The organism is Sinomonas atrocyanea (genome assembly GCF_030812675.1).
In the GTDB taxonomy this organism is placed as follows: domain Bacteria; phylum Actinomycetota; class Actinomycetes; order Actinomycetales; family Micrococcaceae; genus Sinomonas; species Sinomonas atrocyanea_B.
The window spans coordinates 170,888-255,922 of record NZ_JAUSTE010000005.1 but is presented as its reverse complement, the minus strand read 5'-3'; the positions used below and the strand labels follow the sequence as shown (position 1 = coordinate 255,922).

70 protein-coding genes (1 of these 70 running past the window's edge) are annotated in these 85,035 nt (G+C 72.2%); 47 read left to right on the top strand and 23 right to left on the bottom strand.

Going from position 1 to position 85,035, the window contains the following annotated elements:
• Nucleotides 1-192 precede the first annotated feature (192 nt).
• The gene (locus tag J2W20_RS09890; protein WP_307006369.1) at nucleotides 193-1,017 is read right to left on the bottom strand and encodes a ParA family protein; all 825 of its coding nucleotides are present in this window, start codon (nucleotides 1,015-1,017) and stop codon (nucleotides 193-195) included.
• 219 nt (nucleotides 1,018-1,236) lie between these two features.
• Here J2W20_RS09890 and J2W20_RS09885 point away from each other — a divergent pair, with 219 nt between their 5' ends.
• Nucleotides 1,237-4,638: a pyruvate carboxylase gene (locus tag J2W20_RS09885; RefSeq protein WP_307006368.1), complete on the top strand. Its 3,402-nt coding sequence runs from the start codon at nucleotides 1,237-1,239 to the stop codon at nucleotides 4,636-4,638.
• Nucleotides 4,639-4,786: 148 nt separating this feature from the next.
• Nucleotides 4,787-6,142: a MinD/ParA family ATP-binding protein gene (locus J2W20_RS09880; protein ID WP_307006367.1), complete on the top strand. Its 1,356-nt coding sequence runs from the start codon at nucleotides 4,787-4,789 to the stop codon at nucleotides 6,140-6,142.
• Between the two features lie 92 nt (nucleotides 6,143-6,234).
• On the opposite strand, the gene J2W20_RS09875 is transcribed toward J2W20_RS09880, so the two are convergent.
• A complete protein-coding gene (locus tag J2W20_RS09875) occupies nucleotides 6,235-8,055 on the bottom strand; it encodes an AMP-dependent synthetase/ligase (protein WP_307006366.1) in 1,821 nt (606 codons plus the stop codon).
• A gap of 140 nt (nucleotides 8,056-8,195) precedes the next feature.
• Between J2W20_RS09875 and J2W20_RS09870 the strand changes: the two genes are divergently transcribed.
• Nucleotides 8,196-9,230 (top strand): ROK family glucokinase, encoded by a 1,035-nt coding sequence (locus J2W20_RS09870; protein WP_307006365.1) that lies wholly within the window; start codon nucleotides 8,196-8,198, stop codon nucleotides 9,228-9,230.
• A gap of 9 nt (nucleotides 9,231-9,239) precedes the next feature.
• On the opposite strand, the gene J2W20_RS09865 is transcribed toward J2W20_RS09870, so the two are convergent.
• Nucleotides 9,240-9,815: a hypothetical protein gene (locus J2W20_RS09865; RefSeq protein WP_307006364.1), complete on the bottom strand. Its 576-nt coding sequence runs from the start codon at nucleotides 9,813-9,815 to the stop codon at nucleotides 9,240-9,242.
• Nucleotides 9,812-10,573, bottom strand: coding sequence for an alpha/beta hydrolase (locus J2W20_RS09860; protein ID WP_307006363.1), 762 nt, complete (start codon nucleotides 10,571-10,573; stop codon nucleotides 9,812-9,814). Before J2W20_RS09860 ends, J2W20_RS09865 begins: the two co-directional genes overlap by 4 nt.
• A gap of 97 nt (nucleotides 10,574-10,670) precedes the next feature.
• Here J2W20_RS09860 and J2W20_RS09855 point away from each other — a divergent pair, with 97 nt between their 5' ends.
• On the top strand, nucleotides 10,671-11,393 hold the full coding sequence (locus tag J2W20_RS09855; protein WP_307006362.1) for a lysophospholipid acyltransferase family protein: 723 nt from the start codon (nucleotides 10,671-10,673) through the stop codon (nucleotides 11,391-11,393).
• 34 nt (nucleotides 11,394-11,427) lie between these two features.
• The gene (locus J2W20_RS09850) at nucleotides 11,428-12,822 is read left to right on the top strand and encodes a class II 3-deoxy-7-phosphoheptulonate synthase (protein ID WP_307006361.1); all 1,395 of its coding nucleotides are present in this window, start codon (nucleotides 11,428-11,430) and stop codon (nucleotides 12,820-12,822) included.
• A gap of 40 nt (nucleotides 12,823-12,862) precedes the next feature.
• On the opposite strand, the gene pknB is transcribed toward J2W20_RS09850, so the two are convergent.
• Both pknB and J2W20_RS09840 read right to left on the bottom strand, forming a co-directional pair.
• Nucleotides 12,863-14,833, bottom strand: coding sequence for a Stk1 family PASTA domain-containing Ser/Thr kinase (gene pknB, locus J2W20_RS09845; protein ID WP_307006359.1), 1,971 nt, complete (start codon nucleotides 14,831-14,833; stop codon nucleotides 12,863-12,865).
• Between the two features lie 76 nt (nucleotides 14,834-14,909).
• On the bottom strand, nucleotides 14,910-16,070 hold the full coding sequence (locus J2W20_RS09840; RefSeq protein WP_307006358.1) for a lytic transglycosylase: 1,161 nt from the start codon (nucleotides 16,068-16,070) through the stop codon (nucleotides 14,910-14,912).
• A 208-nt stretch (nucleotides 16,071-16,278) separates the two neighbouring features.
• Here J2W20_RS09840 and J2W20_RS09835 point away from each other — a divergent pair, with 208 nt between their 5' ends.
• On the top strand, nucleotides 16,279-16,632 hold the full coding sequence (locus tag J2W20_RS09835) for an Rv2175c family DNA-binding protein (protein WP_066497409.1): 354 nt from the start codon (nucleotides 16,279-16,281) through the stop codon (nucleotides 16,630-16,632).
• 98 nt (nucleotides 16,633-16,730) lie between these two features.
• Here the strand turns inward: J2W20_RS09835 and J2W20_RS09830 are convergent, their stop codons facing one another.
• Nucleotides 16,731-17,837: a polyprenyl synthetase family protein gene (locus tag J2W20_RS09830; RefSeq protein ID WP_373457996.1), complete on the bottom strand. Its 1,107-nt coding sequence runs from the start codon at nucleotides 17,835-17,837 to the stop codon at nucleotides 16,731-16,733.
• A 19-nt stretch (nucleotides 17,838-17,856) separates the two neighbouring features.
• Complete coding sequence (locus J2W20_RS09825; RefSeq protein ID WP_307006357.1) at nucleotides 17,857-18,180, bottom strand: hypothetical protein; 324 nt, start codon at nucleotides 18,178-18,180, stop codon at nucleotides 17,857-17,859.
• On the opposite strand from J2W20_RS09825, the gene J2W20_RS09820 reads away from it, so the two are divergent.
• The 27 genes from J2W20_RS09820 (at nucleotide 18,179) to nrdR (ending at nucleotide 48,366) form a co-directional block, all read left to right on the top strand.
• Entirely contained in the window at nucleotides 18,179-18,349 is a 171-nt protein-coding gene (locus tag J2W20_RS09820) for a hypothetical protein (protein WP_307006356.1), read from the top strand. The two genes, J2W20_RS09825 and J2W20_RS09820, sit on opposite strands and share 2 nt — an antisense overlap.
• 219 nt (nucleotides 18,350-18,568) lie before the next feature.
• Entirely contained in the window at nucleotides 18,569-19,777 is a 1,209-nt protein-coding gene (dinB, locus tag J2W20_RS09815; RefSeq protein WP_307006385.1) for a DNA polymerase IV, read from the top strand.
• A gap of 213 nt (nucleotides 19,778-19,990) precedes the next feature.
• Nucleotides 19,991-20,350: a DUF3040 domain-containing protein gene (locus J2W20_RS09810; protein WP_307006355.1), complete on the top strand. Its 360-nt coding sequence runs from the start codon at nucleotides 19,991-19,993 to the stop codon at nucleotides 20,348-20,350.
• 464 nt (nucleotides 20,351-20,814) lie between these two features.
• Entirely contained in the window at nucleotides 20,815-21,246 is a 432-nt protein-coding gene (mraZ, locus tag J2W20_RS09805; RefSeq protein WP_066502272.1) for a division/cell wall cluster transcriptional repressor MraZ, read from the top strand.
• Between the two features lie 154 nt (nucleotides 21,247-21,400).
• Complete coding sequence (gene rsmH / locus J2W20_RS09800) at nucleotides 21,401-22,402, top strand: 16S rRNA (cytosine(1402)-N(4))-methyltransferase RsmH (RefSeq protein WP_307006354.1); 1,002 nt, start codon at nucleotides 21,401-21,403, stop codon at nucleotides 22,400-22,402.
• A complete protein-coding gene (locus J2W20_RS09795) occupies nucleotides 22,399-23,043 on the top strand; it encodes a hypothetical protein (RefSeq protein ID WP_307006353.1) in 645 nt (214 codons plus the stop codon). Before rsmH ends, J2W20_RS09795 begins: the two co-directional genes overlap by 4 nt.
• A gap of 157 nt (nucleotides 23,044-23,200) precedes the next feature.
• Nucleotides 23,201-24,985, top strand: coding sequence for a peptidoglycan D,D-transpeptidase FtsI family protein (locus J2W20_RS09790; RefSeq protein WP_307006384.1), 1,785 nt, complete (start codon nucleotides 23,201-23,203; stop codon nucleotides 24,983-24,985).
• Between the two features lie 106 nt (nucleotides 24,986-25,091).
• Nucleotides 25,092-26,777: a UDP-N-acetylmuramoyl-L-alanyl-D-glutamate--2,6-diaminopimelate ligase gene (locus J2W20_RS09785; RefSeq protein ID WP_307006383.1), complete on the top strand. Its 1,686-nt coding sequence runs from the start codon at nucleotides 25,092-25,094 to the stop codon at nucleotides 26,775-26,777.
• Entirely contained in the window at nucleotides 26,774-28,273 is a 1,500-nt protein-coding gene (locus J2W20_RS09780; RefSeq protein ID WP_307006352.1) for a UDP-N-acetylmuramoyl-tripeptide--D-alanyl-D-alanine ligase, read from the top strand. Before J2W20_RS09785 ends, J2W20_RS09780 begins: the two co-directional genes overlap by 4 nt.
• A gap of 1 nt (nucleotide 28,274) precedes the next feature.
• The gene (gene mraY / locus J2W20_RS09775) at nucleotides 28,275-29,384 is read left to right on the top strand and encodes a phospho-N-acetylmuramoyl-pentapeptide-transferase (protein WP_307006351.1); all 1,110 of its coding nucleotides are present in this window, start codon (nucleotides 28,275-28,277) and stop codon (nucleotides 29,382-29,384) included.
• Nucleotides 29,381-30,973: a UDP-N-acetylmuramoyl-L-alanine--D-glutamate ligase gene (murD, locus tag J2W20_RS09770; RefSeq protein WP_307006350.1), complete on the top strand. Its 1,593-nt coding sequence runs from the start codon at nucleotides 29,381-29,383 to the stop codon at nucleotides 30,971-30,973. The genes mraY and murD overlap by 4 nt, the downstream gene beginning before the upstream one ends.
• A gap of 3 nt (nucleotides 30,974-30,976) precedes the next feature.
• The gene (gene ftsW, locus J2W20_RS09765) at nucleotides 30,977-32,374 is read left to right on the top strand and encodes a putative lipid II flippase FtsW (RefSeq protein WP_307006348.1); all 1,398 of its coding nucleotides are present in this window, start codon (nucleotides 30,977-30,979) and stop codon (nucleotides 32,372-32,374) included.
• Between the two features lie 2 nt (nucleotides 32,375-32,376).
• Nucleotides 32,377-33,525 carry an undecaprenyldiphospho-muramoylpentapeptide beta-N-acetylglucosaminyltransferase gene (gene murG / locus J2W20_RS09760; RefSeq protein ID WP_307006347.1) on the top strand — a complete coding sequence of 383 codons (1,149 nt, stop codon included), beginning with the start codon at nucleotides 32,377-32,379 and terminating at the stop codon, nucleotides 33,523-33,525.
• On the top strand, nucleotides 33,522-34,937 hold the full coding sequence (gene murC, locus J2W20_RS09755) for a UDP-N-acetylmuramate--L-alanine ligase (RefSeq protein ID WP_307006346.1): 1,416 nt from the start codon (nucleotides 33,522-33,524) through the stop codon (nucleotides 34,935-34,937). The genes murG and murC overlap by 4 nt, the downstream gene beginning before the upstream one ends.
• Complete coding sequence (locus J2W20_RS09750) at nucleotides 34,927-36,042, top strand: cell division protein FtsQ/DivIB (protein WP_307006345.1); 1,116 nt, start codon at nucleotides 34,927-34,929, stop codon at nucleotides 36,040-36,042. The genes murC and J2W20_RS09750 overlap by 11 nt, the downstream gene beginning before the upstream one ends.
• Nucleotides 36,043-36,279: 237 nt before the next feature.
• A complete protein-coding gene (ftsZ, locus tag J2W20_RS09745; protein ID WP_307006344.1) occupies nucleotides 36,280-37,512 on the top strand; it encodes a cell division protein FtsZ in 1,233 nt (410 codons plus the stop codon).
• Nucleotides 37,509-38,234 (top strand): polyphenol oxidase family protein, encoded by a 726-nt coding sequence (locus J2W20_RS09740; RefSeq protein ID WP_307006343.1) that lies wholly within the window; start codon nucleotides 37,509-37,511, stop codon nucleotides 38,232-38,234. The genes ftsZ and J2W20_RS09740 overlap by 4 nt, the downstream gene beginning before the upstream one ends.
• Complete coding sequence (locus J2W20_RS09735) at nucleotides 38,227-38,937, top strand: YggS family pyridoxal phosphate-dependent enzyme (RefSeq protein WP_307006342.1); 711 nt, start codon at nucleotides 38,227-38,229, stop codon at nucleotides 38,935-38,937. Before J2W20_RS09740 ends, J2W20_RS09735 begins: the two co-directional genes overlap by 8 nt.
• Nucleotides 38,938-39,018: 81 nt before the next feature.
• Entirely contained in the window at nucleotides 39,019-39,534 is a 516-nt protein-coding gene (locus tag J2W20_RS09730) for a cell division protein SepF (protein WP_307006341.1), read from the top strand.
• Nucleotides 39,535-39,547: 13 nt separating this feature from the next.
• Complete coding sequence (locus J2W20_RS09725; protein WP_307006340.1) at nucleotides 39,548-39,835, top strand: YggT family protein; 288 nt, start codon at nucleotides 39,548-39,550, stop codon at nucleotides 39,833-39,835.
• 136 nt (nucleotides 39,836-39,971) lie between these two features.
• A complete protein-coding gene (locus J2W20_RS09720) occupies nucleotides 39,972-40,622 on the top strand; it encodes a DivIVA domain-containing protein (protein ID WP_307006338.1) in 651 nt (216 codons plus the stop codon).
• A gap of 74 nt (nucleotides 40,623-40,696) precedes the next feature.
• Nucleotides 40,697-41,287, top strand: coding sequence for a signal peptidase II (lspA, locus tag J2W20_RS09715; protein WP_307006337.1), 591 nt, complete (start codon nucleotides 40,697-40,699; stop codon nucleotides 41,285-41,287).
• Entirely contained in the window at nucleotides 41,280-42,206 is a 927-nt protein-coding gene (locus J2W20_RS09710; RefSeq protein WP_307006336.1) for an RluA family pseudouridine synthase, read from the top strand. Before lspA ends, J2W20_RS09710 begins: the two co-directional genes overlap by 8 nt.
• Before the next feature lie 94 nt (nucleotides 42,207-42,300).
• Nucleotides 42,301-45,834: a DNA polymerase III subunit alpha gene (gene dnaE / locus J2W20_RS09705; RefSeq protein ID WP_307006335.1), complete on the top strand. Its 3,534-nt coding sequence runs from the start codon at nucleotides 42,301-42,303 to the stop codon at nucleotides 45,832-45,834.
• Nucleotides 45,827-46,390: a hypothetical protein gene (locus J2W20_RS09700; RefSeq protein ID WP_307006334.1), complete on the top strand. Its 564-nt coding sequence runs from the start codon at nucleotides 45,827-45,829 to the stop codon at nucleotides 46,388-46,390. The genes dnaE and J2W20_RS09700 overlap by 8 nt, the downstream gene beginning before the upstream one ends.
• A 9-nt stretch (nucleotides 46,391-46,399) precedes the next feature.
• Complete coding sequence (hisD, locus tag J2W20_RS09695) at nucleotides 46,400-47,782, top strand: histidinol dehydrogenase (protein ID WP_307006333.1); 1,383 nt, start codon at nucleotides 46,400-46,402, stop codon at nucleotides 47,780-47,782.
• 110 nt (nucleotides 47,783-47,892) lie between these two features.
• On the top strand, nucleotides 47,893-48,366 hold the full coding sequence (gene nrdR / locus J2W20_RS09690) for a transcriptional regulator NrdR (protein ID WP_307006332.1): 474 nt from the start codon (nucleotides 47,893-47,895) through the stop codon (nucleotides 48,364-48,366).
• Between the two features lie 88 nt (nucleotides 48,367-48,454).
• Here nrdR and ppgK read toward each other — a convergent pair whose 3' ends face one another.
• A complete protein-coding gene (ppgK, locus tag J2W20_RS09685; protein WP_307006331.1) occupies nucleotides 48,455-49,258 on the bottom strand; it encodes a polyphosphate--glucose phosphotransferase in 804 nt (267 codons plus the stop codon).
• Between the two features lie 41 nt (nucleotides 49,259-49,299).
• A complete protein-coding gene (gene map / locus J2W20_RS09680; RefSeq protein WP_307006330.1) occupies nucleotides 49,300-50,178 on the bottom strand; it encodes a type I methionyl aminopeptidase in 879 nt (292 codons plus the stop codon).
• Between the two features lie 65 nt (nucleotides 50,179-50,243).
• Between map and J2W20_RS09675 the strand changes: the two genes are divergently transcribed.
• Nucleotides 50,244-50,432, top strand: coding sequence for an SPOR domain-containing protein (locus J2W20_RS09675; RefSeq protein ID WP_066497450.1), 189 nt, complete (start codon nucleotides 50,244-50,246; stop codon nucleotides 50,430-50,432).
• Nucleotides 50,433-50,434: 2 nt separating this feature from the next.
• Here the strand turns inward: J2W20_RS09675 and panB are convergent, their stop codons facing one another.
• A complete protein-coding gene (panB, locus tag J2W20_RS09670; RefSeq protein WP_307006329.1) occupies nucleotides 50,435-51,319 on the bottom strand; it encodes a 3-methyl-2-oxobutanoate hydroxymethyltransferase in 885 nt (294 codons plus the stop codon).
• A gap of 77 nt (nucleotides 51,320-51,396) precedes the next feature.
• Between panB and glnA (J2W20_RS09665) the strand changes: the two genes are divergently transcribed.
• The 3 genes from glnA (J2W20_RS09665) to J2W20_RS09655 are packed head-to-tail and all read left to right on the top strand — an operon-like array spanning nucleotide 51,397 to nucleotide 56,154.
• Nucleotides 51,397-52,737, top strand: a complete 1,341-nt coding sequence (gene glnA, locus J2W20_RS09665; protein ID WP_307006328.1) for a type I glutamate--ammonia ligase — start codon at nucleotides 51,397-51,399, stop codon at nucleotides 52,735-52,737.
• 9 nt (nucleotides 52,738-52,746) lie between these two features.
• Nucleotides 52,747-55,782 carry a bifunctional [glutamine synthetase] adenylyltransferase/[glutamine synthetase]-adenylyl-L-tyrosine phosphorylase gene (locus tag J2W20_RS09660; protein WP_307006327.1) on the top strand — a complete coding sequence of 1,012 codons (3,036 nt, stop codon included), beginning with the start codon at nucleotides 52,747-52,749 and terminating at the stop codon, nucleotides 55,780-55,782.
• 45 nt (nucleotides 55,783-55,827) lie between these two features.
• Nucleotides 55,828-56,154 (top strand): cupin, encoded by a 327-nt coding sequence (locus J2W20_RS09655; protein WP_307006326.1) that lies wholly within the window; start codon nucleotides 55,828-55,830, stop codon nucleotides 56,152-56,154.
• A gap of 142 nt (nucleotides 56,155-56,296) precedes the next feature.
• Here J2W20_RS09655 and glnA (J2W20_RS09650) read toward each other — a convergent pair whose 3' ends face one another.
• Nucleotides 56,297-57,721: a type I glutamate--ammonia ligase gene (gene glnA / locus J2W20_RS09650; protein ID WP_307006324.1), complete on the bottom strand. Its 1,425-nt coding sequence runs from the start codon at nucleotides 57,719-57,721 to the stop codon at nucleotides 56,297-56,299.
• A gap of 276 nt (nucleotides 57,722-57,997) precedes the next feature.
• Here glnA (J2W20_RS09650) and J2W20_RS09645 point away from each other — a divergent pair, with 276 nt between their 5' ends.
• Nucleotides 57,998-58,432 (top strand): RDD family protein, encoded by a 435-nt coding sequence (locus J2W20_RS09645; RefSeq protein ID WP_307006323.1) that lies wholly within the window; start codon nucleotides 57,998-58,000, stop codon nucleotides 58,430-58,432.
• 104 nt (nucleotides 58,433-58,536) lie between these two features.
• Here the strand turns inward: J2W20_RS09645 and J2W20_RS09640 are convergent, their stop codons facing one another.
• The 3 genes from J2W20_RS09640 to lipB form a co-directional block, all read right to left on the bottom strand.
• The gene (locus J2W20_RS09640) at nucleotides 58,537-59,277 is read right to left on the bottom strand and encodes a DUF4191 domain-containing protein (RefSeq protein ID WP_307006322.1); all 741 of its coding nucleotides are present in this window, start codon (nucleotides 59,275-59,277) and stop codon (nucleotides 58,537-58,539) included.
• Nucleotides 59,278-59,397: 120 nt separating this feature from the next.
• On the bottom strand, nucleotides 59,398-60,408 hold the full coding sequence (lipA, locus tag J2W20_RS09635) for a lipoyl synthase (RefSeq protein ID WP_307006321.1): 1,011 nt from the start codon (nucleotides 60,406-60,408) through the stop codon (nucleotides 59,398-59,400).
• Nucleotides 60,405-61,094: a lipoyl(octanoyl) transferase LipB gene (lipB, locus tag J2W20_RS09630; RefSeq protein WP_307006382.1), complete on the bottom strand. Its 690-nt coding sequence runs from the start codon at nucleotides 61,092-61,094 to the stop codon at nucleotides 60,405-60,407. Before lipB ends, lipA begins: the two co-directional genes overlap by 4 nt.
• Nucleotides 61,095-61,203: 109 nt before the next feature.
• On the opposite strand from lipB, the gene J2W20_RS09625 reads away from it, so the two are divergent.
• Together J2W20_RS09625 and J2W20_RS09620 are read left to right on the top strand one after the other, a co-directional pair.
• Nucleotides 61,204-62,916 (top strand): protein kinase domain-containing protein, encoded by a 1,713-nt coding sequence (locus tag J2W20_RS09625; RefSeq protein WP_307006320.1) that lies wholly within the window; start codon nucleotides 61,204-61,206, stop codon nucleotides 62,914-62,916.
• A gap of 75 nt (nucleotides 62,917-62,991) precedes the next feature.
• Complete coding sequence (locus J2W20_RS09620; protein ID WP_307006319.1) at nucleotides 62,992-66,534, top strand: S41 family peptidase; 3,543 nt, start codon at nucleotides 62,992-62,994, stop codon at nucleotides 66,532-66,534.
• Nucleotides 66,535-66,643: 109 nt separating this feature from the next.
• Here J2W20_RS09620 and J2W20_RS09615 read toward each other — a convergent pair whose 3' ends face one another.
• The 5 genes from J2W20_RS09615 to J2W20_RS09595 all read right to left on the bottom strand — a co-directional run bounded on the left by J2W20_RS09615 (nucleotide 66,644) and on the right by J2W20_RS09595 (nucleotide 72,738).
• Nucleotides 66,644-67,072, bottom strand: a complete 429-nt coding sequence (locus tag J2W20_RS09615; protein ID WP_307006317.1) for an OsmC family protein — start codon at nucleotides 67,070-67,072, stop codon at nucleotides 66,644-66,646.
• A gap of 135 nt (nucleotides 67,073-67,207) precedes the next feature.
• Complete coding sequence (locus J2W20_RS09610; protein ID WP_307006316.1) at nucleotides 67,208-67,588, bottom strand: hypothetical protein; 381 nt, start codon at nucleotides 67,586-67,588, stop codon at nucleotides 67,208-67,210.
• Between the two features lie 139 nt (nucleotides 67,589-67,727).
• A complete protein-coding gene (gene sucB, locus J2W20_RS09605) occupies nucleotides 67,728-69,518 on the bottom strand; it encodes a 2-oxoglutarate dehydrogenase, E2 component, dihydrolipoamide succinyltransferase (RefSeq protein WP_307006315.1) in 1,791 nt (596 codons plus the stop codon).
• A 51-nt stretch (nucleotides 69,519-69,569) separates the two neighbouring features.
• Nucleotides 69,570-70,952: a dihydrolipoyl dehydrogenase gene (gene lpdA / locus J2W20_RS09600; RefSeq protein WP_307006314.1), complete on the bottom strand. Its 1,383-nt coding sequence runs from the start codon at nucleotides 70,950-70,952 to the stop codon at nucleotides 69,570-69,572.
• Between the two features lie 259 nt (nucleotides 70,953-71,211).
• Nucleotides 71,212-72,738 (bottom strand): leucyl aminopeptidase, encoded by a 1,527-nt coding sequence (locus tag J2W20_RS09595; protein WP_307006313.1) that lies wholly within the window; start codon nucleotides 72,736-72,738, stop codon nucleotides 71,212-71,214.
• A 237-nt stretch (nucleotides 72,739-72,975) separates the two neighbouring features.
• On the opposite strand from J2W20_RS09595, the gene J2W20_RS09590 reads away from it, so the two are divergent.
• The 4 genes from J2W20_RS09590 to J2W20_RS09575 all read left to right on the top strand — a co-directional run bounded on the left by J2W20_RS09590 (nucleotide 72,976) and on the right by J2W20_RS09575 (nucleotide 78,433).
• Nucleotides 72,976-74,064, top strand: a complete 1,089-nt coding sequence (locus tag J2W20_RS09590; RefSeq protein WP_373457994.1) for a proteasome assembly chaperone family protein — start codon at nucleotides 72,976-72,978, stop codon at nucleotides 74,062-74,064.
• Between the two features lie 9 nt (nucleotides 74,065-74,073).
• Nucleotides 74,074-75,387 (top strand): MFS transporter, encoded by a 1,314-nt coding sequence (locus J2W20_RS09585; RefSeq protein ID WP_307006312.1) that lies wholly within the window; start codon nucleotides 74,074-74,076, stop codon nucleotides 75,385-75,387.
• 91 nt (nucleotides 75,388-75,478) lie between these two features.
• Nucleotides 75,479-76,837: a DUF4192 family protein gene (locus J2W20_RS09580; protein WP_307006311.1), complete on the top strand. Its 1,359-nt coding sequence runs from the start codon at nucleotides 75,479-75,481 to the stop codon at nucleotides 76,835-76,837.
• 342 nt (nucleotides 76,838-77,179) lie between these two features.
• On the top strand, nucleotides 77,180-78,433 hold the full coding sequence (locus J2W20_RS09575; protein WP_373457997.1) for an RNA polymerase sigma factor: 1,254 nt from the start codon (nucleotides 77,180-77,182) through the stop codon (nucleotides 78,431-78,433).
• Nucleotides 78,434-78,558: 125 nt separating this feature from the next.
• On the opposite strand, the gene J2W20_RS09570 is transcribed toward J2W20_RS09575, so the two are convergent.
• Nucleotides 78,559-78,780, bottom strand: coding sequence for a DUF7455 domain-containing protein (locus J2W20_RS09570; RefSeq protein ID WP_307006309.1), 222 nt, complete (start codon nucleotides 78,778-78,780; stop codon nucleotides 78,559-78,561).
• A 298-nt stretch (nucleotides 78,781-79,078) separates the two neighbouring features.
• Here J2W20_RS09570 and J2W20_RS09565 point away from each other — a divergent pair, with 298 nt between their 5' ends.
• Nucleotides 79,079-81,184, top strand: a complete 2,106-nt coding sequence (locus tag J2W20_RS09565) for a DNA gyrase/topoisomerase IV subunit B (protein WP_307006308.1) — start codon at nucleotides 79,079-79,081, stop codon at nucleotides 81,182-81,184.
• A gap of 67 nt (nucleotides 81,185-81,251) precedes the next feature.
• Here the strand turns inward: J2W20_RS09565 and J2W20_RS09560 are convergent, their stop codons facing one another.
• The gene (locus J2W20_RS09560) at nucleotides 81,252-82,229 is read right to left on the bottom strand and encodes a M56 family metallopeptidase (protein WP_307006307.1); all 978 of its coding nucleotides are present in this window, start codon (nucleotides 82,227-82,229) and stop codon (nucleotides 81,252-81,254) included.
• A gap of 22 nt (nucleotides 82,230-82,251) precedes the next feature.
• Entirely contained in the window at nucleotides 82,252-82,614 is a 363-nt protein-coding gene (locus J2W20_RS09555; protein ID WP_307006306.1) for a BlaI/MecI/CopY family transcriptional regulator, read from the bottom strand.
• 217 nt (nucleotides 82,615-82,831) lie between these two features.
• On the opposite strand from J2W20_RS09555, the gene J2W20_RS09550 reads away from it, so the two are divergent.
• Nucleotides 82,832-84,466 carry a cytochrome ubiquinol oxidase subunit I gene (locus tag J2W20_RS09550; protein WP_307006305.1) on the top strand — a complete coding sequence of 545 codons (1,635 nt, stop codon included), beginning with the start codon at nucleotides 82,832-82,834 and terminating at the stop codon, nucleotides 84,464-84,466.
• 10 nt (nucleotides 84,467-84,476) lie between these two features.
• Nucleotides 84,477-85,035: the 5' portion of a cytochrome d ubiquinol oxidase subunit II gene (gene cydB / locus J2W20_RS09545; RefSeq protein ID WP_307006304.1), read on the top strand. It continues 494 nt past the right edge of the window; only the first 559 of its 1,053 coding nucleotides appear in the window; the start codon lies at nucleotides 84,477-84,479; its stop codon lies off the right edge, out of view.

Sequence of the window (85,035 nt, the reverse complement as noted above, 5' to 3'; positions counted from 1 at the left end):
CTCGGGCCGGCCAGCCCCGGCCGGGGGGGGGCGCCCCCCCCCGGGGGGGGGCCCCCCCCCCCCCCCCCCCCCCCCCGGGGGGGGGCGCCCCCCCCGGGGGGGGCCCCCCCCCCCCGACGTCTGTGCTGTGCGGGTGTGTGCTGGGTCGGTCTGCTCTGCGCCGGCGCGTGCTGTGCCGTGCGGGAGGCGGAGCTAGCGCGCCACCCGGGGGCGGAGCTCCCGGGCCTGCTTGACGACGGCGCCGAGCAGGTCGTCGTACAGCGCCGCGGTGCCGCGGGCCGCCTCGCCGGGCCAGTGGTGCACCGCATGCGCCGCCCCCTGGATCTGCTGCCAGTTGGCCACCTCGGGGATCTGCGGGTCCAGCAGGAGCGGACCGAACATCTGCTTCATCTCCTCGAGCCGGTAGCCGTGCTCGGTGGAGGAGGGACGGACCCTGTTGGCGACGATGCCGGCGGGGGCGAGCTTCGGGGCGTACTCCTGCTTGAACAGCTGGATGGCCCGCAGCGTCCGCTCGGTGCCCGCCACGGAGAACAGGCCCGGCTCGGCGACGAGGAGCACGCGGTTGCTCGCAGCCCATGCCATCCGGGTGAGGCCGTTGAGCGAGGGCGGGCAGTCGATGAGGACCAGGCCGTAGCCCTCCAGGCCGTGGAGCACGGTGGTGAGGCGGCGGAGATCCCTGCGGCCGAGGTCGGGCCGATCGTAGATGCCGCTCAGCGATCCGCCGTAGGCCACGTTCAGCACCCGGTTCTGCTGGCCGTTCAGCGCCGCGGCGCGCCGCACCCAGGGGCTCGCCACCGCGTTGTCCTCGAGGAAGACCCGCTTGGGGGACTTGAGCAGCCGCCCCACCTCGAGTTCGCGGTCGGGGTTGACGCCGAGCGCGGTCGAGGCGTCAGCATGCGGGTCGAGGTCGACCACGAGAGTGGGGATCCCGGCCGCGAGGGCGGCCGAGGCGAGCCCCGTTGTCACCGAGGTCTTCCCGACCCCGCCCTTCAGGCTGCTGATGCTGACTACTTGCACGTGAGAATCCACTATCTATCCGCTGGCCGACCGTTCCATCCTAAAGGGAAGCGGGCAGCGGCCCCGCCACGCCACGGCCGGGGAGCGTCCGGCCCCTGCCTTGTCCACGTGGCGAGACGTTACATCCGTGATTCAAGACACAAGCCATTCCCTGCTACTTTGCTGGCATAGACACTAGGCACCACCTAGTCAATCCTGCGTTGCGACAACAGGAGTCCCATGTTCTCCAAGATTCTGGTAGCGAACCGCGGTGAAATCGCCATCCGCGCGTTCCGGGCGGGCTACGAGCTCGGTGCCAAGACGGTTGCCGTGTTCCCCCACGAAGACCGCAACTCGATCCACCGGCAGAAGGCAGACGAGGCCTACCTCATCGGCGAGGAGGGCCATCCGGTCCGGGCCTATCTGGATGTGGACGAGATCGTCCGCGTCGCCAAGGAGGCCGGCGCGGATGCCATCTACCCCGGCTACGGCTTCCTCTCCGAGAACCCGGAGCTGGCGCGCGCGGCCGCGGCGGCCGGCATCACCTTCGTCGGCCCCCCGGCGGACGTCCTGGAGCTGGCCGGCCACAAGGTCCACGCCCTCCGCGCGGCGCGCGAGGCCGGCATTCCCGTGCTGAAGTCCTCGGCGCCCAGCTCGGACCCCGAGGAGCTGATCGCGGCCGCGGACGAGATCGGCTTCCCGATCTTCGTCAAGGCCGTGGCCGGCGGCGGCGGCCGCGGCATGCGCCGCGTCGACACGCGCGAGGCCCTCCCGGAGTCGCTCAGCGCCGCGATGCGCGAGGCCGACGCCGCATTCGGCGATCCGACCGTGTTCCTCGAGCAGGCAGTGCTGCGCCCGCGCCACATCGAGGTCCAGGTCCTCGCCGACGGCGACGGGAACGTGGTCCACCTCTTCGAGCGCGACTGCTCCCTGCAGCGCCGGCACCAGAAGGTCATCGAGATCGCCCCGGCCCCGCAGCTCGACGAGTCGATCCGGCAGGCCCTCTACGCGGACGCCATCAAGTTCGCCAAGGCCCTCGGCTACGTCAACGCAGGCACCGTCGAGTTCCTCGTGGACACGGTCGGGGAGCGTGCGGGGCAGCACGTCTTCATCGAGATGAACCCCCGCATCCAGGTCGAGCACACGGTCACCGAGGAGGTCACGGACGTCGACCTCGTCCAGGCCCAGCTGCGCATCGCCGCCGGCGAGACGCTCGAGGACCTCGGGCTCACGCAGGACCGGATCCACCTCAAGGGAGCGGCGCTCCAGTGCCGCATCACCACCGAGGACCCGGCCAACGGCTTCCGCCCTGACGTCGGCAAGATCACCGGCTACCGCTCAGCCGGCGGCGCAGGCGTGCGCCTCGACGGCGGCACGGTCTACCAGGGCGCCGAGATCAGCCCGCACTTCGACTCGATGCTCGTCAAGCTCACGTGCCGCGGCCGCGACTACGCCACCGCCGTCAAGCGCGCCCGCCGCGCTCTGGCCGAATTCCGCATCCGCGGCGTGTCCACGAACATCCCCTTCCTCCAGGCCGTCCTCGACGACGACGACTTCGTCGCCGGCAACGTCGCGACCTCGTTCATCGACGAGCGTCCCGAGCTGCTGAAGGCGCGCTCGTCCGCCGACCGGGGGACCAGGCTGCTCAGCTGGCTCGCGGACGTGACGGTGAACAAGCCCAACGGCGAGCTCAAGGTCCATGCCGACCCGCAGGACAAGCTCCCGAAGGTCGACCTCGCCGACGCTCCGGCCGGCTCCCGCCAGAAGCTGCTCGAGCTCGGCCCGGAAGGGTTCGCCAAGGCCCTGCGCGAGCAGAACGCGGTCGCGGTGACCGACACGACCTTCCGCGACGCCCACCAGTCGCTGCTGGCGACGCGTGTGCGCACCCGGGACCTCGTCGCGGCCGGCCCGGCGGTCTCGGTGCTCACGCCCGAGCTCCTCTCCGTCGAGGCGTGGGGCGGGGCGACGTACGACGTCGCCCTCCGCTTCCTCGGCGAGGACCCTTGGCAGCGGCTGGCCGCCCTGCGCGAGGCGATCCCCAACATCTGCCTCCAGATGCTCCTGCGCGGCCGGAACACGGTCGGGTACACGCCGTACCCCGAGGAGGTGACCGCCGCCTTCGTGCAGGAGGCCGCCGCCACCGGGATCGACATCTTCCGCATCTTCGACGCCCTCAACGACGTGAACCAGATGGCCCCCGCCATCAGGGCCGTGCGCGAGACCGGGACCGCGGTGGCCGAGGTGGTGCTGTGCTACACCGGGGACCTCCTCGACCCCGCCGAGGACCTGTACACGCTCGACTACTACCTCGGGCTTGCCCAGAAGATCGTCGACGCCGGGGCCCACATCCTCGCGATCAAGGACATGGCCGGCCTCCTGCGCCCGGCCGCGGCGGCCAAGCTCGTGCGGGCCCTGCGGGAGCGCTTCGACCTGCCCGTCCACCTGCACACGCACGACACCGCGGGCGGCCAGCTCGCGACCCTGCTCGCGGCGGTCGAGGCCGGGGTCGACGCCGTCGACGTCGCCTCGGCGTCCTTGGCCGGCACCACCAGCCAGGTTCCGGCGTCCGCCCTCGTGGCCGCGCTCGCCCACACCCCCCGCGACACGGGCATCTCGCTGGAGAAGGTCAGCGCGCTCGAGCCGTACTGGGAGGCCGTGCGCCGCGTCTACGCTCCCTTCGAATCCGGGCTTCCGGGCCCGACGGGGCGCGTCTACCACCACGAGATCCCGGGCGGCCAGCTCTCCAACCTGCGCCAGCAGGCCATGGCCCTCGGCCTCGCGGAGCGGTTCGAGGCCATCGAGGACATGTACGCGGCCGCGGACCGGATCCTCGGCCGGCTCGTCAAGGTCACGCCGTCGTCCAAGGTGGTCGGCGACCTCGCACTGCATCTCGTCGGACTCGGCGCGGACCCCGAGGAGTTCCGGCAGAACCCGCAGAAGTTCGACATCCCGGAGTCGGTCATCGGCTTCCTCAGCGGCGAGCTCGGCGACCCGCCCGGCGGCTGGCCCGAGCCGTTCCGCACCAAGGCCCTCCAGGGCCGGACAGTCAAGGTGCGCGAGGAGAAGCTCTCGGCGGAGGACTCGGCCGCGCTCCAGGGCGACTCGGCCACGCGCCGGGCCACCCTGAACCGGCTCCTGTTCCCCGGTCCGACGAAGGACTACCTCGCGAACAGGGAAGCCTACGGCAACCTCTCGGTGCTCGATACGCGGGACTACCTCTACGGCCTCCAGCGAGGCCACGAGCACACCATCGAACTCGAGAAGGGCGTGCGGCTCATCGCGCAGCTCGAGGCCGTCTCGGAGCCCGACGAGAAGGGCATGCGCACCGTCATCGCGACGCTGAACGGCCAGTCGCGCCCGGTCGTCGTGCGTGACCGGTCCGTGCAGAGCAACGTCAAGCAGGCGGAGAAGGCGGACGCGACCAACCCCGGCCACATTGCCGCCCCGTTCGCCGGGGCTGTGACCGTGACGGCGAAGGAGGGTGACCTGGTCCAGGCCGGCGACTCCGTCGCGACCATCGAGGCCATGAAGATGGAGGCCGCCATCACCTCGCCCGTGGCCGGCAAGGTGGCCCGCGTGGTCGTCTCCGGCGTCGAGCAGGTCCAGGGCGGAGACCTGCTGCTCGTGGTCGGCGCGGAGTAGCCGCCGGCCGTCCCGCGCCCGGACCCTCCCGCCGCCCCGCCGCCGCCCAGCAGGGCGGCGGCGGGGCGGCCGCTAGACTGGGCGCGATCCAGGACGGCGGCGGTCCGTACCGCCGCCGTCCGAACCACCCACGAGGCGAACGGGAGCCATGAGCGACAGCACGCCCAAGCCCGCACCGCGGCGCAGTCCGTCCCAGGACGAGCCGGAATCCACCCAGGAGGCCCCGGCGGCCGCGGACGGCGCGGGGGAGGAGGCGGCAGGAGCGCATGCCTCCGAGCCCACTGCCGGCCCGGGCGCCGCCCGAAGCGCGCTCGGAATCCTGTCCGTGCCGCTCGATCTCGGGTCGGTGCCGCCGGCCCCGTCCACGCCCCCTGCCGGATGGCTCGCGGACGCCCCGGCGGCGCCTGTTCCGCCCGCGGCCGCCTCCGACGATCCTGCCGCGGTCCCCGGGGAGGCCGCGGCCTCGGCCGAGATCGGCTACCAGCCCCGCGGCTCTGTCCAGGAGGAGCCCGACGCCGGGCCGGCCGACGTGGGCAGCGAGGCACCGGCCGTGAGCGAGCGCCGGTCGCGGTCCGAGGGGCCGGAGTCGGCCACGTCCCTGACCTCCGACCGCCTCGTCGCCAAGAGCCCGGCCGCCCCGGTGGGCGGCTGGCGGCGCTGGCTCTACTTCGCCACGTTCGGCTACGTCAATGTGGGGGACTCGGACGCGGTGCGGATGCAGCGTGCGCTCGAGCACCGGATCGCCGTGCGGCTGGGGGAGAAGACGCGGTACGTGCCGGTCCTCTCGCGCAAGGGCGGCGTCGGCAAGACGACCGTGACGACCCTGCTGGGCATGGCCCTCGCCGACCTGCGGGAGGACCGGGTGATCGCCATGGACGCCAACCCGGACCGCGGCACCCTCTCCGACCGGAACCCCGGCCGCGCCTCCCACACCGCCCGGCAGCTCGTCAAGGACCGCTTCGAGGTGAACTCCTTCGCCCAGCTGTCCAACTACACCGCCCGCGAGGGATCGCGGCTCGATGTGCTCGCCTCGGACGCAGACCCCATGGTCGCGCACGCCTTCAACGACGCCGACTACCGGGCCGTCACGGACATCCTCGGCCGCTACTACTCGATCGTCCTGACCGACTCCGGCACAGGGATGGTCCACTCCGTGATGCAGGGGACGCTGGAGAAGGCCGACGCCGTCGTGCTCGTCTCGGGCGGCAGCGTCGACGAGGCGCGGCTCGCCTCCGAGACGCTCTCATGGCTCGAGGCACACGGGCGGGACGATCTGGTGCGCAAGGCGATCGTCGTGGTCAACGTCTCCGCCGGCAGCGGCACCCGGGTGAACGTGGACGAGATCGAGGAGCACTTCCGCACCCGGGTGGGCCACGTGGTCCGCATCCCGCACGACCGGCACCTCGCCGAGGGCTCGCAGATCGAGTTCGCGAAGCTGGGGGCGGCCACACGGGAGGCGGCGATCGAGCTCGCCGGCCTGGTCGTCGACCAGCTCACCGACTGAGCGGCGCGCAGGCACAACGGCAGGCAGGCTGAACGGCAGGGCGGCGGCCCCGGGACGGGCCGGGGCCGCCGCCCTCGCGCTGGAGCGCCGGGTCAGACCACGCTCGGCTTGGGCGCCGAGTAGATGTCCTCGACGTAGCTGCCGAAGTCGGCCATGACCTGCGCGCGCTTGACCTTGAGCGAGGGCGTGAGGTGCCCCGAGGACTCGGTGAAGTCCGTCGGCACCACCCGGAAGGACTTGATCGCCTCTGCCTTGGAGACGCTCTCGTTCGCGCGGTCGATGATCGACTGCACGTGGGCGAGGACCCCCGGGTGGGAGGCCGCGTCCTCGAGGGAGAGCCCGGCGGGAAGCCCCTGCCGCTCGAGCCAGCCCGGCAGCGCCTCCTCGTCGAGGGTCACGAGGGCGCCGATGAAGGGGCGGTTCTCGCCCACCACGACGACCTGGGACACGAGCGCGTCGGCGCGGATCTGGTCCTCGAGGTGCGCCGGGGCCACATTCTTGCCGCCCGCCGTGACGATGATGTCCTTCTTGCGCCCGGTGATGCGCAGGTACCCGTCGGCGTCGAGCTCGCCGATGTCGCCCGTGTGGAACCAGCCGTCCGTGAACGTCTCGGTCTGCAGCTCGGGGAGCCGGTAGTAGCCGCGCATGACGCTGACGCCCTTGGCGAGGATCTCGCCATCGTCGGCGATCCGCACCGAGTTGCCGGGAAGGGGGGCGCCGACCGTGCCGATCTTGACCAAGGAGGGCGTGTTGACGCAGATCGGGGCCGTGGTCTCGGTGAGGCCGTAGCCCTCGAGGACGCGGAGGCCGATGCCGTGGAAGAAGTGGCCGAGCCGTTCCCCGAGGGGGCCGCCGCCCGAGACCGCGTACTTGACGTGGCCGCCCATGGCCGCGCGCAGCTTCCGGTAGACGAGCGCGTCGTAGAGGGCATGCTGCAGCCGCAGGCCGAGGGAGGGGGTGCCGCCGTCTGCGTGCGCCTTCGACCAGGAGATGGCGATGTCGGCAGCGCGGTGGAAGACCTTGCCCTTGCCCCCGTCCTCCGCCTTGGTCAGCGCAGAGTTGTAGACCTTCTCGAACACGCGCGGGACCACGAGGATGAAGTTCGGCTCGAACCCCTGCAGATCGGCCAGGAGGTTCTTGATGTCCGGGGTGTGCGCCACCTGGCAGCCGGCGGCGACGGCCAGGACGGAGATGAACCGGGCGAACACGTGGGCGAGCGGCAGGAACATGATGGTCTTCGCACCCGGCTCCACGACCTCGCCGAGCGCCGCCATGGCATTCTCGGACAGCGCCACGAAGTTCCCGTGGGTCAGCTCGCAGCCCTTGGGCCGCCCGAGCGTGCCCGAGGTGTAGATGATCGTGGCCAGCGACTCGAGGGTCGCGGCGGAGCGGCGCGCCTCGAGCTCCTCGTCGGAGACCCGTTCGCCGGCCGCCCCGAGCGCGCCGAGGCCCGCGGGGGACAGCTGCCAGACATGCCGCATGGCCGTGAGGTCCTCGGAATCGATGGCAGCACGGATGGCGTCCTCGTGGTGGGCGGTCTCGCCGAAGGCGGCGACGGCGCCCGAGTTCCCGAGGTTCCAGGCGATCTGGCTCGGGGAGGAGGTCTCGTAGATCGGGACGGACACCGCGCCGGCGAACCAGATGGCGAAGTCGACGAGGCTCCACTCGTAGCAGGTCCGGGCCATGATGGCGACGCGGTCGCCGGGGGCCACCCCTTCGGCGATCAGGCCCTTCGCGATCCGCTCCACCTCGGCGCGGAACTCCTTGGCCGTCACGTCCTCCCACGAGCCCGAGGTTCCGCGCCTGGCGAAGAGGGGCGGGTTCGAGGGCTTCTCGGCCTGCTCGATGACGAAGTCGGCGATGTTCCTGGCGACGGGGGCGGGGACGAGGGGCGGAACGGACTTTTCGCGCACGATATCTCCTTCGGTACCTCCCGGTGCGCGGGAGACGGCTTAACCATATCCAAGCGCACTGGACGGAGTGTGCCTTGGATCACGGCTCGATGCTACTGGTCAGTAACAATAGCGGCCCCGGGTCCCGGGCCGCCAGTAGAATGGCCAGCGTGCGCAGACCCCGCTTGGCCCCGACCTTCCGGCCCCGCGATCCGCGGCTGAGACGGAGGGGCCTCGCGATCGGCATCGACATCGGCGGCACGAAGGTCGCTGCAGGCGTGGTCGACGCCGACGGCCACGTACTGCAGCGGGCGCGCAGGGCGACGCCGGGCACGCGCCCGCGCGAGGTCGAGCGCGTCATCGCCGAGCTCGTCGACGAGCTCAGCGTCGAGCACCGGATCGCCTCCGTGGGGATCGGCGCGGCAGGCTGGATGGACCTCGACGGAGGGACGGTGCTCTTCAGTCCGCACCTGGCCTGGCGCAACGAGCCGCTCCGCGCGAACCTCGAATCGCTCCTGCGCCGCCGGGTGCACCTCGCCAACGACGCCGACGCCGCCGCCTGGGCCGAATGGCGCTTCGGCGCCGGGCGCCAGGAGAGCCGGCTCGTGTGCATCACGCTCGGCACCGGGATCGGCGGGGCGATGGTGATGTCCGGGCACCTCGAACGCGGCCGCTACGGCGTCGCGGGCGAGTTCGGCCACCAGATCATCATGCCCGGCGGCCACCGCTGCGAATGCGGCAACCGCGGCTGCTGGGAGCAGTACGCCTCGGGGAACGCGCTCGGACGCGAGGCGCGCGAGCTGGCCCGAGCCAACTCCCCGGTCGCCCAGGAGCTCCTCCGCGCCGTGGACGGCGATCCCGAGCAGATCACCGGCGCGATCGTCACCGAGCTGGCGCGGGCCGGCGACGCCGCCTCGCGGGAGCTGATCGAGGACGTGGGCGAGTGGCTCGGGCTCGGACTCGCGAACCTCGCCGCGGCGCTCGACCCGGGCACCTTCGTGATCGGCGGGGGGCTCTGTGACGCTGGGGAGCTGCTGCTGGCCCCGGCGCGCAGGGCCTTCGCACGCAACCTCACCGGCCGCGGATTCCGGCCGCCCGCGCGGATTGTCCGCGCCGCGCTCGGCCCCGAGGCCGGCCTCATCGGCGCGGCAGACCTCTCCCGCGTCCACCTGCGCTCGCACGGCTCGGCGCGCTGAGCAGGGGCCTCAGATCCGGGCGCCGTCGTCTCCGTCGTCCTTGCTGCGCGGCAGGCGCATGATGAGCGTCCCGACCCCTGCCACGAAGGCCGCGACGAGCAGCACGATCATGTAGCCGGGCACGGTTCGCCACGCGAGCGCGCACACCAGCAGTCCCACCGGACCGCCGAGGGCGCCGCACCACGCGAGCACCGCCACCGGGTCGGCCCCGGCCAGGACGGGGGCGGGCTCGTCGGGGACGAAGTCGCCCGGCAGCCCCTCCGGCTCCTCGCCCACCGGTCCGCGGCCGCGAGGTCCAGCGATCCCGAGGGGGTCGTATCGCGAGAAGCGGGCCGGCCCGGCGTCGTCCTCCCGGCCGCCGGGGGCAGACAGGCCCTCGTCCCGGCCCGCGGAGCGGTCGTCCTGGTGCGGCGGCCGGTCCGGCAGCGGGCTGGAGGCCGAGGCGCGCTCGGCCGCGGAGGGCTCGGTGGGGGCGGGTCCCGCGGCACGGTCGTCCGCGGAGCCGCCGAGGCGGGCCACGAGGTCGCGCCAGACGTCGTCGTCCGCGGCGGGATCGTGGCGGTCGGGGTCAGGGCGGCCGTTCACGCGGCATCCCCAGCGCCCGTGCTCCTGCTGGCGGCGGCCGACCCCGCGGCGTCGACCGTCTCGCGGATGAAGGCGACCGAGCCCCGGAAGATCGTCTCGGCGTCGTGGTCGAGGGTCGCCACGTGGTAGCTGTTGGCGAGCCGGACGATGCGGATGTCCGCCCCGCCGTAGCGTGCGGCGATCGCACCCATGCTGCGCTCGCTCGTGACGACCCTGTCGACGGTCGAGCGGAACACCTGCAGCGGTGCGGTCGCCTGCGGCAGCGAGGCGACCGTGTCCCGGAACAGGAGCTTGAGCTGGTGCGCCGCGGCGACCGGGACCGCCTCGTAGGCGCCCTCGTCCTGGCCGGCGAGCTTGATGTCGTTGCGGATGCCGGGAACCGTCCGCATCACGTGCCGCAGGACGGCGGAGAGGTGCGAGCGCGGATCGTCGATCACGAGCCCGGGGTTGACGACGCTGACGGCGGCCACGGGGCGGTGCGCGGCGAGGCGCAGCGCGAGCGCCCCGCCCATCGACAGGCCGGCGGCGACCACGGCCGAGCAGTCGCGGGCGAGCCCGAGGTAGGCGGCCTCGTAGGCGTCGTACCACTCGTGCCACGACCGGCCGGCGAGGTCCTCGATGGAGGTCCCGTGGCCGGGGAGGAGGGGCGTGGCGACGCGGAACCCGGCGCCCCGGAGCGCGTCCGCCCAGGGCGCGATCCCGCCGAGCCCGCCCGTGAAGCCGTGGCTCAGGGCGACGCCGACGGTGGAAGGGTCCATGGCAAGCATTATGCACCGGCGTGGGGCGGTTGCGCCGAGTCCGGAGCGGGACACTACAGTGAAGCCTGGAACGCGCTCCCACGGCGGAAGGACCTGCGTGGTCTACTGGATCCTCAAGCAGATCTTCATCGGCCCCCTCGTCAAGCTGCTGTACAGGCCCTGGACCAAGGGGCTCGCGAACGTCCCGGCGCGGGGCCCGGCCATCCTGGCCTCGAACCACCTCTCGTTCTCCGACTCCATCTTCCTGCCCCTCATGGTCCGCCGTCCGGTCGTGTTCCTCGCCAAGCAGGAGTACTTCACCGGCCGCGGCCTCAAGGGCTGGCTGACGGCGGCATTCTTCCGCTACACGAACCAGCTGCCGATGGACCGTTCCGGCGGCGAGGCGTCCGCGGCCTCCCTCGAGGCCGGCGCCCAGATCCTCGAGGGCGGGGGGCTGCTGGGCATCTACCCAGAGGGGACGCGCAGCCCTGACGGGCGCCTGTACCGCGGCAAGGTCGGCGTGGCCAGGCTCGCGCTCCTGAAGCAGGTGCCGGTCCTCCCGGTGGCCATGATCGGCACGGAGAAGGTCCAGCCGATCGGCCAGCGCATCCCCTCCATCCGGCGTGTCGGCATCATCATCGGCCAGCCGATGGACTTCTCCGAGTTCTACGGCCAGGCCGACGACCGGGCCGTCCAGCGCGAGGTCACGACCCGGATCATGCGCCAGATCCAGCAGCTGTCCGCCCAGGAGTACGTCGACGCGTATGCCGCGGATGTGAAGGCCAGACTGGCGCAGGAAGCGGCGCAGAAGCGGGCGGCCGAGCCCCCGGCCGACGCATAAGCACGCCGCCGCGCTGTTGGCATAGCCTTGGACCGTGACTGATCTCTCCGTATCGCCCGCGGCCCGATTCACGAGCACCGCACAGAGCGGCGCCGCCGACTACCCCGGCCTCGACAACTGGCGCTCCCTGCCGATCTCGCAGCAGCCGTCCTGGTCGGACCCGGACGTCTTCCGCGCGGCGATCGCGGAGCTGTCGATCCTCCCGCCGCTCGTCTTCGCCGGCGAAGTGGACCTGCTCCGCGAGCGGCTCGCGGCCGCCGCGCGCGGCGAGGCCTTCCTCCTCCAGGGAGGCGACTGCGCCGAGACCTTCGGGGCGGCCACGGCGGACCGGATCAGCGCGCGCGTGAAGACCATCCTGCAGATGGCGGTGGTGCTGACCTACGGCGCCCAGCTGCCCGTGATCAAGATGGGCCGCATGGCCGGCCAGTTCGCCAAGCCCCGCTCCTCCGACACGGAGACGCGGGACGGCGTGACCCTCCCGGCGTACCGCGGCGACATCGTCAACGGCTACGACTTCACGCCCGAGTCCCGGGCTCACGACGCCGCCCGGATGCTCCGCGCCTACCACACCTCGGCGTCGACCCTGAACCTCATCCGTGCGTTCACGCAGGGCGGCTTCGCCGACCTGCGGCTCGTGCACACGTGGAACAAGGGGTTCACGGAGAACCCCGCCCACGCCCGCTACGAATCGCTCGCCCGCGAGATCGACCGCGCGATCAAGTTCATGGACTCGTGCGGGGCCGACTTCGAGGCGCTCAAGCGCGTCGAGTTCTTCGCGAGCCACGAGGCGCTGCTGCTGGACTACGAGCGGGCGCTCACGCGCATCGACTCGCGCACCGGCCTGCCCTACGACACGTCCGCGCACTTCCTCTGGATCGGCGAGCGGACCCGGGAACTGGACCACGCCCACGTGGACTACCTCTCCCGCGTGCGCAACCCGATCGGCGTCAAGCTCGGTCCTTCGACGACGGGCGACGACGCCCTGCGGCTCATCGACAGGCTCGATCCCGAGCGCGAACCGGGCCGGCTGACGTTCATCACGAGGATGGGCGCCCAGAACATCCGCGAGAAGCTGCCCCCGGTCGTCGAGAAGGTCACGGCGTCCGGAGCCCAGGTCCTCTGGGTCACCGACCCGATGCACGGGAACACGGTCACGAGCCGCAACGGCTACAAGACCCGCCGCTTCGACGACGTCGTGGACGAGGTCCGCGGCTTCTTCGATGTGCACCAGGCGCTCGGAACGGTCCCGGGCGGCCTGCACATGGAGATGACGGGCGACGACGTCGCAGAGTGCCTCGGCGGGTCCGATCCGATCGACGAGGCGGCCTTCGAGGACCGGTACGAGTCGGTGTGCGATCCGCGGCTGAATCACATGCAGTCCCTCGAGATGGCCTTCCTCGTGGCGGGGGCGCTCTCCAAGCGGGCCTGATCCCGTGGGCGGCGGGGCGCCGGCCGAGGCCGGCGCCCCGCTACACGACCGTGAGGGTGACGACGCTGCCCTCCGGCACGTCCTTGTCCACCGGATCCTGGGCGCGTACGGTGCCGAAGAACCCGCCGAGGATGTTCTCGACGCGGACGTCGAACCCGAGCTGCCTGAGCGCATCGGTGGCCTGGCCCACCTGTTTGCCCACGAAGCTGGGGACGTGCACCATCCTGGGGCCCTTCGACACGGTGAGCGTGACCGCGCCGCCCTTGGTCAGGGTCGTGCCGGGGGAGGGGTCCTGGGCGGCGACGGAGCCCTTGGGGATCGTCCTGTCGTTGACCTCGTCGGAGGAGACCTGGGGATCAAGTCCGGCGGCGCGCAGTGCGGCGAGTGCCTGGGACTGCGGCATGCCCACCACGCGGGGCACCGGGATCGGCTGGGGGCCCTTGGACACGGTCAGTGCCACGGTGGAGCCGTGGCGAAGGGGCGTCCCCGACCCGGGGTCCTGGGACAGGACGATCCCGGCCGGCACGGTGTCGTCGTAGGCCTCCTTGACGGCGCCGACGGTGTTCTTCGCCGCGGTGATGGCCGCCTTCGCATCGTCGAGGGACTTGCCCCTGAGATCCTCGAGGGGGAAGAGCTGCGGGCCCTTGGACACGAGGACGCTCACGCCCTGGAACTTCCGGATCTGGGTCCCCGGAGGCGGCGTGGAGTCCACGATGAGCCCGGTCGTGACCGTGTCGTCGAAGACGTCCTGGGTGGAGAAGGAGAGCCCGGCCCGGTCGAAGAGAGGCCGCGCCTGGTCCACGGTGAGGTCCTTGACGGGGGGGACGGTCGCCGCCGCGCCTGGGCCGACGCCGAAGAACCACCCCGCCAGCGCGGCCACGACCGCCAGGACGATGATGACGGCGGCCCAGACGGCCCCACGGCGCCTCGACCGTCCGGGCCCCAGCGTCCGGGTTGGGGTCGCCGCGGCGGCGGCGGTGCGGCGGGCGGCCTCGCGGTCCCGGCGGCGCTGCTCGCGCGCCGTCGTGGCGGGACCTGCGGGGATCACGCTGGTGCGCTGGGCGGCAGTGGCGATCACCTCGGTGCGCCCGGCCGGGAGCATCTCGGTGTGCCCCGGCGCGGGATGGGGGAGGTGTTGGGTCTGCGCCGCGTGCAGGTCGAGCTGGGCGTCGCTGAGGTGGGTGCGGATGTGCCTGATCTCGCCCAGGAGCGCCTCGGCATCCACAGGGCGGTCCTCCGGATCCCGCGCACACGCCCACTGCACGAGCTCGTCGAGCTCGGGGGAGAGGCCCGGCAGGAGGTCGGACGGCGGAGGGACATCGCGCGTCGCGTGCTGCATCGCGACCTGCACCGGCAGGTCCCCCCGGTAGGGCTGGTGGCCGGTGAGCAGCTCGTAGAGCATGATTCCGACCGAGTAGAGGTCGCTGCGCTCGTCGCCCCCGCTGCGCTGAACGAGCTCCGGGGCGATGTACGCGACGGTGCCCATCGTGACACCGCTGGTGGTCGAGGTGGTGACGGCCCGGGCGAGCCCGAAGTCCGCGACCTTGATCTGTCCCGAGTCCCCCAGGAGTACGTTCTCGGGCTTGATGTCCCGGTGGACGAGGCCTGCCGCGTGGGCGGCCGCAAGCCCGTCGACTACGGCGTCGATGAGCGCGAGGGCCTGCCGCGGCGCCAGGGCGCCGTGCTCGTCGAGCAGCTGGCGCAGGTTGCGGCCGGGCACGTACTCCATGACGAGGTAGAAGACGTCCCCGTCATGGCCGCGGTCCAGGACCGCGACCACATGGGGGTGGGAGAGCCGGGCCGCCGCCTTGGCCTCCTGCTCGAGGCGCTCGGCGAAGGCCGGGTCCTGGCTCAGATGGGGATGGAGGACCTTGAGGGCGACGTCCCGGTCGAGGTTCGTGTCGGTGGCGAGGTAGACCGTCGCCATGCCGCCCATGGCGAGGCGCGCGGCAACGCGGTACCGGCCGCCCACGAGCGATCCGACGAGCCCATCGCTCAGCTTTCCGTTCACCCCACGATCCTAAGCGCTCGCCCGCGGCGGACGCCCGAGGCGCCCCGGGGCCCGGAGTGGCCGCGGGGCAGCGCCGTCAGCTGAAGGTCTTCCGGTGCGCCTTGATCGCGGCCACATACTGCTTGGTGTCCTTGTACATGCCGTGCTTCGCCACGGAGTACTGGCCCTGGTAATAGCCGGCGATCGCGGTGTCCTCGTCCGTGCTCGTCCGCAGGAGGGCACGGATGATGGCGATCCCGGCGGTGGCGTTGTCGTGCGGGTCGAGCAGGTTGAGCCTGCGGCCCACGAGGTCGGAGGCCCACTGCCCCGACGTGGGCACGAGCTGCATCGTCCCGATGGCGTTGGCCGGGGACACAGCACGCTGGCTGAACCCCGACTCCTGGTAGGCGACCGCCAGGGCGAGCGCCGGGTCGACGCCCATGCGGCGGGCCGTGTCGGCGACGATCTGCTTCATCGCGGCCCTGCTCGGCACCGGCGCGGCGTTGAGGAGGCGCTTGTTCTCGTTGGCGGAGGCGACCACGGCGTCGGGGTACTTGAAGCCGAAGAACGTGTCCTCCACGAGGGGCTTGGGCGTACCCGAGGACGCCTGCGTGATGGCGGCGGCCGGCTCGGCCTTCCCAGCCGGGAGCCTGAGGGTCCGGCCGGCGTAGATGATGCTCGTGAGGCTGAGCCCGTTGGCCGCCAGCAGGCTTCCCAGCGGCACCTTGAGGCGGGCGCTGATTCCGTAGAGGGTGTCGCCGGGCCGGATCGTGTAGCTCCCGGCACTCAGCCCCTGTGCGGGCTTCGCAGGAGAGGACGACGGCGCGGGGGAGGCGTGCGCGGGCGATCCGCCGGTGAGCCGGATCTGCTGGCCCGGGTAGATGACCGTGGTCGGCGTGAGGTGGTTCAGGGCCAGGACGTCGGCGACCTTGAGCCCGAATCGCCCGGCGATCGCGGTCACCGTGTCGCCGGCTCGCACCGTGTACTTCTGGCCAGGGCCGGCCTTGGCCGGGGCGAGCCGGCTCGGCACCATCGTGGGCACCTGGGCGGCGGGCACGACGGCGGCCTGCACGGCCGTGCGCGGGCCGGCCCCTGTGAGGGCTCCGGACTGGGCGACGGACTCCGCGGGCGCTGCTGAGGCGGGCGCGGCGAGCGCGAGCGAGGACAGGGCCACGGCGGGGAGGACCGCCGTCGTCGCCGCGACGAGGGGAAAGCTGGGCTTGGCGGCAGCGCTCCCGCTGCTTCCGGATGTGCTCATCGGTCGACCTCCTTGAGCCGGGGGTGTCACTCGTGTGATGACGACTGTAAATTCGGTGATGGTGCCTGTGTGATTGATTTGACTGGTGTTACTTAAGTGGCCGATGTGAATCTCTCACGATTCGGCGCGAGGTACAAGGCGCGGGACGTGGCCTGCCGCTGCCTGCACCGACTAGGTGGAGCGGCCCGGGCCGTGGCACGCTGGTGGCGTGAGTGATATCGAGAACCTGGTGTCTGAATGGCTGCCCCTCCCGGACGTCGCGGAGCGGCTGGGACTGCCGGTCACCAAGGTGCATGGCCTGATCGACGAGCGCGCGCTCGTCGCCGCGCGCGTGGGCGAGCGGAAGATCCGCTCCGTCCCGGCGCTGTTCCTCGACGGGGACCACGTGGTGGACAGCCTCAAGGGCACGATTGCCGTCCTGGCAGATGCCGGCTTCAGCGACGAGGAGCTGATCGCCTGGCTCTTCACGCCCGACGAGTCCCTGCGCGGCCGTCCGATCGACGCGCTCCGCGAGGGCCGCAAGACCGAGATCCGGCGCCGCGCCCAGATTCTGGCCTGGTAGCCGGATCCCCGGCATAGGCCAGGGGCCGGGCCCTGGGGCCGGTTCGCCCAGGCGGAGCGGGCCCGGGGCCTGAGCTGTCCCTCAGAGCACGCCGTCCTTCAGGAGGCGCGCCGCACCGCGGCCTTGCCCAGGGCCTCGAGCGCCGCGCTGACCACAGGGCCGACGTCCAGCCGCGCGAGGGCGCTGAACGCCTCGTCGGCCAGCCTGTCGATGAGCCGCTCGGTGGCGCCGAGGGCGCCAGTGGAGCTGATGATGTCGCGCAGCCTGCCGACCTCCTCGAGGTCGAGGTCGCCCCGCCCGAGGCCGCGTTCGAGCTCTGCCGCCGCCGCGCCGTCGGCCGTGTCGAGCGCGAGCGCCACGAGCATCGTCCGCTTGCCCTCGCGGAGGTCGTCGCCGGCGGGCTTGCCCGTGGCGGCCGGATCGCCGAACACCCCCAGCACGTCGTCCCGGAGCTGGAACGCCTCGCCGAGCGGGAGCGAGAAGGCGGAGTAGGCCGCCAGCAGGGCCTCGTCGGCTCCGGCGAGCGCGCCTCCGATGCCGAGCGGGTGCTCGGTGGAGTACTTCGCCGACTTGTACCTGATCACCGTGCCGGCCCGGGCCACCGCCTCCGTCCTCGGGCGCGTCGGACCAGCGACCTCCTCGAGGATGTCCAGGTACTGCCCGGCCATGACCTCGGCCCTCATCGTGTTGAAGATCCGGCGCCCGGGGGTGCCGATCCCGGCCGCGGGCCCGACCCCGGTGAAGGCCTCCTCGCTGAAGGAGAGGCAGAGGTCGCCGGTGAGGATCGCTGCGGCGTGGCCGAAGCGCGCTGCATCGAGCGCCCAGCCCGACCTGGCGTGCAGCGCCGTGAACCGCTCATGCACGCTCGGGGCACCACGGCGGGTGGCCGAGCGGTCGATGATGTCGTCGTGGATGAGGGCCGCGGCCTGGAAGAGCTCGAGAGCGGCGCCCGCGCGGATCGGCTCGGCCGCGAGCTCGGCCCCGCCGGCCCCCCGCCAGCCCCAGTAGCCGAGCAGCGCGCGGAGGCGCTTGCCGCCCGAGACGAGGCCGGAGATCGCATCCATGAGGGCGGCGACGTCCGCCGAGACCTCGGCCATGACCGACCGCTGGCGGTCGAGGAAGGAGCGCAGCTCGGCCTCGAGGGCCTCCCGGTAGCGGGCCTGCTCCTCCTCGACGCCCGCGGCGGCCGCTCGCTGCTCGTTCACGGTGTCCCCTGTCCGCTGACTACTTCAGCGAGGAGGGCGCCACCGAGACGCCCACGGTCGCGACCGCCTGCTTGTTCGCGGTGACGACCGTGACCGTGGCGGTCTCTGAGCCGTTCGAGCGCACGAAGTCGCGCACGAGGGTCCCCGCGGCGGCCATCGACGCCGAGGTGCTCGACGAGGCGCTCGCGGCCGGCACAGCGGTGAACCCCTCGCCGGTGAGGGTCTTCGTGTAGTAGTCGAGCATCTCGGAGGCCGAGGCCGAGCTGCTGCCCGCAACGAGGGAGGCGACGGCAGGCGACGCCGACGCGTCGAAGCTGGTCGCGAGGGCCGTGGCCCCGGGCATGAGCGGAAGCGTCTGGGACGGGAAGCCCGGTGCGACGGCGCTCACGGTGGCGTTCGCGGCCGAGGCGGACGCCGTGGCCCGCCCGCTCACCGTCGAGGACGGCGATGGCGAGGCGGTGGCCGCTGCGGAGCCCGCCGGAGCCGGGCTCTGCGCCGCGCTCCCTGTCTGACCCCCACAGCCCGCCACCGCGAGCGCGGTGGCCATGAGCACGGTGGCCCCTGCGAGCCGTCGGTTCCTCCCGGTGATGTTCGCCATGCGCCTGGTGTCTGCCTTTCGTTTCTGCTGCAAGGTCCCGCCCAGTCTAGTGGCCCGCCGCGGAGCCCCTGCCGCCTACGATGGACCGGTGGGAACGGACGGTGGTGGCCCCGGCGAGGAGGCCCTGGGCCAGATGCGGCGCCGCGGGATCCTGCATGTCGACATGGACGCCTTCTTCGTCGCCGTCGAGCAGCGCGAGCGGCCCGAGCTGCGGAGCCGCCGCGTGATCGTCGGGTTCCCGGCGGAGCGGTCCGTGGTCCTGTCCGCGAGCTACGAGGCACGCGCCTTCGGCATCAGCAGCGCCATGCCGATGCTCATTGCGCTGCGGCGCTGTCCCGATGCCATCGTGGTCGAGCCGAGGCACCACCTCTACTACGAGGTCTCGCGGCAGCTCATGCGGCTCTTCGCGGACTTCACCGACCTGGTCGAACCGCTGAGCGTCGACGAGGCCTTCCTCGACGTCTCCGGAGCCGTGCGGCGCCTCGGCGCGGCGCCCGAGCAGATCGCCGCCCAGATCAAGGCCCGCATCCGGTCGGAGCTGGGCATCACGGCCTCGGTCGGGGTCGCCTCGACCAAGTTCGTGGCCAAGATCGCCTCGACCCGGTCCAAGCCGGACGGGCTGCTCGTGGTCCGCCCGGAGGACACGGTGCCGTTCCTCCACTCGCTCCCCGTCGGGGCGCTCTGGGGGATCGGAGGAAAGACGCGGGAAGTCCTGGCCCGCCTCGGGATCCACACCGTCGGCGACCTCGCCCAGACGCCGGACTCGACCCTCCGGCGCTCCCTCGGCGCCACCGGCCTTCAGGCCAAGCGCCTGAGCTGGGGCATCGACGGACGGGCCGTGACGCCCGCACGCGAGGAGAAGAGCATCGGTGCGGAGGAGACCTTCGCCGCGGACGTCGCGGAGGACGCCGCACTGCACGCAGAGCTCCTGCGGCTGGCCCACCGCGTCGCCGGACGACTCAGGGGCCAGGGGGTCGCCGCGGGAACGGTCGCGCTCAAGCTCCGGTACTCGGACTTCTCCACCCTCGCGCGCTCGCACACCCTGACCGTCCCCACCGACAGCGCCCAGCACCTCTACAGCGCAGGGCGCCAGCTCCTCGCAGCCCTCGGCCCGCGGCCCCTGCCGGTCCGGCTCATCGGCCTGCGGGGGGAACGGCTCTCCCGGTCGGCCGGAGCGCCGCGCCAGCTGAGTCTGGACCGCACCGAGGACAACTGGCGGACGGCAGAGGAGGCCCTCGACCGGGTGTCCGAGCGGTTCGGCTCCGGCATGGTCCGGCCGGCGCGCCTCCTCGGGGAGCGGAGGACCGGCCCCCAGCGGGACGGGCGCACCGCTCGGGAGTGAGCGGCGCCCACGACGCTCCGGGCTCCCTTTTGGAACCTACCCGGACGTCATATCCTTAAGGAACCTCGAAATATTGGGTGCAGTGAGTCGGCTGGGAAGTCCATCTGGGGTCGGGCCGCAGCGGCTCGTCGGTCAGGGGAACCCGCGGCTGGTTCAATGCGTTGGTGCAGATGATGGAGGCCGTCCATCATCTGCATGCGTGAAGGAGTCGCCATGCCTCTCTCGGAGCACGAACAGAAGATGCTGGAGCAGCTTGAGAAGCAGCTCCACGAAGAGGACCCCAAGTTCGCCGATTCCATGGGCGCCGATGCCCTCAAGACGTTCTCGACCAAGCACATTGTGCTCGGGGTCCTCGGCGTCATCGCGGGCATCCTCGTCCTCCTGGTCGGAGTGAGCATCCAGAACATCTTCGTGGGGGTCCTCGGCTTCCTGCTCATGGGCGGGAGCGTCTACTACGGAACCCTCAGGCGGCCAGGGCGCCGCCTCCGCTCCGGCGGCTCGAAGCGGACGAGCAGCGGGTTCCTGCGCAAGCTCGAGGCCCAGTGGGAGGAACGGCGCAGGGACGAGAGCTGACCCGTCCCACCCGGACCGCCCGCCGGTCCCCGCGTCGAGGCGCATCAGCGACTCCAGAGACACGCCCCGCCTGACGGCCTGACTGTGCCCCGGAACCCCACGGTTCCGGGGCACAGTCGTGTCCTGGCCCCCCCATGGGCTCCTCCACTTCGCTCCCGGGGCTCCACTTCGCTCCCCGCTTGTCCCTCGGCGGCCGCGTGCGCCTCTCGCGGGGGCGGGCGCGGCCTGTCGCAGCGCCCTCCGGCCGCCCCGGGGCCCCACCGGGTGCCCACATCCCTCCACCTGCCCTCCACCGAGCCAGCACGGCGGAGATCCGCATGAATGCGGGGGAGTTCCTTGTACAGATGGTGCGACATGAGGGCCGTGTCGCGTTGACGGGGGAGGCCTGTGGAGTAAAGTGGGGGATGTTGGAGGGAAGTGGCGGATAGGGACGTTCAGCCTCGCACAGACGGGTGGTGGTGCCGGTGTTGCTCGGTACTTATTCGCCGCGTCTGGACGAGAAGGGGCGACTCATCCTCCCGGCGAAGTACCGAGACGAACTGGCCGAGGGGCTGGTTCTGACCCGGGGCCAGGAGCGCTGCATCTACGTCTTCAGCCAGAAGGAATTCGAGAGGGTCCACGAGCAGATGCGGGAAGCCCCTATCTCCTCGCGTCAGTCGCGTGACTATCTCCGGGTCTTTCTGTCTGGGGCCTCCGACGAGGTGCCCGACAAGCAGGGGCGCGTGACGATCCCCCAGAACCTGCGCAAGTACGCAGGCCTGGACCGGGACCTGGCCGTGATCGGCGTGGGGACCCGGGCGGAGATCTGGGACGCCCAGGCCTGGGAGGACTACCTGTCCGAGAAGGAATCCGCCTTCTCGGAGACCGACGACGACGCCATACCCGGGATCATCTGATCCCACTGGCTGGCCGAGATCTCCAGCCGCCCCGCAACGCTTCCTGGCTCACCTTCCCCGGAGCCAGGCGGCAGACCGGCGCGGAGGGGGATCTGGACCAGTCGGACCCGGAGCATCCGCTCCAGACGAGACGCATGCACGGGAGGAGTGGACCATGCCGAACGACGACCAGCAGGACAGGCCCACGTCCGACCGCCACGTCCCGGTGCTGCTCGAACGCTGCGTCACGCTGCTGTCCGGCGGCGTCGAGGCCGCGATCGCCGCGGGGCGCACTCCCGTGGTCGTGGACGCGACCCTCGGGATGGGCGGCCACAGCGAGGCCATCCTCGCCCGCTTCCCGACGGCGACGCTGGTCGGGATCGACCGCGACGAGCAGGCCCTCGCGCTCGCCGGCGCCCGGCTCGCCCCGTTCGGGGAGCGCGCGCGCCTCGTCCACGCGGTCTACGACGAGATCCCCGAGGTGCTCGAGGAGCTGGGCCTGCCCGGAGCCGACGGGATCCTCATGGACCTCGGTGTCTCCTCGATGCAGCTGGACGAGCGCGAGCGCGGATTCGCCTACTCCTACGACGCCCCCCTCGACATGCGCATGGATACCAGCCGCGGCCCGACCGCCGCAGACGTCGTCAACACCTACAGCGTCGAGGACCTCGTCCGGATCATCCGCTCGTGGGGCGAGGAGAAGTTCGCCGGCCGGATCGCGAAGAACATCGTCGCGGAGCGCCAGAAGCAGCCCTTCACCACCACCGGCCAGCTCGTCGAGGCGATCCGCGCGGTGGTCCCCGCGGCCGCTGCCCGCACCGGCGGCCACCCCGCCAAGCGCACCTTCCAGGCACTGCGCATCGAGGTCAACGAGGAGCTCGACGTGCTCGAGCGTGCCGTCCCAGCGGCGATCGGCGCCCTCACCCTCGGCGGCCGGATCGTGGTCATGAGCTACCACTCGCTCGAGGACCGCATCGTCAAGGCAGCCCTCCAGTCCCGGAGCCGGTCGACGGCGCCTCCCGGCTTCCCCGTGGAGCTCGAGGAGCACCGACCCGAACTGAAGATCATCACCAAGGGAACAGAAGTGCCGACGGAAGCCGAGATCGCGGAGAACCCCCGCGCAGCCTCGGCTCGCCTCCGCGCGGCGGAACGCATCAGGGCAAGGAGTGGAGCATGAGCGCAGCAGCACAGCGGAAGGCAGCGGTGGCCGGGACGTCCGCCCTCACGACGGCGGCACCCCGGCGTGACGCCCCGTCCGCGGCGCCGCGCCGAGCGCCCCTGTCGGTGGTCCGCACGGCGCCCGTGCGCCGTCGTGCTCCCTTCGCCATCTTCTGCCTCGGCGTTCTCGCCGCGGCCCTTCTGGCCGTGCTCGTGCTCAATGTGTCCGTCTCGACCGGGCAGTACCAGCTCGTGCAGCTGCGCAACGACCAGCTGAGCCTGCAGAAGCAGAACCAGGAACTGACACAGCAGGTCCAGAACTTCGAGGCTCCCCAGAATCTGGCCGCCCGGGCGGCACAATATGGAATGGTCGCCTCGACGTCCAACGGCCAGATCGACCTGAAGACGCTCGCGGTGACCGGCAACGCCAAGGCGGCGGAGAAGGGTGCCCCCCAGGGTGCCACGATCGCGACGCCCGCCGTTCCCGGCCAGCTCTCCGCCGCGCCGGCAGCGACGACCAAGGACGCACTCGCCCCCGGGGCCGCGGCCTCCACGGCCTCGAACACCCCGGCCGCCAAGCCGGCGGACAAGCCCGCCGCGAAGGTGGACCTCCACGGCGGCTCCATCCCGGCTCCCGCGCAGAAGACGCCGGGCCAGTAGCCCCGGGGCCCAGCGGCCCGGCGCCAGTGCGGGACCGGTGCGGCCGAGCGCAGCAGCAGGGAGATCGGGAAGCGTAGGGACACACGTGGCAGCGAAGAGCACCGACACACAGGGCAGGCAGGCGCGCGGCGGCCCGCGCAAGGGCGACGACGGGCCGCTGCGGCGCACCCGCCGCGCCACGAGCCGGCTCCGTCTGGGCCTTGCGGCCATGCTCGCCCTGCTCCTGCTCATCGGCGGGCGCCTCGTGCTCGTGCAGGGCATGGACGTGGGCGGCCTCGCGGAGGCGGCCCTGAGCAAGCGTCTGCAGAAGACGGTGCTGCCGGCCGAACGCGGCCAGATCGTCGACACGAACGGGACCGTCCTCGCCTCGAGCGTGGTCCGCTACAACATCACCGTCGACCAGCGCATCGCGTCGTCCAAGGACTTCACCGAGCTCGAGCAGCGCGTCGACGCCGGGGACGGCACCAAGAAGATCGTCACGATCACCCGGGACCAGGCGGTTCAGCAGCTCGCCGACGCGGTGGGCAAGCCCACTGCCGACGTTGCCGCCGCCATCACCGGCGACAAGCCCTTCAACTACGTGGCCCGCGACGTCACCCCGGACACCGAGGCGCGGGTCATGGCGATCGGCTTCCCCGGGATCCTTTCCGAGGGCGTGACCCAGCGCGTGTACCCCAACGGCGCCGTCGGCGGCAACCTCGTCGGCTTCGTGGGCTCGGACGGCACCGCCCTCGCGGGCCTCGAGCAGACCCAGGACAGCGTGCTCAAGGGCCAGGACGGCTCACGCGAGTACGAGATCGGGGCAGACGGCCTGCGCATCCCCGTGGCCACCGACAAGCTCACCCCCGCTCAGGACGGCAAGACCGTCAAGCTCACCATCGACTCCGACCTCCAGTACTTCACCCAGCAGGCCATCCAGACCCAGACGGACAAGTACAGCGCGGAGTGGGGCATCGCGATCGTGATGGACGCGAAGAACGGCCACATCCTCGCGATGGCGGACTCGAACTCGGTCGACCCCAACGACCCCGGCAAGACCGCCGCGAAGGACCGCGGCGCGCGGGCCGTCACCGCCGCCTACGAGCCGGGGTCGGTCGAGAAGACGATCACCATGGCGGCGCTCATCCAGGAGGGCAAGGCCAACCCCCTCTCGCAGTACACGATCCCTCCCACCTACACCGTGGACGGCCAGACGTTCGCGGATGCCTTCACGCACGGCACGGAGCAGCGCACGCTCGCGGGGATCCTCGGCTACTCGATGAACACCGGCACTGTCATGGCAGGCAAGGCCCTCTCCCCGCAGCAGCGCTACGACTGGTTCACCAAGTTCGGCATCGGCCAGCCGGTGGACGTCGGCCTGCCCGGGGAGGCGCTGGGCGTCCTGCACACTCCCCAGGAATGGGACGGCCGCCAGCAGTACACCATCCTCTTCGGGCAGGGCGTGACCCAGTCCACGCTGCAGACCGTCCGCGCGTACCAGGCGATCGCCAACGACGGCGTCATGGTCCAGCCCAGCCTCATCAGCGGGTATATCGACCAGAACGGGCACGCCGCCTCGCCGCAGACGGCCCCGCCGACGCAGGTGGTCAGCAAGGACACGGCCCTGCAGGTCCAGCAGATGCTCGAGAGCGACGTCACGGAGGGTGAGGTCAAGCCCGCCGCCATCGACGGCTACCGGGTCGGTGCCAAGACGGGCACCTCGGAGGCTCCCAGGGAGGACGGGGTGCCAGGGTACGACGGCGTGACGTCGTCGCTGATCGGGATGGCACCGATGGAGGACCCGCGCTACATCGTCGCCGTCGTGATCCAGCGGCCCAAGGGCGACATCTTCGGCATCGGCAACGCGGACGTCTTCCGCTCGGTGATGAGCCAGACGCTCCACAAGTACGGCGTGCCGCCGTCCACCGGGACCCCCGCGAAGCTGCCCCAGTACGCCAAGTGAGCACGTGACGACGGCCCGTTCCGGGCGTCGCCCCACGGCGGCGCCCGGAGCGGGCGTTATAGAGTTGGAATCCCGATCGATGAAGGTGAACGTGAGCGAGCAGCCCATGCCCACGGGCAGGAGTGCCTCCCCGGGGGGCACCCAGCAGGACAGTCCCCCGGCCCTACGCCCGGCACACGTCGACGCGGTGCCGCTGGCGGAGATCGCCGCGCTCCTCGGACTGCCCCAGGACGGCCTCGAGGACGCGCCGGCAGTGATGGGCGTGACCATCGACTCGCGCGCGGTGCTCCCCGGCGACCTCTACTTCGCCCTGCCCGGCGCCTCGCGCCACGGCGCCGACTTCGCCCGCCAGGCGGTGGATTCCGGCGCAGTGGCCATCGTGACCGATCCGGACGGGGCCCAGCAGCTGGCGCTCTCGGAATCGTCCGTCGAGGTGCCCATCCTCGTCCTGGACGCCCCACGCGCGGCGGTGGGCGGCGCCTCGGCGCTCGTCTACGGCACGCACGGCGGCCGGGACACGGCGGCCCTGACCCTGCTCGGCGTCACCGGCACGAACGGCAAGACGACCACGACGTACTTCGCCAATGCCCTCCTGCGAGCCCTGGGACACCGCACCGGGCTCATCGGGACCATCGAGATCTCGGCCGGGGGAGAGCCCATCCCGAGCCGCCTCACCACGCCCGAGTCCCCGGAGGTCCACGCCCTCCTGGCGGTGATGCGGGAGAAGGGCGTGGACGCGGCGTCCATGGAGGTCTCGTCGCACGCCATCGAGTTCGGCCGGGTCGACGGGGTCCGCTACGACGCCGTCGGCTTCACCAACCTCACCCAGGACCACCTCGACCTCCACGGCACGATGGAGGACTACTACGCGGCCAAGGCGCGGCTCTTCACCCAGGAGCGCGCCGCCCGCGCCGTCGTGACGGTCGACGACGCGTGGGGCCGCCGCCTCGCGGCCGAGGCGCCGATCCCGGTCACCACCCTGCGCACCGAGGCCTCAGGGCCGGGCGAGGGGGCGGACGGGGCTGACTGGACGGTCGTGGATCCCCGCCGGTCCGGCGTGGGCACAGCCTTTACGCTGCGCCACACCGACGGCACCGTGCTGCGCGTGCGCTCGGGCCTGCCCGGGGGCTTCAACGTGGCCAATGCCGCGCTGGCCACGCTCCTCGTCCTCGCCGCGGGCGCCACGGTCCACGAGCTCCAGAAGGCCCTCGACGCGGACCCCTTCACCGTCGAGGTGCCGGGCCGCATGCAGCTCATCGGGACGGCCCCCGCCGCCGTCGTCGACTTCGCCCACAACCCCGACGCCCTCGAGCGCGCGCTCGACGCCGTCCGCCCGGCGGGCGCTGGGCGCCTCATCGTCGTGTTCGGCGCCACCGGCCAGCGGGACCAGGGCAAGCGCCCCATCATGGGCGCGGTCGCCGCGCGCGGCGCCGACATCGTCGTCATCACCGACGACGACCCGCACGACGAGGACGCCGCCGCCATCCGGTCCGAAGTGCTCGCCGGGGCGCGCGCCGAGGCTGCCGAACACGGCCTCGGCCGCCGCATCGACGAGGTCGCACCCCGGGCGGAGGCCATCCGCCACGCGGTCTCGCTCGCGGCCGAGGACGATGTGATCCTCGTCGCCGGGAGAGGGCACGAGTCCTACCAGGAGGTCAAGGGAGTGAACCTGGTCCTCGACGACCGGCTCGAACTGCGCGCTGCCCTCGCCGACCACGGCCGCCCCCTGGCCCAGGAACACCCGGGATTCCCCTCAGCGGGTGCCGACGCACTAGAGTCCGATGCGCAATGATTGAGTTCACAGCGGCGCAGATCGCCGAGATCACGGGCGGGCGCCTCCTCGCAGACCCCGCCATCGTCCCCACCACCGTCGTGACCGACTCCCGCGAGGCCGGCCCCGGCTCCCTGTACGTGGCCAAGCCCGGCGAGCACGCCGACGGGCATGCGTTCGTCGGCGCGGCCTTCGGCGCCGGCGCGACCCTCGCCCTGTGCGAGCGCGAGGTCTCCGACGACGACGGCGCCACCTACCCGTGCGTCGTGGTCCCCGACGCGGTGCTCGCCATGGGCGCCCTGGCCGCCGCAGCCGTGGCCCGGATCCGCGCGGCCCGGGCAGAGCGCGGCGAGGACTTCACGGTCGTCGGGATCACCGGTTCCGCCGGCAAGACCACCACCAAGGACCTCCTCGCCGGGATCTTCCGCTCCACCGCCGCCGGGTCGGCCACGCCGGCCGCGACGGTGGCCCCGCAGGGCTCGTACAACGGCGAGGTGGGCGTGCCGCTCACGGTTTTCCGCGCGGACTTCACCACCCGCTACCTCGTGGTCGAGATGGGCGCCACCGGCATCGGCCACATCCGCTACCTCGCAGACATGGTGCGGCCCGACATCGGGGTCGTCCTGATCGTCGGGACGGCGCACGCCGGCGAGTTCGGCGGCGTCGAGAACATCGCGAAGGCCAAGGGCGAGATGGTCGAGGCGCTCGCCCCCGAAGGCACCGCCGTGATCAACCTCGACGACCCCCGCGTGCGGGCCATGGAGTCCCGCACCGTGGCCAAGCCGGTCTTCTTCACGGCCCACCCCGAGGCCGCGGCCGCCTACGCCGAGCGGGGGACCGTGGTCGCGGCGCACGGGGCGTCGGTCGACGCCGGCGGCTCCCCGGTGTTCGAGCTGTCGGTGGGCACGCAGGTGCCGGTCCACGTGGCCAGCCGTCTCATCGGCGCGCACCACACGGGGAACCTGCTCGCGGCAGCCGCCGCGGCATACGCCGCCGGCGTCCCCCTCGACCAGATCGCCGCGTCGCTCTCGGCCCAGGGGCCGGGCAGCCGCTGGCGCATGCAGCGCACCGAGCGCGCCGACGGCGTGACGGTCATCAACGACGCCTACAACGCCAACCCCGAGTCGATGCGCGCCGCGCTGCAGACCCTCGCCGACCTGGGCCGCGGGCGGCGCACGTGGGCCGTCCTCGGCGCCATGCTCGAGCTCGGCGACGAGTCGATTGCCGCGCACACGGCCGTCGGCACCCTGGTCGTGCGCCTGAACATCGACCGGCTCGTCGTGGTCGGCCGCGAGGCGCGCCCGCTGTACATCTCCGCCGTGAACGAGGGCTCCTGGGGCAACGAGACGAGCTTCGTCGAGGACGCCGAGGAGGCCTACGCCCTGCTCGAGGAGGAACTCGCCCCGGGCGACCTCGTCCTCGTCAAGTCGTCCAACGGCGTCGGGCTGGGGGCGCTGGGCGATCGGTTAGCATTGGCGCAGCAGCCGGCCACCGCGGACATCCAGGAACGGAGCTGACGTGATCGCACTGCTGATCGGCGGCGGCCTCGCCCTGCTCTTCGGGCTCGTGGGGACCCCGCTCTTCATCCGCCTGCTCGTCAAGCGCGGATACGGCCAGTTCATCCGGGATGACGGCCCCACGACCCACCACACCAAGCGCGGGACCCCGACCATGGGCGGCGCGGTGTTCGTGCTCGCCTCGGTCGTGGCGTACTACCTCACGCACCTCATCACGTGGCTCATGAACCCTGCGGCCACCAGCCCCACGGCCTCCGCGGCCCTGCTGCTGTTCCTGATGGTGGGCATGGGCCTCGTCGGCTTCCTGGACGACTTCATCAAGATCACCAAGCAGCGCAGCCTCGGCCTCAGCGCGCGGGCAAAGCTCATCGGGCAGGGCCTCGTGGGCATCGCGTTCTCCCTGCTGGTCCTCCAGTTCCCGGACCACCGCGGCCTGACCCCGGCGTCGACGCACATCTCGTTCCTGCGGGACATCCCCTGGCTCGACCTGGCGTTCGGCGGAACCGTCCTGGGCGCCATCCTCTTCGTGATCTGGTCCAACCTCATCGTGACGGCCGCCAGCAACGGAGTGAACCTGACCGACGGCCTGGACGGCCTCGCCGCGGGCGCCTCGATCATGGTGTTCGGCGCCTACACCATCATCGGCATCTGGCAGAGCAACCAGGCCTGCGGCTCAGCCCGCGTGATCGGGTCCGTGTGCTACGAGACCAGGGACCCCCTCGACCTCGCGCTGCTGGCCGCCATCATGAGCGCGGCCCTCGTCGGGTTCCTCTGGTGGAACACCTCGCCGGCCAAGATCTTCATGGGGGACACGGGGTCGCTGGCGATCGGCGCGGCCGTCGCGGGCTTCGCGATCCTCTCCCGCACCGAGCTGCTGCTCATCATCATCGGCGGCCTGTTCATGCTCATCACGCTCTCGGTCATCCTCCAGGTCGGCTACTTCAAGGCCACCAAGGGGAAACGGCTGTTCAAGATGGCACCGCTGCAGCATCACTTCGAGCTCAAGGGCTGGGCCGAGGTCACCGTGGTGGTCCGCTTCTGGATCCTCGCCGGGCTCTGCGTCGCAGGGGGCCTGGCTGTCTTCTACGCAGAGTGGGTGGCTGGACTGTGAAATCGTTCTCGGAGAAGTCGTCCTCGGACTCGGCCACCGCGGCCCGGCTCGCCTCCCTCACCTCCTGGGACGCTGACTGGTCGGGGCTGCGCGTCGTCGTCGCGGGCATCGGCGTCTCCGGCTTCGCGGCCGCGGACACCCTCATCGAGCTCGGCGCGCGCGTCGTCGTCGTCGACGCGTCCGTCACCGAGCGCGCCGAGGCCCAGGCAGAGACCCTGCGGATCGTCGGCGCCGAGGACGTCCTGCTCGGGCCGGACGCGGTGGCGCGCCTTCCGAAGGTCGACGGCGAGTGGCCCGAACTCGTCGTGACCTCGCCGGGCTGGCGGCCGGACCAGGCGATGCTCGCCGAGGCGGAGCGCAGGGACATCCCGGTGTGGGGCGACGTCGAGCTCGCCTGGCGCGTGCGGACCCGGCGCGGGAAGAAGACGGCCGACTGGCTCGCGATCACCGGGACCAACGGCAAGACGACCACGGTCGGCATGACGGAGTCGATGCTGCGCGCCGCCGGCCTGACTGCCGTCGCCGTCGGGAACGTCGGCACGCCGATCCTCGACGCCATCCGGGAACCGGTCGAGTACGACGTCTTCGCCGTGGAGCTGTCGAGCTTCCAGCTCCACTGGGCCAGCTCCCTCTCGCCCGTGGCGTCGGTGGTCCTGAACGTGGCCGAGGACCACGTCGACTGGCACGGCTCGTACGAGGCATACCTCGCCGACAAGGCGAAGGTCTACGAGAACACGCAGAAGGCGTGCATCTTCAACGCCGAGCAGATCGAGACCGAGCGCATGGTCGAGGAGGCGGACGTCGTCGAGGGATGCCGGGCGGTCGGCTTCACCACCCGCACCCCCGCCGTGAGCATGCTCGGCGTCGTCGAGGGCCTCCTCGTGGACCGGGCCTTCATCGAGGAGCGCCGCGACCACGCCGCGGAACTGGGTGCACTGGCCGATCTCGGGCCCGCCGCGCCCAGGCACATGGTGGCCAACGCCCTCGCGGCCGCCGCCCTCGTGCGCGCCTACGGTGTCGAGCCCGCCGCCGTGAAGGCGGGCCTGCAGGCCTACCAGCCCGGCGACCACCGCATCCAGCCCGTCGCGGACCTCGAAGGCGTGGCCTGGGTCAACGACTCCAAGGCGACCAATCCGCACGCCGCGGCGGCCTCGCTGGCCGCCTTCGGGCACGTCGTCTGGATCGCCGGCGGGCTCGCGAAGGGCGTGGGCTACGACCAGCTCGTCGCCGAGCACGCGCCCCGGCTCCGCGGCGTCGTGCTGATCGGGCGCGACAGCTCCGAGCTCGCCGGAGCGCTCGCGCGACACGCACCGAATGTCCCCGTCTACCGCGTCGAGCCGGGCCAGACTGGTGGGGACCAGTCCGCCGGCGCCGCCCTGGCGGGGAGCGATGTGATGGCCGCGGCCGTCCGGCTCGCCGCCGAGCACGCGGAGCCGGGGGACACCGTGCTGATGGCGCCCGCCGCGGCGTCCATGGACCAGTTCGACTCGTACGCCCACCGTGGAACGGCCTTCGTCGAGGCGGTGCACGCGCTCGCCCGGGACGGGGCCGGACCCAGCAGGGACCGGGGAGAGACGACCGAGGAGTAGCAGATGGCGAGCCCAGCCCAGGAGCAGCGGACCACCGCACGGTTCCTGCGCGCACCGCTCGCCCTCTGGCGGCGGATTGCGCGGCCGGACTCGGCCAGCAGCGGCACGAGCTACTTCCTCATCCTCGGCGCCACCCTCGCGCTGACGGCGATCGGCATCATGATGGTGCTGTCGGCCTCGAGCGTGGAGAGCATCGCCGCAGGGGAGAGCCCCTACACGGCGGCGCTGAAGCAGGCGTTGTTCGGCCTCGTGGGCCTCGTCGGCATGTTCGTGCTCTCGCGCATCAACGTGCGGTGGCTGAAACGCCTCGCCTGGCCCGGAATCGGCACCACGATCGTGCTGCTCGTGCTCGTCCAGCTGGTCGGCCGGCGCGTCCTCGGAAACCGGAACTGGATCGACATCGCCGGCTTCAGCCTCCAGCCCTCGGAGTTCGCCAAGCTCCTGCTCGCCCTCTGGATGGCCACGATCCTGAACAAGAAGGCGGACCTGCTCGACCGCTGGGGCCACGCGCTCGTCCCCGTCGCCCCCGTGGGTTTCGGCATCGCCGGCCTTGTCATCTGGGGCCATGACCTCGGCACCACCCTCGTCATCCTGCTCGTGGTGGTCGCCGCCCTGTTCTACGCCGGGGTGCCGACCAAGCTCTTCGTGGCCTCGGGCTTGCTCGTGGTGGTCGGCGCTGCCGCCCTCGCCGTCACGAGCCCCAACCGCATGTGCCGCATCTACAACTGGGTCGGGCAGGAGCCCGACTTCTGCAAGGCGGACGGCGGCGACTTCGGCTACCAGGTGCAGAACGGGCTGCAGGGGCTCGCCTCGGGCGGCTGGCTCGGCGTGGGACTCGGACAGAGCCGGCAGAAGTACAGCTGGATCCCCGAGGCGCACAACGACTTCATCTTCGCGGTGCTCGGAGAGGAACTGGGGCTCTTCGGCACCCTCCTCGTCCTCGCCCTGTTCGCGGTGCTCGCGGTCGCGGTCTTCCGCGTCGTCTCCCGTCAGACAGAGCTGTTCCCGCGGATCCTCGGCGGCACCATCATGGCGTGGATCCTCGGCCAAGCTGCCATCAACATGGCCATGGTCACGGGGATCGCCCCGGTGATCGGCGTCCCGCTGCCGTTCATCTCCTCCGGCGGCTCGGCCCTCGTGAGCTGCCTCTGCGCGATCGGCGTAGTGTTGTCCCTGGCCCGCGAGGACATGCGCCCCATGCGGGCCCGGCGCCCCGGCCGCACGGCGGCCCAGGGCGACGGCCCCGTCACCGCGGGCCGGCGTCCGGCCGCGAGGCCCGCCAAGGTGCCCGCGGCCGCAGGGAGGGCCGCGGCCCGACCCGGCCCGCGTCCTGCACCGGCGGCCCCACCGGCGCGCGGCACCACGGCGCAGCACCACACCCAGCGGAAGGCCAGCACCTAGTCATGCCCCATGAGGATCCCTCCGGGACCCCCGTCCCCGCACCGGGACCGTCCGTCGTGCTCGCGGGCGGCGGAACCGCCGGACACATCAGCCCGCTCCTGGCGATCGCGCGGGCGGTCGTCGAGGCCGCTCCCGGGGCGAAGGTCCTCGCAGTCGGCACCGCAGGGGGCATGGAGACCAGGATCGTCCCGGAGGCGGGAGTCGAACTGGCCGTGATCGACCGTGTGCCCCTCCCGCGCCGGCCCAGCGCGGACCTGCTCCGGCTCCCGCTGCGGTTCGCCCGTGCCCTGCGCCAGGCCGAGGAGATCCTGCGTCGGGCCGATGCCGACGTCCTCGTCGGCGTCGGCGGCTACGTGTGCACCCCGATGTACCTCGCGGCCCGCCGCTTCCGCATCCCGATCGTCGTCCACGAGGCGAACACGCGCGCGGGCCTCGCCAACCGCGTCGGCGCCCTGCTCACCCACCGGGTCGGCAAGGCATTCCCCGACACCAGACTGCGCCATGCCCGTACCGTGGGCATGCCGATGCGCCGCGAGGTCTCGGAGCTGGACCGCTCCGCTGCCAGGGCATCCGCCCGCGCCGCCCTCGGCCTCGACCCCGCGAAGACCACCCTCGTGGTCACCGGCGGCTCGCTGGGTGCCGCGGCGCTGAACCGCACCGTCGCCGCCTCGCTCGCGGCCCTGGACCGTGCCGGCGTGCAGACCCTCCACATCACCGGTCGGGGGAAGACTGTCACCGATGCCTCCGGGGCTCCCCTCAGCGCCCCCGGCTATCGCCAGACGGAGTTCGTCGACGCCATGGAGGCCGCCTACGCTGCCGCGGACCTGATCCTGTGCAGGGCGGGCGCCGGCACGGTCTGCGAGGTCGCCGCCGTCGGGCTGCCCGCGGTCTTCGTCCCGCTGCCCATCGGCAACGGCGAACAGGCCCTCAACGCCCGGGGCCTCGTCGAGGCGGGGGCCGCCCTCCTGGTCAAGGACGCGGACTTCTCGCCCGAATGGCTCGCCGACCAGGTCCTGCCCCTGCTGGCCGACCCCGCGCGGCTGGCCGAGATGTCCCGCCGGGCGGCACGGCTCGGCGTCCGGGACGCGGACCGGACCATGGCCGCCATGGTGGTCGAGGCCGCAGCACTGCAGGAAGGAACGCACGCATGAGCGCCGCCAGTCAGCACACAGCCGAGCTCGCGTCCCTGGGCAGGGTCCACTTCGTGGGCATCGGCGGCGTGGGCATGTCCGCCGTGGCCCGCGTGATGGTCGGACGCGGGGTCGCCGTGAGCGGCTCGGATGCGAAGGACCTGCCCGTCATGGGGGACCTCGCCGCGCTCGGTGCGCGGATCGCCGTCGGCTATGACGCTGCGAACCTGCAGGACGCAGACACGGTGGTGCGGGGCTCGGCGATCCGGCCGGAGAACCCCGAGCTCGTCGAGGCCGCAGCGCGGGGGCTGCGCGTCCTCCACCGCTCCGAGGCGCTCGCCGCGGCCATGGGCCAGGACCGGGTCATCGCCGTCGCCGGCACCCACGGCAAGACCACCACCACGTCGATGGCCACCTGGATGCTCCGCGGCGCCGGAATCGACCCGAGCTTCGCGATCGGGGCCAACGTGCCTGCCCTCGGCGTCAACGGGGCAGCGGGCCGGGACGCCGTCTTCGTCGCCGAGGCCGATGAATCGGACGAGTCCTTCCTCAACTACCGTCCGGTGACCGAGATCATCACCAACGTCGAGGCCGACCACCTCGACCACTACGGCACGGCCGAGGCCGTGCACGCAGCCTTCGACGCCTTCGCCGCGCTCGTGCCAGCCCACGGTCTCGTCCTCGCCTGTGCCGACGACCCGGGGGCCCGGGCCCTCGGCGTGCGGCTCCGGGAGCGCGAGGGCGCTCCCCGGGTGCTCCTCTACGGCACGGGGGAGGACGCCGACGTGCGCCTGTCCTTCGACCCGGCCGGCTCCGAGGTCCGCTGGGACGGCCGGGTGCATCCGCTGCCCGTGCGCGTCCCCGGCCTGCACAACGCACTGAACGCGACCGGGGCCTTCGCCGCCGCCGTCGACGCCGGCGCCGACCCCGGCCTGGCCTCGGCGTCGCTGGCCGACTTCGCCGGCGCCGCACGGCGCTTCGAGCTCAAGGGGGAGGCCGGGGGAGTGCGGGTCTTCGACGACTACGCCCACCACCCCACCGAGGTGCGCGCCGCCCTCGCCGCGGCCCGGGCCGTGGCAGGGGGCCACCGCGTCCACGTGCTCTTCCAGCCCCACCTGTTCTCGCGCACGCGGGAGTTCGGTGCGCAGTTCGCCGAGGCGCTGTCCGCCGCGGACACCGTCCGGGTCATGGACATCTATCCCGCCCGCGAGGACCCTATCCCGGGCGTCACGAGCGAGCTCGTCACCGCGCACCTGCCGGCGGGGGCGTACGGACCGGACCCGGCGGCCGCGGTCGCAGAGCTCGCAGCGGCCGCTGCGCCCGGGGACATCGTGCTCACCGTGGGCGCCGGTGACGTCACGGCCCAGGGCGCGGCGCTCCTCGAGGCCCTCTCCGTCCGCCCCTCCGCGCCCGAGGCTCACCATGGCTCCTAGCGGGCGCATTCCCCGGGTCCCGCGGGTCCCGGGAGGGGACGACACCGCGGGCGGCCGGCCGGGCAGGGAACCCCAGCAGCCCTCGCGCGAGCGCCCCGCCCCGCCCGCATCACCGGGGGCGGCGCACGACGCCGGCCGCCCGCCGTCGTCAGCGAGGGTCACCGTCCGCAGCGGCCCCAAGGTCACCCTGCTCGGCTCGGCCGAGCCCGACCCGTCCGTCGGCGATTCCGATGCGGGCGCCCCGCCCGCGGACGCCGCGCCGGCGCACGACGGGCCGGCCCCCCGGAAGCGGCCCAGGCCCGCGCTCTCCGAGCTGTCCGCGCTCGCCGGGCTGCGCCGTACCCAGGACCCTGCCCGCCCGCCGGACGGGTCCGCCGACGTCCTCGCCTTCCCCGAGTCGCCGCGCCGGCGCCGCCGGCGGCGGCTCCTGCTCGCCGCGGCGATCGCGGCAGCGCTCGTCGCCGGGCTGTTCGCCGTGCTGCTGTTCACCCCGCTCGTCGCCGTCCGCTCGATCACGGTCCAGGGGACCCACCTGCTGACCGTGCAGCAGGTCGAGGGCGCGCTCGCGCCCGTACGCGGACGGCCGCTCGCCACCGTGGGCACCGACGAGGTGGGCCGCCTGCTCGGGCAGTTCGTCCAGGTGAAGTCGGTGCGGGCCCGGGCGGTGCCACCCGAGACCCTCGTGGTCGAGGTCGTCGAACGGGTGCCCGTGGCCCTCGTCAAGCAGGGGCAGAAGCTCCTCGTCGTGGACGGCGACGGCGTGGTCCTGGGCGAGGCGCGCGACACCTCCCAGTACGCCGTTCCGGTCATCGACGGCTCGGCGATGCCCATGGGCCAGGCGGTCTTCAAGGCGGTGACCGCCGTGCTCGCCGCGCTGCCCTCCGATGTGCTCGCGCAGCTGGCCACGGCGTCCGCGCAGTCCCCGGACTCGGTCCAGCTCAAGCTCGCGGACGGCCGGAGCGTCGTGTGGGGCAACGCGGACGACAGGGAGCTCAAGGCCAAGGTGCTGGCCGCCCTCATGAAGGCCTCCACGACGCCGCAGAAGGGGCAGTCCCCCGTCCAGGTCTTCGACGTCAGCACGCCGCGCCATCCGGTGACACGATGACGGACGCGATGACCGGGTGCCCCGGGCGGTTGTGGCACAGTGGAGTGGGTGAGATGGGCGGGTGCCCCCGAGGACGTGGCGCGACACGCCTAGGCGGTCGTTGCACGCCCTCAGGCCGCCCCCTACCGTCTTCCTAAGAGCTACTTGACATAACTATAACCTTCAAGCTGAAGGTTAAGGTTGTGGACTCCGGGCTTCTTGCAGAACCAGCAGGCTTTCGAACAAGGGACACTCAACGTGGCAGCACCGCAGAACTACTTGGCCGTCATCAAGGTCGTCGGCATTGGCGGCGGTGGCGTGAACGCAGTCAACCGCATGATCGAAGTCGGTCTGCGAGGCGTGGAATTCATCGCCATCAACACGGACGCCCAGGCGCTGCTCATGAGTGACGCGGACGTCAAGCTGGACGTCGGCCGCGAGCTCACCCGCGGCCTCGGGGCCGGCGCGAACCCGGAGGTCGGCCGCCAGGCCGCCGAGGACCACGCCGACGAGATCGAGGAGGTCCTCCGCGGGGCCGACATGGTCTTCGTCACGGCAGGCGAGGGCGGCGGCACCGGCACCGGCGGTGCCCCCGTGGTGGCCCGGATCGCGCGCAGCCTGGGCGCGCTGACCATCGGCGTCGTCACCCGGCCGTTCACCTTCGAGGGCCGCCGCCGCGCCACGAGCGCCGAGAACGGGATCGAGGCGCTGCGCGACGAGGTGGACACCCTCATCGTCATCCCCAACGACCGCCTGCTCTCCATCAGCGACCGCAACGTCTCGGTCCTCGATGCGTTCCGCTCCGCCGACCAGGTCCTGCTCTCCGGCGTCCAGGGCATCACCGACCTCATCACGACTCCCGGCCTGATCAACCTCGACTTCGCCGACGTGAAGTCCGTCATGCAGGGCGCTGGTTCCGCCCTCATGGGCATCGGCTCCGCGCGGGGCGAGGACCGCGCCGTCAAGGCCGCCGAGCTCGCCATCGCCTCACCCCTGCTCGAGGCCTCGATCGACGGCGCCCACGGCGTCCTGCTCTCGATCCAGGGCGGCAGCGACCTCGGGCTCTTCGAGATCAACGAGGCCGCCCGCCTCGTCCAGGAGGTCGCCCACCCCGAGGCGAACATCATCTTCGGCGCCGTGATCGACGACGCGCTCGGCGACGAGGCCCGCGTCACGGTCATCGCCGCAGGGTTCGACGACGTCCGCGCGACCTCGCCGTCGCTCGAGGACACCAAGGCGGCCGCCGCGCAGGCTCCCGCGGCCCCGACGGCCCCGGCTGCTCCCGCCGGCCACGGTGCCGCGCCGCAGTCCTCCGTCCCGCCGCGCCCGAGCCAGCCCGCCCCCGCGCACGCAGGCCTGAGCCAGTGGAGCCAGAGCCGCCCGGGCATGCCGGCCGACGGCGGCTTCGACGTCGAGCTCCCCGCCGTCGTCGAGCCCGACCTCTCGGGCAACCGCAACGACGACCTCGACGTGCCCGACTTCCTCAAGTGAGCCGCGGCGCCGCTGCGGCCGCGCCGGCCGAAGGCCCCTTCTGGTGGCGCCGGGACGTCCGTCCCGGCGTCACCGTCGCGTTCACGCGCGCCGCGGCGGGGAACCTCGCGTTCCACGTCGGGGGCGACGACGACGGCGTCCGCCGCCACCGGGCGGCCCTCGCTGCCGCCGCAGGGGTCCCGTCCTTCCAGTACATGAGCCAGGTCCACGGGCGCGAGGCAGTGTGGGCCGGCGAAGACCCCGTGCCCACCGCCGACGCGCTCCTCTCGCGGGGCGAGCCCCTCGCCGTCATGGTGGCCGACTGCGTCCCCGTGGTGCTCGTGGGCGAGTTGGCCGACGGCCGGCCCGCCCTGGCCGCCGTCCACGCCGGCCGCCCTGGCCTCGTCGCAGGGGTTGTCCCCGAGGCGGTCGCCAGGCTCCGGGACGCCGGCGCGCGCCGGCTCGAGGCCTGGCTCGGTCCCAGCATCTGCGGGACGTGCTACGAAGTCCCGGCGCAGCTTCGCGACGAGGTCGAGGCCGCGGTGCCTGGAACGGCGGCGACCACCAGCTGGGGAACGCCAGCCCTCGACCTGCCGGCCGGCGTGCGGGACCAGCTCGCCCGGGCCGATGTGGCCGTCCACCGCGGGGCGGAGGCGTGCACCTACGAGCACGACGAGTTCTTCTCCCACCGGCGTGCCCCCGGCGTCGGGCGGATCGCCGGGCTCGTCTGGTCCCATGGCTGATCGCGCGGGGCGCCGCGAGGAGCTCGCCGACCGGCTCGCCCGGGTCCGGGAGCGCATCCGCGCGGCCTGCGGTGCGGCCGGACGGACCGAGGAGCCCCGGCTCATCGTGGTGACCAAGTTCCACCCCGCCTCCGACGTCCGGCTCCTTGCCGAACTGGGCGTGACGGACGTGGGCGAGAACAGGGACCAGGAGGCGTCGGCGAAGGCCGCCGAGCTGGCCGGTCTCGGCCTGCGCTGGCACTTCATCGGCCAGCTGCAGACCAACAAGGCCAAGAGCGTGGCCCGCTACGCCGAGGCCGTGCACTCCGTGGACCGCCCCCAGCTCGTGGCCGCGCTCTCGCGGGCCGTCGTGGCCGCGGGGCGCGAGGATCCCCTCGCCTGCCTGATCCAGGTGAACCTCGACCCTCGGGCCTCGGGCCGTGGGGGAGCGGCCCCCGAGGATGTCCCGGAGCTCGGCTCGCTGATCGACGGCTCGCCGGGGCTGCGCCTCGCCGGGGTGATGGCGGTGGCTCCGCTCGGGACCGACCCCGCGGAGGCCTTCGCCAGACTGGCCGAGGTCGGGGGAGGGCTGAGGCGGGCGTTCCCGGAGGCGGCGATGCTCTCTGCCGGCATGAGCCAGGACCTCGAGGCGGCCGTCGCCGCAGGTGCGACACACCTGCGGATCGGCACCGATGTGCTCGGCCCGCGGCCGCCGGTGGGGTAGCTTCGTCACTGTCGGGCCCTTCTGGGCCGAGTGGCCCGGCTTTGGCGTTTGCACCCAGCGGCCCGAGGACAGGAGTCGAGCATGGCTGGCGCTCTGCGCAAGACGATGATCTACCTCGGCCTGGCGGACGGCGAAGAGCAGTTCGAGACCGAGGCCCACGACGCACGGACGGAAGAGGAACAGCCAGTGCACACTGAGCGCGAGGACCGCCGCACGGCGTTGGCCACCCGCGAGGCGACTCCGGCCGAGGTGGAGGAGTATCGTGCTCCCGTGACTCCCATCAAGCGTGCCGCGGCCGTGCGCGAGGACGGCGGACTCCGCCAGATCACCACGGTGCACCCGCGCTCCTACAACGACGCCAAGGTCATCGGCGAGAGCTTCCGCGAGGGCATTCCGGTCATCATGAACGTGACGGACATGGGCGAGGCCGACGCCAAGCGCCTCGTCGACTTCTCCGCCGGCCTGGTGTTCGGGCTCCACGGCAGCATCGAGCGCGTCACCAACAAGGTCTTCCTGCTCTCGCCCTCGACCATCGAGGTCCTCGGCGAGGACAAGAAGGTCGCCGACAACCAGGCGACATTCTTCAACCAGAGCTGAGCCACGCAGCGCCATGGGCTTCCTGTTCGCCATCCTGTACCTCGTGCTCGAGCTGTTCTTCATCGCGCTCGTCGCCCGCCTTGTGTTCGACTGGGTGCAGTCGTTCGCGCGGTCCTGGCGGCCGCGGGGTGCGGCGCTCGTTGCGGCCAGCGCCGTGTACACGGTGACCGACCCGCCCATGAAGCTCTCGCGGCGTTGGTTCAGGCCCCTTCGGCTCGGGGCGATGAGCCTCGACCTGGCGTTCATCGTCCTCGTCATCGTGGTCGTGATCGCGATGTCGATCGTGGCAGGCCTCGCCTAGGGGCGCCCACAGTCCTCCCAGCTCGTGCCCGCCCGCTGCCGCGGCGGCGGCGTGCCGAGCATCCACCAGCAAATTCAAGATACGGTAGTCGTGGTGGCGGATGCTGCCTGACCGATTAGACCAATGAGGTGAGCAGATGGCTCTGACGCCAGAAGACGTTGTCAACAAGCGGTTCCAGCCGACCAAGTTCCGCGAAGGCTACGATCAGGACGAAGTCGACGATTTCCTCGATGAGATCGTGATCGAGCTCCGCCGCCTCAACCAGGAGAACGACGAGCTCCGCAAGAAGGTCGCCGAGCTCTCCGGCAAGCAGGGCGCTGCCCCCCAGGCCGCCGAGAAGCCGGCGCCTGCCGAGGTGCGCGAGGAGACCAAGCCCGAGCCCGCCAAGGAGGTCGCCCCGGCCCCCGCGGCGCAGGCGCCGAAGGCCCCCGCCCAGGGCGGCGACGGCCGCACCGCGGTCGCCGAGTCCGCTGCAGGCCTGCTCGCCATGGCGCAGCAGATGCACGACAAGCACGTGCAGGACGGCCTCGACCAGCGCGACAAGATCATCGCCGAGGCCCAGATCGAGGCCAGCAGCCTCGTCAACGACGCCCAGGAGAAGTCCCGCAAGACCCTCGGCGCCCTCGAGCAGCAGCGCTCGGTGCTCGAGCGCAAGGTCGAGCAGCTCCGCGGCTTCGAGCGCGACTACCGCTCCCGGCTCAAGGCCTACATCGAGGGCCAGCTGCGCGACCTCGAGTCGCGCGGGTCGGTGGCCACGGCTGAGATCTCCGACAACGCCGAGGTCTGATCCACCGCGTGAGCCATCGAGGCCGGCGGCCGCCTACGGCGGGCGCCGGCCTCGCGCTGCCATCGGAAAGAAGCATGGACACTACTGAAGACGTTCCCGCCGTCCCGCTCCGGCGGCGACGGCGCGCCGTCGTGCTCCTGGCCCTCATCGCCGCCGTCGCCTACACCGGTGACCAGCTCACCAAGCTGTGGGTGACGAGCACGATGGTCGAGGGCCAGCGCATCCCCGTCCTCCCGCCGCTGCTGCAGTGGTACTACATCCGCAACTCGGGGGCCGCCTTCTCGATCGGCGAGGGCATCACCTGGGTCTTCACGATCATCATGACCGTGGTGGCCGTCGGCATCATCGTCTACACGCGCAGGGTCCGCTCGCTGTGGTGGGGCGCTGCGCTGGGTCTCGTCCTCGGCGGCGCCCTGGGCAACCTCACCGACCGCCTCTTCCGCGAGCCCTCCTTCGGCATGGGCCACGTCGTCGACTTCATCTCGCTGCCCCACTTCGCCATCTTCAATGTCGCGGACTCCGCCGTGGTCTGCGGCGTCGTGCTGGTCTGCCTGCTCACGCTCCTGGGCCGCTCGCCCGACGGGACGCGCCAGCGGCACGCAGGCGGGCCCGACGCGGGTGCCGAGGGCGCGGGCGGTCCAGACGCGGAGCCGGACCGTGGCTGAGGTCCTCGTGGTCCCCGAGGACCTCGCGGGCGGACGCGCCGACGCCGTGCTCGGCGCCCTCCTCGGGGTCTCGCGGTCCGTGGCCGCCTCCCTCCTGGCCGGCGGCCACGTCCTCTCGGGCGGGAAGGCCGTGGCGAAGTCGGCGAAGGTCGGCGCGGGTGAGGAACTCCTCGTGGAACGGCCCGAGACGCGGGACCCTCTGGAAGTGGTGGTGGAGAAGGTGGACGGACTCGAGATCCTCATCGACGACGAGGACTTCGTGGTCGTGGACAAGCCGGTGGGCGTCGCTGCGCACCCCTCGCCGGGGTGGGTGGGCCCGACCGTGGTCGGGGGCCTCGCCGGCGCCGGCTACAGGATCTCGACCTCCGGCGCGCCCGAGCGCGCCGGCATCGTGCACCGGCTCGACGTGGGCACCTCCGGTGCCATGGTGGTGGCCAAGACCGAACTCGCCTACACCGCGCTCAAGCAGGCGTTCAAGGACCGGACCGTCGAGAAGGTCTACCACGCCGTGGTCCAGGGCATCCCGGACCCCCTCGAGGGGACCATCGACGCGCCCATCGGCCGCCATCCGGGGTACGACTGGCGCTTCGCGGTCATCGAGGACGGGCGTCCGTCCGTGACCCACTACGAGGTGATCGAGGCCTTCGGCCGCGCCAGCCTCGTCGAGGTCCACCTCGAGACCGGCCGCACGCACCAGATCCGCGTCCACTTCTCGGCGCTCCACCACCCGTGCGCGGGCGACCTGACCTACGGGGCGGACCCCCGGCTCGCCGCGGACCTCGGCCTCACCCGCCAGTGGCTGCACGCCTACCGGCTCGCGTTCGCGCACCCGAGGACCGGCGAGCGGGTCGACGCCGTGAGCCCGTACCCCGCAGACCTGCAGTACGCGATCGACGTCCTGCGCGAGGGCCGCGTCTGAGCTGCGCCCCACGCCGCGGCGCGCCGGGTCCGCAGCCCGGAGGACGCCGTCGTGCCTCCGCCGAGCTGCCGGCGGCGACGCCTAGACTGGGTCGGTGACCTCCAGCAGTTCGTTCGTCCATCTCCACAACCACACCGAGTACTCGATGCTCGACGGCGCGGCGCGGCTCGGGGACCTGTTCAGCCATGCCGAGGAGCTCGGCATGAATGCGCTCGCCACCACCGACCACGGCTTCGTGTTCGGCGCGTTCGACTTCTGGAAGAAGGCCACGGACGCAGGGATCAAGCCGGTGATCGGGGTGGAGGCCTACCTCACGCCCGGCACCGCGCGGCAGGACAAGACCCGTGTCCGCTGGGGCGAGGGCGGCCGCGACGACGTCTCCGGCGCCGGCGCCTACACCCACATGACGATGTGGGCCGAGAACACCCAGGGCATGCACAACCTCTTCCGGATGTCCTCGCTGGCGTCCCTCGAGGGCTACCTCTACAAGCCCCGCATGGACCGCGACCTCCTGCAGACCTACGGCAAGGGCATCATCGCGACCACCGGGTGCCCCTCCGGGGAGGTCCAGACGAAGCTGCGCCTCGGCCTCTACAAGGAGGCGCGCGAGGCGGCCTCCGAGTTCCGCGACATCTTCGGGGCCGACAACTTCTTCTGCGAGGTCATGGACCACGGCCTCGACATCGAGCGCAACGTCCAGGCCGAGCTGTACCGCCTCGCCAAGGACCTCGGGCTCCCGCTCGTCGCCACCAATGACCTGCACTACACCCACGCCGAGGACGCCTCGAGCCACGCCGCGCTCCTGTGCGTCCAGTCGGGCTCGACGCTCGCCGACCCCAAGCGGTTCAAGTTCGACGCGGACGAGTTCTACCTCAAGTCCCCGGACGAGATGCGCGCGATCTTCGGCGACCACCCCCAGGCCTGCGACAACACCCTGCTCATCGCCGAGCGGTGCGACGTCGAATTCAACACCAAGGCCAGCTACATGCCCCGCTTCCCCTGCCCGGAGGGGGAGAACGAGGAGTCCTGGTTCGTCAAGGAGGTCGAGCGCGGCCTCCACTACCGCTTCCCCGCCGGCATCCCGGACGCCGTCCGGAAGCAGGCCGAGTACGAGATCGGGATCATCACCCAGATGGGCTTCCCGGGCTACTTCCTCGTCGTCGCGGACTTCATCAACTGGGCCAAGGACAATGGCATCCGCGTCGGACCGGGCCGCGGCTCCGGCGCCGGCTCCATGGCCGCCTACGCCATGCGCATCACCGACCTGAATCCGCTGGACCACGGGCTGATCTTCGAGCGCTTCCTCAACCCGGACCGCGTCTCGATGCCCGACTTCGACGTCGACTTCGATGACCGGCGCCGCTCGGAAGTCATCAAGTACGTCACCGAGAAGTACGGCGACGACCGTGTCGCGATGATCGTCACCTACGGCACGATCAAGGCCAAGCAGGCCCTCAAGGACTCCTCCCGCGTGCTCGGCTACCCGTTCTCGGTGGGGGAGCGCCTCACCAAGGCCATGCCGCCGGACGTCATGGGCAAGGGCATGCCCCTCGCGGACATCCACAACCCCGAGGCCAAGCGCTACGGCGAGGCCGAGGAGATGCGCGAGCTGCTGCGCACCGACCCCGACGCCCAGCGCGTCTTCGAGACCGCGACCGGCCTCGAGGGGCTCAAGCGCCAGTGGGGCGTCCACGCGGCCGGCGTCATCATGTCCTCGCACCCGCTCATCGACATCGTGCCGATCATGCGCCGCGAGCAGGACGGCCAGGTCATCACGCAGTTCGACTACCCGACCTGCGAGGGCCTGGGCCTGATCAAGATGGACTTCCTCGGCCTGAGGAACCTGACGATCATCACGGACGCCCTAGACAACATCAAGCTCAACCAGGGCATCGACCTGGACCTCGAGCGCCTCGAGCTCGACGACGCGGCCTCCTACGAGCTCCTGGCCCGCGGCGACACCCTCGGGGTGTTCCAGCTCGACGGCGGCCCCATGCGCTCGCTCCTGAAGCTCATGCGCCCGGACAACTTCGAGGACATCTCCGCCGTCCTGGCCCTCTACCGGCCCGGACCGATGGGCGCCAACGCGCACACCAACTACGCGCTGCGCAAGAACGGGCTGCAGGAGATCACCCCGATCCACCCCGAGCTCGAGGAACCCCTCAAGGACATCCTCGACACGACCTTTGGCCTGATCGTCTACCAGGAGCAGGTCATGGCCATCGCCCAGAAGGTGGCCGGCTACTCGCTCGGACAGGCGGACATCCTCCGCCGTGCCATGGGAAAGAAGAAGAAGTCGGAGCTGGACAAGCAGTTCGCGGGCTTCTCCGGCGGCATGCGCGAGCGCGGCTTCTCCGACGAGGCGGTCAAGGCCCTCTGGGACATCCTGCTGCCCTTCTCGGACTACGCCTTCAACAAGGCGCACTCGGCCGCGTACGGCGTCGTGTCCTACTGGACCGCCTACCTCAAGGCGCACTTCCCCGCCGAGTACATGGCCGCACTCCTGACGTCCGTCGGCGACGACAAGGACAAGTCGGCCATGTACCTGAACGAGTGCCGGCACATGGGCATCACCGTCCTGCCGCCGGACGTGAACGAGTCGTCGCTGAACTTCACCCCGGTGGGCAAGGACATCCGCTTCGGCATGGGCGCCGTCCGCAACGTCGGGGCCAACGTGGTCCATGCGATGGTCGCCGCACGGGAGGAGAAGGGCGCCTTCACCGGATTCTCCGACTTCCTCACCAAGGTCCCCGCCGTGGTGTGCAACAAGCGCACCATCGAATCCCTCGTCAAGGCCGGCGCGTTCGACTCGCTCGGCCACCCACGGCGCTCCCTCGCCATGATCCACGAGGAGGCGGTGGACGCCGTCATCACGCTCAAGCGCAACGAGGCGAACAACCAGTTCGACCTCTTCAGCGCCTTCGGCGACGCCGAGGGCGGCGGGGCGGCCGGCCTCGCCGTCGAGATCCCCGACCTGCCCGAGTGGGAGAAGAAGGACAAGCTCGCCTTCGAGCGCGACATGCTCGGCCTCTACGTATCCGACCACCCGCTCCAGGGCCTGGAGGGCGTGCTCGCGCAGCACGCCGAGACCGGGATCAACGCCCTGATCGCGGACGAGGGCCCGGCCGACGGGTCGATCGTGACCATCGCCGGCATGATCACGTCCCTGTCCCGCCGCATCGCCAAGGCCAGCGGCAACGCCTACGCCCGCGCCGAGATCGAGGACCTGGGGGCGTCAATCGAGGTGATGTTCTTCGGCCAGGTCTACGGCCCGATCTCCTCGATCCTCGCCGAGGACCTCATCGTCGTCGTCAAGGGAAGGCTCCAGCGCCGCGACGACGGCAACGTGGCGCTCAACGCCATGGAGCTCACGGTCCCGGACCTCTCGGACGCCACGGGCGGACCGGTGGTCATCAGCATGCCCACCCACAAGGCGACCGAACGCGTGGTGACCCAGCTCGGCGACGTCCTCAAGACGCATCCCGGCCACAACGAGGTCCAGCTCCGGCTCCAGGGCACGCGCAGCATCGAGGTGATGCGGCTCGGCGTCCACCTGCGGGTCAACCCCAACCCCGCCCTGTTCGGAGACCTCAAGGTCCTCCTCGGCCCGGCCTGCCTCGATGCCTGAGGCGGGAGAGGCGCGCGCGGACCCCGGCACGCCCGCGGCCCAGGACGCGCAGCGCGCCGACCGGCGGGAGCGGATGTCCCTCGTGCGCTGGTGCGTGTATCCGCTGCTGGGCGGCCTGGTGCTGGGCACCGTCTGGATCGCCGCGGCGCCCGGCGGCCTGTTCTACGGCGCCGGGACCGACTACCAGACCTGGGACGAGCGGGACCTCCTCTTCAGCGCCCTCGGCCTGGCCGCCGCACTCTCGATCACCGTCGCGCTCGCGGCCAGCCGCCGCCGGCCCGGCCTGCCGAACCGGGGCCTGTCCGCCCTGGCGGGGAGCACGCTCGGCACGCTCGCCGCCTGGGGGACCGGCGTGGGACTCGGCCACGTGCTCGGGGCCCGCGGGGTCAGCCCCTCGGTCGCCGAGTCGGCGTTCGGGCTGCAGGCCCTCAGCGCCCTCGCGGTCTGGCCCGCCGTCGTCGCCCTCGCGGTGCTCGCCTTCACCACCCTGTGGTGGGTCCCGCCCCGCGACGGAGCGGACTCGGCGGCCGCGCAGCGGCCGGGGCGCCGCCGGTAGACTGGGGCGGTGACTTCCGCCGCCCCCACTCCCGCCTCGCCCGCCTTCCGCACCGTCGACCTGCGGGGACATGCCCTCGGCCCCGCGGAGCTGAAGGCAGCGGTCCCGCGCCTGGCGGCAGGCAACGGCTCGGGCGTGGAGGACACCGTGCGCGGGATCATCGCCGAGGTGCGGTCCCGCGGCTTCGCGGCGCTCTCCGACCTGGCCGCGAAGTTCGACGGCGTCGAGCAGCGCCACCCGCGCGTCCCCTCCGAGGCCATCTCCGCCGCCCTCGAGGGGCTCGATCCCAGCGTTCGCGCCGCCCTCGAGGAGTCGATCGCGCGCGCCCGGGCGTTCGCGGCCGCGCAGGTCCCCGCCGACGTCACCGTGCACCCGGCCGACGGCGCGTCGGTCACCCAGCGCTGGGTGCCGGTGAACCGGGTGGGCCTCTACGTCCCGGGCGGCCTCGCGGTCTACCCCTCGAGCGTGGTCATGAATGTGGTGCCGGCCCAGGCGGCCGGCGTCGGCTCGATCGCGCTCGCGTCCCCGCCCCAGAAGGAGAACGGGGGCCTGCCCCACCCGACCATCCTCGCCGCCGCGGCCCTGCTGGACATCGACGAGGTGTACGCGATCGGCGGCGCGCAGGCGATCGTCTCGTTCGCCTACGGGATCCCCGCGGGCACGGGAGGCGCGCGCGACGGCGCCGGGGCACTGCCCGCGATCGAGCCCGCCGACGTCGTGACCGGGCCGGGCAACATCTTCGTGGCCACCGCCAAGCGGCTCGTCAAGGGCGTCGTCGGCATCGACGCGGAGGCCGGCCCCACCGAGATTGCCATCCTCGCCGACGCCGGGGCTCGCCCGGAACTCGTCGCGGCGGACCTCATCAGCCAGGCCGAGCACGACCCCCGGGCCGGCAGCGTCCTCATCACGGACTCGCCGGAGCTGGCGGACCGCGTGCGGGACCAGCTCGCGGTCCTCGCCGTGAGCACCAAGCACCGCGACCGTGTCCTCAAGGCGCTCTCCGGCGAGCAGTCCGGCGTCGTGCTCGTCGACGACCTCGAGGCCGGGATCGCCGTCTGCGACGCGTACGCGGCCGAGCACCTCGAGATCATGACGGCCGACGCGGCCGCCGTCGCCGCCCGCATCCGCAACGCCGGCGCCGTGTTCGTCGGCGACTACAGCCCGGTGAGCCTGGGCGACTACTGCGCCGGATCCAACCACGTCCTGCCGACCTCCGGCACGGCGGCGTTCTCGTCGGGGCTGAACGTCACGACGTTCCTGCGTGCGATCCAGGTGGTGGACTACTCCGAGGCGGCCCTCAGGGGCGTCTCCGCGCACATCCGCAGCCTCTCCGATGCCGAGGACCTCCCGGCGCACGGCGACGCGGTCGACGCGCGGTTCGCCGGCGCCTGACGCCCGGACCGCGGCAGACGCCTTCACATCCCCAACACGTAGTGTCAGCGGCACTACATGTTGTGGTCGCGCCTTGTGGGAGCGCCCCGGCGCTCAGTAGGATGGACTGCGTGTACTGCCCGTTCTGCCGCAATCCCGATTCCCGCGTCGTCGACAGCCGCCTCCAGGACGACGGCTCGGCCATCCGCCGCCGGCGCCAGTGCCCCGAGTGCGGCCGGCGGTTCACGACCCTCGAGACCACAAGCCTGACCGTGCTCAAGCGCTCCGGCGCGGGGGAGCCGTTCAGCCGGTCCAAGGTCATCAACGGCGTCCGCAAGGCGTGCCAGGGCCGCCCCGTGACGGACGACGACCTCGCGCTCCTGGCCCAGGAGGTCGAGGAGACCATCCGCGCGGCGGGCTCCGCCGAGATCCGGGCGCACGAGATCGGCCTGGCGATCCTCGGCCCGCTCAAGAGGCTCGACCAGGTGGCGTACCTGCGCTTCGCGAGCGTCTACCAGGACTTCGAGTCGCTCGCCGACTTCGAGGCCGCCATCAGCGTGCTCCGCTCCGAGCGGGAGGGCGCGCCCGAGTCGGCCGCCGGCTGAGGCACGGCCGCGCTGCGGCGACCACGGCGAGGGGCCCCGGACGTGCTGTCCGGGGCCCCTCGCCGTCGTCCGCTGGAGAGCGGGTGGACTACTTCGCGAGCTTGTGGTGGATCGCGACCTGGAGCGCAGCCCCGACGATCCCGGCCTCGTTCTTGAGCTTGGCGGGGATGATCGGGGTGCGCAGCTTCAGCAGCGGCAGGTACTCGTCGGCACGCTTGGAGATGCCGCCGCCCACGATGAACAGCTCGGGCGAGAAGAGGAACTCCACGTGCTCGAAGTAGCGCTGGAGCCGCACGGAGTAGTCTTCCCAGCTGAGCCCGTCCCGCTCGCGCGCCACAGCCGAGGCGCGCGTCTCCGCGTCGTGGCCGTCGATCTCGAGGTGGCCGAGCTCGGCGTTGGGGACCAGGCGCCCATCGAACACGAAGGCCGACCCGATACCCGTGCCGAGGGTGATGACGAGGACGGTCCCGTCGATGCCCTTGCCTGCGCCGAAGCGCACTTCGGCGAGGCCTGCGGCGTCCGCGTCGTTGACCACCTCGACGGGCCGGCCGAGCTTGTCGGTGAAGGCCTTGTCCACCTCGAAGTCGATCCACGACTTGTCCACGTTCGCGGCGGAGCGGGCCACGCCGTGCTGGATGATGGCGGGGAACGCGACGCCCACCGGGCTGTCGGCGTCGGGCGCCTCCTCCCGACTGCCGAGCTCGTCGACGATCTGGGCGACCACGGCGGCCACGGCCGCCGGAGTGGAGGGCTGCGGGGTGTCGACGCGGATGCGGTCCCCGACGAGCTTGCCCTTGGCGAGGTCGACGATTCCCCCCTTGATCCCCGTGCCGCCGATGTCGATGCCGATCGCGGTTGCCCGGGACTTCTTCTTCTTCTCGCTCTTTGCCATGCGCGGCCTGCCTCTCGCGGGTCGTGTGGGGGAGGGGTGGTTCAGGGAACCGTGAGGACCTCGGCGCCGGAATCGGTGACGACGAGGGTGTGCTCGAACTGGGCAGTGCGCTTCCGGTCGCGGGTGACGACGGTCCAGTCGTCCTCCCACATGTCCCACTCGATCCCGCCGAGCGTCAGCATCGGCTCGATCGTGAACACCATCCCCGGCTCCATGATGGTGCCGTAGGCGGGGGCGGCGTCGTAGTGCGGGATGATGAGCCCCGAGTGGAAGGCCTCGCCCACGCCGTGGCCGGTGAAGTCCCGCACCACCCCGTAGCCGAAGCGCTTCGCATAGGCGCTGATGGCCCTGCCGATCACGTTGATCTCGCGGCCCGGGGCGACGGCCTTGATGCCCCGGCGGAGGGACTCCTGCGTCCGCTCCACGAGCAGCCTCGACTCCTGGTCCACGTCCCCGACGAGGAACGTGAAGTTCGTGTCCCCGTGGACGCCGTCCTTGAAGGCGGTGATGTCGATGTTGATGATGTCCCCGTCCGCCAGGACGGTCGAGTCGGGGATCCCGTGGCAGATGACCTCGTTGACCGACGTGCACAGGGACTTCGGGAAGCCCCGGTAGCCGAGGGTCGAGGGGTACGCGCCGTGGTCGAGGAGGAACTCGTGGCCCACGCGGTCGAGCTCGTCCGTGGTGACACCCGGACGGATGTGCGTGCCGACCTCCACGATGGCCTGGGCTGCAATCCGGCCCGCCGCCCGCACCTTCTCGATCTGCTCGGGCGCGAGCACGTCGGAGCCCGTGTACTTCTCGGGGGCCTTCTTCCACGCGTACTCCGGGCGCGGGATCGACGCCGGGACCGGGCGGACCGGGCTCAGTGCGCCGCGGACAAGCGTGCCCAGAGGTGCCGTGGAGGGGGTAGAAGGCATAGGGTGAGTGTACTAGTCGAGCGCAGCGTGGGGCTTCATGACCGAGGCCCGGGAGGGGCCTGGAGATGGTCGAGTACTGGTACAACGTCCGCACGCACGAGGTCGAGGAAGACGCCCAGAGCGACTGGACGCAGCTCATCGGGCCCTACAAGACGCGCGCGGAGGCCGAGAAGGCCCTCGAGAAGGTCAAGGAGCGCAACCGTGCCTGGGATCCCTCGGACGCCGACGGCGACGGCTGGAGCGACCGGGACTGACCTCAGAACGAGTGCTCGGGGCCCGGGAAGGACCCCGACCGCACGTCCTCGCGGTACGCGCGCGCGGCCTCCAGGAGGGTTCCGCGCAGGTCCGCGTACTGCTTGACGAACTTGGCGATGCGCGTGCCCGGGCCGCCGCGCAGGCCCGCCATGTCCTGCCACACGAGCACCTGGCCGGTCGTGGCGCTGCCGGCGCCGATCCCGATGGTCGGGACCTCGACGGCGGCGTCTACCGCCGCCGCCGCGTCCGCGGGCACCATCTCCATCAGGACGCAGAACGCGCCGGCCGCCTCGAGTGCCTTGGCGTCCTCGATGAGGCGGCCGGCGGCGTCGCCCCTGCCCTGGACCCGGTAGCCGCCCAGCGCATGCTCGCTCTGGGGCGTAAAGCCGATGTGCGCCATGACAGGGATCCCCGCCTGGACCATGGCCCGCACGGTGTCCGCGTAGTAGGCGCCGCCCTCGAGCTTCACCGCATGCGCGAGGCCCTCCTTGAGGAAGCGGACGCCCGTCGCGACCGCTTGGGCGGGGGAGGTCTCGTAGCTGCCGAACGGGACGTCGGCGACGACGAGGGCGTGCGGGGCGGAGACGGCGACCGCGCGGGCGAGCGGGATCAGCTCGTCCACCGTGACGGGGAGGGACGTCTCGTGCCCGTAGACGTTGTTCGCCGCGGAGTCGCCCACGAGCAGGACCTCGATGCCGGCCTCGTCGAAGATGCGCGCCGTGTACTGGTCGTAGGCCGTGAGCATCGCGAAGCGCTCTCCGCGCTCCTTGGCCTGCGCCAGGTGGTGGATGCGCGTGCGTCCGGTCCGGGGCGCGGGCGCCGGCCCACTCCCGTAGGGCGCCGGCAGCTCGTCGTGACGCGGTGCGTCGGGACTCATGGGGGCCATAGGCATGAGACTAGTCGATGCTTCAGTAGAGTGGAGGAAGCGTTGCAGGGCCCAACCGGTAAGGATGCGAAGATCCCATGAACCGTCAGCAGGAGTTCGTCCTCCGGACCATCGAGGAGCGCGACGTCCGCTTCGTCCGCCTCTGGTTCACCGACGTCGTCGGGTCACTGAAGTCGGTGGCGCTCGCGCCCGCCGAGGTCGAGGGTGCGTTCGAGGAGGGGCTCGGCTTCGACGGCTCCTCGATCGAGGGGCTCGCGCGGGTCTCGGAATCGGACATGCTGCTCCAGCCGGACCCCTCGACGTTCCAGATCCTCCCGTGGCGCGGCGAGACGGAGCCGACCTCGCGCATGTTCTGCGACATCCTCACCCCCGACGGCGAGCCGTCGCCGGCGGACCCGCGCAACGTGCTCAAGCGGACGCTCGCCCGTGCCGCCGAGATGGGCTTCACGTGCTACACGCACCCGGAGATCGAGTTCTACCTCCTCGAGTCGGACCAGCTCGGCCCCGACGGCGCCCCGATCCCCGTGGACCAGGGCGGCTACTTCGACCACGTGCCCGGCGGCGTGGCCCAGGACTTCCGCCGCACGGTGGTGAACATGCTCGAATCGGTGGGGATCTCGGTCGAGTTCTCGCACCATGAGAACGGCCCGGGGCAGAACGAGATCGACCTCCGGTACGCGGACGCGCTCCAGACGGCGGACAACATCATGACGTTCCGCACCGTCGTGAAGGAGGTGGCCCTGCAGCAGAACAGCTACGCGACCTTCATGCCCAAGCCGTTCTCGGCGCACCCGGGCTCGGGCATGCACACCCATTTCTCGCTCTTCGAGGGCGACAGCAACGCGTTCCACGAGCCGGGGGCCGAGTTCCAGCTCTCGAAGACGGCCCGCCACTTCATCGCAGGCATCCTGCGTCACGCGAGCGAGTTCACGGCCGTGACGAACCAGTTCGTCAACTCGTACAAGCGGCTCTGGGGCGGGGGAGAGGCCCCGAGCTACCTCAGCTGGGGGCACAACAACCGCTCGGCCCTCGTGCGGGTGCCGCTCTACAAGCCGGGCAAGGCCCAGAGCGGCCGCATCGAGTACCGCGGCATCGACTCGGCGACGAATCCCTACCTCTCCTACGCCGTGCTGCTCGGCGCAGGGCTCAAGGGGATCGAGGAGGAGTACCCGCTGCCGCCCGCCGCCGAGGACGACATCTCGGCCCTGACGACGGCCGAGCGCCGCGCGCTGGGCCACTCGCCCCTGCCGGCGAGCCTCCACGACGCCGTCAACGCGATGGAGGACTCGGAGCTGATGGCCGAGATCCTCGGCGAGCAGGTCTTCGAGTACTTCCTGCGCAACAAGAGGCAGGACTGGAACGAGTACCGCCTCGAGGTGACGCCCTACGAGCTGCACCGCAACCTCGGCATCCTCTAGGCGCACGCCGTGGCCCCGTCCCTGACGCGCCGCCTGATCGCGCTCGGGTCTGCGGACCCCGAGCGCGCCGAGCGCTTCCTCGGCGCGCGCGAGCTCGACGGGATCGAGCCGGCCACCGTCCTGGAGGGACTGGCGCTGGCCGCGGACCCGGATGCCGCGCTCCTGGCACTCGTCCGCCTGATCGAGCGCCGGCCGGAGGTGCGCCGGATCGTCCAGGAGGGCGCCGCGCGCAGCGAGCCGATGTTCCGGCTGCTCGGTGCCTCCGAGGCGCTCGGGGAGTTCCTGATCCGGCACCCCGAGCACCTCGACGTGCTGGAGCGTCCGCTGTCGGCGGAGCCCTCGGGTGCAGACCCCGCCGACCTCCGCGCGGCCCTGCTCGCCTCGGTGGGCGCGGACCCGCGCTCGCCGCGCCCCGTTGCCGCCAGCACGGGGCCCGGGGCCTATGAGGCGCTGCGGATCGCCTACCGGCGCCACCTGTGCGAGCTCGCCCTGCGGGACCTCGGCTCGGCGTCCCCGACCGACTTCATGCCGACGGCCGCGGCGGAGCTCTCCGACCTCGCCGGCGCGGCGCTCGAGGCGGGGCTGGCAGTGGCCCGGGCCGAGGCCGAGGCGAGCTTCGGGCGCGAGGACGTCGCCGCCGTCGCCCTCGCCGTGATCGGGATGGGCAAGTGCGGCGCGCGCGAGCTCAACTACATCTCCGACGTCGACGTCATCTACGTCATCGAGGCGGACGGCGCCGGGGCCCTGGACGGCGCCCGCGCGGCCACGATCGGCACCGCCCTGGCCACCGGGATGGTCAAGGCCGTCTGGTCCTCGGGCCGCGAGCCGGCGCTGTGGCAGGTCGATGCCAACCTGCGGCCCGAGGGGCGCGACGGCCCGCTCGTGCGCACCTTGGACTCCCACCTCGCGTACTACGCCCGGTGGGCGGAGAGCTGGGAGTTCCAGGCCCTGCTCAAGGCGCGGCACATCGCGGGCGACGCCGGGCTCGGCGCCCGCTACGAGGCCGCCGTGGCCCCGCTCGTGTGGTCCTCCGCGGAGCGCGACGGATTCGTCGAGTCCGTCCAGGCGATGCGCCGCCGCGTGACCGAGAACATCCCGGCGGCCGAGGCGGACCGGCAGATCAAGCTCGGCGCCGGCGGCCTGCGCGACGTCGAGTTCACGGTCCAGCTGCTCCAGCTCGTCCACGGGCGCACGGACGAGTCGCTGCGGGTGCGCGACACGACCTCCGCCATCGCGGCGCTCGCCGCGGGCGGCTACATCGGCCGCAGCGCGGCGACCGAGTTCGATTCCTCGTACCGCTACCTCCGCCTGCTCGAGCACCGACTGCAGCTGGCCAAGCTCCGCCGCACCCACCTCATGCCCGTCTCCGAGGACGGACTGCGGGCGCTCGCCCGCTCCACGCAGGGCGTGCTCGACCTCGGGCGGGCGTCGCCGGAGCAGCTCCTGGAGACCTGGCACCGCACCAAGCGCAGCGTCCGCGAGCTCCACGAGCGGATCTTCTACCGCCCGCTGCTGAACACCGTGGCGCACATGAGCGCGGACGAGGCGCGCCTGACGCCGGAGGCGGCCCAGGCACGCCTGGCCGCCCTGGGCTACCGGGACCCGCAGGGCGCCATGCGGCACATCGAGGCGCTCACGGCGGGCGTGAGCCGCCGGGCCGCGCTCCAGCGGCAGCTGCTGCCCGTCCTGCTCGGATGGATCGCCGAGGGCGTGGACCCCGACGGGGGCCTGCTCGCCTTCCGCCGCGTCAGCGAGGCCCTGGGCACCACCCACTGGTACCTCGGCCTCCTGCGCGACTCGGCCGCGGCCGCGGAGCGGCTCTCCCACGTCCTGGCCGACTCCCGGCTCATCGCGGACCTGCTCGAGGTCTCGCCGGAGTCCGTCAAGTGGCTCGGCGACGACTCCGACCTCAAGCCGCTCCCGCTCGAGGCGCAGTGGCAGGAGATCCAGTCCAAGCTCTCCCGGCACGCGGAGCCGCCCGCGGCCATGCGGCTCGTGCGGCTCATCCGGCGCCGCGAGATCCTCCGCGTGGCCCTCGCGGACCGCGCCGGGATCCTCGACACCGAGGCCGTGGGCCACGCCCTCTCCGACGCGGACCAGGCCGCGGTGCTCGGCGCGCTCCGGGTCGCCGAGGGGGCGGCGGAGACGGCCGACGGCGGGCTGCTCACCCGGGTGCTCGTCGTCGCCATGGGACGCCAGGGCGGCCGCGAGATCGGCTACGGCTCGGACGCGGACGTCATGTTCGTCCACCGTCCGGTCCCCGGCGCGGACCCCGAGGCGGCGCAGCGCCAGGCCCTGGCGATCGTCGGGAGCCTCTCCGCCCTCCTGACCCAGCCGCTCAAGCCGCCGGTCCTCGCCGAGCGCACGCTCGCCCTGGACACCGACCTCCGGCCCGAGGGCAAGAACGGCCCCCTGGTCCGCTCGCTCGACTCGTTCGCCGAGTACTACCGGCGCTGGGCGCTCGTGTGGGAGGCCCAGGCGCTCCTGCGGGCACGGCCGCTCGCGGGCGACGACGCCCTGGCCGCCGACTTCATGGAGCTCGTGGACTCCGTGCGCTATCCCGAAGAGCTCGCGCCCTCCGACGTCCGGGAGATCAGGCGCATCAAGGCCCGCGTCGAGGCCGAGCGGCTCCCCCGCGGCGCCGACCCCTCCCGGCACCTCAAGCTGGGCCGCGGCGGCCTCAGCGACGTCGAATGGCTCGTGCAGCTGCTCCAGCTCCAGCACGGCCGCCGCCACCCGCAGCTGCGCACCACGGGCACGATGGAAGCGCTCACGGCCGCCTCGGACCTCGGCCTGATCCCGCCGGGGGAGGCCGAGCTCCTCGCGGAGGCGTGGCGCCTGGCCAGCAGGGTGCGCAGCGCGAACGTCGCCTGGAGCGGACGCGCCTCGGACCTGCTGCCCACGTCGCGGCGGGACCTCGAGGCGGTCGCCCGGTGGTGCGGGTATCCTCCCGGGCAGGCCACCGCGCTCGAGCAGCACTACCTCAGCGTCACCCGCAGGGCCCGGCAGGTGTTCGAGCGGCGGTTCTACGCGCCCGAGCGCTGACGGCCCGGCCCGGGCGCCCCGGCACACGGAGAAAGGAAGAGACGAATGCACACCCTGATCGATGTCGCCGCCGCCGCAGCCGAGGAGCTCGAGCGGGCCCGCACGAGCCCGCACGGACGGAGCGCGCGCGCACTGCTCCACGACGGGACGCTGCGCCACACGCTCCTGGCCATCCTGGACGGTCAGGTCCTCGGCGACCATGCCAAGCCGGCCGCGGCCACGCTCCACGTCCTGTCTGGGACGTTCGTGGTGCGCTCCGGCGGCGCGGAGCTGCGCCTCGGACCCGGCCAGATCGCGGTCCTGCCCGGCCCGCGCCACGACGTCACCGCCGAAGGCGACGCCACCGGCGTCCTCACCACGGTCACCGGCTGACCCGGCCCCCGGGCCGCACCCCGCCCCGGGCGCCCGGCCCCCGGGCCGGCTGGGCCGACGACGGCGCCCCCCGCCTCCGCCGGCTGGCAGCGGGAGACGAGGGGCGCCGTCGGGCGCGGGAGGGCCCGCGGAAGGTGCGGGATCAGACGCCGAAGTAGAGCTCGAACTCGTAGGGGTTCGGGCGCAGCGAGAGCGGCATGATCTCCTTCTCGCGCTTGTACGCGATCCAGGTGTCGATGAGGTCCTGGGTGAAGACCCCGCCGGCCTGGAGGAACTCGTTGTCCGCCTCGAGGGCCTCAAGGGCCTCCTCGAGCGAGCCCGGGGCCTTGGGGATGTCGCGGGCCTCCTCGACGGGGAGCTCGTAGAGGTCCTTGTCGATCGGGGCCGGCGGCTCGATGCGGTTGCGGATGCCGTCGATGCCCGCCATGAGCTGCGCGGCGAACGCGAGGTACGGGTTGGACGAGGGGTCCGGCGCGCGGAACTCGATGCGCTTGGCCTTCGGGTTGGAGCCGGTGATCGGGATGCGGATGCCGGCGGAGCGGTTGCCCTGCGAGTAGACCATGTTGACCGGCGCCTCGAAGCCCTTCACGAGGCGCTTGTAGGAGTTCACCGTCGGGTTCGTGAACGCGAGGACAGCGGAGGCGTGCTTGAGCAGGCCGCCGATGTACCAGCGGGCGAGGTCCGAGAGGTTGGCGTAGCCCTTCTCGTCGTAGAAGAGCGGCTCGCTGCCGTTCCACAGCGACTGGTGGCAGTGCATGCCGGAGCCGTTGTCGCCGAAGATCGGCTTCGGCATGAACGTGACCGCCTTGCCCCACTCGAGGGCGGTGTTCTTGATGATGTACTTGAACTTCTGGAGGTCGTCGGCAGCGCGGACGAGGGTGTTGAAGCGGTAGTTGATCTCCGCCTGGCCCGCGGCCCCGACCTCGTGGTGCGAGCGCTCGACCTCGAGGCCTGCGGCGTCGAGCGCGAGGCACATGGCATCGCGCAGGTCGGCCTGGTGGTCGACCGGGGCCACGGGGAAGTAGCCGCCCTTGAACGGCGTCTTGTTCCCGAGGTTGCCGCCCTCCTCCTCGCGGCCCGAGTTCCACGGTGCCTCGATGGAGTCGACCTTGTAGAAGGAACCCTGCGGGGAGGACTCGAACTGGACGTTGTCGAAGACGAAGAACTCGGCCTCGGGCGCGAAGAACGCGGTGTCGGCGATCCCCGTCGAGGCGAGGTAGGCCTCGGCACGCTCGGCCACGCCGCGCGGGTCGCGGTGGTACGGCTCGCCGGTGCGCGGGTTGACGATGGAGAAGCTCAGGGCGAGGGTCTTCTCGACGCGGAACGGGTCAACGAACGCCGTCGTCACGTCGGGGATGAGCTGCATGTCCGACTCGGCGATGCCCTGGAAGCCGCGGATCGAGGAGCCGTCGAAGAGCTGGCCGTTGACGAAGAAGTCCTCGTCGACCGTCTTGGCCGGGATGTTGAAGTGCTGCTGGACGCCGGGCAGGTCGGTGAAGCGGATATCGACGAACTTGACGTCTTCGTCCTTGATGAATGCGAGGACTTCGTCCGCAGACTTGAACATCTGTACTCCTTTGGCAGGGTGGGGGCAGTCGGGCCGGCGCCGACCGGGCGCACACTCACTGCGCGTCCACGGTGCGCCTCGTACGCAACTGCCACCCACAGTACGAACGGGGGATTTCCCGTCCGTGTCGGCATTGTTTCGGCGAGGTTACAGGGCCTTGTCCCGTGTAAACGCTAGCCGCAGCGGCCGCGCCCTGCCAGACCCCGCGCCGTCCGGCACCGCGGCCAGCCCCGTCCCGCGGCCCGCGCGTCCCGCCCCGCGGCCTAGAATGGACGGGTGATCGACCGCAGAGACCTCGGATCCTGGATCAGCGGGCCGCAGCTCGCCGAGGGCGACTTCCCCGGACGCCGCCTCGGAATGCCCCGCACGGGGCCCGGCTCCGTGGGCCGCCCCGGCCGGCGGGTGCTCGCCCTGTGCATCGACTGGGCCGCCTCCTACGCGATCGCCGCGGCCTTCCTCGGTGGAAGCCAGCTCACGATCCTCGCCGTGTTCGCCGTGGAGCAGGTGCTCCTGGTGGGCCTGGTGGGCCACGGGCTCGGACACCGCATCGCCGGGCTTACCGTCCGCCGGCTCGGCGGGGGACCTGTGGGCATCCCGCGCGCGGCCCTGCGCACGCTCCTGCTGTGCCTCGTGATCCCGGCGGTGGTCTTCGACCCCGACCAGCGCGGCGCGCACGACAAGGCGGCAGGGACCGTCGTCGTCCGCCTCTGACCCCGGCCGGCGTCACCGCACCGGCCCGCAGCACCGCCGCAGGGCGGGACGGCGAAGGCCCCGGCATTGCTGCCGGGGCCTCTGTCGTGGTGCTGCAGTGCGGCTCAGCGGCCGCGCATGGCGCGCCGGTCAGGGCGCATGCGGGTGGGGTCGATGCCCTTGGGAATGGGCAGGCGCGTGCCGAGCGCGGCGATGCGCTTGCTCACGGCCGCCACCTCGGTCTTGGTCAGCTGCGGCTTGAGCTTGTTCATCTTCGCCGCCACGTTGCGCAGAGGGGTCTGGCCCTCGTCGCGCCCGGTCTCGATGACGTGCACCGGAACGTTCGGCAGGATGCGGGTCAGTCGCTTGCGCTCACTGTCGACGAGCGGGCGGACGCGGGCGCTAGGACCCTCGGAGACGAGGACGATGCCCGGGCGCCCGATGGCCCGGAATACCACGTCCTGGGTGCGGGGGTTCACCGCGACGGGCTGCTCCTCGACGATCCAGCCGCGCCGCAGGGAGTTCAGCGCCGCGCCGGCGGCTCCGGGCTGCCCCTCGATCTGGGCGTAGGCCGCGCGCTCTGCCCGGCGGCTGAGGATGAACACGGCTCCGAGGACACCGAGCAGGATGCCGATGATGAGACCGGTGATCCAGTTGTCGAGCAGGAAGCCGACGAGCAGGCCCACGGCCGTCACCCCGAGGAACACGAGCAGCATCAGCCACACGGCATTCGGGTCGGCCCTCCGCGTCATCTGGAAGACCTGGAGGAACTGCTGGAAGCCGTTGGGCTTCTTCGCCTTCTTCGGAGCTCCTCCCTGGGGAGACTTGTCCGCGGGCGTGCTGGAGGTGTCGGTGCGCTTCGCCATAGTCCCTCAATTCTAAGTCACCGCGCGCCGAGATCACCGCGGCCGTTCGGCCCTGCGGATGCGGGGGACGCAGAGGGGCGCCCACTGCCGTGAGTGGACGCCCCCTGGGTGCTGAGCGGGTCAGCCCTGCCGGGCAGCGAGGAGGGTCGCCGCCTCCTGCCGGGTGGTGCCGGAGGACTCGATGTGGGCCAGGGCGGGTGGGATCTCGCGGCCCTTCTTGCGCATGGCGGTGGCCCAGAGACGGCCGGCGCGGTAGGAGGAGCGGACGAGGGGTCCGCTCATGACGCCGAGGAAGCCGATCTCCTCGGCCTCCTGGGACAGCTCGACGAACTCCTCGGGCTTGACCCAGCGCTCCACGGGGTGGTGGCGCTCGGAGGGGCGCAGGTACTGGGTGATGGTGATCAGGTCGCAGCCGGCCTGGTGCAGGTCGGCCAGGGCCTGGGAGATCTCCTGGCGGGTCTCGCCCATGCCCAGGATCAGGTTGGACTTGGTCACCATGCCGTGGTCGCGGCCCTGGGTGAGCACGTCCAGGGAGCGCTCGTAGCGGAACGCGGGCCGGATGGCCTTGAACAGGCGCGGGACGGTCTCGACGTTGTGCGCGAAGACCTCCGGGGCGGCCTCGCAGATCGCGCTGATGTGCTCGGGCTTGCCGGAGAAGTCGGGGATGAGGATCTCCACGCCGGTGCCGGGGTTGAGCTCGTGGATCTTGCGGATGGTCTCGGCGTAGAGCCAGGTGCCCTCGTCCTCGAGGTCGTCGCGGGCCACGCCGGTCACGGTGGCGTAGCGCAGGCCCATGGACTGGACCGAGCGGGCGACCTTGGTCGGCTCGAAGCGGTCCAGCGGGGAGGGCCTGCCGGTGTCGATCTGGCAGAAGTCGCAGCGGCGTGTGCATTCGGAGCCGCCGATGAGGAAGGTGGCCTCCTTGTCCTCCCAGCACTCGAAGATGTTCGGGCAGCCGGCCTCCTCGCAGACGGTGTGGAGGCCCTCCTTCTTCACCTGGTTCTTCAGCTGGACGAACTCCGGGCCCATCTGGACCTTGGCCTTGATCCAGTCCGGCTTGCGCTCGACCGGCACGGCCGCGTTGCGCTGCTCGATCCGCAGCATCCGCCGGCCCTCGGGGGCGATCGTCATGCCAGGGCTCCTTCTGTGGTTGCGGTGTCGACGGCGACGAACTCGCCGGCACGGCGGGAGAGCTCCTCGGTGACCCGGTCGATGATGTCCAGCGGGCCGACCTCGCGGCCGCATTCGGCCGAGATCGTGGTCGTGCCCGCGTCCGTGATGCCGCACGCGATGATCTGGGCGTACGGGTCGAGGCTGTTGCTGCAGTTGATCGCGAAGCCGTGGCCGGTGACGCCCTCGTGCACGCTGATGCCGATGGCCGCGATCTTGCGGTCGCCGCCGCGCTCGTCCGCGCGGACCCACACGCCCGAGCGCCCGTCGACGTGCTCGGCCTTGATGCCGTACTCGGAGATGACGGTGATCATGACGTCCTCGAGCAGTTCCACGTAGGCGCGGATGCCGCGCGGCTCCGCGAGCCGGACGATCGGATAGCCCACGAGCTGGCCGGGGCCGTGCCATGTGAGCTTGCCGCCGCGGTCGACCGGCACGACGGGGGTGCCGTCGAGGGGCCGCTCGTGGTCCTCGGTGCGCTTGCCGGCCGTGTAGACCGGGGAGTGCTCGAGGAGGAGGACAGTGCTGGGGGCGGTACCCGCCGCCACGTCCTCGTGGAGCTTGCGCTGGGCGGCCAGGCCGTCGGTGTAGCCGACGTAGTCCGGCGCGAACCCCAGCCGGGTGAACGCAAGAGTCATGGGGTCCAGCTTAGCCCGCGCAGCCGCCCCGGCGCCGGGGAGTGTGACGAGCCTCGCACCCGGCCCTGCCTGTGGATAACTTCTGCGGGACGCCCGGATCTGCGGTAGACATGGGGCCATGGACGCAGCCAGCCCTTCCGGGGCGGACCTCCCGCCCGCAGACGGCGCCGCGGAGCCGGGCGCCCGTGAGCAGCCGCCGGCCCTGCCCGGCTACGAGACGCTCCGCGCCATCGGCCGCGGTGCAGCGGGCCCGGTCTGGCTCGTCCGCGAGGCCGGCACCGGGCGCCTGCTCGCGGCGAAGCTCCTCGTCCCCGGCCCCGGCCTGGGCCCCGACGAGGTCCTCGGCCGCGCGCAGAGGGAGGCGAGGGTCTCCCGTGCCCGCCCCCATGACCACGTCCTGGGGGTCCACCGGGCCCTCCCTGCGGCGGGTGCGGCGGACGGAGCGGTCGCGCTGCTGAGCGAGTACGCGGCCGGAGGCTCCCTGGGCCACCTCGTGCGCGTCCGCGGGCGGCTTCCGGTGGGGGAGTGCATCACCGTCGTGGTCCCGATCGCCCGCGCCCTGGCCGCTCTGCACGCGGACGGGACCGCGCACGGGGACGTCTCGCCCGGGAATGTCCTGTTCACGGCCGACGGGCGGCCCATGCTGGGCGACTTCGGACTCGGGCGGATGGTGGGCGACATCGGCGCAGGCGCGGCCGGCACCGCCGGCTTCACCGACCCGTCCGCGGGGCGGCCCGCGGCGGCCGACGGCGGTGGCCCGGCCGGGAGCGACGGGCGGAGCTCCGCGGCGCGCGCCTCCGCGGCCGACGTCTTCGCCCTCGGGGCGCTCGCCTGGTATGCCCTCACGGGCGAGCCGCCGGTCCCGACCGAGCATCGGCCGCCCCTGTCCCTCATGGTCCGGGAGGTCCCGGCAGAACTCGCGGCCGCCATCGAGGCGGCGCTGCGGGACGATCCGCTCCAGCGGCCCTCGGCCGAGGAGCTCGCCCGCTCGGTGCTCCGCAGCGGCCGGGCGGAGCCGGTCGACCTCGCCCCTGCCGTCGACGCCGCCGTCCTGCCCGAGCTGATGACCCGGCGCCAGGCCGCCCCGGCCCGCCGGCGCCCGGTCCTGGGCCTTCCGTCCCGCGGCGATCCCAGGGGCCGCAGCCCTCGCGCGCGCCCCCAGCGGCCCCAGCGCCGCGGGGGAGCCCATGCCGGGGCCGCATCCCAGGGGGCGGCCCCGCGCCCGGCCGGCCGCCCCCGGGCGAGGGCGCGGCGCCCGCTTCCGGCGGCCGCCCTCTGGCTTGCCGCGGGGCTCGTCGTGGCCGCCGTCGCTGCGGGCTGGTGGAGCCGGCCTCCGGCCCCCCGTGCAGGCGACCAGCCCGCGGACGCGGACCAGACGGGCGCCGTGGCGGGGTGGGAGTCCCTGCCCGAGCAGCTCCGGCGCCGCGCCGCCGCCCCCGACCCGGTGCAGGCGGTGCAGGCTCTGTCGGAGATCCGGGCGAGGGCCATCGCCGGCCGCGACCGCGGCATGCTCTCTGCGGTCAACGCCGCAGGCTCGGAGGCGGCCGCAGCGGACCGCGGGCTCCTCGACCGGCTCGAGGCCAGCGGCCAGCGGCTCGAGGGCTTCAGCGCCCGAGTCCTCGCCGCGTCCCTCGACTCCGGCACCGGGGACCGGGCCTCGGGCTCGATGAGCGCCGCCGTGCGGGTCCGGGTGGTCACGACCGGCTACGCCGTCAAGGACCGGACCGGAGCCACCGTCGGGGAGAGGCCCGCGGGCCTCGACCAGGAGCTGACAGTCGTCCTGCAGCACGACGGCCAGCGGTGGAAGGTCGCGCGGATCGGCCCCGCCTGATGCGGCGTGCGTCACACTCTCCCGCACGGGTGTGGCCGGCCCGGGAGGGGCCCGGCCGGTGAATATGATCGGAGGATGACTGGCTCCAGCTACTTCCGCTATCCCCACGTGCACGGGGACCTCGTGGCGTTCGTCGCCGAGGACGACGTCTGGCTCGCCCCTGTCGCCGGAGGGCGCGCCTGGCGGCTCTCCTCGCTCGGGCTGCCTGCGCGCAATCCCCGCTTCGCCCCTGACGGGAGCAGGGTCGTGTGGACCGTGGTCCAGGGCAGCGCCCCCGAGGTCGTCTCCGCCGAGGTCGACGGCGGCGGCTTCCGGCAGCTGAGCTGGTTCGGCCACGCCACCACGAGGGTCCGCGGCTTCGAGCCTGGCGGCAGGGTGATCGTCACGAGCGCCCACAACCAGCCGGACTCCCGCCACACCCACGCCTACACGATGCCGCTCGACGGCGGCTGGCTGGAGGAGCTCCCCTACGGGCCCGTGCACTCGGTCGCGTTCGGCCCCCGGGTCGGCGACGACCGGCCCGTCGTCGTGGGCAGCGTCCTGACCCGCGAGCCCGCCCACTGGAAGCGGTACCGCGGCGGCGCAGCGGGCAAGCTGTGGATCGATCCCGACGGCGGCGGGGAGTTCCGCCGCCTCCTGGCCGACCTCGACGGCAACCTCGCGGACCCGCTGTGGGTGGGGGAGCGCATCGCGTTCGTCTCGGACCACGAGGGCGTGGGCAACCTGTACTCCGTCGACCGGGCAGGGGCCGGCCTGCGCCGGCACACCGACTCCGACCGCTTCTACATCCGCCACGCGAGCACCGACGGCCGCCGCGTCGTCTTCGACAGCGCCGGCGAACTGTGGATCCTCGACTCGCTCGACGCCGAGCCGCGCCGGCTCGAGATCGCCCTCGCCTCGGCCTCGACGTCCCGCCGGAGCCGGCCCCTCGCCGTCGGCCGCCATCTCGGCGACGTGGTCCCTGCCCCCGACGGACGGGCCAGCGTGGTCGAGTCGCACGGCACGGTCCACTGGCTCACGCACCGCGACGGCCCCTCCCACGTCGTGGAGGCCACCCCGGGGGTGCGTGCACGGCTCGCGCGGCCGCTCGGTTCCGGAGCCGTCGCGTTCGTCGCGGACCACGAGGGCGAAGAGGGGCTGTTCGTGCGCCGCCTCGGGGGACTGGGCACCGCAGCCGCCCCCGCCGCGGGTGGCGCCGCACTCGTCGAGCAGGCCGGCAGCGCCGGGTACGGTACCGACCCCGCCTCTGACGGCCTGCCGCGGCCGGTCTCCGCGCTCGCCGGCGGCCAGGACGCGGCAGCGACGCCTGCCGCGCCGCCGGCCACCGTGGGCCCCCGCGCGCCGCGCTCCTACGCAGTGCCGGCCCAGCGTCCGGGCGTCTCCGCAGCGGGGGACGAGGATTCCCTGCCGCGGCTGGCCCGCATCCCACTGCCCTCCGCGCACCGTCCGGTCGAGCTGGTGCCCAGCCCCGACGCGAAGTTCCTCGCCGTCGGCACCGCGTTCGGCGACGTCCACCTCGTCGATGTCGCGCAGGGCACGGCCACGACCCTCAGCAGCGTCGGGGAGGGCATGGTCGCCGAGCTGGCGTGGAGCCCGGACTCGCGCTGGCTGGCCTGGATCGAGCCCGTGACCGCGTTCGGCTCGCGCTCCAAGCTCCGGCTCGCCGAGCGGGCCACGGGCCGCGTGGCCGACGTCACCGATGGCCGCTTCCAGGACGCCTCGCCCGCCTTCACGCCGGACGGGAAGTACCTCGCGTTCCTCTCCGGGCGCAGCTTCGACCCGGTGTACGACGGCCATTCGTTCGACCTGTCGTTCCCGAGCCCCATCAAGCCGTACATCGTCCCACTCTCGGCGGCCACGGCGAGCCCGTTCGGCCCCCGGGTGGCGGACTTCGCGGACGACGCCCAGAGCCGTCCCGCGGACGACGGCGCGGCCCCGCCGTCGTCGGCGGCCTCGCCTGTCGAGGTGCGCGTCGACCTCGACGGGATCCGCCACCGCGTCACCGCGCTGCCCGTCCGCCAGGGCAACTACTCGCACCTCGCAGCCGCGCAGGACTCCCTGCTGTGGCTCTCCCACGACCTCGCGGGCGCGACCGGCGAGGGCAGGGCCAAGCCGGAGGACAAGGACGCCCCGCCGACGCTGCAGCGCTTCGACCTCCTCACGGGCAACGAGACGACGCTCGTGGGGGCGCTGGAGTCCTACCGGCTCAGCGGCGACGGCACGAGGATCGTCTACGTGCGCGACCGGACGGTCCACAGCGTGCCGAGCGACAAGCCGGCCGAGGACGGGCACGCCGAGCACGTCACGGTGGACCTCGAGCGCATCCGGGTGCGGCTCGACCCCGGGGCGGTGTGGTCGCAGGCGTTCGAGGAGGCCTGGCGGCTGCAGCGCGACTTCTTCTGGACTGAAGACATGGCCGGCGCGGACTGGGACGAGGTCCGGGACCGGTACCGGCCGATCGTGGACAGGCTCGGCTCGCACGATGACCTCGTCGACCTCATCTGGGAACTCCACGGCGAGCTGGGCACTTCGCACGCCTACGTCACGCCCCCCGCCGTCACCGAGCCCGGTGCCGGGGGACAGGGCAGGCTCGGGGCGGAGTTCGACTTCGACGGCGGCTGGGTGGTCCGCCGCGTCCTCGCCAACGAGTCCTCCGACCCGCTCGCCGCCTCGCCCCTCGCCGCGCCCGGGGCGGGCGTCCGCCCGGGCGACCGGCTGCTTGAGGTCGACGGTGTCCGGCTCGGTCCCGGTTTCGGGCCGGCGACCGCGCTGGCCGGCGCCGCCGGCAAGGTCGTCGAGCTGACGATGCTCAACGGCGCGGCCCACGGCGAGGCGTCGGGGCGGACCCGGCGGATCGCCGTCGTGCCCCTCCGGGACGAGGAGCGGCTGCGGTACCAGGACTGGGTCCAGGCGAACCGGCGGCTCGTCCGCGAGGCCTCCGAGGGCCGCTTCGGGTACCTGCACGTGCCGGACATGGGGGCGCGCGGCTGGGCCCAGCTCCACCGCGACCTCGACACGGAGACGGCCCTCGACGCGCTCGTGGTGGACGTGCGCCGCAACCGCGGCGGCCACACGTCCCAGCTCGTGGCCGAGCTGATCGGCCGGCGCGTCACCGGCTGGAGCGTCCCCCGGGGGGAGCAGCCCCGCACCTACCCGCGGCACGCTCCCCGGGGCCCGGTGGTGATCCTCGCGGACGAGTTCGCGGGTTCCGACGGCGACATCATCACCGCCGTGGGGAAGCTGCGCGGGATCGGACCGGTGGTCGGGACGAGGACCTGGGGCGGCGTGATCGGGATCGACAACCGGTTCAAGCTCGCGGACGGGACCGCGGTGAGCCAGCCGCGCTACGCGACCTGGTTCGAGGGCGGCATCGGCTGGGGCGTCGAGAACTTCGGCGTGGAGCCGGACATCGAAGTCGCGTACCCGCCGCACGCCTACGCGGCCGGCATCGACCCGCAGCTCGAGCACGGCATCGGCGTGCTCAAGGAGATGCTCGTCGAGATCCCGACCCAGCGGCCGCCGGCGCGCGAGGGCTACCGCTCGGTGCGCCCGGCGCCGCTGCCCCCGCGTCCCCAGGACCGCGGCGCGGACCTCAAGGAGCCGGCCTACCAGGGCTGAGGCGTCCCCGGCATCGCCCGGACGCGGGAAAGGCCCCTCCCCGGGTCGGGGAGGGGCCTTTCGCTGCCCGGGCGCGGGGCACTCCGCGGCCCGGGTCAGCGGGCGGCGCTCAGGACTCGAGGGTGGCCTTGAGGGTGATCGTGATCCCGGAGAGCGCCTGGCTCACGGGGCAGCCGTCCTTGGCCTTCTCCGCGATCTGCTGGAACTGCTCCTCGGAGATGCCGGGAACCGTGGCGGTCACGGTGAGCTCGCTGCCCGTGACGCCCTTGCCGGGCTCGAAGCCGACCGCGGAGGAGGTCTCGATGCGCTCGGCCTTGAAGCCTGCACCGTCGAGCTCGTTGCTGAAGGCCATCGAGAAGCAGGCCGAGTGGGCCGCCGCGAGGAGCTCCTCCGGGCTCGTCTTGCCGTTCGCGTCCTCGCTGCGGGCCTTCCACGTCACGTCGTACGTGCCGAGGCCCGAGGTGTCGAGGGTGGTCTGCCCCTTGCCCTCGAAGAGGTTGCCCTCCCAGACGGTGTGTGCGGTGCGGATCGTAGCCATGTGTGCTCCTTGCCGTGGTCGGTGTGCCGCGGCGCAGCCGGTCGGGTGCGCCGTCCTCGCCCATCCTAGGCACAACACGGCCCCGCCTCCTCCGAATGTGACCGGGGGCGGCGGGGCCGGGCGGAGCAGCCGACGCTACTGCCAGATCGTGGCGATGGCGATGTTGAGCAGCGCGAGGCCGCCGACGCCGTGGGCGAGCCCCGGGGTGACCCTCTCGCCGGCCTTGCGGCGGCGGTTGCCCACGAAGGCCAGGGCACCCACCACCACGGCGATGATGAACTTCACCGTCAGCTTGATGTACAGGTTCGTGTCGAGCGGCGCCACGCCGCTGTCTGCCTGCTTGGACAGGATCGTGATGAGCCCGACCAGGATGACGCCAGTGACGAGCTGGGTCATCGCGCCGTCGAACTGCCGCGGGCCGACCGTGGGGTTCTTCATGTTCGCGATCCACGGGCCAACGATCATGGCTGCACCGACGACGTGCAGGAAGACGACAATGCTCAGGACGACAGTCATGACCCGAGTCTAGTGGGGCCGGACCGGCCGCCTGCGCCGGATCGCGCCGCGTGCGCGTCCCAAGTGGGTAACGAAACGCGGACGGCGCCCGTCCCCGGAAAGGGGAGCGGGCGCCGTCGTGCGCTCTGCCGGCGATGCCTCAGAGACCGAGGTCGGCCTCGAACGAGCCCTCCTCGAGCCGCGCGCGCAGCGTCTGGAGGAAGCGGCCAGCGTCCGCGCCGTCGACCAGACGGTGGTCGTAGGTGAGCGAGAGGTACATCATCGACCGGATCGAGATGACGTCGTCGCCCTCGGCGTTCTGGGAGACCCACGGGCGCTTCACGATCGCCCCGGTGCCCAGGATGGCCACCTGCGGCTGGTTGATGATCGGCGTGTCGAACAGCGCGCCGACCGAGCCGATGTTGGTGATGCTGAACGTGCCGCCCGAGAGCTCGTCCGGACCGATCTTGCCGCTGCGCGTGCGCGCGGCGACATCGGCGATGCGCCCGGCCAGGCCCGCGAGGTTGAGGTCGCCGGCGTTGTTGATCACCGGCACGAGGAGGCCCTTGTCCGTGTCCACCGCGATCGCGAGGTGCTCCGCGTTGTGGTAGGTGATCTGCTGGGTCTCCTCGCTGTACTCCGCATTGAGCTTCGGGTGCTGCTTGAGCGCCTCGGCCACGGCCTTCGCGATGAACGGGAGGAAGGTCAGCTTGACGCCGTTCTGGGCCTGGAACTGGGCCTTGGCACGGTCGCGGAGCTTCGCGATCTTCGTCATGTCGACCTCATGGACCTGCGTGAGCTGGGTCGAGGTGTCGAGCGACTCGCGCATCCGGCGGGCGATGACCTGGCGGATCCGGGGGGCCTTCTCCGTGGTCCCGCGCAGCGACGAGACGGAGCCGTTGGCAGCGGCGGCCGGGGCAGCCTGGGCCGGGGCCGCCGCGGCGGGGGCGCTGGGGGCCTGCGCGGAGGCGGCGTTCTTGGCCTCGACCGCGGCGAGCACGTCCTGCTTGCGGATGCGGCCGCCGACGCCGGTTCCGGTCAGCGAGGTCACGTCGATCCCGTGCTGGTTTGCGAGCTTGCGCACGAGCGGGGTCACGTAGCCCGACTCGCCGCCCTGCGCCGGCGCGGCCGAGGCCGCGGGGGCGGATGCCGGTGCCGGGGCAGCCGCCGGTGCCGGGGCTGCTGCGGGAGCCGGGGCCGCTGCGGGAGCCGGGGCAGGTGCCGGTGCTTCAGCCGGAGCCGGGGCAGCGGCAGGTGCCTGGGCCGCGGGCGCCTCCGCGGTGGGCGCCTCGGGAGCCGGGGCGGGGGCGGCCTGGGCCGGGGCGCCGGAGCCGATGACCGCGAGCACCGCACCGACTTCGGCCGTCTCGTCCTCGGGGACGCGGATCTCGAGCAGGGTGCCGGCGACGGGGGACGGGACCTCGGTGTCGACCTTGTCGGTGGACACCTCGAGCAGGGGCTCGTCGACCTCGACGGTCTCGCCGACGGCCTTGAGCCACCGGGTCACCGTGCCTTCGGTGACGCTCTCGCCGAGGGCGGGGAGCGTGACCTCGTGCCCCTCGGCCGGGGCACCGGCGGAGGAGCCCGCGGGCTCCGGCGCGGCGGCCGCCTCGGGCTCGGGGGCAGGGGCCTGCTCGGGCTCGGGGGCAGCGGCAGGAGCCGCCTGCTCTTCCTCCTGGGCGGCGGGCGCGCCGGAGGCGTCCGGCGAGGATGCGCCGTCGCCGATCACCGCCAGCGGGGAGCCGACCTCGGCGGTCTCGTCCTCGGCGACGAGGATCTGCTCGAGGATGCCCGCGACCGGCGAAGGGATCTCGGTGTCGACCTTGTCGGTGGAGACCTCGACGAGGGGCTCGTCGATCTCGACGCGGTCGCCGACCTGCTTCAGCCAGCGGGTGACGGTGCCTTCGGTGACGCTTTCACCGAGGGCTGGAAGGTTGACGGATTCAGACATGGGTCCCCGTGCTCCTTGATTCTTCTGCGTGCGAATGGTGTCGGGGTCGGCTCAGCCGTGCAGCGGCTTGCCGGCCAGAGCCAGGTGGGCCTCGCCGAGAGCCTCGTTCTGCGTCGGGTGGGCGTGAATGAACTGGGCCACGTCCTCCGGGTAGGCCTCCCAGTTGACGATGAGCTGGGCCTCGCCGATCTGCTCGCCCATGCGGGCGCCGATCATGTGGACGCCGACGACCGGGCCTTCCTTCTGGCGCACGACCTTGATGATGCCGGACGTGCCGAGGATGGAGCTCTTGCCGTTGCCGGCGAGGTTGTACTCCTGGGTCTGCACCTGGTCCTCGCCGAACTTCTCCTTGGCGGCCTTCTCGGTGTAGCCGACCGTGGCGATCTCGGGGTCGCAGTAGGTGACCTTCGGGATGTTCACGTCCTCGACCACGACCGGGTTGAGGCCGGCGATCTCCTCGGCGACGAAGATGCCCTGCTGGAATCCGCGGTGGGCGAGCTGGACGCCGGGGACGATGTCGCCCACCGCGTAGACGTTGCCCACGCCGGTGTGCAGCCGCTCGTTGGTGATGACGAAGCCGCGGTCCACGGTGATGCCGGCCTCCTCGAAGCCGAGGTTCGCGGTCGACGGCCCACGGCCGACGGCGACCAGGAGCAGGTCGGCCTCGAAGGTCTTCCCGTCGACGAGCGTGACCTTGACGCCGTTCTCGTCCTGCTCGACGCCCTGGAAGAACGTGCCGGTGCTGAACTTGATGCCGCGCTTCTTGAAGGCGCGCTCGAGCTGCTTGACGATCGCGGCGTCCTCGTTGGGGACGAGCGAGGGCAGGCCCTCGACGATCGTGACGTCGACGCCGAAGGACTTCCAGACCGAGGCGAACTCGACGCCGATGACGCCGCCACCGAGGACGATCACGCTGCTGGGCACGTAGTCGAGCTCGAGCGCCTGGTCGGACGTGATGACCCGTCCGCCGATCTCGAGGCCGGGGAGGCTGCGGGAGTAGGAGCCGGTGGCGAGGATGATGTTCTTGCCCGTGTAGTCCGTGCCGCCCACGGTCACCGTGCTCGGGCCGGTCAGGCGGCCCTCGCCCTCGATGACGGTGATGCCCTTGGACTTGATGAGGCCCGTGAGGCCCTTGAACTTGCCCGCGATGATGCCGCCCTTGTAGGCGTTCACGGCGTTCATGTCGATGCCGTCCAGCGTCACGTTCACGCCGTACTTGGCGGCGTCGCGTGCATGGTCCGCCAGCTCGGCCGAGTGGAGGAGGGCCTTGGTCGGGATGCAGCCGTTGTGCAGGCACGTGCCGCCCAGCTTGCCCTTCTCGACGAGCCCGACGGAGAAGCCGAGCTCCGAGGCGCGGAGCGCCGCGGCGTAGCCGCCGCTTCCGCCGCCGAGGATCAAGATGTCGAATTCGTGCGCAGTTGCCGCTTCGGCCACGTGGACGCTCCCTCGCCTTGTGGACGGCGTGTTCCGCCGTCGGATGTGACAGTTTGCCTGCGGCGGTCCGCGCAGGCCCGGTATCAGGGAAACCCTATATCCCCGACCGACTATGCTCCACCTTCGCCGAACGTTTGTCGCGGCCTTGTGTCAAGAGTCACGGGAACTCTAACACTTTCGCTACATGGACTTTCAATTCCATGATGTGAAACTACAGGGGATGGCCGCCCGCAGCCGCCGGGCTGCGGGCAGCGCGGCGTCACGGGCGGGCAGCGGACTCGAGGTAGCCCACGAGCGTGCGGACCGTGGAGCCGGTGCCCTGCTTGGGGGTGTGCCCGTAGGGTGAGCCGGTGTTGAACGCCGGTCCGGCGATGTCGAGGTGGGCCCACGGGACGGTGCTGCCGTCCGGGCGCCTGCCCACGAACTCCTTCAGGAAGATGGCAGCCGTCAGCATCCCGCCGGGCCGCTCGCCGACATTGGCGATGTCCGCCGTGGCGGAATCCAGGCCGGCCCGCAGCTCCTCGGGCAGCGGCATGGGCCACGCGGGCTCGCCCGCCGCGGCGGCGGCGTCGAGCAGCGGGCGGGTCACCTCGTCGTCGCCCATCACCCCGGCGGTGCGCGTGCCGAGCGCCACGAGGGCCGCCCCCGTCAGCGTCGCCACGTCGATGACGGCGTCCGGGTTCTCCTCGCACGCCGCGACCAGGCCGTCGGCCATGACGAGCCGGCCCTCGGCATCGGTGTTGAGCACCTCCACCGTGGTGCCGCCGCGCATCGTGATGACGTCGGACGGCCGCTGCGCGCTGCCCGAGGGCATGTTCTCCGCTACGCACAGCCACGCGGTCACCTTGACCGGCAGGCCCAGGCGCGCTGCGGCGAGGGCAGCGTTCAGGACGGTGGCCGCACCGGCCATGTCGCTCTTCATCTGGTCCATGTTGGCCGCGGGCTTGATCGAGATGCCGCCCGAGTCGAACGTGATGCCCTTGCCGACGAGGTGGACGGTGCGCGCGCCGGACGGGCGGGAGGGCACGTATTCGAGCTTGACCAGCCGCGGCGGCCGCGCCGACCCCTGCCCCACCGCCAGGATGCCGCCGAACCCCTCCTTCGCGAGCCGCTTCTCGTCGAAGACCGTGACCTTGACGGGAAGGCCCTTCGCGAGGTCCTTGGCCGCCTCGGCGAAAGCCTCCGGATAGAGCTGGCTCGGAGGCATGTTCACGAGCGTGCGGGTCGCGTTGACCGAGGCTCCGAGGACGGCCGCGCGCGCGAGGGCGGCGTCCGCCTCGGCAGTGCCGGCGAGGGCGCTGTAGACGATCGCCGTGCGCACGTTCTCCTTGCCGCCGCCGTTGGCCGACTTGTGCTCCGTGTAGGAGTAGGCGCCGAGGGCGGCCCCCTCCGCGACCGCGGCGAAGTCGGCAGCGGTCGCCGCCGGCAGGGCCAGCACCACGGTCGAGTTCCCGGCCAGCTGGCGCACCGCCGAGCCTGCGGCCCGCCGGAGCTGCTCGGCGGTCGGGGCCGCGCCGGGCGCGAGCTTGCCCACGCCGGCCAGGGCGAGCACGTGCGCGCCGAGCTCGGGCAGCCCAGGCAGCCGGTGGAGCTGGTCCGCGGCGCCCGTGACGCCCAGCGCGGCAAGCGTGGAGGACACGGCCTCGGCGTTGCGTGCGCTCAGGGGATTCTCGAGGAGGACCGGCCCGTCCGGGCCCTGCGCGATCCCTACCACCAGGACGTCGCTGGGGGTCTTGCGCAGGTCCTTGGACACGGCCCGGAGGGTGACTTCGCTGTTGCTGAACACTTCTGGTGCCTCGATTCTGCACGGCTCACGCTGCCGCGTGTCTGCGCCGGCGGGTGTGGTGCGGTTGCTTCAGGTGCTCCCGATCGTAATAGGGCGGCCGGGGTCGTCCCCTGCGGCGCGGCGCAGGGGCGCCGGCACCGGGGCGCCGAGCGAGGACGCCGAGCGAGGGACGCCGAGGTGGAATGATGGAACGCCGCCGAGTGTTGGACGGATGAACGCCTAGGAAGGACTGCCACCGTGATCGACCCTGCGTCCGGGCCCCTGCAGGACCCCGCCGGCCTCTACTCCGCGGCCCTCGAGCTCAGCGGGGACGAGGGCATGCGCGGGCTGCCGCTCATCATGGGCTTCACCGGATTCGCCGACGCCGGCCACGCCGTGCGCCAGATCATCGACGAGCTGATCACCGTCCAGGGCGCCGGCGCGATCGCCGCGTTCGACGTCGACCAGCTGCTCGACTACCGCTCGCGCCGCCCCCGCATCCGCTTCGTCGAGGACCACCTCGAGGACTACGACGCACCGGCCCTCGCGCTCTACCGCCTGAACGACGGGCTCGGGCGCCCCTACCTCCTCCTCGCCGGCCCCGAGCCGGACCTGCAGTGGGAGCGGTTCGCGCGCGCCGTCGTCGGGCTCGTCGAGCGGCTCGAGGTGCGCCAGACCCTCTGGGTCCACGCGATCCCGATGCCCGTGCCCCACACCCGCCCGCTCGGCGTCACGGTGCACGGCAACCGGCCGGAGCTCGTCGAGGGCATCTCGCGCTGGAAGCCGGTCGTCGAGTTCCCCGGAGCGGTCGGGCACCTCGTGGAGATCCGCCTCATCGAGGCGGGGCACGATGTCACGGGATTCGTGGTCCATGTCCCGCACTACCTCGCCGAGGCCGAGTACCCCGCCGCCGCCGTCACGGGCCTCGAGCACCTCGGGGCCGCCGCCTCCCTCATGCTGCCCAGCGACCGGCTCCGCGAGGCGGCGCGGGAGGTCGAGCGGCAGGTGGCCGAGCAGGTCGCGGCCTCCGCGGAGATCCGCGAGCTGGTCGCCGGCCTCGAGGAACGCTTCGACGACCACACGGCCGACGTCCCCCGCCGCTCCCTCCTCGCGGGCCCGGCCGACGAGCTGCCCACCGCCGAGGACCTCGGCGCCGCGGTCGAGGCCTACCTCGCCGCCCACGGCGACGAGGACGCCGAGGGGCCAGGGGAGGCCCTGGGCGCCGGCGGCGCGGATGACGGCGGCACGGACGACGGCGGGGCGCCGCCCGCCGCCGGCAGCTCGCCGCACGCGCCCGGCGACGCGCCCCGCGGCGAGGGGAGCGAGGGCGAGGAGCCCCCGCACTAGGATCGTGGGGTGAACAGCTGGCGCGCCTACGTGGTCTGGGGAATCGGAGTCTTCGGCTACCTGGTGGCTGTGCTCCAGCGCACCTCGTTCGGGGTCGTCGGCCTCGAAGCCGCGGACCGGTTCCATGCCGGCGGCGCGGTGCTCTCCGCCTTCACGGTGCTCCAGCTCGTGGTCTACGCCTCGCTCCAGATCCCCGTCGGGCTGCTCGTGGACCGCTTCGGCAGCCGCATCATGGTCTCCGCCGGGGCGGTCTTCATGGCGCTCGGGCAGCTGCAGATCGCGGTGGCCGAGACGACCGTCACCGGGATCATCGGCCGCATGCTCGTGGGCATGGGCGATGCGATGACGTTCGTCTCCGTGCTCAGGCTCGTGCCGCTGTGGTTCGACGGGCGCCGCGCCCCCCTGATGAGCCAGCTCACGGGCGTGATCGGCCAGCTCGGCCAGCTCGTGAGCGTGATCCCGTTCCTCGCGCTCCTGCACGCCGCCGGCTGGTCCCGCGCCTTCATGACCCTGGCCGCCCTGTCCGTCGTGGTGATCGTGCTCGTGCTCGCCCTGCTGCGCAACGCGCCCGCCGGTGCGAGCACGGGGCACAGCGAGAGCCCGGAGGGCACGCGCGCCCTCCTCGCCGCCGCGTGGCGCCAGCCGGGGACCCGACTGGGGATGTGGAGCCACTTCACCGTCCAGTTCAGCGGCAACGTCTTCGCCCTCATGTGGGGCTTCCCCTTCATGGTCGCGGGCCAGGGGTTCGACCAGACCGTCGCCGCGGGGCTCATGTCCTTCTTCGTCGCCGTCGCGATCCTCGCCGGCCCGCCCATGGGCAGGTTCGTCGCCCGGCATCCGCTGCGCAGGTCGACGCTCGTGCTCGGCATCTCCACCCTCACGGCGGTGGCGTGGACCGCGGTGCTCGTGGTCCCGGGGCGCGCGCCGCTGTGGCTCATGGCCGTCCTCGTGGCCGTCCTCGCCCTCGGTGGCCCTGCGTCGATGATCGGATTCGACTTCGCCAGGACGTTCAATCCCTCGCACAGGCTCGGCACCGCGACCGGGATCGTGAACATCGGGGGCTTCGTCGCGGCGCTGCTGACGATGTTCCTCGTGGGCTATCTCCTCGACCTCGAGCACGCCCTCGGCCTCTCGCCGCAGGGCGTGTACAGCCTCGACGCCTTCCGCGGTGCGCTCGCGGTCCAGCTCCTCGTCCTGGCCGGAGGCGCCTTCGCCCTGGTCCGGGTACGCCGGAAGGTGCGCCGGGACCTCGCCGCCCAGAACGTGCGCGTCCCGCTCCTGAGGGAGGTCTGGGCCGACTACAGGGCCCGCAGGCGCCGCTGACTCCTCCTCCCCAGCGCCCGCATGGGCACGTTGTCCACATGGCGCAGGTCCGGGGTGCCGCCCGCAGCGGGGCCCCGAACAGACTGACTCCATGGACGACATCCAGCACCCCGTCGAGCAGCCCGCACCCCGCCGCCGGGAAGGAAGCCCGGGCGTCCCCGGCGCGCCGGCTCCGGAGGAGCCCATCACCATCCGCAGCGCCGAGGACATCCTTGCCTACGTCCCCCATGCCCTCGGCGAGTGGCCCCAGGAGAGCCTCGTTGCCGTCGGCCTCGCCGACGGGCGCCTCGGGCCGACGCTGCGCATCGACCTCCCGCCGCGTCCCAAGGGCGCAGCTGTCCGGCCGGCCACGCTGCGCCGCTTCGCGGACACCGTGGCGGACTACCTCACCCACGACGCGGGCGCCGGCGCCGTCGTCGCCGTGTACACGCGTGCGGCCTGGACCGCTCCCCAGACGCCGCCGCACCGCGACGTCCTCGATGCCGTAGCGGCTCGGCTGGCCGAGGAGGGCGTGCCCGTGCTCGAGGCGTGGATCGTCGGTCCCGAGCACTGGCGCACGGTCACCTGCCCGGACACGGCCTGCTGTCCCTGGCCGGGCGAGAGCACCGCAGCCCTCAGGACCGGCAGGATCGGGGCCGAGATGGTCTACCGGGGCAGCTCCTACGGCCCCGCCGGCCAGCCCGAGGCGGCGCGCCCCGAACCGCCGCCGGCCGCCGTGGCCGCCGCGCTCGAGGCCTATGTGGAGGACCCCGGCCGGTGGTGGGACCCGCTCGTGTTCACCGCCGCCCTCGCGGCGTGGGACGAGGTCCTGTCCGAGTCCCGCGTCCCCGCCCCTGCACGGGTGCGGCTCCTCGCGGCCACGCTCATGCGGCCGGCCCTGAGGGACGCCGTCCTCGTGGCCTCCGCCGCTGATGCGGGCACCGCCTGGCGCGGCACCGCCGCCACCCGGGAACTGAGGTCCGGACAGGCGCACGCGGCACCGCCGGCGCTGCCCGGCGGAGTCCCGGCCGCCGAGGCTGCCGCGGCGCTGGACTCGTGGTCCGAGGGCGTGCGCGCGGGGGAGCGCGGCGCCGTGGACGGTGCCGGCCGCGCCGCCGGGGCGGAGGCTCCCGGTGGGACCCCGGCGGGAGCCTCGGCGGAGTTCGGGCTGATCCTCATGGGCAGCACGGGCGCGGCCCCCGCCTGGACGCGGATCGCCCGGCTCGAGCGTATCGCGCTCGGCGTGGCCCAGATGGAGGAGCCGGAGCTCCGCGCGCCCGCGCTCGCCGTGCTCGCCTGGGTGCAGTGGGCGAGGGGCCGCGGCGGCCGTTGCCTCGCGTTCCTCGAGAGGGCCCTCTCCACCGACCCTGGCTACCGGCTCGCGCTCCTGCTTCGCGGCCTCGTCGAGCAGGGCGAACTCGCCGGGTGGGCGCGCAGCCGCGACACCGCCTGGCGCCGCGAGGCAGCGTAGCCGCCGTCCGCTGCCACGCCGCGGTTCCCGAACTCCGGCTGCAGGCTTCTGCCCGACGTGTGACGTTCGGCCGTGTCGGCGGCGGGGCCTCTTCGTGAGAGAATGGACGCCAGACCCGGTTGGGTCCGAGCTCCGGAGCATTGTTTTCATCCCGCCGATGTGGGAACGAATGCAGTGGCGGAAGGGTTGTAATCACCAGACCCTTCGGTTCGGAGAGACAGCCTCGGCTGTTGTTCGGACTTGACAGGGTCATAGTGGTGTTGCCCTCCAGGCAATCACTGGCACTGCGGCAGGAAGGTAATCGTGACGCCCCCCACGGAGAATGAGACCGTCGAGACGGCCATCGCGGAGAACGGCTCGGCCAAGAGCGCCCCCGCGCGCCCGGCCAAGCGGTCTTCGGCCAAGGCCGCCGCGTCCAAGGCGAAGGCACCCGCCCGGAAGACGGCGGCCGCGCCGGCCGCCAAGGGCAAGGCCAGCGCCAAGGCAGCCGACGCCAAGGCCCCCGAGGCCGTCGCCGAGGACGAGGCAGTCGAGGAAGACCTCGATTCCGCCGCTCCCGACGAAGGCGAGATCGCTGCTGAGAGCGAGGCCGCCGAGGCGGACGAGAAGACGACCGGCACCGCCATCGTCATCTCGGACGCCGACGAGGACGATGCCCCGGTCCAGCAGGTCACGAGCGCCGGCGCCACCGCCGACCCCGTGAAGGACTACCTCAAGCAGATCGGCAAGGTCGCGCTCCTCAACGCCGAGCAGGAGGTCGACCTGGCCCTGCGCATCGAGGCAGGCCTGTTCGCCAAGCACAAGCTGGCCGAAGAGGGCGCCGACTACGACGCCCAGTACCGCCACGACCTCGAGCGGATCGTCCACGACGGGGAGCGGGCAAAGAACCACCTGCTCGAGGCCAACCTCCGCCTCGTCGTGTCCCTCGCCAAGCGCTACACAGGCCGCGGCATGCTCTTCCTCGACCTGATCCAGGAAGGCAACCTGGGCCTCATCCGCGCTGTCGAGAAGTTCGACTACACCAAGGGCTTCAAGTTCTCGACCTATGCCACGTGGTGGATCCGCCAGGCCATCACCCGCGCCATGGCCGACCAGGCGCGCACCATCCGCATCCCGGTGCACATGGTCGAGGTCATCAACAAGCTCGCCCGGGTCCAGCGCCAGATGCTCCAGGACCTTGGCCGGGAGCCCACTCCGGAAGAGCTCGCGAAGGAGCTCGACATGACCCCGGAGAAGGTCGTCGAGGTCCAGAAGTACGGCCGCGAGCCCATCTCCCTCCACACCCCGCTGGGCGAGGACGGCGACTCGGAGTTCGGCGACCTCATCGAGGACTCGGAGGCGGTGGTCCCCGCCGATGCGGTCAGCTTCACCCTGCTCCAGGAGCAGCTGCACTCCGTGCTCGACACGCTCTCCGAGCGGGAGGCCGGCGTCGTCGCCATGCGCTTCGGCCTCACCGACGGCCAGCCCAAGACGCTCGATGAGATCGGCAAGGTCTACGGGGTCACGCGCGAGCGGATCCGGCAGATCGAGTCGAAGACGATGTCGAAGCTGCGGCACCCGTCCCGCTCGCAGGTGCTGCGCGACTACCTCGACTGAGGCGCCGTGGGCGGCCCGGGGGACCGGGACCGCCCACGGCAGACGCAGGAGGGCCCGGACACCGATCGGTGTCCGGGCCCTCCTGCGTCTGCCGCCCTGCGGCGTCCCGCCGCGCGGCGGGACGCTCAGTCTTCGGCCAGCGCGGCCTTGTCCGTCAGACGGTTGCTCTCGTCGTGCCACACCGAGGCTAGCGGGCGCAGCGTCGGCTCCACGGCGCGCGCGTGGTGGGCGCAGAAGAGCAGCTCGCCGCCCGAGGTCTCGAGGACCACTCGCACATAGGCCTGGGCGCCGCAGCGGTCGCAGCGGTCGATGGCAGTCAGGGTGGGATCCGCAAGTGCTGCAGTCATCTCAGCCTCCTTAGCATTCACCGGGTGGTCTTACGCGGTCACTACATCTAACACCGCCCTCGCGGCGGATGATGCCAAGAATGTGCAACTTTCGCTCGGGGCGTATTGCGGTTCGGCAACGCCCCGGGGGCCCCGGGTACCCGTTCGGCCACGCGCGGAGCGTCCCGACCGGGCCATTGCGCCCGGACCGCTAATCTTGACCCTGTGCCGTGCCTTCCCGCGCGGCGCCCCGGCGCCGTCCGGCACCATCCCCTGCGGCCCTACCGCCTTCCAGCACCACCGAAGGAGTCCCGCGCGCGTGACACCGAGTTCTGAATACACCGCCCGGCACCTGTCCGTCCTCGAGGGACTCGAGGCCGTGCGCAAGAGGCCGGGCATGTACATCGGCTCCACTGACTCCCGCGGCCTCATGCACTGCCTCTGGGAGATCATCGACAATTCGGTCGACGAGGCCCTCGCCGGATTCGGACACGAGATCGCCGTCATCCTGCACGCGGACGGCTCGGTCGAGGTCCACGACGACGGCCGAGGCATCCCCGTGGACGTCGAGCCGAAGACCGGGCTGTCCGGCGTCGAGGTCGTCTTCACGAAGCTGCACGCCGGCGGCAAGTTCGGCGGGGGCTCGTACACCGCGTCCGGCGGCCTGCACGGGGTGGGCGCCTCGGTGGTGAACGCCCTCTCGTCCCGCCTGGACGTGCAGGTCGACCGCGGCGGCAAGACGTACCAGATGTCCTTCCGGCGGGGGGAGCCCGGGCGCTTCCGGGACAGCGGGAAGCCGGGCCCGCAGGCGCCCTTCGAACCGTTCGTCGACGACTCGGTGCTCGACATCGTGGGCAAGGCCAAGCGCGGCGTCACGGGCACGCGGATCCGCTACTGGGCCGACTCCCAGATCTTCACCCCGGACGCCCGGTTCTCCTACGACGACCTGGCCAACCGCGCGCGCCAGACGTCCTTCCTCGTGCCGGGGCTGCGCATCACGGTCCGCGACGAACGCCGGCTGGCCGGGACCCCTGGCGCGGACGGGCCGCACGAGGAGGTCTTCCACCACGACGGGGGCATCTCCGAGTTCGTCGACTACCTGGCGATCGACGCCCCCGTCACGGACGTCTGGAGGCTCCACGGGGCGGGCAGCTTCTCGGAGACCGTCCCCGTCCTCGACGAGCACGGACACTCGCGGATCGCCGAGGTGGAGCGTTCGTGCGAGGTGGATGTGGCCCTGCGCTGGGGGGTCGGCTACGACACCACGCTGCGGACGTTCGTCAACATCATCGCCACCCCCAAGGGCGGGACCCACCAGGCCGGGTTCGAGGCGGCGCTGCTGAAGGTGCTCCGCAAGGCCGTCGAGACGAACGCCCGCAAGCTCAAGGCCGGCAACGACAAGCTCGAGAAGGACGACGTCCTGGCGGGCATGACGGCCGTGCTCACGGTGCGTCTGGCCGAGCCCCAGTTCGAAGGCCAGACGAAGGAGATCCTCGGGACCCCGGCGGTCCGCCAGATCGTCTCCAAGGTCGTCGAGAAGGAGCTCGGCGCCAAGCTGTCCTCGACGGCCCGGGGCGACAAGAACCAGAGCTCGGTGCTCCTGGAGAAGGTCGTCAACGAGATGAAGTCGCGCATCACCGCGCGCGTCCACAAGGAGACCCAGCGGCGCAAGACGGCGCTCGAGTCCTCGACGCTGCCCGCCAAGCTGATCGACTGCCGGACCGACGACACCGCCCGGTCCGAGCTGTTCATCGTCGAGGGCGACTCCGCGCTCGGCACCGCCCGGCACGCCCGCTCCTCGGAGTTCCAGGCGCTGCTGCCGATCCGCGGCAAGATCCTCAACGTGCAGAAGGCCTCAGTGGGGGACATGCTCTCGAATGCCGAGTGCGCCGCGCTCATCCAGGTCATGGGCGCGGGCTCGGGCCGGAGCTTCGACATCGCCGCGGCCCGCTACGGCCGGGTGATCCTCATGACGGACGCCGACGTCGACGGGGCCCACATCCGCACCCTGCTGCTGACGCTGTTCTTCCGGTACATGCGGCCCATGGTCGAGGCCGGCCGCGTGTTCGCCGCGGTCCCGCCGCTGCACCGGGTCGAGGTGGTGAACCCGGGCTCGAAGGCCAACGAGATGGTCTACACGTACTCGGACGCCGAGCTGCACCGCGTCCTGGCCCGCCTCAACGCCGAGGGCCGCAAGTACAAGGAGCCCCCGCAGCGCTACAAGGGCCTCGGCGAGATGGACGCAGACCAGCTCGCGGAGACCACCATGGACCCCCGCCACCGCAGCCTTCGGCGCGTCACGATCGAGAGCGCCCAGCGGGCCGAGGAGATCTTCGAGCTGCTCATGGGCTCCGAGGTGGCCCCCCGCAAGGACTTCATCGTCGCCGGGAGCGCGCAGCTCGACCGCGAGCAGATCGACGCCTGAGCCGCCCGCCGCCGTCGCGCCCGAACCGGGCCGGCGGCCCCGGAACGGGCGGGCCGGAACGCGCGGCCTAGAACAGGCCGGGGACGATCAGCAGGACCGTCGGGACTGCGATCAGGAGCAGGCTGGCTGCGAGCACGAGGGCGGTGGCCGCACGGCCCAGCGGCGGCCGCGGGGTGAGCAGGCGGCTGAGGCGGCCGGCGATGTCTACCCCGTCCGTGTCGAACGCGCCCGACGCCGCGGACGGTGCCGGGACGGAGCCCGGGATTGCTGCGGGCGGGGTGCCGGGGGCGGGTTCGCCGCCGACGGCCACGAGGGCGATCGCACGGACGAGGACGTCGTCGCGGGCGGTGCGCCGCGCGACGTCGTCCGCCAGCATTTCCACGAGCGAGTTGACCGCCTGCCGGGCGAGCCGGCTCGTGGGCAGCCAGGGCAGCGCGGCGCGCCAGGCCTCGAAGGCCCACAGGAGGAGGTGGTGGCGCTGGGTGAGGTGCGCCCGTTCGTGGCTCACGACGGCGTCGAGTTCCTCGGGCGCGAGCGTCTCCATCAGGCCGTCCGAGAGCACGGTCACGGAGCGCGACCCGCCCGGGAGGCAGTAGGCGACAGGCGCCGGGTGGCTGATGACCCAGGTGCGCTCGAGGGCGCCGGACGGCGAGCTCAGGAGCGCCAGCAGCTCGCGGTGGCGGCGCCGCTGGCTCACGATCCTGGCGTAGGTGAGCAGCAGGGTGAAGACGAGGTGCACGCTGAGCAGTGCCGCGGCGCTGAGGGCGAACAGGTGCCAGAAGTGCAGCTCGTTGGGCGCCTCGTTGCCGAGCACGACCTTCAGGGCCCGCCGCACCGCGGCGACGAGGCTGTCGCCGAGGGGGGAGAGGCCGTAGACGAGCATGGCGCCGATCATCGACAGCCCGCCGGCGAGCGCGATCGACTGCCACAGCATCATCGCGGCGAAGGGGGAGCGCGCAGGCCACTGGGCGCGCGAGAGCGCCACCGGCACGGGCCACGCGAGCAGCAGTGCCAGCAGCGCCAGGAGGTAAGCGGTCACGAGCACGCGCGCGCCCCGGCGGCGTGGATCAGCCGCTGGCCAGGAGCTTGCGCAGCGTGGCGGCCTCGGCTTCGGACACCGAGCCGATGAACCGCGCGAGCACGGCCTCGCGGTCCGTCGCGGTACCGAGGGCCTCGTGCATGAGGCGGGCGGTGTGGTCCTCGCGGGTCGAGACCGCGCGGTAGCGGTGCGGACGGGTCCCGCGCTCGCGCTCCACGAGGCCCTTCTTCTCCAGTCGGGACAGCACCGTCAGGACGGTGGTGACGGCAAGGTCCTTGCCCTGGCCCTCGACCAGGGCCAGCCGGTCACGCAGGTCATTGGCGGTGGACGCCTCGGGGGCCGACCACAGCAGGTCCATCACCGAGCGCTCGAGCTCACCCAGGCTAGCCATCGTCTTCAAGTCCTCACGTGCATCAGGCACACCAACCTCTGGCGTGCTTCAACCATTCTACGCACGGTAGAACCCATCTGGTGAGATCCTGCACACGCGCGTTCGCTCAGAGCAGGACAGTGGTGCGCGTTCGCCCCGCCGGACGGTGTGTTCTACACTCTGTAGAAGTCGAGTTTCTACAAAACGTAGAAGTCGGGACGAGCAACCGGGAGCATGCGTGGACGCTTTGGAGATAGCGCGCTGGCAGTTCGGAATCACCACGGTCTACCACTTCATGATGGTGCCGCTGACGATCGGCCTCGGACTGGTCGTCGCCGTGCTGCAGACCGTCTGGTACCGCACGGGCAAGGCCGAGTTCCTGCGGATGACCAAGTTCTGGGGCAAGCTCTTCCTGATCAACTTCATCATGGGCGTGGCCACGGGCATCGTCCAGGAGTTCCAGTTCGGGATGGCGTGGAGCGAGTACAGCCGTTTCGTGGGAGACGTGTTCGGCGCTCCGCTGGCCATGGAGGCGCTGCTCGCCTTCTTCGTCGAGTCCACCTTCCTCGGGCTGTGGATCTTCGGCTGGAAGCAGCTGCGCCCCGGCCTGCACCTCGCGGCGCTCTGGTGCGCCGTCATCGGCTCCGCAGTCTCGGCCTACTTCATCATCGTGGCCAACAGCTGGATGCAGCACCCCGTCGGCGTGAAGGTGGTGGACGGGCACCCCGTCATGACGGACGCGTGGGCCGTCTTCACCAACAACACGGCGCTCGTCGCCGTGCCGCACACCCTCATGGGCGCCCTCGGCGTGGCCGGCGCCTTCCTCCTCGGCATCTCCTGGTACCACCTGTGGCAGCGGCGCCACGACGGCATCGACACGGTCGAGGTCATCCAGGGCACCGGCCGCCGGCGCCGCGAGCGCGTGGTGGTCGGCGAGGCGCCGGGCGTCCCCGGACGCGACCGCACCGACCACGCGGTCTGGCTCAAGTCCCTGCGGATCGGCGCGGTGGTCGCCATGATCTCCTTCGCCGGCACCGCCGTCACCGGAGACCTCCAGGGCAAGCTCATGTTCGAGCAGCAGCCCATGAAGATGGCGGCCGCCGAGGCCGCATGCCACGACGGCACCGGCTTCTCCGTCCTGTCGGTGGGCAACGTGGGCTCGCCCGACTGCAGCGACGTCGCGGCCGTCATCGAGGTCCCCGGTCTGCTCTCCTTCCTGGCCAAGGGAGACTTCACCACCGAGGTCAAGGGCGTGAACACCCTCATCCCCGAGTACGAGAAGGCCTACGGGACCAACCTGCCGGACAACCCGCTGTACGGGGACCGCGCCGGGGAAGCCATCCAGTACGTCCCCGTCATGGAGGTCACCTACTGGGGCTTCCGGGCCATGATCGGCTTCGGCGCCCTCGCCGCCCTCGCGGCGCTCGCGGCGCTCATCGCCACCCGCAAGGGCACCGTCCCGCAGGCGCGCTGGCTCATGCGCCTCGCCGTCGTCGGCATCCTCGCCCCGTTCGGCGCCAACGCCGCCGGGTGGATCTTCACGGAGATGGGACGCCAGCCGTTCGTCGTCGCCCCCAACCCCTCGATGGCGGGCAGCGTCGACCAGGTCTTCATGTTCACCGCCGCGGCCGTCTCGCCCGGGGTGAGCGCCGGCGAGATCCTCACCTCGCTCATCGTCCTGACCCTGCTCTACGCCGCGCTCATGGTCGTCGAGGTCCGGCTGCTGTGGGCCTACACCCGCGGCGGTGTCGCCTCGGCCATGCCGGAGCTCGCCCACGCGGCACCCGCCGAGCCGCCGGCAGACGACGACGGCGGCCCGGCCGCCGGGGGCGACGCCAAGCCCGCGGACGACGTCCTGGCCTTCGCCTACTAGGAGCATCACCATGGATACCCTCCCCACCGTCTGGTTCTGCGCGGTCGCCGTCCTGTGGGTCGGCTACCTCTTCCTCGAGGGCTTCGACCTCGGCGTCGGCATGCACATGAAGCTCTTCGCCCGCGGCGAGGGCGAGCGCCGCGTGCTGCTGAACACGATCGGCCCCGTCTGGGACGGCAACGAGGTATGGCTGCTGACCGCCGGCGGCGCGACGTTCGCCGCGTTCCCGCGCTGGTACGCCTCCCTCTTCTCCGCGCTCTACCTCCCGCTCACGCTCGCCCTCGTGGCGCTCATCTTCCGGGCCGTCTCCATCGAGTACCGGGGGAAGGTCCACTCCGACCGCTGGCGCGCCGCCTGGGACTGGGCGCTGGCCCTCGGCTCCGCCGTCGCGGCGTTCTGCGTCGGGGCGATGCTCGCCCTGACGACCACGGGGCTGCCGCTGGACGCCAACGGCGACCGGGTCGGCGGCCCGTTCGCCTGGCTGACCTGGTACGCCGTACTCGGCGGAGTGGCGGTGGTGGCGTTCGCCCTCGTCCACGGGCTGGCCTTCATCGCCCTCAAGACCGACG

Coding starts and splice junctions, on each gene's coding strand:
- J2W20_RS09570 (WP_307006309.1), bottom strand. CDS start 78,780: ATGACTGCAGCACTTGCGGATCCCACCCTGACTGCCATCGACCGCTGC.
- J2W20_RS09795 (WP_307006353.1), top strand. CDS start 22,399: ATGAGCGCAGCAGCACAGCGGAAGGCAGCGGTGGCCGGGACGTCCGCC.
- J2W20_RS09820 (WP_307006356.1), top strand. CDS start 18,179: ATGAGCGGAAGCGTCTGGGACGGGAAGCCCGGTGCGACGGCGCTCACG.
- J2W20_RS09730 (WP_307006341.1), top strand. CDS start 39,019: ATGGCTGGCGCTCTGCGCAAGACGATGATCTACCTCGGCCTGGCGGAC.
- J2W20_RS09735 (WP_307006342.1), top strand. CDS start 38,227: ATGGCTGATCGCGCGGGGCGCCGCGAGGAGCTCGCCGACCGGCTCGCC.
- J2W20_RS09860 (WP_307006363.1), bottom strand. CDS start 10,573: ATGGACCCTTCCACCGTCGGCGTCGCCCTGAGCCACGGCTTCACGGGC.
- J2W20_RS09825 (WP_307006357.1), bottom strand. CDS start 18,180: ATGCCCGGGGCCACGGCCCTCGCGACCAGCTTCGACGCGTCGGCGTCG.
- glnA (WP_307006324.1), bottom strand. CDS start 57,721: ATGTTCAAGTCTGCGGACGAAGTCCTCGCATTCATCAAGGACGAAGAC.
- panB (WP_307006329.1), bottom strand. CDS start 51,319: ATGGCCCCCATGAGTCCCGACGCACCGCGTCACGACGAGCTGCCGGCG.
- dinB (WP_307006385.1), top strand. CDS start 18,569: ATGCGGCGCCGCGGGATCCTGCATGTCGACATGGACGCCTTCTTCGTC.
- sucB (WP_307006315.1), bottom strand. CDS start 69,518: ATGTCTGAATCCGTCAACCTTCCAGCCCTCGGTGAAAGCGTCACCGAA.
- J2W20_RS09725 (WP_307006340.1), top strand. CDS start 39,548: ATGGGCTTCCTGTTCGCCATCCTGTACCTCGTGCTCGAGCTGTTCTTC.
- J2W20_RS09675 (WP_066497450.1), top strand. CDS start 50,244: ATGGTCGAGTACTGGTACAACGTCCGCACGCACGAGGTCGAGGAAGAC.
- J2W20_RS09700 (WP_307006334.1), top strand. CDS start 45,827: ATGCCTGAGGCGGGAGAGGCGCGCGCGGACCCCGGCACGCCCGCGGCC.
- J2W20_RS09625 (WP_307006320.1), top strand. CDS start 61,204: ATGGACGCAGCCAGCCCTTCCGGGGCGGACCTCCCGCCCGCAGACGGC.
- lipA (WP_307006321.1), bottom strand. CDS start 60,408: ATGACGATCGCCCCCGAGGGCCGGCGGATGCTGCGGATCGAGCAGCGC.
- J2W20_RS09810 (WP_307006355.1), top strand. CDS start 19,991: ATGCCTCTCTCGGAGCACGAACAGAAGATGCTGGAGCAGCTTGAGAAG.
- J2W20_RS09880 (WP_307006367.1), top strand. CDS start 4,787: ATGAGCGACAGCACGCCCAAGCCCGCACCGCGGCGCAGTCCGTCCCAG.
- rsmH (WP_307006354.1), top strand. CDS start 21,401: ATGCCGAACGACGACCAGCAGGACAGGCCCACGTCCGACCGCCACGTC.
- lspA (WP_307006337.1), top strand. CDS start 40,697: ATGGACACTACTGAAGACGTTCCCGCCGTCCCGCTCCGGCGGCGACGG.
- J2W20_RS09840 (WP_307006358.1), bottom strand. CDS start 16,070: ATGAGCACATCCGGAAGCAGCGGGAGCGCTGCCGCCAAGCCCAGCTTT.
- ftsW (WP_307006348.1), top strand. CDS start 30,977: ATGGCGAGCCCAGCCCAGGAGCAGCGGACCACCGCACGGTTCCTGCGC.
- J2W20_RS09655 (WP_307006326.1), top strand. CDS start 55,828: ATGCACACCCTGATCGATGTCGCCGCCGCCGCAGCCGAGGAGCTCGAG.
- J2W20_RS09870 (WP_307006365.1), top strand. CDS start 8,196: ATGGCCAGCGTGCGCAGACCCCGCTTGGCCCCGACCTTCCGGCCCCGC.
- J2W20_RS09610 (WP_307006316.1), bottom strand. CDS start 67,588: ATGACTGTCGTCCTGAGCATTGTCGTCTTCCTGCACGTCGTCGGTGCA.
- J2W20_RS09750 (WP_307006345.1), top strand. CDS start 34,927: ATGGCTCCTAGCGGGCGCATTCCCCGGGTCCCGCGGGTCCCGGGAGGG.
- J2W20_RS09640 (WP_307006322.1), bottom strand. CDS start 59,277: ATGGCGAAGCGCACCGACACCTCCAGCACGCCCGCGGACAAGTCTCCC.
- murC (WP_307006346.1), top strand. CDS start 33,522: ATGAGCGCCGCCAGTCAGCACACAGCCGAGCTCGCGTCCCTGGGCAGG.
- J2W20_RS09720 (WP_307006338.1), top strand. CDS start 39,972: ATGGCTCTGACGCCAGAAGACGTTGTCAACAAGCGGTTCCAGCCGACC.
- J2W20_RS09780 (WP_307006352.1), top strand. CDS start 26,774: ATGATTGAGTTCACAGCGGCGCAGATCGCCGAGATCACGGGCGGGCGC.
- ppgK (WP_307006331.1), bottom strand. CDS start 49,258: ATGGCAAAGAGCGAGAAGAAGAAGAAGTCCCGGGCAACCGCGATCGGC.
- J2W20_RS09555 (WP_307006306.1), bottom strand. CDS start 82,614: ATGGCTAGCCTGGGTGAGCTCGAGCGCTCGGTGATGGACCTGCTGTGG.
- J2W20_RS09885 (WP_307006368.1), top strand. CDS start 1,237: ATGTTCTCCAAGATTCTGGTAGCGAACCGCGGTGAAATCGCCATCCGC.
- glnA (WP_307006328.1), top strand. CDS start 51,397: ATGAACCGTCAGCAGGAGTTCGTCCTCCGGACCATCGAGGAGCGCGAC.
- J2W20_RS09785 (WP_307006383.1), top strand. CDS start 25,092: ATGCCCACGGGCAGGAGTGCCTCCCCGGGGGGCACCCAGCAGGACAGT.
- J2W20_RS09620 (WP_307006319.1), top strand. CDS start 62,992: ATGACTGGCTCCAGCTACTTCCGCTATCCCCACGTGCACGGGGACCTC.
- murG (WP_307006347.1), top strand. CDS start 32,377: ATGCCCCATGAGGATCCCTCCGGGACCCCCGTCCCCGCACCGGGACCG.
- J2W20_RS09615 (WP_307006317.1), bottom strand. CDS start 67,072: ATGGCTACGATCCGCACCGCACACACCGTCTGGGAGGGCAACCTCTTC.
- J2W20_RS09580 (WP_307006311.1), top strand. CDS start 75,479: ATGGACGACATCCAGCACCCCGTCGAGCAGCCCGCACCCCGCCGCCGG.
- map (WP_307006330.1), bottom strand. CDS start 50,178: ATGCCTTCTACCCCCTCCACGGCACCTCTGGGCACGCTTGTCCGCGGC.